Annotated in this window: 83 protein-coding genes and 4 pseudogenes (1 of these 87 only partly in view); 24 read left to right on the top strand and 63 right to left on the bottom strand. The window is 39.9% G+C overall.

Going from position 1 to position 102,055, the window contains the following annotated elements:
- Positions 1–243: 243 nt before the first annotated feature.
- Positions 244–1,335: an extracellular solute-binding protein gene (locus NON16_RS04885; RefSeq protein WP_257347477.1), complete on the bottom strand. Its 1,092-nt coding sequence runs from the start codon at positions 1,333–1,335 to the stop codon at positions 244–246.
- Positions 1,336–1,350: 15 nt separating this feature from the next.
- A complete protein-coding gene (locus NON16_RS04880; protein ID WP_257347476.1) occupies positions 1,351–2,520 on the bottom strand; it encodes an ROK family transcriptional regulator in 1,170 nt (389 codons plus the stop codon).
- Positions 2,521–2,922: 402 nt separating this feature from the next.
- On the opposite strand from NON16_RS04880, the gene NON16_RS04875 reads away from it, so the two are divergent.
- Positions 2,923–3,450: a GNAT family N-acetyltransferase gene (locus NON16_RS04875; protein ID WP_257347475.1), complete on the top strand. Its 528-nt coding sequence runs from the start codon at positions 2,923–2,925 to the stop codon at positions 3,448–3,450.
- A gap of 143 nt (positions 3,451–3,593) precedes the next feature.
- Here NON16_RS04875 and glpT read toward each other — a convergent pair whose 3' ends face one another.
- Positions 3,594–4,955 (bottom strand): glycerol-3-phosphate transporter, encoded by a 1,362-nt coding sequence (gene glpT, locus NON16_RS04870; protein ID WP_257347474.1) that lies wholly within the window; start codon positions 4,953–4,955, stop codon positions 3,594–3,596.
- Between the two features lie 460 nt (positions 4,956–5,415).
- Between glpT and NON16_RS04865 the strand changes: the two genes are divergently transcribed.
- The gene (locus tag NON16_RS04865; protein WP_257347473.1) at positions 5,416–5,712 is read left to right on the top strand and encodes an antibiotic biosynthesis monooxygenase family protein; all 297 of its coding nucleotides are present in this window, start codon (positions 5,416–5,418) and stop codon (positions 5,710–5,712) included.
- Between the two features lie 125 nt (positions 5,713–5,837).
- The gene (locus NON16_RS04860) at positions 5,838–6,398 is read left to right on the top strand and encodes a YybS family protein (RefSeq protein ID WP_257347472.1); all 561 of its coding nucleotides are present in this window, start codon (positions 5,838–5,840) and stop codon (positions 6,396–6,398) included.
- A gap of 41 nt (positions 6,399–6,439) precedes the next feature.
- Here the strand turns inward: NON16_RS04860 and NON16_RS04855 are convergent, their stop codons facing one another.
- On the bottom strand, positions 6,440–7,852 hold the full coding sequence (locus tag NON16_RS04855) for a PQQ-dependent sugar dehydrogenase (protein ID WP_257347471.1): 1,413 nt from the start codon (positions 7,850–7,852) through the stop codon (positions 6,440–6,442).
- Positions 7,853–7,978: 126 nt separating this feature from the next.
- On the opposite strand from NON16_RS04855, the pseudogene NON16_RS04850 reads away from it, so the two are divergent.
- A pseudogene (locus NON16_RS04850) lies at positions 7,979–8,179 on the top strand (GNAT family N-acetyltransferase); the annotation flags it as partial.
- Between the two features lie 104 nt (positions 8,180–8,283).
- Here NON16_RS04850 and NON16_RS04845 read toward each other — a convergent pair.
- The 5 genes from NON16_RS04845 to NON16_RS04825 all read right to left on the bottom strand — a co-directional run bounded on the left by NON16_RS04845 (position 8,284) and on the right by NON16_RS04825 (position 13,524).
- A complete protein-coding gene (locus tag NON16_RS04845) occupies positions 8,284–8,880 on the bottom strand; it encodes a flavin reductase family protein (RefSeq protein WP_257347470.1) in 597 nt (198 codons plus the stop codon).
- Positions 8,881–8,919: 39 nt separating this feature from the next.
- On the bottom strand, positions 8,920–10,170 hold the full coding sequence (locus NON16_RS04840; protein WP_257347469.1) for an MFS transporter: 1,251 nt from the start codon (positions 10,168–10,170) through the stop codon (positions 8,920–8,922).
- Between the two features lie 248 nt (positions 10,171–10,418).
- Complete coding sequence (locus NON16_RS04835) at positions 10,419–11,864, bottom strand: sodium:solute symporter family protein (RefSeq protein WP_372508746.1); 1,446 nt, start codon at positions 11,862–11,864, stop codon at positions 10,419–10,421.
- Between the two features lie 56 nt (positions 11,865–11,920).
- Positions 11,921–12,181: a hypothetical protein gene (locus tag NON16_RS04830; RefSeq protein WP_257347467.1), complete on the bottom strand. Its 261-nt coding sequence runs from the start codon at positions 12,179–12,181 to the stop codon at positions 11,921–11,923.
- Between the two features lie 134 nt (positions 12,182–12,315).
- The gene (locus NON16_RS04825; protein ID WP_257347466.1) at positions 12,316–13,524 is read right to left on the bottom strand and encodes a CaiB/BaiF CoA transferase family protein; all 1,209 of its coding nucleotides are present in this window, start codon (positions 13,522–13,524) and stop codon (positions 12,316–12,318) included.
- Between the two features lie 226 nt (positions 13,525–13,750).
- On the opposite strand from NON16_RS04825, the gene NON16_RS04820 reads away from it, so the two are divergent.
- The 4 genes from NON16_RS04820 to NON16_RS04805 all read left to right on the top strand — a co-directional run bounded on the left by NON16_RS04820 (position 13,751) and on the right by NON16_RS04805 (position 17,649).
- A complete protein-coding gene (locus NON16_RS04820) occupies positions 13,751–14,422 on the top strand; it encodes a GntR family transcriptional regulator (RefSeq protein ID WP_257347465.1) in 672 nt (223 codons plus the stop codon).
- Complete coding sequence (locus tag NON16_RS04815; protein ID WP_257347464.1) at positions 14,419–15,303, top strand: hydroxymethylglutaryl-CoA lyase; 885 nt, start codon at positions 14,419–14,421, stop codon at positions 15,301–15,303. The genes NON16_RS04820 and NON16_RS04815 overlap by 4 nt, the downstream gene beginning before the upstream one ends.
- A gap of 184 nt (positions 15,304–15,487) precedes the next feature.
- A complete protein-coding gene (locus NON16_RS04810; protein WP_257347463.1) occupies positions 15,488–16,255 on the top strand; it encodes an IclR family transcriptional regulator in 768 nt (255 codons plus the stop codon).
- Between the two features lie 278 nt (positions 16,256–16,533).
- On the top strand, positions 16,534–17,649 hold the full coding sequence (locus tag NON16_RS04805; protein WP_257347462.1) for a saccharopine dehydrogenase NADP-binding domain-containing protein: 1,116 nt from the start codon (positions 16,534–16,536) through the stop codon (positions 17,647–17,649).
- A gap of 254 nt (positions 17,650–17,903) precedes the next feature.
- On the opposite strand, the gene pcp is transcribed toward NON16_RS04805, so the two are convergent.
- From pcp to NON16_RS04755, 10 genes are all read right to left on the bottom strand, one after another.
- Entirely contained in the window at positions 17,904–18,509 is a 606-nt protein-coding gene (gene pcp, locus NON16_RS04800; protein WP_257347461.1) for a pyroglutamyl-peptidase I, read from the bottom strand.
- A gap of 68 nt (positions 18,510–18,577) precedes the next feature.
- The gene (locus NON16_RS04795) at positions 18,578–18,946 is read right to left on the bottom strand and encodes a DUF3899 domain-containing protein (protein ID WP_257347460.1); all 369 of its coding nucleotides are present in this window, start codon (positions 18,944–18,946) and stop codon (positions 18,578–18,580) included.
- A 108-nt stretch (positions 18,947–19,054) separates the two neighbouring features.
- Positions 19,055–20,659: a peptide ABC transporter substrate-binding protein gene (locus NON16_RS04790; protein ID WP_257347459.1), complete on the bottom strand. Its 1,605-nt coding sequence runs from the start codon at positions 20,657–20,659 to the stop codon at positions 19,055–19,057.
- 22 nt (positions 20,660–20,681) lie between these two features.
- Entirely contained in the window at positions 20,682–21,641 is a 960-nt protein-coding gene (locus tag NON16_RS04785; protein ID WP_257347458.1) for an ABC transporter ATP-binding protein, read from the bottom strand.
- Positions 21,641–22,657 carry an ABC transporter ATP-binding protein gene (locus tag NON16_RS04780; protein ID WP_257347457.1) on the bottom strand — a complete coding sequence of 339 codons (1,017 nt, stop codon included), beginning with the start codon at positions 22,655–22,657 and terminating at the stop codon, positions 21,641–21,643. The genes NON16_RS04785 and NON16_RS04780 overlap by 1 nt, the downstream gene beginning before the upstream one ends.
- An 11-nt stretch (positions 22,658–22,668) precedes the next feature.
- On the bottom strand, positions 22,669–23,613 hold the full coding sequence (locus tag NON16_RS04775; protein WP_257347456.1) for an ABC transporter permease: 945 nt from the start codon (positions 23,611–23,613) through the stop codon (positions 22,669–22,671).
- A gap of 2 nt (positions 23,614–23,615) precedes the next feature.
- Entirely contained in the window at positions 23,616–24,542 is a 927-nt protein-coding gene (locus tag NON16_RS04770) for an ABC transporter permease (protein ID WP_257347455.1), read from the bottom strand.
- Positions 24,543–24,758: 216 nt separating this feature from the next.
- The gene (locus tag NON16_RS04765; RefSeq protein WP_257347454.1) at positions 24,759–25,607 is read right to left on the bottom strand and encodes a M55 family metallopeptidase; all 849 of its coding nucleotides are present in this window, start codon (positions 25,605–25,607) and stop codon (positions 24,759–24,761) included.
- Between the two features lie 16 nt (positions 25,608–25,623).
- Positions 25,624–26,685, bottom strand: coding sequence for a M42 family metallopeptidase (locus tag NON16_RS04760; RefSeq protein WP_257347453.1), 1,062 nt, complete (start codon positions 26,683–26,685; stop codon positions 25,624–25,626).
- 60 nt (positions 26,686–26,745) lie between these two features.
- Positions 26,746–27,207, bottom strand: coding sequence for an Lrp/AsnC family transcriptional regulator (locus NON16_RS04755; protein ID WP_257347452.1), 462 nt, complete (start codon positions 27,205–27,207; stop codon positions 26,746–26,748).
- A 200-nt stretch (positions 27,208–27,407) separates the two neighbouring features.
- Here NON16_RS04755 and NON16_RS04750 point away from each other — a divergent pair, with 200 nt between their 5' ends.
- The 4 genes from NON16_RS04750 (at position 27,408) to NON16_RS04735 (ending at position 31,834) form a co-directional block, all read left to right on the top strand.
- Positions 27,408–28,559 carry an amidohydrolase gene (locus NON16_RS04750; RefSeq protein ID WP_257347451.1) on the top strand — a complete coding sequence of 384 codons (1,152 nt, stop codon included), beginning with the start codon at positions 27,408–27,410 and terminating at the stop codon, positions 28,557–28,559.
- A gap of 280 nt (positions 28,560–28,839) precedes the next feature.
- Entirely contained in the window at positions 28,840–29,802 is a 963-nt protein-coding gene (locus NON16_RS04745) for a Bug family tripartite tricarboxylate transporter substrate binding protein (RefSeq protein ID WP_257347450.1), read from the top strand.
- A 45-nt stretch (positions 29,803–29,847) separates the two neighbouring features.
- A complete protein-coding gene (locus NON16_RS04740; RefSeq protein ID WP_257347449.1) occupies positions 29,848–30,303 on the top strand; it encodes a tripartite tricarboxylate transporter TctB family protein in 456 nt (151 codons plus the stop codon).
- A 13-nt stretch (positions 30,304–30,316) separates the two neighbouring features.
- Positions 30,317–31,834 (top strand): tripartite tricarboxylate transporter permease, encoded by a 1,518-nt coding sequence (locus tag NON16_RS04735; RefSeq protein WP_257347448.1) that lies wholly within the window; start codon positions 30,317–30,319, stop codon positions 31,832–31,834.
- 389 nt (positions 31,835–32,223) lie between these two features.
- On the opposite strand, the gene NON16_RS04730 is transcribed toward NON16_RS04735, so the two are convergent.
- The 5 genes and pseudogenes from NON16_RS04730 to NON16_RS04710 form a co-directional block, all read right to left on the bottom strand.
- Positions 32,224–33,504 carry a metal-dependent hydrolase family protein gene (locus NON16_RS04730; protein ID WP_257347447.1) on the bottom strand — a complete coding sequence of 427 codons (1,281 nt, stop codon included), beginning with the start codon at positions 33,502–33,504 and terminating at the stop codon, positions 32,224–32,226.
- Between the two features lie 22 nt (positions 33,505–33,526).
- A complete protein-coding gene (locus NON16_RS04725) occupies positions 33,527–34,762 on the bottom strand; it encodes a threonine synthase (protein ID WP_257347446.1) in 1,236 nt (411 codons plus the stop codon).
- Between the two features lie 1,206 nt (positions 34,763–35,968).
- Positions 35,969–37,363 (bottom strand): glycosyltransferase family 2 protein, encoded by a 1,395-nt coding sequence (locus tag NON16_RS04720; protein ID WP_308216585.1) that lies wholly within the window; start codon positions 37,361–37,363, stop codon positions 35,969–35,971.
- Positions 37,364–37,742: 379 nt separating this feature from the next.
- Positions 37,743–37,859, bottom strand: a pseudogene (locus NON16_RS04715) (oxidoreductase); the annotation flags it as partial.
- A gap of 47 nt (positions 37,860–37,906) precedes the next feature.
- On the bottom strand, positions 37,907–38,758 hold the full coding sequence (locus NON16_RS04710) for an aldo/keto reductase (RefSeq protein WP_257347445.1): 852 nt from the start codon (positions 38,756–38,758) through the stop codon (positions 37,907–37,909).
- 310 nt (positions 38,759–39,068) lie between these two features.
- Here NON16_RS04710 and NON16_RS04705 point away from each other — a divergent pair, with 310 nt between their 5' ends.
- Positions 39,069–39,971 (top strand): AraC family transcriptional regulator, encoded by a 903-nt coding sequence (locus NON16_RS04705; RefSeq protein ID WP_257347444.1) that lies wholly within the window; start codon positions 39,069–39,071, stop codon positions 39,969–39,971.
- A 120-nt stretch (positions 39,972–40,091) separates the two neighbouring features.
- Here NON16_RS04705 and NON16_RS04700 read toward each other — a convergent pair whose 3' ends face one another.
- The 5 genes and pseudogenes from NON16_RS04700 to NON16_RS04680 form a co-directional block, all read right to left on the bottom strand.
- Complete coding sequence (locus tag NON16_RS04700) at positions 40,092–40,781, bottom strand: DUF4405 domain-containing protein (RefSeq protein ID WP_257347443.1); 690 nt, start codon at positions 40,779–40,781, stop codon at positions 40,092–40,094.
- Between the two features lie 85 nt (positions 40,782–40,866).
- Positions 40,867–41,607: a cytochrome P460 family protein gene (locus NON16_RS04695; protein ID WP_257347442.1), complete on the bottom strand. Its 741-nt coding sequence runs from the start codon at positions 41,605–41,607 to the stop codon at positions 40,867–40,869.
- 977 nt (positions 41,608–42,584) lie between these two features.
- Positions 42,585–43,757 carry an MFS transporter gene (locus NON16_RS04690; protein WP_257347441.1) on the bottom strand — a complete coding sequence of 391 codons (1,173 nt, stop codon included), beginning with the start codon at positions 43,755–43,757 and terminating at the stop codon, positions 42,585–42,587.
- A 40-nt stretch (positions 43,758–43,797) separates the two neighbouring features.
- Positions 43,798–44,572 (bottom strand): annotated as a pseudogene (locus tag NON16_RS04685) (family 1 glycosylhydrolase); the annotation flags it as partial.
- Between the two features lie 256 nt (positions 44,573–44,828).
- On the bottom strand, positions 44,829–45,989 hold the full coding sequence (locus NON16_RS04680) for an alpha/beta hydrolase (RefSeq protein ID WP_257347440.1): 1,161 nt from the start codon (positions 45,987–45,989) through the stop codon (positions 44,829–44,831).
- 319 nt (positions 45,990–46,308) lie between these two features.
- On the opposite strand from NON16_RS04680, the gene NON16_RS04675 reads away from it, so the two are divergent.
- Complete coding sequence (locus NON16_RS04675; RefSeq protein ID WP_257347439.1) at positions 46,309–47,217, top strand: LysR family transcriptional regulator; 909 nt, start codon at positions 46,309–46,311, stop codon at positions 47,215–47,217.
- Between the two features lie 781 nt (positions 47,218–47,998).
- Here the strand turns inward: NON16_RS04675 and NON16_RS04670 are convergent.
- From NON16_RS04670 to NON16_RS04600, 15 genes are all read right to left on the bottom strand, one after another.
- A complete protein-coding gene (locus NON16_RS04670; protein WP_257347438.1) occupies positions 47,999–50,665 on the bottom strand; it encodes a glycoside hydrolase family 84 protein in 2,667 nt (888 codons plus the stop codon).
- Positions 50,666–50,698: 33 nt separating this feature from the next.
- Positions 50,699–52,276: an FAD-dependent oxidoreductase gene (locus NON16_RS04665; RefSeq protein ID WP_257347437.1), complete on the bottom strand. Its 1,578-nt coding sequence runs from the start codon at positions 52,274–52,276 to the stop codon at positions 50,699–50,701.
- A 427-nt stretch (positions 52,277–52,703) separates the two neighbouring features.
- Entirely contained in the window at positions 52,704–54,374 is a 1,671-nt protein-coding gene (locus tag NON16_RS04660) for an alpha amylase family protein (RefSeq protein ID WP_257347436.1), read from the bottom strand.
- Between the two features lie 111 nt (positions 54,375–54,485).
- Positions 54,486–56,036, bottom strand: a complete 1,551-nt coding sequence (locus tag NON16_RS04655; protein WP_257347435.1) for a DUF4127 family protein — start codon at positions 56,034–56,036, stop codon at positions 54,486–54,488.
- Between the two features lie 61 nt (positions 56,037–56,097).
- A complete protein-coding gene (locus tag NON16_RS04650) occupies positions 56,098–56,991 on the bottom strand; it encodes a carbohydrate ABC transporter permease (protein ID WP_257347434.1) in 894 nt (297 codons plus the stop codon).
- Positions 56,992–57,003: 12 nt separating this feature from the next.
- Positions 57,004–57,873 carry a carbohydrate ABC transporter permease gene (locus NON16_RS04645; protein ID WP_257347433.1) on the bottom strand — a complete coding sequence of 290 codons (870 nt, stop codon included), beginning with the start codon at positions 57,871–57,873 and terminating at the stop codon, positions 57,004–57,006.
- Positions 57,870–58,781 (bottom strand): ROK family protein, encoded by a 912-nt coding sequence (locus tag NON16_RS04640; protein WP_257347432.1) that lies wholly within the window; start codon positions 58,779–58,781, stop codon positions 57,870–57,872. Before NON16_RS04640 ends, NON16_RS04645 begins: the two co-directional genes overlap by 4 nt.
- A gap of 15 nt (positions 58,782–58,796) precedes the next feature.
- Positions 58,797–59,651: a MurR/RpiR family transcriptional regulator gene (locus tag NON16_RS04635; protein ID WP_257347431.1), complete on the bottom strand. Its 855-nt coding sequence runs from the start codon at positions 59,649–59,651 to the stop codon at positions 58,797–58,799.
- Positions 59,602–60,345, bottom strand: a complete 744-nt coding sequence (locus NON16_RS04630; protein WP_257347430.1) for an N-acetylmannosamine-6-phosphate 2-epimerase — start codon at positions 60,343–60,345, stop codon at positions 59,602–59,604. Before NON16_RS04630 ends, NON16_RS04635 begins: the two co-directional genes overlap by 50 nt.
- A gap of 314 nt (positions 60,346–60,659) precedes the next feature.
- Positions 60,660–61,940 carry an ABC transporter substrate-binding protein gene (locus NON16_RS04625; protein WP_257347429.1) on the bottom strand — a complete coding sequence of 427 codons (1,281 nt, stop codon included), beginning with the start codon at positions 61,938–61,940 and terminating at the stop codon, positions 60,660–60,662.
- Between the two features lie 33 nt (positions 61,941–61,973).
- The gene (locus NON16_RS04620) at positions 61,974–62,705 is read right to left on the bottom strand and encodes an alpha/beta hydrolase (RefSeq protein WP_257347428.1); all 732 of its coding nucleotides are present in this window, start codon (positions 62,703–62,705) and stop codon (positions 61,974–61,976) included.
- Positions 62,706–63,011: 306 nt separating this feature from the next.
- On the bottom strand, positions 63,012–64,580 hold the full coding sequence (locus NON16_RS04615; protein ID WP_257347427.1) for a hydantoinase/oxoprolinase family protein: 1,569 nt from the start codon (positions 64,578–64,580) through the stop codon (positions 63,012–63,014).
- A complete protein-coding gene (locus NON16_RS04610; protein ID WP_257347426.1) occupies positions 64,580–65,668 on the bottom strand; it encodes an S-methyl thiohydantoin desulfurase family protein in 1,089 nt (362 codons plus the stop codon). The genes NON16_RS04615 and NON16_RS04610 overlap by 1 nt, the downstream gene beginning before the upstream one ends.
- Before the next feature lie 22 nt (positions 65,669–65,690).
- Positions 65,691–67,001 carry a cytosine permease gene (locus tag NON16_RS04605; protein ID WP_257347425.1) on the bottom strand — a complete coding sequence of 437 codons (1,311 nt, stop codon included), beginning with the start codon at positions 66,999–67,001 and terminating at the stop codon, positions 65,691–65,693.
- A 55-nt stretch (positions 67,002–67,056) separates the two neighbouring features.
- Positions 67,057–67,638 carry a TetR/AcrR family transcriptional regulator gene (locus NON16_RS04600; protein WP_257347424.1) on the bottom strand — a complete coding sequence of 194 codons (582 nt, stop codon included), beginning with the start codon at positions 67,636–67,638 and terminating at the stop codon, positions 67,057–67,059.
- Between the two features lie 324 nt (positions 67,639–67,962).
- Between NON16_RS04600 and NON16_RS04595 the strand changes: the two genes are divergently transcribed.
- The 7 genes and pseudogenes from NON16_RS04595 to NON16_RS04570 all read left to right on the top strand — a co-directional run bounded on the left by NON16_RS04595 (position 67,963) and on the right by NON16_RS04570 (position 74,622).
- The gene (locus NON16_RS04595; RefSeq protein ID WP_257347423.1) at positions 67,963–69,555 is read left to right on the top strand and encodes a PucR family transcriptional regulator; all 1,593 of its coding nucleotides are present in this window, start codon (positions 67,963–67,965) and stop codon (positions 69,553–69,555) included.
- A 174-nt stretch (positions 69,556–69,729) separates the two neighbouring features.
- Positions 69,730–70,380 carry an aspartate/glutamate racemase family protein gene (locus tag NON16_RS04590; protein WP_257347422.1) on the top strand — a complete coding sequence of 217 codons (651 nt, stop codon included), beginning with the start codon at positions 69,730–69,732 and terminating at the stop codon, positions 70,378–70,380.
- A pseudogene (locus NON16_RS04585) lies at positions 70,377–71,714 on the top strand (OPT/YSL family transporter); the annotation flags it as partial. The gene NON16_RS04590 and the pseudogene NON16_RS04585, both read left to right, overlap by 4 nt.
- A gap of 58 nt (positions 71,715–71,772) precedes the next feature.
- Positions 71,773–71,937: an OPT/YSL family transporter gene (locus tag NON16_RS25440; RefSeq protein ID WP_308216584.1), complete on the top strand. Its 165-nt coding sequence runs from the start codon at positions 71,773–71,775 to the stop codon at positions 71,935–71,937.
- 12 nt (positions 71,938–71,949) lie between these two features.
- Positions 71,950–72,999 carry an S-methyl thiohydantoin desulfurase family protein gene (locus NON16_RS04580; RefSeq protein ID WP_257347421.1) on the top strand — a complete coding sequence of 350 codons (1,050 nt, stop codon included), beginning with the start codon at positions 71,950–71,952 and terminating at the stop codon, positions 72,997–72,999.
- A gap of 16 nt (positions 73,000–73,015) precedes the next feature.
- Positions 73,016–73,957, top strand: coding sequence for a DUF1177 domain-containing protein (locus tag NON16_RS04575; RefSeq protein WP_257347420.1), 942 nt, complete (start codon positions 73,016–73,018; stop codon positions 73,955–73,957).
- Positions 73,954–74,622: an AroM family protein gene (locus NON16_RS04570; protein ID WP_257347419.1), complete on the top strand. Its 669-nt coding sequence runs from the start codon at positions 73,954–73,956 to the stop codon at positions 74,620–74,622. The genes NON16_RS04575 and NON16_RS04570 overlap by 4 nt, the downstream gene beginning before the upstream one ends.
- 242 nt (positions 74,623–74,864) lie before the next feature.
- Here the strand turns inward: NON16_RS04570 and NON16_RS04565 are convergent, their stop codons facing one another.
- The 18 genes from NON16_RS04565 to hpaI all read right to left on the bottom strand — a co-directional run bounded on the left by NON16_RS04565 (position 74,865) and on the right by hpaI (position 94,430).
- Positions 74,865–76,064 carry a Ger(x)C family spore germination protein gene (locus tag NON16_RS04565; RefSeq protein ID WP_257347418.1) on the bottom strand — a complete coding sequence of 400 codons (1,200 nt, stop codon included), beginning with the start codon at positions 76,062–76,064 and terminating at the stop codon, positions 74,865–74,867.
- Positions 76,057–77,163, bottom strand: coding sequence for a GerAB/ArcD/ProY family transporter (locus NON16_RS04560; RefSeq protein ID WP_257347417.1), 1,107 nt, complete (start codon positions 77,161–77,163; stop codon positions 76,057–76,059). The genes NON16_RS04565 and NON16_RS04560 overlap by 8 nt, the downstream gene beginning before the upstream one ends.
- Before the next feature lie 2 nt (positions 77,164–77,165).
- Entirely contained in the window at positions 77,166–78,743 is a 1,578-nt protein-coding gene (locus NON16_RS04555; RefSeq protein WP_257347416.1) for a spore germination protein, read from the bottom strand.
- A gap of 560 nt (positions 78,744–79,303) precedes the next feature.
- Positions 79,304–80,887 carry a sodium:solute symporter family protein gene (locus NON16_RS04550; RefSeq protein ID WP_257347415.1) on the bottom strand — a complete coding sequence of 528 codons (1,584 nt, stop codon included), beginning with the start codon at positions 80,885–80,887 and terminating at the stop codon, positions 79,304–79,306.
- Entirely contained in the window at positions 80,884–81,006 is a 123-nt protein-coding gene (locus tag NON16_RS04545) for a symporter small accessory protein (RefSeq protein ID WP_257347414.1), read from the bottom strand. The genes NON16_RS04550 and NON16_RS04545 overlap by 4 nt, the downstream gene beginning before the upstream one ends.
- Positions 81,007–81,293: 287 nt before the next feature.
- Positions 81,294–82,127: an MBL fold metallo-hydrolase gene (locus NON16_RS04540; RefSeq protein ID WP_257347413.1), complete on the bottom strand. Its 834-nt coding sequence runs from the start codon at positions 82,125–82,127 to the stop codon at positions 81,294–81,296.
- A gap of 24 nt (positions 82,128–82,151) precedes the next feature.
- Positions 82,152–83,036, bottom strand: a complete 885-nt coding sequence (locus tag NON16_RS04535) for a LysR family transcriptional regulator (RefSeq protein ID WP_257347412.1) — start codon at positions 83,034–83,036, stop codon at positions 82,152–82,154.
- A gap of 77 nt (positions 83,037–83,113) precedes the next feature.
- Positions 83,114–83,971: an MBL fold metallo-hydrolase gene (locus tag NON16_RS04530; RefSeq protein ID WP_257347411.1), complete on the bottom strand. Its 858-nt coding sequence runs from the start codon at positions 83,969–83,971 to the stop codon at positions 83,114–83,116.
- A 50-nt stretch (positions 83,972–84,021) separates the two neighbouring features.
- Positions 84,022–84,399, bottom strand: a complete 378-nt coding sequence (locus NON16_RS04525) for a 5-carboxymethyl-2-hydroxymuconate Delta-isomerase (protein ID WP_257347410.1) — start codon at positions 84,397–84,399, stop codon at positions 84,022–84,024.
- Between the two features lie 102 nt (positions 84,400–84,501).
- On the bottom strand, positions 84,502–85,260 hold the full coding sequence (locus NON16_RS04520; RefSeq protein WP_257347409.1) for a fumarylacetoacetate hydrolase family protein: 759 nt from the start codon (positions 85,258–85,260) through the stop codon (positions 84,502–84,504).
- A complete protein-coding gene (locus NON16_RS04515) occupies positions 85,257–86,048 on the bottom strand; it encodes a fumarylacetoacetate hydrolase family protein (RefSeq protein WP_257347408.1) in 792 nt (263 codons plus the stop codon). The genes NON16_RS04520 and NON16_RS04515 overlap by 4 nt, the downstream gene beginning before the upstream one ends.
- A 43-nt stretch (positions 86,049–86,091) precedes the next feature.
- Entirely contained in the window at positions 86,092–86,994 is a 903-nt protein-coding gene (locus NON16_RS04510) for a riboflavin kinase (RefSeq protein ID WP_257347407.1), read from the bottom strand.
- 28 nt (positions 86,995–87,022) lie between these two features.
- The gene (locus NON16_RS04505; RefSeq protein WP_257347406.1) at positions 87,023–87,484 is read right to left on the bottom strand and encodes a flavin reductase family protein; all 462 of its coding nucleotides are present in this window, start codon (positions 87,482–87,484) and stop codon (positions 87,023–87,025) included.
- A gap of 83 nt (positions 87,485–87,567) precedes the next feature.
- A complete protein-coding gene (locus NON16_RS04500) occupies positions 87,568–89,010 on the bottom strand; it encodes an aldehyde dehydrogenase family protein (protein ID WP_257347405.1) in 1,443 nt (480 codons plus the stop codon).
- Between the two features lie 206 nt (positions 89,011–89,216).
- Positions 89,217–90,200, bottom strand: coding sequence for a 3,4-dihydroxyphenylacetate 2,3-dioxygenase (hpaD, locus tag NON16_RS04495; RefSeq protein WP_257347404.1), 984 nt, complete (start codon positions 90,198–90,200; stop codon positions 89,217–89,219).
- Positions 90,201–90,216: 16 nt separating this feature from the next.
- Complete coding sequence (hpaB, locus tag NON16_RS04490; RefSeq protein ID WP_257347403.1) at positions 90,217–91,692, bottom strand: 4-hydroxyphenylacetate 3-monooxygenase, oxygenase component; 1,476 nt, start codon at positions 91,690–91,692, stop codon at positions 90,217–90,219.
- 276 nt (positions 91,693–91,968) lie between these two features.
- Complete coding sequence (gene hpaE / locus NON16_RS04485; protein ID WP_257347483.1) at positions 91,969–93,447, bottom strand: 5-carboxymethyl-2-hydroxymuconate semialdehyde dehydrogenase; 1,479 nt, start codon at positions 93,445–93,447, stop codon at positions 91,969–91,971.
- A gap of 56 nt (positions 93,448–93,503) precedes the next feature.
- Positions 93,504–94,430, bottom strand: a complete 927-nt coding sequence (gene hpaI / locus NON16_RS04480; protein ID WP_257347402.1) for a 2,4-dihydroxyhept-2-ene-1,7-dioic acid aldolase — start codon at positions 94,428–94,430, stop codon at positions 93,504–93,506.
- 152 nt (positions 94,431–94,582) lie between these two features.
- Between hpaI and NON16_RS04475 the strand changes: the two genes are divergently transcribed.
- From NON16_RS04475 to NON16_RS04465, 3 genes are all read left to right on the top strand, one after another.
- Positions 94,583–95,476 (top strand): LysR family transcriptional regulator, encoded by an 894-nt coding sequence (locus tag NON16_RS04475; protein WP_257347401.1) that lies wholly within the window; start codon positions 94,583–94,585, stop codon positions 95,474–95,476.
- Between the two features lie 407 nt (positions 95,477–95,883).
- Entirely contained in the window at positions 95,884–98,355 is a 2,472-nt protein-coding gene (locus tag NON16_RS04470; RefSeq protein ID WP_257347400.1) for a penicillin acylase family protein, read from the top strand.
- 498 nt (positions 98,356–98,853) lie between these two features.
- On the top strand, positions 98,854–100,548 hold the full coding sequence (locus tag NON16_RS04465; RefSeq protein WP_257347399.1) for an amidohydrolase: 1,695 nt from the start codon (positions 98,854–98,856) through the stop codon (positions 100,546–100,548).
- Between the two features lie 324 nt (positions 100,549–100,872).
- On the opposite strand, the gene NON16_RS04460 is transcribed toward NON16_RS04465, so the two are convergent.
- Positions 100,873–102,055, bottom strand: the 3' portion of a protein-coding gene (locus tag NON16_RS04460) for an ROK family transcriptional regulator (protein WP_257347398.1). It continues 32 nt past the right edge of the window; 1,183 of the gene's 1,215 nt are visible here — the last part of the coding sequence; its start codon lies off the right edge, out of view; its stop codon occupies positions 100,873–100,875.

The following is a 102,055-nucleotide window of genomic DNA, read 5'->3' as shown; positions in this document are numbered from 1 at the left end:
TCCCGTATATAAGTTTTCGGGGCTCCATCCCTTCAGCCATTTGGTTTTCGGCCCACTGTCTTGCTGTCTACGCTTAAAGATAGGAGTTACCTCCAACCCTCCAAGACTCGCTACAGGTGAATGGCTAGTTCTTACCTGATGGGGTTCCCACCCATTATGGAATATCACCTATGCTCGGACGCTCTATACTTTCTTACCTTTTCAAAAAGGAGGATTGACCGGACCTTTTGAACAACCTTATTGCTAGCTCTTATCCTTGTCTGAACTCTTAATCTGTTGATCCCAATGCTTCATCCATTCAGGTGACTTTTCCTGAAATACTTTCCAATCAATTTCCATTGGTTTGATTTCAGTCTCCTCAATCCAAGCGGGAAGTCCTTCTACATCATCACGAGTTGGAATCCGGTAAAACTTTTCTGCTAAAAGCTTTGCGGCTTCTTTCGTATTTACAAATTCATAAAATGCTTTTGCTGCTTCAGGGTGAGGTGCATCTTTAACAATCGCAATCCCCTCTGTTAGGATTGGAGTACCGCTTTCTGGTATCACATAACTGAAAGGATATCCTTTTTCCTCAGCAAGCATAACTGTATCCGGCATGTTCCAAACTGAAACGGTTCCAACTCCTTTTGCAATTTGGTTGTACATAATTTCCGGGTTTGCACTATACTCTTTTGTGTTTTCATCAAGTTTTTGTAACCATTCATAACCTTGCTGCGGGTCTTGGGTTTCCTTATACGTTCGGTAAATCATCGCAGAGTAAATTGTACGCATTGTCCCTGAAGCCAATGGGTAACGAATAATTATTTCATCCTCCCATTTCGGATCTAGCAGGTCATCCCAATCCTTTGGTGCCTCTTCCTCTGAAATTTCCTTATTGTTATATAGGATTACTTCAGGTGTTTGAGAAGTACCCGTCCAGAACCAATCTTCATCGTGATACATATCATCTAATGCGTCCGCGTATGTAGGCTTATATTCCATCAGCAAATCCTCTGACTTCGCCTCATCAAACATAACTTGAGGAGCACCCCACCATACATCGACCTGAGTATTATTTTTCTCAGAACGAACACGATCTAGAATTTCCTGTGATCCCATATCTAGAAACTCCATATCGACATCATATTCCGCCTCAAACTGTTTCTCGAACTCGCTCAAAATATCTTTACCATGCGGAGAATACACAACGATCTTTTCTTCTAAATCGCCACTTTTACTCTTACTATCTGATGACTCGCCTTCTGAACTCGTATCAGTATCGCCACCTGCCATACATCCAACAAGCCCAAAGCTGAATAGGAATATAAAAGAAAATAACCAAATTGCTTTTTTCATATCGAACCCTCCCCGTTATATTGTATAAATAGAATCATATTCTTTTAACAATAATGCACAAGCACCAATAACCCCTGCTTCTTTACCCAATTTTGCTGGAATGACTTCACACTTTCTCGGAGTGAATTTCTTAATAATTTCATCTAGTTGATCCTTGAAAATAGGATATGAACCGCTAATACCACCTCCTAAAATAATAATTTCTGGATCAAATAACGAAATATAGTTAGAGATCCCCAACCCAAGGTTCTCTATAGCAAATTGTATGACTTCTTGAGCATTTTCATCTCCATTGTCAGCCATCTCAAATGCCTCTTTTGCAGTAACCTGTTTTTTTATTTTTTCGGATAATTGTTGGCCAATTGAAATGCCACCTGACATACTTTCTAGAAACCCAAATCCTTCAACTACAGGGTTGAAATTTCTAGCCATTTGTCTGTCTGTTACCTGATATCCGAATTCCCCAGCACTGTAGTTGCTTCCTCTATACAAGTTTCCATTAAGAATAATTCCGCTGCCAATTCCAGTACCGATCGAGATATAGATGATATTTGTTTTATCAACACCTGCTCCAATCCAGTGTTCACCTAGCACGCTGATATTAACATCATTATCAACGAAAATAGGGAGTTCGAAATAAGTACTCAATTTTTCTCTTATAGGACAGTTCTGCCAAGCTAAGGCTGGTGCATTAATTACGACACCCTTCTCAATGTCTGTTACACCAGCTACACCAACACCGATCCCAAGTACATTCTTTGTAGTTAGTTTTAGTTCGGTAAGCATTTCTTCTATATCAGTATGTAAGCGTTTAAATAAACCCTCATCCAAAAACTCTTGCGTAGCAAATTCACGATAGGAATATACTCTACCTTTTAAATCCGTAATCCCTGAAGCTACCTTTGAGCCTCCAATATCCACTCCTATAAGATAAGATGTTTTAGGATTGAAGCATAATTGTACTGGCTTTCTTCCACCCGTTGTTGTTGAATTCCCCATCCCTGTTTCGTAAACAAAGCCTTCCACGATTAAGTGGTTCACGAGCTGGGATACAGTTGGCTTGCTAATCATTACTCTTTTAGAAATTTCGGATCTTGAAATCGGTTCATGCTCAATGATGCAATCCAGAACAATTTTTATATTCATATTTTTGATGTAAGCCGCATTCCCCTTCTGCTTCCGCATTTCATTAACTCCTTATTTTCATCTTTTACCGCCATTTAGTCTATTAATTAGTTTGTAAGGTTTACTTATTAACTAAGTTTAATGAAGGATAACCTTAATTGTAAAACCCTGTATATTGCCTTTACTGCTTTAAATTGATATGTTTTCTCCTTATATTGTTCAAAATCGTTGTATTCCTAAAATTTTAAATATTGTTTTAATTTTATATAACAATATGTTTGTGTCATATACTCGCGAACGCTATTAATTCAACTGAGCACTTGCGGATCTACCCTGAACTTCTTTTAGTGATAATATCTTTCACTCAAAATAAGCGAATTTATGTTAGATTTTATAACATACTCCTAATATAAAAGGTTTTTTTGTGTTAAATTTATCAAAGAGAATATTTAAATTGGGGTGATGGTGTTGGTTAATGAAGTATACATTGAACAAATAAAATCTATTAAACAATACGTTGATGGGCTTTCGGAACTTCTGATAGAGGTGGTAGGAGATGGTGCGTCGATTGGCTTTTTACCACCATTCCAACACTCAAATGCTATAAAATATTGGGAAAACGTATTAAGCTCTGAAGTGATTCTATTTGTTGCCAAGATAAACAATCGGGTAGTCGGAAGTGTACAGTTACATTTATGTACGAAGCAGAACGGTGCTCATAGAGCGGAAATTGCAAAATTAATGACACACCCGAAATACCGGCGTAAAGGCATCGGACTTTCACTTATGCAAAAGGCAGAAGAAACAGCAAAGCAGGAGGGCAGAACGTTATTAATTCTTGATACAAGAGAAGGAGATCCTTCTAATAAACTTTATACGTCTATGGGTTATATTAAGGCTGGACGGATTCCTAAGTATGCGGAATCTGCAAACGGCGAATTAGATGCAACTATCTTTTACTACAAAACGTGCCCTATTGTTGAGTATTAAAAGTTACTCAAAAGAATCGCTTCCAATTTCATTTTTTTGGTCACGTACATTATAACGAACCAGGCGATATTGTATACATAAAGAAGGGGCTGTCCCAAAAAGTCCATTTTAAGACTCTTGGACACCCCTTTTCAATAAGTGGATTAATCTTTTACAATCTCTTGGCCTCTAACATTCCAAGTAACAGCAAATAAGACAATAGCCAGCACACTTGAACCTACTAATAACATAAATCCAGCGTCCCATCCTGCAAATTCTACAATATATCCCATCAAGGCATTTGCCATAACAGCACCACCTAGATAACCAAATAGACCAGTAAGTCCTGCAGCGGTCCCTGCTGCTTTTTTAGGAACATAATCTAAGGCTTGCAATCCTATGAGCATGACAGGTCCGTAAATAAGAAAGCCAATTGCAATTAACGCAATGTTATCAACAAGTGGGTTACCGGCTGGGTTTAACCAGTAGACTATTACAGCAATCAATACACCTACCATAAAAACAACGCCCGTTGGTCCACGACGTCCCTTAAATACTTTATCAGAGATATAGCCAGCGAGTAATGTGCCAGGTATCCCTGCCCACTCGTATAAGAAGTAAGCAAGACTTGAGGCTTCCATATCAAAGTCTTTTTCTTCACTCAAATAAGTAGGAGCCCAATCTAACACCCCGTAACGCACAAAATAAACAAAAACGTTTGCAACCGCAATCGCCCATACCCATTTATTATTAAGCACATACTTAAAAAGAATTTCTTTTGTGGTCAATTCCGTTTCAAGTGATTTTCTTGCCTTTGTAGGATAATCGTCCCGATGCTCTTCAATTGAAGGTAAACCTACTGATTGAGGTGTATCTCTTATTAATAAGAAAGCAAAGAAGGCAATGATGATCGCTATAAGAGCAGGTAAAATAAAGACGCCTTCGTAACCGATAAATCTAGCCCCGAAATAAGTTGTCGTAATAGACGCTCCTGCGATAGCAAGAGGAGCCATTAACCCCCCACCAACATTATGAGCTACATTCCAAATAGCAGTTTTTCCTCCACGTTCACTAACGCTGAACCAGTGGACTAACACTCTTCCAGATGGTGGCCATCCCATTCCTTGGAACCACCCGTTTAGAAATAACAGAATAAACATGATAGCTATAGATGAAGTGAAAAATGGAACTAAACCCATTGCTAAATTAATAACAGCGGATAAAATCAACCCTATTGTCAAAAAAATTCTGGCGTTACTCCTATCCGATACTGTACCCATAACAAACTTGCTAATGCCGTATGCGATTGAGATAGCAGATAGAGCAAGCCCAAGATCCCCTTTCGAAAAACCTTCTTCCATTAGAAAAGGCATGGCTAACGAAAAGTTTTTACGAATTAAATAATAGCCCGCGTAACCGATAAAGATTCCCATAAAGACTTGGAATCTCAACTTCTTATATTCCGCGTCTACTTTTTCTTCAGATAAACGCTCTTTATGTGCCGCGGGCTTTAAAAAATTTAGCATATTAATACCCCCTGTTGTATTTACACGTTAAAGAATTCAAGCATTAAAACAAAAAAAATACACCTAAATAGAAACACTAAACTTAGTGTTCATCTATTCACGCGTATCTCCAATTTCTCCAGCCGCAAACTATTAACATGTGAATTGTATTTTACCTATCCTTGAAAGCGTTGTCAATAAATTATCAAAAATCAATTGTGCAAATAATGGAAACTATAAAACATTGTTATTAAGGGAGGCAGTTTAATTTAGGAAAAGTATAAGAAAAGCGCAAGCGCCCTGCTTAGCCACGAAGGTCACTGGAAGACCGACGAGGAGGCTGTTGCCGCCGCAGGAGGACTGAAGTGATCCAAGTGGTTAGGCGCTGAAGCTGGACATTACATCCATGCCGCAAACTTTTAAACTTTCTTAACGTGAAATAAAAACTGTAATGATATACTTGAAAAAAGGAGGAGATATTGTGATATTGGAAGCTGTTATGCTTCAGGTTAAGCAAGGTATGGAAGGGGAATATGAAAAAACATTTCGTAAGGCATCAGAAATTATTTCTTCAATGAAAGGGTACATATCACACGAATTGCAGCGTTGTATGGAAGTTGAGGGGAAATATCTACTATTGGTTAAGTGGGAAACATTAGAAGACCATACAGTTGGGTTTAGACAATCAAAAGAGTATCAAGAATGGAAAAAGCAATTACATCATTTCTATGACCCATTTCCAACAGTTGAACATTTTGAGAAAGTTCATCTTAAATAGAGTTATTGTGCTAACCGGTGGGCGTCTCTGCAATATCTGTAAGCGCACGCATTGCAGAACGAACTTCCGGTATTGGGCGCAAAAATGTATGGTAACGTATAAATCATTTAGAATGAGGTGGAAAGGTGTATTTTTTAAAACCTATTTCTGATGAGGTTCGTTTATCTCAATTAATATTCAATAGATATAATAAAACGATGAAGCTCATTTTAGGGTCTATTTTTGGTTGTATTGCTGCTATTCTACAGGCTGCTGGTGGCTATTTACCAGGTATAGGATACTTTTTAAGTCCGCTTGCCACTGCACCTATTCTGTTATGTTCCATGTTTTCCATTCCATTTGGAGTAATGTCCTATTTTCTGACAATTATGTTGTTATTCATCCTACAGCCAACTGAACTAATTGTATTTCCTTTTACAACAGGATTGTTAGGACTTGGCATAGGGGCATCCTTTTACTTTTTTAGGAAGAGATTAAGTATTATTACTACTGGTACAATTCTTTTAATGTTAGGAATTATGAGTCTACTATTTATTTTTCACTTTCCAGTTTTAGGTCCAGCCGTCTCTGATTCGTTTTCATTTCTTACAACTGGAAGTATCTTTTTATTTGCTTTCCTTTATAGCTGGTTATGGGTTGAAATTGCTTTAGTCATTTTTAAAAGATTAAAAATGATTATAAATTAGTGATCCTCCAAATCACCCCAGTAGAATTTTATAGTTATGATTCATGGAACTATTTCAAAAACAGTGCCTTGCTTAAAATCAGTCACTTTCATAGAGCCATAAACCCCTAAATATAATCTGGTTTGATTCAGATTCGTTCCCAAACTTACATAATAGGCTGATTGAGATCCAAAATCATAATCGATTTGAATCATATAAAAGTCATTTTGTTTACAATCTGGTCTTACGCTGGTATAAGCTAAAGCCCCTCTAACCTGAGGTTGAGAATCTTTCCGGGCAAGATCGGTAAACACAACGCTTCCTGTTAAACGAGGGATTCCATTCCCCATATATGACTGGACTCCTGTAAGTGCAGTTCCTCCAAACTTATCGGGTCTGGTATCTTTATGAAAATAACTAGTTAAAGGCAGAAGATGACTCCCTGAAAGTGTTACTGCTTCATTGTAATAAGCAATTGTTTTCTCATCCAAAGTCGGATTTTTAGTACAGCCTCTTATAGTCGAAGTTGGAAAAGAACCTTCCCACCCTCGCCAGCCAAAGTTAATAAATCCTTCTTGGTCAGGTTCAGAATTCATGAAAGAAGCTTGAATAAGCTGAGTAACCGGTATTGGTTTATAATGAACGAATGAAAAAATCGACTCGACCAAATCCTGTCCGACATTTCCCGCATATTTAATATACTGATTATAAAACCTTTGAAATGAAATGCCTGGTATATTGCGAACCCCTTTGGCCATTACCGTGAGCATTTCCTGAATAGTTGTGGGAAGTTCATTAAAACGTGTGACAATGGGTGGATTATTGATGTATGTATTCTTACTTACATCAATTTCAATTATTTTACCAGCGATTTCTAGATCGTCCTGGCTTAAGTTAAATGGATCATAGCCTGATCCACCATCACCGGTGGTTAAAACAAGTTTTCCTGTTTCAGGTGAAAAGTTTAAACTATTGACACCATTATGATTTGAAAATGGTCTTCTTAAGTTAAGTAATGTCCGTAGTTTTTGAGGGTGACCACTTGATTGTAAGAACCATTCTTCTACTGTATCAATATGATCATATTGAGTTTCTCTATTTACCCATCGTAGGTTTAAAGTTCTAGGATCACATGGGTCAGGTTTAAAACCTTTAGGATTAGCACCTGGACCTTGTGTTCCAGCTACTGAATAGTGAAGATAAAACAGACCGTTATAATAAAAGTCGGGATGAAACGCTAGCCCTAGCAATCCCCGTTCATCATATCCACCACTAGAAACACCTAGTTTTATGATTCGCGGGCGAATATCTAAAAAAGTCCTAATAACTCCGTTTCTAATGTAAAAGATCTCTCCTATTTGGGTTGCAATAAATAATCTTTCAATTGAGTCCCCTGGAAGTATAGTTGTTTTCAAAACAGTGGGTAAATTTATCTTACTTACAATGGGCCGTAAACTAACTTTAACTTTTTCCACTAACTTGACCTCCTTCCTATTGTTTTCTTTTATAAGAATATGATTAGAACTGTTCTATAAGTACCAAATTCGGACTGGGGAATCTGACCAGGCAATGGCACCATTTTCCGCAAAAAGTGTACTCAAACTGGAATTATTTGTGGAGTCGGTGTGCTGCCGAGATATCAATCTAAGGGTATCGGCAAAGAAATGTTGAATCGAATAATTAAATATTGTGAGCAAAATCGAGTGATTCCTCAACTTATGTGTGTAGAAAATTTGGAGCCCTATTATGAATCTTTTGGATTTAAGAAATTTTCAATTGGAATGACAAGAAATATAAAATGATAAATGCTTAACAACGTTAACGGAATAATGCGGCTTTCAATTTAACGTTCGATTAAACTATAAGCCCCCAACACCGAAACTGGTATTGAGGGCTTTACATTTTTCTATCTTGGAAGCTTGAAGAAATCACGACTTTCACTATAGTTCCCTGCTAGTCTTCCTAGTGGTCGGAGTTTTTCAAGATCAACTTTATAGTTACCCAGATAATAGTCTTCATGTATATGATAGCGGACCATTTCTCCAATGACCAAGTGATCAGAACCAAGTGGTATAACCTGATGCAGTTTACACTCCATATGAATCGGTGCTTCTTTTACTCTTTTCGGTTTCACAACTTCACTTGCAATTGGTGTTAAATCAGCCGCTTCGAATTCATTAACGTCACTTGGTAAGTTTTCAGAGCTCTTTTGCATCGGATTACCTAAAGGAGTTGAGACAACATTTATGACAAACTCCTTTTGCGATCGAATATTAACCAACGTATCTTTTTCCGTGCCCAGACGCTCACCTACCCCTGGCCCGATGGTAATTGACAGCATAGGCGGTTTTCTTGAGACAACAGTAAAAAAACTAAACGGTGCAAGGTTCAATTTCCCCTCTTCCGAAATGGTTGATACCCAAGCAATCGGCCTTGGTACAACCGAACCCGTTAATAACTTATAGACATCCTTACTTCTATGTTGAGTTGGATCAAATTGCATGACTCTCTCTCCCTCTAAATGTGTTTTCATCATTGATTTTCACAGTTTCGCAAGATCTCTTTTCCCTAATTCATGAGATAATAAGGCGAGTAGCAATAATACAATTCCCATTAACAGAGGTATGATAAGCCAGCCTGCCGTGTAGCTACCGCTGTGATCCACTAAGAGTCCAAACAAAGGCGGGACAAGAATAACTCCCGTCGAACCAAATGTAATACTGAAACCACTAGAAACCCCCGCTTGTTCCCTAGGTACCAATTCCGAAGCCATATTCATCCAGATCCCATTGAATCCAGCTACTGAAAAGCCAAAGACAATGATGATCGGTACAATTGCCCAAAACGGGGTTCCAGAAGGTAGAACAGCAACGGATATACTTGATAAAGCCGTCAAAGCAGCAATGATCACAAGAATAATCAGCCTTCTTCCATTAAATAAGCGATCACTTATAACACCCCATCCGACCCTTCCGAACGAACCGCTTATTTCTGAAATGACAAGTAACATACCAGATAAAAACAGGCTTATACCCATTTTTTCGTATGCAAATAAAACAATATACGTGTTTAAACACATCTGTGCCCCGTTTAACCCGATCGCACTTAAACTGACCAAAAGCAATGGCTTATTATGGAACATTTTCGCTAAAGAGTTTCGGAAAAAGGCAATCGAAAACGTCTGTTTTTCTCGTTCTCTTCCTATAGGGTCATGATAAAGGAAATAAGCAACAAAGCCGGAAGCTACCAAGCCTAAAGATGCGAAAAATAGAGCGGGTCTCCATCCATATATAGCTGCAATTGGTAATAGTAAAAAACCAGCTAAAGCAGAACCGAATGTAATGCCCATCTGTTTAATGCCCATCGCGGTACCTCGTTGCGTCTGGGAAAACCAGTAGATGATCCCCCTATTAGAGGTTGGATGCATGGCTCCGTATCCTAGTCCACCGATCAAAATCAATAATAAAACAAGCCAAAATTCCGATATCAACGTCGCTATTAAAAAACTTAGCCCCAAACACAAGGACAGCATTAACAACAGTAACTTCGACCCTAGGTAATCGGCCATAAAACCTACCGGGATCGAAGCTAGAGCTTGACCTAAAAAAAGTGCTGAGGGCAATAATCCGATTTGAGCTTTAGAAAGCTCCAAATCCTCTCCTATTAAAATACCAAGCGGACCAAGACTACGCCCGACCAAAGCTACCATTAATTGAGCGATTAAAAGCCAAATCAACATGCGCCATGGTTCGGTGAGTCCTTTCTGATCCGCTTTTATCTGAACAGTATTCACATTAAATCATCTCTTTTTTTACAAGGTTAGAACGTATAAATTTTTGTTGCAAAGATGCAATGTCTAGCTTCAGCGCCCAGGTGCTCGAGGTCGCTTCGATTCTTTCACAAACACATAGAGCGTGTTATGCTCCAGAATCTCCAGCGCTTGCACTAAAGCATAAGTGCAACTTAGGCAATCGCCTTCGCTATGCTTGGCGCTGACCTAGTTTTCTTTATCGCACCTGAACAGGGCGCTTCCGCTTTTCTTTAAGCATCAATTTTCAAGGAGGAAATATCTTCAGCATAGACTTCGTGCTTTGAGGACACTGGAACAGCAATTGAGCCAATTACTGCGATTCCGAAATTGACAGCTAATCCGATAATTCCCCCGTGTATTCCATAAATTGTACCATATCCTGTTAATGTTAATAGGCCTGCAATAACTGCGCCAATCAACATGCCCCAGAATACCGGTTTTGCCGAAAGCCTTTTCCAATACAAACCAAGAATAAAAGCAGGGAATACTTGAACGAGCAATTCAAATTTTAAAACAAAGATCTCATAAAGCGTTCCAGGCGGGTTCCATGCAATCCACAGCAAAATGATAACCGCAATTATTCCCCCTACCTTACCGACAAGTACTTTCTTCTTTTCCGATGCTTTCGGATTGATGAAGTTCCCATAAATATCATTGGACAACATCGATGAAAAACTCAGTAAGACAGAGTCAGCTGTAGAGATAATCGCTGCAACAATAGCACCAAAGAAGAGAACCATCACCCAATAATAGATCGTGTTAATAGAAGCAATTTCGTTCGCCATCATACCAACGAGTTGTTCGGAGTTTGCATCATCTAAACCAGGAAACATAGAAATACCAATGATACCGATCACAAATACAAACCCGGTTGTCACAGGTGGCATCCAAGCCATACGTGCTAATGACTTTTTCAGAATCCGTTCACTCTGGGATGAATAAATCCTTTGAATGGCGTGGGGATAGATTGCTGCACCACACCCTACTAATAACAGAATACTAAACCAATTTATCGTTCCTTCTATAGGTGGCACCCCCACTTTAGCAGGTTCTCTTTCTGCTATTGATGCCGTCACATCAGATAGATTACCACCCACTAGATAAAGTGCACCAATAAGGAAAAAGACAATACCAACCATGAGTACTATTCCTTGCATAACATCCGTGAACGCAACCGCCCTCATACCGCCCATCCATTCATACACCAGCATGACAAGAACAAATGCTATAACCGCAAATTGGTAGGGAATCGTTCCACCTGTCATTCCAGCAACCGCTTGTCCGATCGCTACGAGTTGCTCTAACAAATAATTCCCAAGGCCCCATAACATGAGAAATACCCCAAGCAATGTAACCGCTTTTGATTTGAATCGATGACGTAACCAATCTGTAGGGGTTATAAAGTTCAATCGTTTAGAGACAACATACAATCTAGGTGCAATCAGTAGATATACTCCGATAATGATTGTCATGAAGGAAATAGATTGAAGCCATAAAAATCCTGAACGATAAGCAGCCGGGGCATAACCGACGATTGTATTTCCGCTATATTGAGTTGCATATAACGTAAAGAACAAGGCGATGAATCCGAGGTTCTTACCTGCTAGATAATAACCTGACAAGCTGTCATGGATATTCTTTTCACCTTTACCAGAAAAGTACCCGATCGCAAGCATCACAACCGCATAAAAAGCGAGAATGATAATACCATCAACACCAGAGAATGTTAAATTCACTTTTTAACCACCTTCTCCCTTTCAGCTTCCTCAATATCCTCAACGATGTTCCATTCATGGATGGTCAACCAACTTAAATAACCACATAAAACAAGTGAAAAGAATGTTGAAATCCATGCCCAATAAGGAAATCCAAAAATGATAGGTTCAGCTGATCCCACTGGTAAATACCATGGAACAATCGCCAACATGATCAAAACGAGTACGATCCAGATCCATTTTTTTCTTATGGGTTCCTTTATAGTCCTCTTTTCCATGCCTAATCCCTCTCTTTTATCAATTGATTTAATTTTTAAAAAATTGAATGCGGAAAATAGCGGCCTACTCTTTCAAATCGTGTATTTTTATGATTTTGTTCAAACGATGAGAATCTTCGTAATATAGCTGGAACTTAAATAACCCTCATTTCGATTAGTTCTTCAATCTTTTCCTGGCTAAAACCTAATAACTCTCCGTAAACTTCTGCATTATGTTTTCCTAATTTCTCAGCACCCGGATACTTCACTTTTCCTGGAGTCCGGCTCAGTTTTGGTACAACTCCTGGCATTGGAAAATCCCCTAGTTCTGGATGTTCGACAGAAACAATCATTTCTCGTGCCTTATAATGTGGATCTTCAACGATATCTTTTGCCGAATAGATCAATCCTGATGGAACACCTTTCTCTTCTAAAAGAGCCAAAGCTTCTTGAGCTGGTACCGATTTCGTCCATTCTTCAATCATCAAATCAAGCATTTTCATGTTCTTCCCTCTAGCCTCATGAGTTGCAAATCTTTCATCATCTGCAAGCTCAGGTTGGCCCATCGCTTCACACAGTCTTCGGAAAACACCATCTGCATTACCTCCTATTACGATATAGGTTTCATCCTTGGTGTAATAAATGTTGGAAGGTGCAACTCCAGGGAGAATATTTCCCATTCGCTCACGTACATACCCTGCAAGTAAGTAATCCGGAATTAAGCTCTCCATAACAGAAAAAACAGATTCGTATAGAGCTGTGTCAACGACTTGTCCTTTTCCCGAATGCTCTCTTTCATGTAAGGCGACCAAACAACCGATTGTGGCAAAAAGTGCTGCCAGTGTGTCACCTACTGAAATACCAATACGTGTAGGGGCACGATCTGGATAACCAGTGACATTGCGTAATCCACCCATCGCTTCTCCAACACTACCGAACCCTGCCCGGTGCTTATAAGGACCTGTTTGTCCAAATCCAGAAGTCCGCATCATGATCAGTTTTGGATTAATCCCTGACAACGTTTCATACGAAAGATTCCATTTTTCCATTGTTCCTGGCCGAAAGTTCTCAATCAGGATATCCGCATCCTTCACCATATCTTTCAATATATGTTGACCTTCTTCGATACGAAGGTTCAACGTGATTGATTTTTTGTTTCTGGATTGAATCGGCCACCAGAGTCCTGTTCCGTTTTTATCTTTGCCCCAACCTCTCATCGGGTCAGCTTTATCAGGGGACTCGACTTTGATTACTTCTGCACCGAAATCAGCAAGTAATCTACCGGAAAATGGACCAGCCAGAAGCGACCCTAATTCTAGTACACGCACACCCTCTAGCGGCAATTTTTCGTTATCTTTACCCATATGACCCCTCCTTCTTTGTGGATATTTACTATTAAATCTAAACTTTCTGAATATTTGTATACAATCCTATCAGAACTGTATACAAAAAATCAATAACATTTTTAAAGATGATTATTTGTATGTATTTAGCGCTTAAATAACTCATTTTAAGGGTCCTTTTACCTAAATTATTAGAAAATATTGAACATAGATTTATTATTGTATACAATCAATGAGAGGTGTTTCTATGGATGCATACAATTACATTAAAGATGCGATCGTTATCGGAAAATATGAACCTGGTATGAGGCTCACGGAAGAAAGCCTGGCAAATGAATTACAATTAAGCAGAACTCCAATACGCGAGGCGATTAAGCAATTAGAATCGGATGGACTTATCGTTCCTTTAAAACGCGGAGTAAGCGTAAGGAATTTTACAAAAGAGGATATCAAACAGATCTATGACTTAAGAACGTTACTGGAAGGATACTCTGCTTCCCAAGCAGCTATTAATCGTACAGAAGAAGACATCACTGAAATGGAAGCAGCGAATGTGTCATTTGAAAAGGCGTTGGAGAATTACGAAGAAAATGACATGAATAGTATTAAAGAGATCGCTAGGGTCAATCATCAATTTCACGATGCAGTTGTCCGAGCTTCAAGAAATCCGCACTTGCATTTTCATATATCAAAGGTTGTCGTAGTTCCACTCGTATACCGTTCTTTTTACTGGTACAATCTTACACAATTACAACGTTCACTCGAGTTTCATCGAACAATATTGACTGCTGTAAGAAGGCAAGATCCTGAGCGAGCTAGAATTGCGATGCATGAGCATATCTATCAAGGAAGAGATCACGTAATGAATCATTTAGACGACATTAAGGACAATCATTTTCTTAAGGAGGATGCAAAGTGATCGATATTTGTGAAGTTGGTCCAAGGGATGGTCTTCAAAATGAAAGTAAACATGTACCCACAACCATTAAGGTCGAATTAATCAATAACTTAATTGATGCTGGTATACGAAACATTGAAGCTGTATCCTTTGTAAACCCTAAGGTCGTTCCACAAATGGTAGATGCCGAAGAGGTGTTATCACAATTACCGAAGAGATGTGATATTAGATATGGAGGGCTTGTGTTAAGCAGGTCAGGGTTTGCACGCGCTCTTGAGACAGATGTTGATTACCTACATGTAGTCACCACTACGAGCGATTCGTTTAATTTAAAAAATGCAAAGAGAACCGTTGAAAAAGCAACAGAGGAATTGACAGGAGTCGTTAAAGAAGGCATTGATGCTGGAAAAGGTGTCATGGGTGTACTGGGCACAGCTTTCGGATGCCCTTTTGAAGGGGAGGTTCCGGTTAAAAGGGTCTTGGAGGTAGCCGAAACCTTCATCAAATCTGGATGTACAGAAATTACGTTAGCTGATACGACTGGAATGGCTAATCCTAAACAGGTGGAAAGTGTGGTTGCATCTTTTAAGAAAGCATTCGGTGATGATCTTACGTTAGGGCTTCATTTTCACAATACACGAGGTCTCGGTCTAGCTAACATATTAGCAGGTTACTCAGCAGGCGTTAAACGTTTTGATTCCTCGATTGCTGGTTTAGGCGGATGCCCGTTTGCACCTAAAGCAGTGGGAAATGTATGCACGGAAGACATGGTCAACATGTTTCATGGAATGGATGTTCCTACAAATACCGAACTCGAAAAGTTAGTTAAAACCGCTAAATGGCTTGAAGAAAATATGGGAAGGTCGCTTGATGGGATGTTGATGAAGGCTGGAATAGCATAAATTCAAATGTTGTGTCCCGAATAAAGCTGGATAGATTCAGCCATTATTCGGGATTTTTTGGGTTCAATCCGCCGGATCAACAACCTATCAGGCGGTAAAGGTAGGGAAATATGTATAATTAAAACCATGGTATACTGAAATTAAATTGAATATCGGATGTTATTTTAAGTGAAAGGGTGGTAATATGGGTGAAAAAAAAGAGAAGGTTTCTGCTGTTTCCTCAGTAGACAAAGCAATAGATATATTAGTGGCTTTAGGACAATCAGATAATAAAACAATAAGGGAGTTAGGTCATCAATTAGAAATTACAAAAAGTACATTACATCGCATTTTGCAAACTTTGGAAAATCGTGGTCTAGTAAAGAAAAATAACACCACGGATAAGTACTCTTTAGGTTATAAAATTCTTGAGCTAAGTTCTCATTTGAAAATACATAATGAAATTAGAGACCTGGCTTTAAAGCATATGGAGGAATTAAGGGACCTGATTGGTGATACGGTTCAGCTAGCTATTCTGGAAAAAGATGAAATTATTATCATTGAGACTGTAGAAGGGACGAATAACCTGAGATTTTTTGCTCAGCCCGGACAAAAGTATCCAATCACATATGGTAATTTCGGCAAAGTTTTTTTAGCTTACCAACCTACCTCTAGTGTTTTAAACCACATTAAGGAAAACCCCTTAGTGAAATATGCTTCATCTTCAATCACTGACCATGATCAATTTATTAAGCAGGTTAATGAAGTGAGAAATGATAAAATATCAGTTAGTATAGATGACCCAATAGAAGGTGCCGTCAGTATCGCCGTACCCATTGTAAACACGAATGGCCATATCGAAGCTTCCTTAGCAATAGCAGGAGTAAAGACACAACAAAAAATGGACAATATAGATCAATTGAAAGTGATCATTAAAGAATATGCAGATAAAATTTCAAACGAGTTTAAATGACATTGATCTTGTAAGACTTCACCTTAAGAGGTGGAGTCTTTTTGTACGTTAAGAAAAGCGCAGGCGCCTTGACCAGGTGCGACAAGCGCTGGAGATTCTGTAACATAACACGCTTTTTGTGTTTGTGAAAGAATCGAAGCGACCTCGAGCACCTAGGCGCTGAAGCTAGACATTGCATCTATGCAGCAAAATTTTATACTTTCTTTACTTCTAAAAGAAAATGCAGTATGATAACAAAAAACGGGACATTGTCCCAAAAATAAAAGTGGAGGTACCAAATGAGTAAAGTGATGCTTGTCGGTTTAGGTGAAGTTGGAACACATATTTTAGAGTTTTTGGTTCGTGACCCAAAGTGTCCAGAGTTAATTGTTTGTGACTTCAACCGGGAGATTTCTGAGAAAAGAGTTAACAATGCCTTATTTGGAGCCGCAGTCCACAGATTGTATCCAAAGGTCACATTTGAAAGAGTTGATCTTTCTGAGGTAGACAGGACAGCTGAAATCATCTCCAAGTATAAACCTGAAGTAGTGATTAACTGCGCAGTAATGCAAACTTGGCATGTTATTCGCAAATTGCCAAAAGAACAATATGAAAGATTAAGTTCTGCCACTCTAGGAGCATGGCTTCCGTGTCAATTAGGTCTTTCTTACAAGTTAATGAGAGCAATTAAGAAAGCAGAAATTGATACACATGTCATTAATACTTCACTTTCATGTTTAACTAATCCAGTCTTAGCTGAAGTTGGATTGGCTCCAACAATCGGGATTGGAAACGTTGAATTGATTGAGCCATCATTGCGTATTAATGTAGCTCGTAAACTAGATGTTCCGGTTGATTTAATAAAAATACATTTAGTTGCTCATCACTTATGGTGGGTTTATCCGCGAGAATCGGGCTACAAAAAAGGGCCTTACTTCCTCAAAATTACAGTTAATGATCGAGACGTCACCAGTCAATTTATTACGGATGAATTGATGTGGAATTCGATCAAATTATATCCCTCGGGTACAGACTTTACGACTGTTTCCGCAAGTTCAACAATTAAAAACATGTATGCACTTCTAAATCCAACACCGATATTTACACATTCACCGTCTCCAAACGGTTTACCGGGAGGGTATCCTATTATTCTCAGCAATAAAGGAGCGGAGCTGGCATTACCAGAAGGGATTACGGAAGAAGAGGCTATTAAAATCAATGAAGAATCTGCAAAACTTGATGGAATCGAAAGAGTCGATTCTGATGGCACAGTAGTTTATACGGATTATGCACATAAGATTTTGAAGGAAATGATTGGTTTTGATCGAAAGTCTTTCAAACCAGAGGAAAGTTATGAAATCGCTCTTGAAATGATGGCTAAGTACAAAGGGTTTGCAGCGAATTTTGTTTCTTAAAATTATTAAAAAGTTGCAAAAAGGTATTAAGTCGGAATTAGAACCATCATTTAGTTCAAGTTTAATAACAACCACTCAAACGTTCTTCTGCTACATCTAGAGACATATGAGTGTGCATGAGTAGTAAAACCTGCCTCAAAAGCATACTTTCTGAATTGGGCGCTATAAAAAGTGACTAAAGCCTAATTTCTCAGTGTTGTAAGCGAGAAATTAGGCTTTTTTATTTGAACCCTTCAATTTTATTGTGCTTTCCTCTATTCATCAAGTACTTTAATGACCAATTCAATTGCTTTTTGAATGGTATCAAGTGGCCATCCAGGCAGCTTAGGATTTTGTACAGCAAGTTGGAACGAGGCTGGTACATGAATGAAGCCCGATGGAATGTTGGTCCCTCTTTGCCTCGTATCATGCAGCATCGAATACATTACATTATTGCATAGATAAGTCCCCGCTGTATTTGATATTTCAGCAGGAATACCTTTTTCAAGCAGGTGGTCGACCATCCTACGAATCGGTAGTGTTGAAAAATATGCGTCATTACCAGCCTCTATGATCGGTACGTCGATAGGCTTGTTACCTGAATTATCCCTTACCCCATCATTCACATTAATGGCGACTCTTTCTGGTGTGATTTTATTTCTACCAGCAGCTAGTCCAAGTGAAATTACGGCGTCAGGTTCTAGCTCATGTACATGATTCAACAGTTTTTCAGCTGATCGATCAAACTCTACCGGAAGTACATGTCCTGTTATCTGATAATTTCCAACGACCTTTCCATCAAGCTGTTTTACAATATAATCAGTTGGGTTCGAACTATGGTCCAAAAAAGGCTCGAAACCAGTTAATAACAGTTTCTTCATTTTTCTCCTTCCTTCTCGACTAACCTTCGTTTTTTATATAATATACCTTGTAAAATCTTGAAAACAACCTAAACAAAAAGCATAATTGTAAATGAGAATAGTGTCATACCTGAGCCAATCCCAAGGAAAAGGATTTTCGCTTTTGTAAAAATCGATTGTTTCCAGGAACGTAAAAATGCATCTTCCTTCAATTGCTTATCTACTCTTTCCAATGAACGGGATTTCGGAACGGTTACTGCTGCTATCTTTTTAAATCCTTCCAAAAATAAATCAAGAAAACCCGTTTGAAAGATATAACAGCAAGCACCTACCATAATACTGATCAATCCCCAGAAAAAGGATAGGTTGATCATTGTCAATGTATCGGTGTCCGTCACCATTTGGCCTGCTATTAAAGCAACTACAGAAAATAATATTAACAAAATATAACTAACCATATTCCTCTACCTTTCAATTGAAGTAAAAAGAGATGATTCAAGGGGGCAAGCTCAGAATCCTAACCGTTAAGCTTGCCCCTAATGAATCACTCCCATTCTTACAAGTTACTAATTCGATACTTTTTCAGCCCAACGCAGATCAGGCATACGGTTTACTGGGTACACAATTCCTTTATACTTCTGTGATGTTAAGAAGTTATGAGAATAGAAGTATACTGGCATAAACGGCAAGTCTTTCATCAAGACACTTTCCGCCTGATGAAGTACTTCCATCCGTTTCGCCTCGTCCTGAATTCCTTTCGATTTTTCTATTAGGGCATCATATTTTTCATTAACCCAGTTTGTACGATTATTCGGGCTATCCCCCAAGTAATAGTCCAGAATTGGAGTCGGATCTACATAGATGCCGATCCAGCCCATTCGTGCCATTTGGAAGTTTCCTTGTTTCGTTGTATCAAGGTACGTTTTCCATTCTTGGTTATTCAATGTAACTTCAATTCCGAGATTCTGTTTCAGCATTTCCTGAATACCTTCAGCAATTTTTTTATGGTTGTCAGACGTGTTATAAATCATTTCGACCTTTGGAATCTTGTCCCATCCTTCTTCTTCCTTCGCTTCTTCTAACAACTGTTTCGCCTTTTCAACATTTTCTTCGAAATACGTTTCCTTTTGTTCACGGAAGTCACCTTTAGGCGTTTCAACTCCGTATGGAACGAATGCATATGCAGGCTTCTCACCAGCTTGTGAAATATTTTCTGTGATCAACTTCCGATCGATAGCCAGGTTGAATGCTCTTCTGACTTTCGGGTTGTTGAATGGTTCTTTTTCAACATTGAACATGTACATGTACGTTCCGAAATACGGAGTGATCTTGAAATCTTCACTTTCTTTTTCTTGAGGAATGACATCGATCGGCAACGTATCGATCAGATCGAGTTCACCCGACTGGTACATTTGATAATAAGTTGTTGCGTCGTTAACCATTTCCCATGTGATCTTTTTCATTGAGATGCTATCTTTATTCCAATATTTGTTGCTCTTCTCAGCAACAAGCTGACTATCATGTTCCCAACTTTTCAACGTATAGGCACCATTGCTTACAAAACCATCCGCTTCTGCAGCCCAGTTTTCATTTTCTTCAACAACCGATTGATTTACTGGGTAGTAAGGCCAAAAAGCGAGTAATTTTTCAAAAAATCCAGTCGGAGATTTCAATTCGACTTTCAAGGTTTTGTCATCGACGGCTGTAACTCCTACATCGTCTGCTGAGCCTTCGCCTTTGTTATAGGCTTCTGCTCCTTTTAAATAGTATAGGTAAAAAGCGAAAGCACTTCCTGTTTCAGGGTTCAGGACCCGTTTCCATGCATATTCAAAATCACCGGCAGTCACAGGATCTCCATTCGACCATTTTGAATCGCGTAATGTGATCGTATAAACCTTTTTATCTTCGGAAACCTTTACGTCCTCAGCAAGGGCAGGGGTCACTTCACCCTCTTTGTTTTTCGTGTATAACCCTTCAAACAAATGATCGATGATCCAACCTGAGGTAGTATCTGTCGCCAATGCAGGGTCCAATGATGGTGGCTCACTCTTTGCATTCACTGTAATTTCCTGTTCTACCTTTCCTTCTGATGCGCTGTCTTCACTACACGCAGAGAGAAAAGGCACAACAACCAAGACCATCAACAAGCTCATCAATACGCTTTTTTTCATTGATCTTCCTCCTCTAAATTTATTAAGAATTGTATAAATGGCAAGCGACCCAATGATTTTCTTTTGCTTCCAACCATTCTGGCGTTGCGTTCGCACAAATGTCCATCGCTTGTGGGCAGCGTGTACGGAAACGACAGCCTGAAGGAGGAGTAATCGGGCTCGGCGGATCTCCTGGTAAAACAATTCGTTCTCTTTGACCGACTTCTTTCGGATTTGGTATTGGAATTGCTGACATAAGTGCCTGGGTATAAGGATGAAGCGGCTCCTCGAATAAGGCATCACTTTCTGCCAGCTCCATCATGGTTCCAAGATACATCACACCAATACGATCACTGATATGCTTCACCATTCCAAGGTCATGGGCGATGAACAGGTAGGTCAATCCTTCGTCTTCCTTAAGGTCTTCCATCAAATTGACGATTTGTGCCTGTATCGATACATCAAGAGCTGATATTGGTTCATCGGCTACGATAAAGTCAGGTTGAACCGCAAGCGCTCTTGCAATTCCGATCCGTTGCCGCTGGCCACCACTGAACTCATGGGGATAGCGCTTCGCATGGTCTTGACTAAGCCCGACCTTTTCTAAGAGTTCAAATACTCTTTCCTTCCTTTCTTTCCCTTTTAAAAGACTGTGTGCATCGATACCTTCTGCGATAATATCAATGACACGCATTCTCGGATTCAGTGAGGCATGCGGATCTTGGAAGATCATTTGCATTGCTCTATTGAATTCCCTTGCTTCCTTCCCCCTTAGCGTGCTCATGTCTTTACCTTTGAAAATGATACGGCCATCAGTGGCGTTATGAAGGCCTACAACTGTTCGTCCAAGAGTAGATTTTCCACTTCCGCTTTCACCAACAAGACCGAGTGTTTCACCTTTTTTGATTGAAAAAGAAATGTCATCGACAGCTTTTAAAGATTTTTTGCCGCCTACTTTAAAGTATTTTTTGACCTTTTTAACTTCTAAAAGTGGCTCTGACATTATTCCGCCCTCCCCGCTGAAATTAGATCTTTGACCAATGGAGCTCTCGGATCATTCAACCAGCATCTAGCATGATGAGTTTCAGAGGTACGTTTCTTATCCGGCATTTCTTGCACACAAATTTCCATGGCATATTCACACCGTGCCGCAAATGGACATCCTGTTGGTGGGGCAAAAAGATCAGGAGGAGATCCTTGAATTGGGATCAACCGGTCTTTTTCACCGCTGCCGTATTTGGGTATTGAATTGAGCAATCCCCACGTATAAGGATGATCGGGATTTTCAAAGATTTCCTCTACTGTGCCGCTCTCAACAATTACTCCGGCATACATGACAGCTACTCTTTGGGCTACTTCTGCAACAACACCGAGGTCATGGGTGATAATCATGATCGACGTATCGAGGGACTTCTGCAGATCTTTTAACAAATCTAGTATTTGAGCTTGAATCGTTACGTCTAATGCTGTCGTTGGTTCGTCTGCAATAATCAGCTGTGGGTCACACGAAATCGCCATTGCAATTAAGACTCGTTGTCTCATACCCCCGCTTAACTCATGTGGATACTGGCTATAGCGCTGTTCTGGATTCGGGAGTCCGACCATCGCCAACAATTCAATCACACGAACCTTAATTTGGTTTTTGGCTATATCGGTATGTTTCTTTATCACTTCAGCAATTTGCTTTCCAACCATCATTGTCGGGTTGAGTGACGTCATTGGATCCTGAGAAATCAACCCGATTTTCGAACCTTTGATTGCTTGCATCTGCTTTTTCGGTAATCCTAATATCTCTTCCCCTTCGAACGTGACACTTCCACCTTTGATCCTGCTCACTTTTTTCGGAAGAAGCCCCATTATTGATTGGGCGGTCACACTCTTACCACAGCCACTCTCTCCTACAACTGCAAGGACTTCACCTTGATTGAGATAGAAATCGACTCCGCGGACAGCTTTCACTTCTCCACCATATGTTTTAAAGGAGACCTGTAAATCTTCGACCTCTAATAAACGACTCATTTTATCCCTCCTTAGTCCTTTGCCTGTGGATCAAGGGCATCCTGTAATCCATCACCGAATACGTTAAAGGCAAACATCGTAAGTGAAATCAAGAAACCTGGAAAGAACAATCTCCACCATTGTCCTGTTAAAATAACACCGAGTGCATCGTTGGCCATCGTACCCCAGCTTGCGATCGGAGCCTGTACACCTAAACCGATGAAGCTAAGGAAAGATTCGGCAAAAATTGCTTGTGGAATCGTGAACGTCAAATTAACGATGATGATTCCGATCATGTTTGGGAATAGATGGCGCCAAATAATTTTCCGGTGTGGTGTTCCAAGCTTCTGGGCGGCTGAGACATATTCCTGTTCTTTCAGTTGCAGGATTTGCCCTCTGACGATCCTAGCCATTCCTACCCAGCCGGTGATGGAAAGGGCGAGAATAATTGTCCATAAGCCGGGCTCCATGACAACGAGCAACAATATCACTACGAGAAGATATGGAATTCCGTATAAAATTTCGACGATCCGCATGAGGATACTATCAACTCGATCACCGATCTTCCCTCTACCAGCCATGTAACCGGAAATCCCTCCGACAAGGAGGCCTAAAATCAGATCAATAACGGCAGCGGCAACTCCGATCGTTAACGAAATCCTTGCCCCGTACCATGTTCTTGCCCACATGTCCCTCCCAAGTGCATCTGTTCCAAACCAATGATCACTGCTTGGCGGAAGGTTTCGCGTAGTTAAGCTTTGGTCAGAATAGCTATAAGAGACCATGTGGGGACCGAATATAGCAAAAAACGTGATGACAACTAGCAGAATCAACCCGAGAACCGCCAATTTGTTTTTTACAATTTTCAAAACCGTTTCTTTCCATTGGCTCAAACTTGGACGGACAAGCTCCTCTTGATTAAATCTGCTGCGATCAATGGGGCGAAATAAAACATTGTCATTGCTTCGTTCAATCATGCTCAATCCCCCTTGCTCGTTAATTTGATTCTTGGATCGACAATACGATAGGAGATGTCGACAAGGAATAATGTAATGATAAGGATCGTACTGAAAAAGATCGTCGTCCCTAAAATGACAGGGAAGTCTCGGTTGAAAATACTATCAACAAAATATTTACCGATTCCCGGAATCGCAAAGATTTTTTCAATTACGAAAGTTCCGGTTAATAGAAAGGCGGCAAGCGGACCGATAAATGAAATGACAGGGATCAGCGCATTACGTACGCCATGTTTGATGACGATTCCCGTCGTACTCAATCCTTTGGCATCTGCCGTTTTGATATAGTTTTGATTCATGACTTCGAGCATGCTTGAACGCATGAACCTGGCAACGATCGCTAAAGGTGCGGTCGCAAGTGCGAGTGATGGTAAAACCGTGTGAAGCCATGTCCCCCAGGAAGCTACAGGGAACAGCCCCCAATCTACTGCAAAATACTTGATGAGTAGTGGAGCGAGAATAAAGCTCGGTATTGAAATTCCGATGATTGCAAATGCCATTGAGAGGTAATCAATGATTCCGTTATGATTCAGAGCCGCTACGATTCCTAAAATCAGTCCGAAAATAAGAGCAATGACAAGAGATTGGATGCCTAGTAAAGCAGATGCAGGAAAACCATCCGCAATTAATGTGTTGACATCTCTCGTTTCTGATTGAATCGAGGGTCCTAAGTCAAGCATCACTAGATTTTTCAGATACAACAGATACTGGACGGGCAAAGGTTCGTCCAAATTATACTTTGCTCTCATATTCTCCAATACTTCCTCCGGGAGAACGTCAGCATCAGAGGCGAATGGGTCACCTGGTATTGAATGCATAATAATAAAGGTTAATGTAGTTATGACCCAAATGGTTACCAGCATTGTAAAAAATCGTTTGATGATATACAAATCTCTTCTCCCTCCTTTTAAAGAAAAGCGTAAGCGCCCTGTTCAGGTGTGATAAAGAAAACTTGGTAAGCGCCGAGTATAACGAATTGCCAAAGTTGCACTTATGCTTGAGAGTGCAAGCGCTGGAGATTCTGGAGCACAACACCCTTTTTGTGTTTGTGGAAGAATCGAAGCGACCTCGAACACCTGGGCGCTGAAGCTAGACAGACAGATCGACTAGGCATTCGCGTGGCCGAGTACTCCATTCGTTGCTGCCATTCCGATAATGACGACGCCCCACATATGCTTATAAGCTGTAACATGATCATCACATGTGAAACGAATCGTTTTTGGTCCGATAAGCTCTACAGATGGGATTGTCGTTGTCATCAACGCTTGCTGGGAACCTTTGAATTCAATATCAAATGTGATCGGTCCTTTAACTTTATAAGGCTTGAATTCATTTAAATGTCGGACAGCAGCTTCAGCCTTTTCTTCAATGATTTTTCGAGCACGTTTCGGCGGAATCAACTCAGCTGCAAAGCGGTCAATCCCATATTTGACAACGGCTGCTTCAACATCAGGTAATGTTTCTTTAACCTCAGTAACATAAGCATCATCACCTGAAATCAAAATCGTCGGTACGTCAAAGTCACCCGCTACACCAGCATTCATTTCTGTTTCTCCGACTACTTTTCCATTAATTTTCATCTCACCGACACAAATGCCAGCGAGCGTATGACTGATCGTCGTTCTTTCAGACCCAGCTTCTCTACCGTGATGACCAATGAACATGATGCCGTCAAATGTTTCATCCAACCCTTGGAGCTGACACATAACTCGATTGTTTCCTGAAACAAGACGTGCCCTTTCATCCAAATCCTCTATTAAAATATTGGACATATTGCCATGACCGTCTGCAACAACAACTTCCGTAGCACCACCTTTAAAGGCTCCCTCAACAGCAGCATTCACTTCTTGAGTCATAAGTTTTCGAAAACGTTGGTACTCATCGTTTTTCTTAAGCTGTACATTTGTTGCGACTCCTGAAATTCCTTCAATATCTGCTGAAATAAATATTTTCATCAGTTTCCTCTCCCTTTTAAAATTGGAATGTCGTTTCTTCCGTGCAATCTTTGACGAATTCAGAAAGCAATTGTTTTACAGCTTCTAGATCACGTAGATCGATCACTTCAACAGGTGAATGGGCATTTCGGGAAGGAATTGACAATACGCCTGTCGGGACACCTTTATTCGCAAGGGTGACTGCACCAGCATTCGTTCCGATCCCTGTGAAAATCTCCAGCTGATAAGCGATTTCGTGCATTTTTGCTAATTCGACTAGCTTATCCTTTACTGCCGGATGGGAAATTAAGCTGGCATCCATAATTTTGATACCAGCTCCGCCTCCGAGAGTGAGACTGCCATCCATCATATCTTCGGGTGTGTCGCTGACAGCAGTTGTATCAAGCGCGATGGCAATGTCAAACTCTAAATTGGCAAGCGCTACTTTTGCCCCACGCAAACCAACCTCTTCCTGAACTGCAAAAAGTGCAATCAATTCCCCTGAAAAATCACGGTCCTGAAGTTCTTCGAGAAGTTCGATTAATACTGCACAACCAGCCCGATCATCAAATGCCTTTCCGACGATTTTTCCGGTCTGTTCAGATCCTAGATGCTCGATGGTTGATGCCCAAGTAATCGAATCTCCAACTTCAATACCGAGTTCTGTGACTTCCTGTTGAGAAGTGGCTCCAACATCTATGTATAGCTGGCGATAATCTCTTACCTTGTCCGGTTTATCGAATTTTTTATAATGGGCAGATATCGTCCCGATCACACCCAAGCATGGTCCACTTTTACTTCGCACCATAACTTTTTGGGCAAGTAGAATCCTGTCATCATGTCCACCAAGCTTCTCGAATCGAACCAGGCCGTTTTCCTCAATCTTTTTAACGATAAAACCGACTTCATCGATATGTGCAGTTACTAAAACTTTTGGTCCAGGTTTGTTTCCCTTCAAAGAAACAGTTACATTCCCGATTGCATCTACATTTACCTGATCACTATACGATGAAGTTCTTTCCTTGATGTATGATGTAACAGGTTGTTCATAGCCACTTGGCCCTGAGAGATCTGTCAACTGCTTTAGGGTTTTAAACATTCTCCAACCTCCCTCCAAATCAGATTTTTCTGAATTTTATTGATAAAAAGCTAGCTCCGTTTAGATGAATTCAAATGTGTTTTTATAAATATCCATTTGGATGATGACATTCGTTGTCGTTATGTTTGGTATCCGATGAATGATTTTTATCGTTTCGCCCAACTCTTCATAATCCCTCATGTTCAACTGAGCGAGTAGCTGATATTCCCCTGATGTTGACGTGATGTAACGAATGAACGGAACCTTCTTCAATTCCTCGATGATTTGATCGATATGTTGTGGGGCGACCTTTAATTGAATGATGGCCGCAGCCTTTATCCCTAATGTGATCGGATTCACTACCCCTACAACTTCAATAATGTCGTTTTCAACCATATTGTTATAACGGGTACGAACCGTTTTTTCTGTCACATCTAGGTTATTTGCAATTTCAGCAAAGGACATCCGACCGTTCTTTGAGAGAAATTTTATGATCTTTTTGTCCAGATTATCGATCACCTCTTTGGTTATAAATGTCGTCATCTGAACTACCCCTTTCGATACAAATATCATTAAATAATTTCATAAATAGGACTAAAGTCTTTAATACATTACTATTTACAATACTAAATTTATACTTTACTATTAAAAAAAGTAATTTTAGAACAGTATAAATTTTCAGTATTCTTTTTGCAAGTGTTTTTCAAAAATAATGTTAAGAAATGTTGGAAGGAGTCGGAAAAGTGATACTCATTGAAAACGGAACCATTATTGTCGGGACAGGTGACGTCATTAAGGAAGGGAAAATTTTAATTAAAGAGGGAAAAATTGAAAAGATCGGATGTTCTTCAATAGAAAGCGAACATGTAACCACCGTCATTGATGCCGGTGGAAAAGTTGTCAGTCCTGGGTTGATTGATGTACATACACATTTGGGTGTACACGAGGAGGGTATTGGTACTGAGGGGCATGACTTCAACGAAACCAGTGATCCAATCACTCCGGAAGTAAGAGCAATCGATGGGATCAATCCACGAGAAAAGGGGTTTGAAGATGCAAGAAAAGCTGGTGTAACAACTGTTCAAGTACTCCCTGGAAGTGCAAATGTCATTGGAGGTGAAATGGTCACACTTAAAACCGTCGGAACGATTGTTGATGAAATGGTTATCCGACAACCTTCTGGTATGAAAGCTGCATTTGGTGAGAACCCCAAACGACTCCATGGAACAAAAGGAAAGGCACCTATCACTAGAATGGGAATTGCAGCCTTATTCCGAAAAGAAATGCGGAAAGCTCAGCAATACTTGGATAAAAAAGATCGCGGAAAAGAAGTTGATTTCGATCTAGGCTTAGAAAATTTATGTAAGGTACTAAGAAAGGAAGTTCCTTTACGGGCTCATGCTCACCGTTCCGATGACATTGTTACTCTAATCAGACTGGCTAAAGAGTTTAATATCGAAATTTCTATCGAACACTGTACGGAAGGACATCACATTGCAGATTATGTTGCAGAACACGGCTTTCACGCTTCAATTGGCCCTACGATGTCCACTAGGTCGAAAATAGAACTATCAGATAAAGGTTGGAACACACCAAAAGTACTAGCAGAAGCAGGGGTCCCTATTTCCATTACAACCGATCATCCAGTAGTTGGAATCGAATATCTGCTTTCCAGTGCAGCAACCGCTGTGAAATATGGACTTGATGAAAAAGAAGCATGGAAATCCATTACCTTAACAGCAGCAAGACATCTTGGAATAGATGATCGAGTCGGTTCATTAGAAGAAGGTAAAGACGCGGACATTGTTATTTGGAGCGGTGACCCATTTGATTTAAGAAATAGCGTTGAAACGACCTTCATTAATGGGGAGATTGTTTATAAGAAGGATGAGTGAATCAATTTCATAATGCCTAAAGTAAAAATTCGAATGGAAACAGGTTAACCTGTTTCCATTCGAATTTTTTTAGTCTTTCCCCTACCACTTTAAAACGGTGTCGTGATGGGGTTTCGGGTACCATGAAATTCAAGATGTTAGAAAATTTGCACTATACATGGACTTATCTGAATATTTTTTATATACTTAAACCTAACAAAAGGGAGTCAAAACAATAAAATGCTTAACAAATGTAGCTAAAAGGGTTGATTTCCTATCATTGTAAAAAGGGGGAGTATTAATGAAACAACTGAAGAAGAAATTGTTCCTAGTATTTGTACTACTCGTATCAAGCATTACGGCATTAGCTGGGTGTTCATCCTCTGGTGAATCAGCGGAGTACCCACAAAAGAATATCAAGCTTATAGTCCCATGGGGTGCAGGTGGTGATACGGATGTTATCAATCGAATCGCCGCTAAATATCTAGAGGACGAATTAGGCGCAAAAATTACCATTCAAAACATCGGCGGGGGTAGCGGAGCAATCGGTGCACAAGAAGCGATGGGGTACACCCTACTGGCAGGCCACGATTCAATTGGAATCTCGAAATTAATGGGGAAAGCCGATTTTGACTATTCTGCCTTCGAACCCGTCTCACTCCTCACATCTGCACCCCAATTGATTGCCACACATGTGGACAACCCTTGGGATAGTATGCAGGATGTGGTCGATCAGTTGAAAGATGATCCAGAATCGATTAGCTTTGGTGCATCAGTCGGTTCAACGTCTCACATTGTACCTTTAGGTATTCAGGATACGGCGGATGTAAAATTCAATATTGTCGGCTATAACGGTACAGCAAAACGTACCCAAGCATTACTAGGCCAGCATCTTGACTTTGGTGCGACAACCATTCCAGCGGCACAGGAATATATGAAGGCAAACCAGCTCAAGATTCTAGGAATTGCGACTGAAGAAAGAACGCCAGCTCTTCCAGATGTTCCAACGCTGAAAGAGCAAGGTATTGATTTTACAAATGCAACAAATCGAGGTATTTTCGCACCAGAAGGTACACCTGAAGAAATCATCAAAACCTTAAGTGATGCCATTGGGAAGGTTGCAGAAAATCCTGAATTCATCAAGGAAATGGAAGAAATGGGAGTAGAGGTAAAATATATGAATAACAAGGATTATTCGAAGCATCTTGAAAATGACGTTGACTATCTAGGTGGTTTGTTAGAACGTCAAGGCGTTACCGATTAATCCGCCCGATACAACGTGAAAATAAAACGAAATGGAGGGCTGTGTATGACGAAGGATCGTATTGCAGGAGTAGTGCTCCTCGTATTTTGCTTATTCTTTTATTACCAATCGAAGCTCATTGATATCAAGGATCTGACCGAGATCACAGCAGCATTTTTCCCGCGTCTTGTTTTAGTGCTGATTGCCATACTGGCCGTCGTATTGATCATTCAATCATTTTTAAAAAAGGAAAAGAAAAAAGAAGAGAAAAAGGAGAAAGAGGGTATTGTCTGGGTCATCTTTGCCCTCCTCGCTCTTTATATCCTTAGTCTAGATTTGCTGGGCTTCATTATTTCTTCCTTTATTTTTATTACGATTGTCTATCTAATCATTTTGCCTGAAAAAAGGCCTATTAAAAATCATGTGATCTCATTATCTAGTTTACTGGTGATCACCATTGTCCTTTCTCTTATTTTTCAAAATGTATTGAACGTCTTTTTACCAAAGGGAATCTTTTTCTAGGGAGGGTTGATGAATGGAAAACTTACTAATGAGTATTCAAGCAATTTTACAGTGGGATACTTTGCTGTTAATGGTAGTAGGTGTTATTGCTGGTATCATTTTTGGTTGTATCCCAGGTTTCACCATCACGATGGCCGTTGCGCTAACCCTTCCTTTTAGTTTAGGTTTAGGACCACTCGAGGGGATCTCCTTAATGATGGGAGTCTGGTTAGGCGGAGCATCAGGTGGGCTTATCTCTGCCTGCTTGCTCGGTATTCCTGGAACACCCTCTGCTATGGCGACAACCTTCGACGGCTACCCCATGGTAAAAAAGGGAGAACCCGGAAAAGCTCTAGCCATCGGGTTATGGTCCTCTTTTATTGGCTCGATCATTGGCGGTATCGTTCTTGTATTAGCCGCTCCACTCCTATCGACATGGGCGATCAAGTTCGGCGCTTGGGAATTTTTCAGCTTAATGGTCTTTGGATTAAGTGCCATTGCTAGTCTTGGTGAAGGAAATCTAATCAAAGGCTTACTTGCTGGCCTACTCGGTATGTTCATCGGAACGATTGGAACCGACCCTATGCTTGGTGTGGAACGTTTCACCTTCGGGTCTGTCGAGATGTTAAGTGGGTTTGCCTTTTTACCCGTCCTGATCGGGGTCTTCGCCTTTTCACAACTCCTATCTGAAGCGAAAAAAGGAAAAAAGGAAAAATTGGAGTTCAATCAAGATGTAAGCTTATCCTACCCGATCAGTAAAACCTTAAAGAATATGCTTTCATCTTGGGTAAATGTCATCCGCTCATCCTTTGTTGGAATCTTTATCGGAGCGTTACCAGGAGCTGGCTCCAGTATTGCCAATATTTTAAGCTATGATGTTGCAAAAAAGATGTCTAGGAATCCGAAAAAATTCGGGACAGGTACCCAAGATGGAATCATTGCCGCCGAATCCGCTAATAACTCATCAGAGGGAGGCGCCTTGATCCCAACACTTGCACTAGGAATTCCAGGTAGTGCCGTTACCGTGATGATGATGGGTGCACTTTTAGTTCACGGAATCCAACCAGGTCCGTACTTTTTCGTCTCTGAGCCTGTGCTCGCTTACGGCATCTTTCTTGCATTCTTTATTTCGGCGATTTTCATGCTCATCATCCAATCCTTTGGAATCAAATTCTTCCTAAAGATCAATGATGTCCCAATGCATTTCCTGATTCCAGTCGTCATTATTTTATGTGCACTAGGGAGCTTCGCCATTAACAACCGCGTCTTTGACATTTGGGTATTACTTCTGTTTGGTGTTGTCGGGTACTTGATGAAGCAGGCCAGCTTTTCATTAGCTGCCTTTGTACTCGGTGTTATCCTAGGGCCACTTACAGAGGAAAACCTAAGAATTGCGATCACTACAAACCCGGACCTAACGCTTTTCATTACTCGACCAATTTCCGGGGTGCTCTTGCTACTGACAGTTCTTTCGATTGTTTATGCAATTATTACAGATATTCGCCATAACAAACGGATGAATACTTCGAATACGATCGATCTAAACACATGATACCTCTTAGATGAATAATGTAAAAATTACTAGCAGATCACTTATTCGGAGTGATCTGCTTTTTGGTGATAGGCTTTTGACGTGACTTCTTCAAAGCAATAAACTGCAGGAGGAAGCCCTTTTTGCAGATCATTTTCTCGAAGGTGTAGATAAATAACTAATTGTTGAGTTCTTTAGTGGTTTTTGTAGATATTTTAAAATTTTTGTCGTTTGCACATCCATTTTTGCAGATAATTCATTGCGGATTGAAACCTTACCCTTTTGATGGGGGGCGATGAGTTCATTTCTATAATTGTAGTTCGTTTTCTTACGTTTCAGATCAATAATCAGGTAAAACAGAGAAGGAGCGGACCCGACATCTACTTTTATAGATGTTTTGGGTCAGCTTCTTAATGTTTTAGTATACCAACCAATGATTTACTTTCTTCCTTATTCAATAAATTCTTTTCAATCTTCCCATCTTTAATGACCGTTACAATATTAGTTGTGTCTTCAAGCGAACCGATATCCGCAATAGGATCCGTTTTGGTGATTACAATGTCAGCAAGTTTTCCCACTTCTACTGTGCCCAGACAATCCTCCCAACCAAGACACTGAGCAGCAACCTTCGTTGTTGCAACAATCGCTTCCATTGGAGTCATACCAATTTTACACATTAAATTCAGTTCACGGAGATTGGTTCCGTGTTCCATGACACCCGCGTCAGTTCCCATAGCAACTTTCACACCCGCCTTATACGCATTAGCAACACTCTCACGGTGAATATCAATGACTTCCCGTGATTTTCGGATGGCATGTTCCGGCATATCGTCACTGTTTTCGGCAGATTCCAACACAGAGATAGGAGCAAGCAACGTAGGAACCAGATAAGTACCATGTTTGAGCATAAGTTCAATAACTTCTTCATCTAAATAAATCCCGTGTTCAATGGAATGAATTCCTGCACGAACCGCATTTTTGACCCCTTCAGATCCTTGCGCATGTGCCATCACCTTTACCCCATTCCTGAAAGCTGCCTCTTGTACGATAATTTCTAATTCCTCTTGAGTGAATTGTGTATACTTCGGATGATCAGTCGGACTCGTAACGCCACCTGTTGCGTGAACTTTGATAATGTCGGCCCCTGCTCTTAATACTTCTCTTACCTTTTGGCGAACTTGTTCCGGTCCATCACAAATACCGTGTGGCATCCCAGGGTAACTAAACCTCGTCAAGTCGAATCCAGAACGCATCCAATTGTCACCATGTCCACCCGTAATCGTGAGGGGAACAACACTAATTTGCATACGTGGTCCAACGATTAGCCCTTGTTCTACAGCTTCTTTAACACCAACATCTGTGAATCCAGCATCCCTTACGGAAGTAACGCCAGCATCTATCGTACGTTTCATATATTCAATAGATTTATAGAACAAGAGGGAAAACGGAGTAGTAAGGGTTTTTTGTAGATTCATTTTCTCCATCATCATATGAACATGGGTGTCAATGAAACCTGGAAGTATGAAGCCATTTTGGGCATCAACAACCTCTACCTCAGCATTAGGCTGTTTGATTTCATCTATCTTTCCAACCGCCTCGATTCGATTGTCTTTTAATAGAACTGCAGCATCTAAAATTGGTTGTCCACCATTTCCATCAATCAATGTTCCGTTTTTAATAAGTGTATACATAGCTAACAACTCCGTTCATAAATTATTTTTTGGAAAGTGAATTAGTATTCTTTCTAATACGATCTCCTGGCTGTAAGATTGGGACTTCAACTTGAACGGTATCCGGATACTTGATACCGGCTCCAGTATTTAATGTAATTACCTTTTCACCGTCCTTAATCCAGCCCTTTTCCCTTAATTGACGGGCCGCGACAAAAGTAGATGCTCCTTCAGGACAAATAAATGCGCCTTCTATTGCAGCTATTTTCTGTTGCTCAGCCAGTAAAGATTGATCCTCAATCGCAATCGCACACCCTTCTGTTTTATAGATGGCATCAAGCACAAGGAAATCACCAAGTGCTTTAGGGACATTGATTCCAAAAGCAATGGTCGATGAATCAGGCCAAAATTCTGAAACGCTTTTTCCTTCTTCCCATGCTTTTACGATTGGTGCACATCCAGCCGCTTGAACGGCTACTAATCTAGGAAGGCGACCATTAATCCAGCCAAGGTATTGCAATTCAGTCAAAGCCTTATAGATTCCAATTAAACCTACACCACCACCTGTCGGGTACAGGATCACATCAGGCATCTCCCAGTTCAATTGTTCCGCGATCTCTAAACCCATCGTCTTTTTCCCTTCAATGCGATACGGTTCTTTTAAAGTAGAAGCATCATATAGGGAGAAGTCATTAACCGCTTGTCCAATAATCTTGCCTGCATCACTGATCAATCCATTGACCAAATAAAGATTCGAGCCGGATACCGCACACTCATTTCTGGTAATTTTCGGCGCATTTACAGGCATGACAATACTTGATTTGATACCTGCTCTTGCTGCATAAAGAGCCCACGAAGCACCTGCATTTCCGTTCGTAGGCATGGCTAGCTCTTCAATCCCCAATTCTTTTGCTTTTGATACGCCAACCGCTGCCCCGCGAGCTTTAAAGGAACCTGACGGTATGATTCCTTCATCCTTCATATAAAGGTTAGAGATCGACATGTCTTCACCGATTCGAGGCATGGCGATTAGCGGGGTCATCCCTTCTCCCAACGAGACGACATTTTCCTCGTGCTCAACTGGAAGGATTTCATGATACCTCCAAAGATTCGCTTCCCTCTTAGTTAAAAGTTCTGGAGTAAATTCCTTTTTTAATTCATCAAGATGATAGGCAACTAATAACGGGGAGCCACATTCACAGAGCTGTTGCTTTTCTCTTGCATCGTATTTCTGATTACATTTCGGGCAATGAAGATGGGAAACATAACTGAATTTCATAACGGAACAACCACCTCTTTTTTGACATAGGAATAAAATCATCCATTTTGATTTAGAGCATTATTCGGATAGTGTCGAGCACCGGGATTATTTAAATGAAAAACAACAAATAGATTGAGATAAACCGCATTCTATTCTTGTTAATAAAGTGAGTTATCTTTATATATAGAATATTGCAAACACATCTCATAAGTAAAGTAAGTTATCTTTTATAGTCATAAGAAGTACTATGAAAAAAGCGAAGTTGTGGAAATTTAGATGGGCCGTTTGCTTATAATCAACAGTCACTTCATAAACAACTGTTCAACACAAAAAAGCATGAGGTTCGATATTCCCCTCATGCTAACTTGTCCAATGAAATTACTAGTCTTTTAAAATTGCTACCTCCAAATCATACCGGTCCTTTAAGTTATGTAGAGCCTTTCCATATTGACTTTTACCAGTACTTTCTACTGTGGTGCTTATATCTCCCCATTGAAAAACGAAAAACTATATTGTGCCTTATTATCCCGTCTCCCGAACTTTTTAGTTGAATTATTCTCAGTTTGGCTGAATTCTAGATTTTCCGGCTGGATTATTCTCAGTTCGGCTGAATTCTAGGTTTCCCAGCTGGATTATTCTCGATACGGCCTAATTCCAGGTTTTCCAGCTAAATTATTCTCGATACGGCTAAATTCCTGGTTTTCCGGATGAATTATTCTCAATACGGCTGAATTCCTGGTTTTTCGGATGAATTATTCTCTGTACGGACGAATTCCTGGTTTTCCAGATGGATTATTCTCAGTTCGGCTGAATTCCTGGTTTTTCGAATGAATTTTTTTGAGAACAGCTGTCAAATCTGCCTGTTTTTCATTAAATATGGCCTTCTTACTCTTGAAGAAGAGTCATTACTACTTTTAACGCTAAATTGGACTTTGACAGGTCTCTAATATGTACAAATACCAAGCTGAAGCGCATTTTGCATCCATAGTAATCCACAGTTTAAGAATTTTATAGTTTCCCAAACAATAAAGGAAACTTGGCTAGCACCAAGCCTTAGCGCAGGTGATCGCGGTAGTTGTGCTTATACTATAGAAAGTATTTTTATACTTTCTTAACGTGAAATAAAACCCCGAAACCGAAAAATAATCGGTATCGAGAGCTTCATTTCATTTCGGCGAACGTTCTTCACCAGCTTCAATCAAACGTTTGTTTAATATGGTCCATTTATCTAGTACCCCAACCATTTTGCTTAAGCGTAGCTAACGCATATAGACGTAATGGGAAAAGCAATGTGACGTGTATTAATCCGTAAACCGGAGCTAACAAAAACATCAGAGGACTGCTCAAAATATAATAAACGTTTCTTGCGTATGCAGAAATAGCCATATAAAACAGATAATATACTCCTAGCAAATAGCCCATCACTGCAGATTTGAATATCACGCTGAAAATGATTGCAAATCCGAATAATAACCACAGTAGTAATTCTAAGACTACCCAAGCGAGTGTTCTTGGCTTTTTAAAGCCTATTTTCAAAGCAACTAAACTTTCTCTAAAAAATGATTTATTCCATCTAATCTGTTGCTTAATGAATTTTTTAACGGAAGAAGGAACATCCGTAATAACTTTTGAAGTGGATTGATAAACCGTTTTGCCTTTTAAGATTGCATAATTAGTCAGGCATCGATCATCACCAAATTGTACGGGCTCTCCTAAAAACATTTGATTTCTATAATGCTCGATATTATCTAAAATAACTTCTTTTCGATAAGCACTAAAACAACCACTACAAACTAAGATATTACCTGTTACTGACTGCGCTGATCTCTCAACTCTAAAGGCGTTATCATATCGCATATCGATCAGTTTCGTAAATAAATTCTCGTCCTTGTTCTTGGCATTCACATGACCTGTTGTAGCCATCACTTCGCTGTCGTTGAATGGTTTGACAAGCTCATGAATAGCATCAGGATATACATAAACATCGGAATCAATCGTCACTAGAATATCGCCGGTCGCTCTCTCAAATGCCCAAATTTGCGCGTGTCTTTTTCCCTGGTTTTTTTCTAAACGATGGACAGTAATCTTTGTAGCCACGTTTGAAAGGTCATTTTGAGGGGTCTCTGTTGTGGAGGCAGCGACTTCTCGTTTCATATCAAATTGTTCTTTGAGTTCGATAGCTGCATGATACCCCTTCAAGTCTTTACTTCCATCATCAACAATGAAAATCTCGTGTATTGGATATTCTTGATTAAGAACACTTTCAACTGTAGTAATAATGGCTTCCGGCTTTTCATTATAGGCAGGAATAATGACCGAAACCCTTTTGTTACCTACAGAATCTTTTACATAGGGTTTGTACCAAAACGATAAAACCATCTTCCCCAATAAGTATAAAACCATAATGCTACCGTAATAGCCTAAGTAAAGGCTGTAGTCACCTTTAATCGTTACATTAACGTACGACATAACCGCAACTAAAAACACAAATAAAGAAATGACAAGCGTTCTCTGTAAAACCGTCTTTCTTTTATGTGACTTATTTTTTCTTTCTCTATCATTACTAGATTTATCATCGGTTCTGGGCTGCAAACGTAATCCCCCTAACAAAATTTTCAAATGGTCAGACCTCCGACCTTTAAATCTTCAGGTTTCATAATCGTTCGGAGCCTAAGATGATTTTGAGGGGTTTGCAAGTAGCGTAAATTATCCACTGTCCTATTGTAAAAAATGACAATAAACAGATTCCATTGCTGAAATACTTTGACAACAGCACTTGCGACGCTATCAACGAACACTTAAAAAACATAAAAAGCCTCCTATACTACCTTTTACCAGTACAGGAGGTCTTCTTTATTTACAGAGAGTATCGAGGAAAGCCCATTTGTTCTCCAACTTTTACTTTATATTCTTTTGTAGACACTAGTGTTCGCCTCTTTCTTTAACCCTAATTATACCAATTTTTCAGGCTAAAGGCTAAAGTAGTCTAAATTTCCCACTCGCGATTTTTAGGGTCATTAATGGTTGTATGAAGTTCTGTATCTACCGTTCCTGGTGAAATAATGGTTGAGCGAATATTGTTAGCAAATTCTTCTTTACGCAGACCTTCAGAAATAGTACCTCCATAATATTTCAACCAGTTTTGTTGTCTAAGAACGAACATTAAATATCCAGTTTACGGGTACCGATCGATTTCACCATTTCAGTATCGTTATGTGAAAAGAACAAGCTCTCTTTCGTATCTAACATAGCAATCGTCTCCATATCTTCTTGACTTAATTTAAAGTCAAAGATGTTGAAGTTTTCAATTATTCTTTCTTTGTGAACAGACTTTGGAACCACAACTACTTCTCTTTGTGTTAACCAACGTAAGATCACCTGAGCAACAGATTTATTATACTTATTAGCTATAGATGCTAGAACCTCATTCCCGAACATGTTATTTCTTCCTTCAGCAAAAGGTCCCCATGACTCTATCTGTACATTGTGCTCTTTCATAAATTTAGCACTTTCTATTTGCTGGCAGAAAGGATGAGTTTCAACCTGGTTTACTGCGGGAGTTACTTCATTATGGATAATAAAATCAATCAGACGGTCCATCTGGAAGTTACTAACTCCGATCGCCCGGATTTTTCCCTCCCGATACAATTCCTCCATAGCACGCCAAGAACCGTATACATCGCCAAATGGCTGGTGAATTAAATACAAATCCAAATAATCCAACTGCAGTCTTTCCAGCGATTTTTCAAATGCTTTTTTTGTCTTCTCATACCCGGTATCCTGAACCCAGAGTTTTGTGGTAATAAACAATTCTTCTCTAGATAAACCGCTCCGCTTGATTGCTCTGCCAACTACTTCTTCATTAAGATAAGAGGCGGCTGTATCGATCAGACGATAGCCAGCCATAATCGCTTCATAAACTGCTTGTTCACATTCTTTTTCATCTTGAATTTGAAAAACACCAAAGCCTAGTATTGGCATTTCTACACCATTGTTCAACATTACTTTTTGCATATGAAATCCTCCTGTTTTTTCAATGTTGTTATATAAGGGATAGCATCTTCAGGTGCCGTGCCTTGAATTAATAAATAAACACGTTTTCCTGCTGATGGGGCATCTAAGGCGTCTGCACAACGGTTTATAGGAGTATATTTAAGACGCGAAAAACATCAACTTGAGCATCCTAATTATGCAACAAATGAAATCACAACTGGTATCACAATCGCATCAAATGATTGCATAATCCTCTCGCAACCATTTACTCAGAAAGTGAATTAGCTTTATAATGAGACCATCACGGATGAAGAAAACAAAGGAGGATTTTATGTTTGAACAATTATATAGACAAAGAGTAGAGCTCTCCAAAATCATAGAGGGTCAATCAGGACGGGACGGTACTCAAATGACTGCTATTCCGTCTTTATTTTTCTCCCGTTATTCTAATGATACTGGGCCAAATTACGGAGTTCACAAGCCTTCCTTATGCATTGTTGTTCAAGGGATGAAGGAGGTATTGCTGTCACAGGAGCGCTTCAGGTACGGTGCTGCTGATTACCTTGTTGCATCCGTTAACCTGCCAATTACCGGTCAAGTCACGGAAGCATCTTCAGAAGTTCCTTACCTTGCTCTCAAACTTGAATTTACACCGAGTGAAATATTAGAGGTGTTACGTGAATTCCAAATGGGAGCTGACAAGAAGGAAAATGCTAAACGAGGTATGTATGTCAGCAAAATAGAGCCATCTTTGTTAGACGCGGTAACAAGATTGGTTCGTTTGCTAGATACTCCAGAGGACATCCCGGTACTTACTCCTCTAATTGTGAAAGAAATCATCTATAGGGTTCTACAAGGAGAACATGGGGAAATGCTGAAACAAATAGCAATAGAAGGAAGTTCTACCCATCAAATAAGTGACGTGATTGAACATATCATGAATAACTATGAAAAGCCTTTTAAGATTGAGGAACTTGCGGAAATAGCAAATATGAGTGTCTCTTCACTCCATCGGCACTTTAAAGAGATAACCGCGATGAGCCCAATTCAATTCCAAAAACAACTGAGACTTCAAGAAGCCCGGAGCCTGTTATTATCCGAATCAGCAGATGCAGCAGATGTTGCATTCCGGGTAGGATACGAAAGCCCATCCCAATTCAGCCGTGAATATTCTCGTATGTTTGGTTTACCACCAAAAGAAGATATTAACCGTCTGAAGGCGACATATGGATAAAAAAGTGCATTAATCCGATCCTGGATTAATGCACTTTTTCATTCTGCAAATTTGCCCTTATTAAACCTTTTCCAATAATTCATTTGATATTCCTCTCTTTTAAACCTGTATCAATTTCTTTTAGCTGCTCCTTGTAAGCCTAGTTTTATCCCGCTTTTGAACAAATTTCAGAACGTAATGAGTCCCACTAATATATATTCCCATTATGGATAGATGATCTATTAAAAAGCCCATGGAGGACTCATCAAAGTTCCAACCAAATGGATTATATATGGTTAACTTGTAAAGCATATCTCTCTCGAAAGAAGCCTGCACACCATAAACAACAATCAACACCGCTATGACACGCAACACAATTGTATGGATACGGCTGGTGCTGGTAATTCCCGTCATCTTTCGTACTGCATTGAAAATTGTTCCCCAGGACATTCCTATATGCACAGCCATGAAGATAAATCCCCAATATGAAGTCATAACATGTATCTGTAATAGAATCATGTCATTGTTTATAGGAAAAAAGGGAAAGATGTCACGGGAAATTGGCACAGAACTTATCATCACTACAGCCATAGATACAAGAAAAAGCAGATTAACCACTATGCTCAGAATACGTCGTACATTGTACTTGCCCTTAAAAATCGTCTTATACCATCTTCGATTTAAAATATTGTGGGCAATAAACAACAAAAACAATAAAACTCCTACTAGTTCATGGATTGTATTTCCGGTAATATGGTAAGCCATTGCAACTAACATCAGAACTGTCATAGAAAGGTCAATAACCAACCTGATTAACATCTTTCGATTCAAAGAATTCTCCTCTATCTATTTAATTAATCACTGGATTTTGTTTCCATAGTGGACATGAAAGTATCCTTTAATAGCAACACATCCATTAGCTTTTATATTGCTGTAAATACATCTTCAAAAGAACGTCCTTAATTTTTTTCGCTTTTTCCTCATCATCTATTAAATTACTTTCTTCTTTATTTACATCCTTAGAATCATTCATATGAGCAGATATCTCACTTACCTTCCAGTGCTCTGTAGGGATAGCTGCAATTGGGGTTTCTGTACTGCTGTTCTTTGATTGTGCAACCTCTCCTAAATCAAACTCTTTCATGGCATCTAACGAATTCACAAAGTCATCCCGTTCCTGATTCGCGTGGCAGGAAAAGCAGCGACCGATGTCTTCCTCGTAATCCAACGACCTGTCGCCATTGAATTCCTGGTATAGCCAATCCCCGTTACGCGGGGTATCGGGGGGGTTCTGGTCGCCCCAGCCAGTGCGCTTTTCCATCACGAAGATTTCATCAAGATCTTCATCTCTATATATCTCGAGAGTAATTACTGTGCCACTCGGGATTGGTTGCCCGTTCTGCACCGCTTCGATCGCTTCCCGGCTAGTGTAGAGTTCCTCTCTGACATTTCCTCGATGCACAGTCGTGTAGTTCACACCCTTATCGTAGTTCTCAGGAAATTTGACAAGTTCACGGTCATACCCAGATGGCTCCTGCTGGGAAGTGTCACCCGATGCCTCCTCTTGGGAAATGTCATTTGTTTCATTGTTGCTGTTGCAAGCTGTAAGATTGAGGGACATCACCAATGCAAGGGACGGAAATAATAGTTTTTTCAAATTGTTTTCCTCCTCTAATTTTTTGTACTTGTATTGACTCGTGTAGAGTCAAAGATTCTGGGATGTCGTGCTGTTCTTATGGTTATAATTACTAATTCACCAAAGGTAATAACTATTTTATACGTTAGGAAAGTATAACTTTTCAGCAAGAAGAATGACCTCCGGTGAAAAAAAGTTTAAGTCCCAAGTATAAGTGCAGCTAAGGCTCAGCCTGCACCAAGGCTTGGCTTTGCCAAGTTTTCTTTAATTGGGGACTGTTGGCTTATTTTTCATTTATCAAGTTAACTCTGTTTAGAACTTGGGTTATCATTTTACAAAATAAATAATAGTTATAGAAAAAGTAGAGGCTTTTTTATTATGCAACAAATGAAAAAGCGACCGTTATCCTATTCCTCTCAAATGGTTGCCTAATCCTCTCGCAATAAAAAATTAAGTTACGTGCCTAGTTTATTTTCACATAATCACAAATAGCTTCGAATAGAAAAAAGTGCTCTATATCCAATACCTGTTGGAAATGCTTTCTTTAAATTACTAACTGGAATTAAATGACTTAATAGCTTTATGTATAGCGGAACCAGTGGGATATTATTGGGAGAGGAATCTATTGTCATCCCCATGAAAATAGCGTCAATAAATGAGGAAGAAGAAAAATAACCACTTGGCAAAGGGGATTTAACCAGGGTATAAACAATCTCATCTCTATCTTAATATATACTTCCAATTTAGTTTCCGTAAAAAGAACCGAAAACGGTAGTTTATGGAACTAGTAATAATTCAATCAGGAAACAATCTGTCATTTTAGGTGTTATTTTGCACCTATTTTAAGCGCTATTTTGTACTATAAGTAAATATAAAAAGTCCAATTTCTCAGCATTAAAATTGAGAAATTGGACTTTTATCGTTACTTCAGAAATGCGCCTGATTACGGAAGATCGTTCAAAGACTTTATTGAAGAAAAGCCCCCGTTAGGTTTTTTCTTAACTAGCAAGTTGATTTGTTTTAGATCTATACATATAATTTCTAAGTAAAATACATATAAAACCTAACACTAGTGAAAGTACACCTACGAATAAAATATACTCTGTTCCAAATTGTGCGATAATGATTCCGGCTATAGCAGCTCCAAAGGTTGTGCCTAAGTTAACAGAAGTTAGAAATAACCCATTTGCAAAATCTGGAGCTTTGGGAGCGGAAGACATAATCCAATATTGATTAATATTTGCACCAATACCTCCCAATATTCCCCAAACTAAAATAATAATGGCTGTAGGTATAGTAAGTTCAGCTACAAAGAAAAAAATAAGATAAACAGCAGTTAATACAATAGGGAAGATGGTTACAGAACGGATAGGATAGTCTGTAAGTAATCTGCCTGCAATAATATTCCCTATAATATTAGCTAGACCATAAACAAGTAACATGGTACTAATTAAATTTGACGACATATTCGTTACAACATCTAAATATTCAGCGAGATAACTATATACTCCGAAAATGGCTGCATTTAAGAAGAGAACTGCCAAAATAGAGAGCCACGTAATTCCATGCGTTAAAATCTTTAACTGAGAACCGTAAGAAAGCCTTTCTTGCACCGGCATAGAAGGTACAAATAGTAACGTCGCTATAAATGTAAAAATATTTACGACAGCAAAAAAGGACATCGCTATTTCAAGTGAAATCGTATTAGCAATAAAGCTTACCACTGGAACACCTAAGACCATACCTGCGGAAACCCCTATAAATACTTTAGAGATAGCTTTTGGTGCTTCCTTTTCGCTAACAGAAGCAGCAGCAACTGATAAAGCTATCGAGACATAGACAGGATGGAAGAAGGCTGGTATAACACGTGCTATTAAAGCAACCGTAAAATTGGTTGTAAAGATGAAAATAATATTACCAATAATGAAAATAACCAATACGAGTAACATTACTTTTTTTCGATTGATACGAGAAAACACTAATGGTAGCGTTGGTCCAGCAATGGCAATGGCTAGCGCAAAAAGACTAACCATTAAACCAGCTGTCGAGACACTGACATCAAAATGATCTGCTAAGTCAGGGAGTATGCCAATTACACCCATTTCGGTATTGATAATACCAAAAACACCAACTGCTAAGATAAATATAAGTAAACTTTTAGAATTCTTCATAAAATATTGTTCCACTTCCTTTAATCAATCATTTTGACGTTTATTCTAATTTATCTCCATTTGTAGCGATGACATCTTTATACCAATAAAAAGATTTTTTGCGTTTACGGTCTAAAGTTCCACTGCCATCATCATGTTTATCGACATAGATAAATCCATAACTTTTGGACATTTCCCCTGTTGAAGCACTGACTAAATCAATACATCCCCAAGGAGTATAACCCATTAGTTCCACACCATCCTCTATTGCTTCCCGCATCTGAATGATATGATCTCGGAAGTAACATTCGATAATCAGCATTTATAGAACCATCTTCTTCTATTTTGTCTTTTGCTCCTAAACCGTTTTCCACAACAAAAAGTGGTTTCTGGTATAGATCATAGAACTCGTTTAGAGTGATCCTTAATCCGATAGGGTCAATTTCCCATCCCCATTCTGTACCTTTTAGGAAAGGATTTTTTACACCTCTTACGATATTTCCTTCCATCATTTCAGTTGAATTCTTTTCTTTCATTTCCGTGCGTGACATATAGTAACTGAAACTTATAAAGTCAACAGTATATTTTTTTATCAAATCTAAATCCCCATCATGAATATCCAATTTAATGTTGTGTTCTCTAAAATGGCGATGAATAAAGGATGGGTATTCTCCTCTAACTTGAACATCTGCACAGAAATTATTGAAAAAACGTGCTTCTTGTTGCGCGTATAATACATTTTCAGGATTACAATCTATGGAATAGGTAGGTATATAAAGAATCATGCACCCAATTTGTGCATTTGGAATAATTTCATGACAAGCCTTTACAGCAACCAAATCCTGATTACCAATTGTTATTTTTATTCTGGTACCTTCCACGTCGCTCTTCTCTCCTGCTTGATTTGTTCCGTTCGCAAGGCATAAAAAATTTCAGCTTATGGTAGCGAAAAACAAATAAATCCCATCTAAGGGGTTTTATTCCATTAGATAAAAAAGGTGAATCCCGACAAGATAAGCGGGATTCACACAGTGGGTTTCACTCAAAGTACCATTGGCACGCAAAGCTCTCTACGATCTTCCAACACAAGCCTTATTTTTTCTTCAGATTTTCTTTGAAGAAGGACTCGAGCTTGTCAAAGGGGATTAAATTCACCCGGTCGTACAGATCCACATGCCCGGCGCCCGGAACAATGTAGAGCTCTTTTGGTTCGGCTGCACGCTTGTATGCATCTTGACTGAATTCGATGGAATGAGCCTGATCACCCGTAATGAACAGCATCGGACGCGGAGAAATCGTCTCGATATCTTCGAACGGGTAGAAGTTCATGAACTTCACGTTACTAGTTAGCGTCGGGTGCGTTGTCAGCTCAGGCGATGAACCTTCAGGCGTATATTCACCTCTCGGCGTACGGTAGAAATCATAAAACTCACGCTGGATGGGGCCAGTGTTTTCATTCAATTCATGTACCGTACCACTAGTATATTTGGTTTCACCGCCTGTAAACTCGACATAGCGTTGCTCCGCCGCCTCTGCGATGATCGCTTTTCTTTGCTCAAGGGTCTGTGAGTGGTTCAGTGCGTTACGGTTGGCCGCGCCCATATTGTACATACTCACTGTCGCAATGGCCTTCATGCGTGGGTCGATTTTGGCCGCACTGATCACAAAGCTCCCGCTGCCGCAGATACCAAGAACACCAATTCGCTCTCTATCGATAAAGTCTTGCGTGCCCAGATAATCGACCGCAGCACTGAAATCCTCGGCATAGATATCCGGCGACACAGCGTTGCGCGGCTGACCCTCACTCTCTCCCCAGAAAGACAAATCCAAGGACAAAGTAACGAATCCCCGTTCAGCCATTTTCTGGGCATACAAATTCGCACTTTGTTCTTTTACTGCGCCCATAGGATGCCCGACAATGATTGCGGGATGTTTGGTGTTCTTATTCAAACCTTTGGGAATATAAAGATTCCCTACAACATTCATGTTGTATAGATTTTTAAACTCAACCTTTTTCATGGTTACCTTGTTGCTCTTGTAAAAGTTGTTTGCTCCATTGGACAAGTCCGGCGTGTATGCAGCCCCAACGCCGGTCGTGGATGCATTTTCTTGAGTGTCTCCATTGTTGTTTACATCGCCTCCTCCACCTGAGGCTGATGAAAAGAAGGTGCTGGATAAAAACAAGACCAGAGCTACCAGAGCTACTGGTATAAGTATCTGAATACCTCGCTTGATAATAGATTTTTCTTTCAAGTACAATCCCTCCAATGTTTTTTGCTGACTTTATTATTATCCCGGTCACATTTGAAAACCCTCCACGGTTTATTTCCACTCTCTAGACTATCTTAAAATATGTCCTTATTCTAAGGTTCAACGTGGTTAACGCTCGCAATTTTGTTCATTTAAATAATCAGAGCGTATATGAACAACAAAAAATTTTCCTTTCCTCCCTCCTTTGTTATTCATTCTAGCGTGTTTCGTTTTATATAACTAATACTTATATCTTATATCAAGATATGCTTGAAAGACATTTCTTAAACGTATATACTAAGGCATAAAGGAGGAGTGAAATATGGAATTTAGAGTTTTGCGATATTTTCTTACTGTTGCAAGAGAAGGAAGCATTACGCGTGCTGCTGATTTTTTGCATGTTACACAGCCTACCTTATCAAGACAATTAAAAGACCTAGAACAAGAGTTAGGGGAAAAGCTATTTATTCGCAGAAGTCACAGTATCGTTCTCACAGATGAAGGGATGCTCCTACGAAAGAGAGCAGAAGAAATCGTTGATATGGTCGATAAAGTAGAGGCAGAATTTAGTTCTAAGGAAGAAACAATAAGTGGCGATATTTACATAGGTGGCGGGGAAACAGACGCCATGAAACAGGTTGCACGGGTAGTAAAAGATTTACAGTCAAGTTATCCAAATATACGGTATCACCTCTACAGCGGAAACGAAGAAGATGTGACTGAAAGACTAGATAAGGGATTGCTTGACTTTGTTATTTTAATTCAACCGGCTGATTTATCAAAATATAATTATATCAAGATCCCAGCCAAAGATGTTTGGGGCATTGTTATGAGGAAAGACAGTCCTCTTGCTTTAAAAAATACCATTCAAGCAGTAGATTTATTAAATGTTCCGCTAATCTGTTCACGACAGGCTATGAAACAGACATGTTCTAAAAATGAATTTGCGGATTGGTTTGGCGAAGATTTTGATAAATTAAACGTTGTGACTACATACAATCTTGCATATAACGCTGCCATTATGGTTGAAGAGGGCATTGGTTATGCAATAACCCTTGATAAAATAGTGAATACATCTAGTGATAGTAACCTTTGTTTTAGACCGCTAGAGCCAAGACTTGAATCTGACTTAAATATTGTTTGGAAAAAGCATCAGGCTTTTTCTGCTGCTGCTGAGATGTTTTTAAAAGAAATTCAGGCGAAATTTTCAAATTCTTTATCAGATGTATAGGAAAATCTCGTAATAATATTATGAATTATTTATTATAATCTATTCCTCGAAGAAGCCACCATAGGTTTACCTAGGTTATTGACCAGTACGTTAATGCGTCCAAATCGGGCAACTGCCAACTTAACGGTAGCCTAGGCTCCTTTGTGAATATTTTCACTTGATCTAACCTGCTCGTAAGTTTAATAGCAATAGGTAAGACTTTGAGGTAATCTCCATCTTTTCCCCTGCTCCACACCCAACGTGCGATTTTCACCGCATTAGGCGTTCCATCATATTCTTTTAAACTAAAGCAATTAAATTACTAACTTTACGAAATTTGTTTAACTTCTTCAATTGTTTTCCATCTAATTGAAGACTGTTCATATATCGTTCAATCGTCTTTTCATTTGTAGAGTGGATTAGTCTATGGACATCTTTATGTACAATTACAAGATTGTTAAATTCATCTGTTCCCCCATATGTGGGGTATCTTATGGTGACAATGCACCTTATCGGTAGTCAAAAATTCCCCTGTTACTGCACATTTTCCTAATTGCATAGAGTACCTTGAAATTCTGTTATCTGCAAATTCTAAGTTGTCTTTGTCGTAAGGTATTTTTAACATCTTGTTTATTTCTATGGCAATGTCAGCCCTAAGATTTTTGTTTAGCTGCTGCATCCTATGAGCCCCAATCGTTTCGCCGCCTTATTCAAACGTTTGATTGATCATGTAAAAAGAGCCTGATTCAATTATAGAATTCAGGCTCTTGGTACTCTGTTATTGATTTTCATATTCATTATTTCATTCCACAATAAACTCCCTCACCTGTGCCCAACCCGTTTGGTCGCTCAACACTTTAAACCTAACAAATCTTGCTTGTTCCTCTTCATCCAATACAATTGAAATTTCATCCTGATCCTGATACTCGCCTATTACCTCCCAGTTGCTTCCGTCCTTTGAGATTTCAACAACACCATGTTTAATATAATCATTAGGCCTTGGAACAGGTCCGCTCGCTGATGCCATATAAAGCTCTATTGAACGGATAGTTTGGAGCTCGCCTAAGTCAACCCCGATATAATCACCTTTTTTTGGAGACCCTTTTGTCCAATATAGAGTATTAAGATTTCCATCAGTCATGTTTCCAAGAGCGAACGTACTATATGCATCTATGGTAGAGAAAGGCCCTGCCTCTTCTCGCCCTCCAAGCCAAAGATCATTCGTTTTTAATGCCTGATTGATAAACGGCTCCATTACCTGGTATGCATAGGTTTTCTTATTCGGCACATCATAAACGCCCTCATCAATCGTAATCGTAACCACACCGTCCTCTATTGATACATTCGCTCCGACGATTGAATTGTTTGCGGGCCAGTCACCGTCTCCACCGGAATGGACACTTAATACATATCCATTGTCAGGGATCACTGAATTGTTTCCACCTGAATCCGTTACTTTACCATCAACAACGGTTATCTCATAACCCCATTGATTGGTACCAGTCCTTTCTCCAAATTCAGAAGTGTACATGACAAGCTCACCCCAGCCCCTTGGCGCATTAACTCCATCAAGTGTCCTTGAAGCTTGTTGCTGTTCTTCAAACGTTCTATCTGTCGTATCATTGTTCAGTACTTCTTCTAGTTGCAATCGATAACCCTCTGTTACTTCTTTATCACCGCTCTGTTGTGCAAGTAACATTTCTACGGCCAATTGACCTGCCACACCGTAATGCTTCATTTTATCGATCCAAGGGTTCATCTCTTCTGAAAAATCCGTATTATCGAATTCCTTCTCTAATACATCCGCAGCAGCTTCAAGCTTTTTCAATTCCATTAATAGTTGATCTGCCTCAAGTTGCCCTTCTCCATTTTCATACCCACTCCAGAACGAGTTGATCAGTGGACTTAATGTCGGTGATTCTTCCTCACGAAGAGGTGAGGACAAGGCATTTTCTGCAAAGGTGGTCAGTTCTTCTGCAAATGAACCTCCGAAGTCTTTAATACTCGCTTGCCAAGACTTTTTAGGGTCATATGCCTCGGGATTCCAAGTGTAATCCGCTACTGTAAATAACGGTATTTTAGAGGCTTGTGCATATTCCATTGGGTTTGCTGTTAAGCCACGAACACCATGCTCCGTAAGTTCAGCATCTCTGCCAGATAATGGTCCCAAAAAAAGTCTGTCGCGCGCAAAATCATTAACCGGAAAGTTGTCCCATATTAAAAGGTCATGCTTAAATATGTTTGAGATCTTTTCTGCATCTTCATTGGTAATTGTTTCAGTTGTAATCCCAATACCTGTCCAATACACGAGAACCTCTGAATCTACCAAGTCAGCAAACTGTTCTCTATACGTGCTTGTCCCGTCCTGATAATATTCGGTAGGAACAGTGATCAATCGGTTTGCCCCTTCATGTGTTTCAATAAATTCCTTCTGAAACTTGTTCAACAAATACGCTTGTGCGGAAGCTGATGGACTAGGAGCAGATCCGAATTTTTCACGGTCTTCTTCACAATTCATATCTTGGAAAATATCATCTAAAAGAATGGCAAAGTCTCGCACGCCTAAATCCCACATCGCTTGAGCTTTATCCATAAGCAACTCGAACTCGCCCTCATCGGAATAACACATATCTAGCCCTGGAGAAATCGTGAATACAAAATCGATATGATTCTCTCTTGCTTCGTCCACTAACTTCCCTATTTCAGCGAGCTTGTCTGGTGGATAAGGATCTCTCCATTGATCGCGATGGTAAGGATCATCTTTCGGAGCATACACATACGTATTCATCTTATTTTCTGCATAAAAGTTGATTTGATCAATCCGGTCTGCTTGGGACCATGGTTCACCATAAAACCCTTCAATAACCCCTCTAATCGGCATTTCAGGATAATCTTCTATGACTACTTCTGGTATCCTATTTCGTCCTGGATGTGATTTAACGAATTGTTTCAACGTTTTCACACCGTAAAAGGTACCATCCCAATCAGCACCAGCAAGAATAATTTTCTTCTTTCCATCATTTCCTTGCCCCGCTGCTAGTACATATCCTTCTTTTGGAAGGGGGTTGTCTAATTCGGTATCAAGTGTTCCCAGTTGTTTGGTGATAAAGGCTGCTTCTGGGTTGTCCGCGATATAAACCGTAACTGGTGTGGTCGGCTTTTCAAAAGGTTGAAATGTCTTAATTTCTTTAACACCCGCTGATACTAATGTTTCTTTTAACTCATCTACAACGGTTTGGTCATTTGGTTCAGCTACAACAATTCCGACAACTGGGGATAAAGGGAAACCTGAGCCATTAACTTCAATATTCTGAGGGGTAGGATAAATCGATAGTTCTGGGGGGTCATTTTGTGCAGAGACGGTTGATGCTAAGGAAACGGAACCTCCAATGACTGAAGACACAACAAGAAATAAGGATAGTAAGCAGCAGAAAACCGGACGTCTTTTCTTTTTTACAGACAAATCCATAATTACTACACCCCTTATATAAAATTTTTCGATTTACTCAATTAAGACACTATGAGGCCATTCAAGCTCGATCCCTTGTTTCTTAAGGAGAGATTGGAATTCATCAAGCTGTTCTTCGTTTTGCCTGACTGCTCTAGGTTCAATCCCTTTTTCATGAGCATAAGCCGCAAGATAACCTGCAGACTCCCCAATGTTCCATTCAACTGGATGGACCCGGAAGCACCCATTGGTAATGTGAGTCGCACCAATGTTTTTGCTCCCTGCGATTAGATTGTGCATTCGTATTGGCAGTAGTGCACCAAGCGGAATTTGGAAAGGCAGACTAAGTGTGTAAAATAGTTGATTCGTCACAACCGTTGGATGTAAGTCAATGTGATAAGATCCTATTCCCACTGAATCCCTGACTTTGTTTACGCCATTATTTACTCGAGTGTCAGCTGAAATATCCTGTTCTTTAACCCTTACTTCTGCTTTTATACGTCGTGACTCTCGAATGTACGGGTACATGGCAAGCCCGTCTTCCGTCCCTGCAACATCTCTTCGTAACCGCATTCCAGGAAAACCTGTTTTACCATCTTCTCTTGGTGCTTCTGTTTGCATCCAATAAAGCAAAGATAAGCTTAATTGCCGTGCACCTTTTAAATGTTTCAGCCGTTCTTCCTCACTCACCTCATAAATCGGGCCAAGCCAATAATCATTTTGAGGCCAGTTAATTAAAGAAAGATCACCATTAGCATAGCCTTCTTCAAATAGGCTTTTATCAAGGGCCCTTCTATACTCCCAAAGCGAAAATAACCCTTTCTGAGGAAAAAGTGTGAACAATTTTGATTTTCCTGTAGCCGCATCAGGTCCAAACCAACTCAACTGCTTATGTTCGAGGAAATCAGCTTGATAGCTTTTCCAAAACTTATATTGCTGAGGTTTTTCAATTGTGTGGTTTTCACCCTCAATATAATCTACTGCGAAACAGTGCGTAATGGACTGCATATCCATCGGTTCAGAATCTCTCGACAGTACATGAGGTTCGCCAGTATCATTAACAGATTCTGCGCCTGTCACATATTCAGCCCCTGCTAACGGAAGAACATCACCGCACTCCGTTGCATCAATAAAAATGGATCCACTTATGGTGACTAGGTTATTTGTCTCAAGGTTTCGGACAGTAACAGCAAGAATTTCATCCCCGTTTGTCTCGGCAGCCTCTGCTTTATGTTGTAAAAGAAGTGTGATTCGACCGCTGTGAAAATAAGGTGCCAGCATATCGTGTAAAACTGCTAATGAGACTCTGGGATCATGAGAAATCCTACTGACAAGCGCGTTTCCTGGATTCAGCCTTGATATTTGCTTCGCCTTTGCAGTCAGTGGGTAATTATGATGATAGTAAGCTCTCACACGGTTGCGGAATTCACGATAGGTTCTCGTACATCCGAATTGTTCAATCCATTTATGTTCGTCTGGGGGGACCAGCTGGCTCGTTAATTGTCCACCGATTCGTGCTGTTTCTTCTGTTAAGATGACTTTTTTACCTAGCTTAGCTGCAGAAAGGGCCGCCATACTGCCTCCAAGCCCTCCACCTATGATAATAATTTCACCATTCATTTCTTTAGTCATTGGCACGACTCCTTTCACGCTTTATGTATGAACGAAGAGGACCGTTTAATTTTCGCTGATATAATCGAAGTTTTCGCTGATATATTTTGGATTTCGCTGATATAATCGAAGTTTTCGCTGATATATTTTGGATTTCGCTGATATAATCGAAATTTAGCTGATATATTTTGGATTTCGCCGATATCATCAAAATTTCGCTGATATATTTTGGATTTCGCCGGTATAAACAGGATTTCGCTGATATATTGAATTGGTATCACTTCTAGGAACCAGATTATACCTTCCAATGGCTTAATTCTTCTAGATTTAAAATCCCCCCTCTAAAATCCAGTACTCAGCACCTTAAACTTGAACTTTGGCCATAAATTAAGGGTGCTAACCCATATAAGTGAGTCAAACACTTTATGGATCAGCACCTTCCCGAATATTATTTGTCTTCCCTTATCATCTTTAACAGTCCTGGAATTTGGTGCGGTGGTTTAGATTCCTCTGCAAATTCCTCTTCAATGATGTCCCACCAACCGAACTGTTCTAAGTAAACAAGGTCAAAGAGCATGATTCCATGCGTCCTGTCCATTACGGATCTTAACCCTTTCCGGAACTGTTCAGGATCACCCTTGTATTGGTTTAGATAAAGGCTTCCGTAAACGAAGGTTGCTTCATTAACAACATCAAACGCCATGTCAGCTGACCCTTCAACACTATACCAATCAGGGTTACCAGCCTCTACAGCTTCCTCTCGAGTAACTTCATGGAAATAGTTACCTGTCATTAAGAAATCCAGCACTTCAGCATATCCTGTTTTGCCGTAATCAGGACTTGCCCAATCAAAATCTGGCTGATGTGTTTTACTTGCCCAGTTTACTCCCTCACTATAATATAGTGGGTACCATGCACCGACATACGTGCTGAAGAATAGTGAAGAATCCTTCTCATGGACAACGTTTTCTGCCGTTTTGAAGAAGTCTTGTATGTTGCCCGCTCTCCATTCAATCCACTTTTGATAATACTTACCTGGAATGATTTCTTCCCCTTGCTCTGTAAATTCCATTGTATAGATATCCTCTGGCCAGTTTGTTACGCTTTCACCGACATACTCTTCAAATTGTTCACGACTAAGATCACTAAAATCGGCGTGGACGTTGGAATATCGTGCACGATCGAGAACAATTCCATCTACGTCATAGTTACTAATAATCTCATCAATAATACTCAGCTCATAATTTTGAACATCTTCGCGAATCGGATTAACAAATGTAGAGAAACTTGGATATTCTGATGCAGGGACTAGCTCTGATTTTGAAGCGGAATAATCAAGTTTGTCACCTTCATGAACATTTTCTAAGATCCACGTTCTCGCTTCACCATGACCTGAAAGTACTACACCGTTATCCGGTACGGTTACCGCAGGTGCTCCGTATGTTCGATCTATCACCTTTGTGACAACTCCATCAGTTACCTGCACTTCTGCCCCCCATTGATTTGCTGGAGAAGCATCATATTTTGCAGGTGTATACATAACAAGCTGGTTCGAGCCTCTTGTGGTATTCACACCAGTGATGTCAAAGGTTGCTCCATCACCAGTCTTCGCAACACGTGAGGCTTGATAGAAAGTTGATTGCCATTCAGGATTTTCATATGCAGGACCATCCTGATAATCGGTGTTTCCTTCTGAAAACACGTTGACATTTGCATGAACCTGTATCCCATACTCATGGGCGACTTCAATAACTTCTTTTAGCAAATCGTATCCTTCAGGGAATCCGTCGTATTTAGGGATCTCAGATGTGCTCATATGCGGGGCAATTTCACTTGAATAACCGACAAAACCAGTATAATTTTTCACATCTAGGATGATGGTATCTATGTTTGCTCTTGCTGTTTTTCCTACAATATTTTCGACTTTTTCACGCGTATTGAGATTTTCAATATTTGCAGAAAGGTCATACCATAAAATTCTTGCTTTCTTGTTTTCATCTTCTACGAGGTTTTGAAGTACACGATGTCTTGAGTTGTCATTTCCTCCTGTTGCAAATGCAGGAATAGCCAAACTAATAAGCAAAACAAGTGACAATAGAACACCAAATGCTTTTTTCATCAAATCCCTCCGTTTAATTCAAATGAAAAAGTCCGGGCAATTGCGACACAAGTATCCTGATCGTTGTTTGACCACCTCCTTAAAATTAGAGTCCGACTAGAAAGCGAGAATTCAAGTACTTTCATTTTTGTTTCTTTCATCAAGCCGGACCGTTAATCCGATTTCAAAGGTTCGATTCCAAGGAAGGAAAATGCTCGTTATTGATGGAACAAAGCCACTGAACAAATTTTCCAAGTCTAGTTCATTTGCTGTTTTCAAAAAAGTTTGTTTAACTTCCCCAAGTAGTTGGGCTTCCTCTAAATCCGGTTCATTAACACGATCTCTCACCTGTGGGCGAACTATGGTTTGATAAAGATAGTCTTCTAAAAGTCGTAACAGTAACTGTTCATAGTGTCTTCTAGTAAAATCTGATTCGTTCAATTTAACAGAATTCTTATGTAAATGAACCATTGCTGCATGGGCAATGACTGTTCCAAGTGAATTGCCCGCTGTATTCCATCCGGCATAGCCCGTCAATTTTTTAAAAATGCTTGAATCTAGCAATCTAGGTATGAGTGCAGGGTCTGCTCCGTTCGAATAGGCAAGATCTGCAATCGCTACCATTTTTCCTGTTCCAAGATAATGCTTGACCTTTAATAGCCATTCTCCAAGGTTTCGATCTGCTGTATCTACTTCATCGAGGTCTTTTTGCAGAGCAAGGTCCCCCTGTTTCTTTCCTGGAACGTTCACCGCGAGTAAAATGTCAGCTCCGACCGAACTTTCAATTGTGAAAGACCCAAAGGCATAGACCTGCCCTTTAACAGATTCAGCAATCGGTCGGTCTTCGTACATCGCCGGTGATAATGCCCCTTTTTGACCGCTGAAAAACGGATGAAATACCGGCTTCTGCAAGTCTTCTAGATCATAAATCATTCTAGCAACCAGAGTACTAGCAACTTCATCCGCTCCAGGGTAAATAAAAACGTTATCATAGAGTTGACGCGCAAGAACCTCCTGCGAAAGTAATTCCTGTTCTTGAATGTTCATCCCGTACTCAGAGGTATCATCTTGAGGGAAAATCAAGGTGTCGAATAGACCACTTTCTACCTCATCCAGCAAAGTCCGATTAATAGCAAAGTTTCGTTCTCGAGTATTCTTGTAATCTTCCAATATCCAATCAGGAATCTCAGGCTTCAATCGTTCAACAAGCTTTTTGGAGGCCGGATCCTTCGTCTTAGCATAACGGTGGGAATAGTAAGAATACGTCCACAGTTCTACACCATAACGGTCCCAATAATCCTTCTCCTCTTCATTTACATAAGAGTTGGAAATCCGCATCGTAGCGCTGAAACACATAATCTTCATATTCGGATTCTTTTCTTTTAACTTACTTATCAGCTGAATTCGCGAACGGACTTCATCAATAGAGGCATCTGAAATTCGTGACGGGACAAGCCCTCCATAACCGAGCATATCAATCGAGATTACTAGCCCGTCCACTTCATCAACCGTTTTTTCGAGCCATTGCTGCAGCTCTTTGATATTGCCTGGCTCCTTCAAAAAACCTAAATATTCACATTCAGGAACGAGGATCTCCCACCCTCCTATAGCTGCTAGTTGACAAGGAAGGTCTCTCGTAACCGGTCTTGCATCGACGGGAAGCAATGCTATTTTTCTATTCACCCCTATCGCCGTCCTTTCATAATATAATTGCCCTGCAGTCTACTACTCTCTTAGTTCTCTATTAGCCTTTTACTGCCCCGCTGGTCGCGCCTTTAATAAAGTAACGTTGAAGGATTAGGAAGAAAATGATGATTGGCAGGACTGAAATGATCGAACCTGCAGCTATCAAGCGCCAATCTGCAGAAAACAATCCGGTTAATGCATTTAATCCGAGCGGAAGTGTATACATGCTTTGGTCATCTAAAATAATCAACGGCCACAAGAAATCTCCCCATGCCATCACAAAAGTGAAAATGGCTAGCGTGACCATCGATGGCTTCACCAGCGGTAGAAGAATTCTCCACCAGATTTGAAAGCTATTCGCTCCATCCATCCGGGCTGACTCATCAAGTTCGTACGGAATCGTAATAAAAGCCTGCCGCATTAAAAATATACCGAAAGCGGTCGTCGCATGCGGTAAAATCAAGCCCGCATACGTATTTTTCAGACCAAGATCAAGAGAGAGAATATAAATCGGAATCATCAAAAGCTGGAACGGGATCATCATCGTACTAATGATCAGTATGAATATGATGTTTTTCCCCTTAAACTTCATTCTAGCTAGTGGATAGGCTGCAAATGAACAAAACAGCACATTCAGTAATACCGTTAAAAATCCCACGATTGTACTGTTCATTAAATAAGTCCAGAAAGGAAATGCCTTCATTGCATCTGCGAAGTTAGTAAGTGTAGGGCTTTCCGGGATGAACTTAGGTGGATAGCTGAATATGTTTTCATGTCCTGATTTCAGTGCAGTAGATAGAAGCCATAAAAAAGGACCAAGCATGCCAAGTGCAACAATAATGAGTAGTAAATAAACCAGTATATTTTTAACCGTTCTCTTTGTCTTCAGTTTTGTTTTTGGACGAGTTTCAGCAATGGCTGTTTGTCGTTTCGTATAGACAGGAGTTTCCATTTCTTATTCCCCCTATGCAACATTCTCCTTCTTACCCATCAACTTCAAGTTCAGTATCGAAAAGACTAGTGTAATGATGAAAAGCACAACACCAGCTGCACTCGCATATCCCATGTTCAAGCTTTCAAATGCTTCTTGATAGATGTAGAACACTAGTGTCTTTGAACTGTTTAAAGGACCTCCGCCTGTCATAATATAAATTTCTTCAAATACTTTCATGGCAGCGATAGAAGACATCACGGTCACGATAATAATGGACGGCATCAACATCGGAATCGTAATACGAATCGTTTGCTGCCATTTGCTAGCTCCATCAATTTCTGCCGCCTCATAAAGGTTTGATGGAATCGACTGCAATCCAGCAAGGTAAATCACCATGTAATAACCTAGGCCCTTCCAAATGGTTACTGCCATAACAGAAAACAGCGCCGTCTGTTCTGAAGTGAGCCAGTGAACAGGTCCATTGATGATCCCGATCACTTCCAGCAAATAATTGAGGACCCCTTTTTCTGCATACACCCATTCCCACGTAATCCCGACTACAACCCAGGAGGTGACAACAGGTATGTAGTAAGCAGAACGGAAAAATCCGATTCCTTTTATTTTTTGGTTAACTAGGATTGCAAGGAAAATAGGTAAGATAATCAATGCAGGAACTACACCAATTAAGTAGATAATCGTCTGGATCAATGTTTTCCAGAACAGGTCATCTTTAAATAATTCATTATAGTTTTCTGTACCGATGAACTCTGGTTGTGTAATCATGTTGTAATCCGTAAAGCTTAGCCATATTGCCTGCAGCAACGGATAGAAAATGAATGCACCTAGAATTGCACATCCAGGTAACAGAAACATGTATGGAGTCAGAGCGTTTCGTTTCACACCTTTTCTTCTCCCTTCTGCAATACATCGAATAGCAGCTTCACAGCACCAATCATCCCTGCTTTGTTTCCAAGACTGGCAGGTAAAACATCAATGTGCACCTCTTGCACTGCAAGCTTTTGCTTTAACAAGTGCCACCACTTATCTTGCGAGTCAATGACCCCTCCACCGATAATGACCGCTTCAGAGTCAAGACCGATGGAAAGATTATAAAGGACGAGAACTAAATCATTCAGATAAACATCAACTACCGGTTTAATTTCCTTGTCACCTTTTACGAAAGCCTCGAATATTTCATCCCCATTTTCAAAAATACTATGATTGGATTGTTCATTCGCGATTCTTAATAATGCTTTTCCAGAAAGATACTGCTCGATACATCCCTTTTTCCCGCAGTTGCAGTCTCTTCCATTCGGATAAAGGATCACATGGCCCCATTCTCCACCATTCCAATTGTGGCCACGTACGATTTCTCCGTCTATCTTATTTGCACCACCAACTCCTGTGCCAAGTGTCAGCATCGTAATGGATTTGTACGGTTTACCCATGCTCCATAATTCACCAACGAGCGCCGCATTCGCATCATTATCAACTACAACTGGGAGCGAATATGTATTTGTTATAAAATCCCTTAGATTAATCCCCTGCCACCCAGGGAGATTATCGGTACTATAAACGACCTCGCCACTTTTCACATTCACTCTACCTGCTGTACCTATGCCGATCCCGGAAATTCCCACTTCCCCTTCAAGCACCTGGTCGATCGTACGGGTCAATGAAGAAAGAATCCCCTCTCTACCTTCTGAGATAGCGGTAGGTATAGAAACCTGTTTATGAATGTTTCTATAGTCATCTATAAGAGACCCTTTGACTGTAGTTCCTCCGATATCTATTCCAATTGCTTTCATCTTATCCACCACTTTTTAGTAAATCTTATTTACAACCGCCTGTGCCGTCTTTTCTTTCATTTCTATTGACGAATTTTTGTGTTTCAGTGCTAGACCCGTGCACAATAGGTCAATGACAAACAGCTGTGAAATTTTGGCTGCAAGCGAACTACCTTCAAGTGGAGATTCCTTCCCACCGTTTATCAAAACTGCGTCAGCAAGCTTGGTAATCGGTGACCTTGCATAATAAGTGACTGCAATTGTCTTTGCTCCGTTTTCCTTAGCGATTTTCAAGGTATCGATCGTGTCTTTTGTACTTCCTGATACACTTATCCCGACGATAACATCATCTTTTGTCAGTGTTGCAGCAGTCATTGCCTGAAGATGGGGATCAATTACGGCATCTACCCTACGTCCGATCCGAAGAAACCGATTCTTAGCATCTAGTGCTGTCAGTCCTGACGTCCCGACACCGATAAAATGAACAGAAGCTGCGGTATCGATCATTTCAATCGCCTTTTCGATCGCTTCTTCACTATTCATTGATACGGTTTCTTGAATTGCGTTTATCATATCAGTGGAAATAGTCGGAATAAGACCCGCTTTCACACCCTGGCCTGTTTCTTCTCCTAAGCCATTTGCCAAATCCTTTGCGATCGTAAGCTTGAATTCCTGGTACCCCTTCAAGCCGATTTTTCGACAAAAACGTAACACCGTTGTTTCTCCAACTTCTGCTGCATCCGCAAGATCCGTTACAGAATAATAAATCACTTTTTCAAGTTGGTTTAACACGATATCTGCCACTTTTTGTTCTGATTTTGTAAGTGATGGGAAGTAGCTGTTAATCAACCCTTTTATATTCCCTGTCCGATTTGCTTGTTTGACCGTCATGTGGCTGCCCTTCCTTCTTTAACAAATTGGTATATTTCTTTGTGATTTCCTGAGGCCTTGTGATTGCTGAACCAACTACTACACTATGAGCTCCAATCTGAAGAGCCTTTCGAGCTTCTTCTGGGGAGTTGTATCGCCCCTCTGCAAAAACAGGAATGGAAAGTCGCTTTGATAACCGTTCTACCAGATTAAAGTCTGGCCCTTTAAGTGATGGAGAATAGGAAGTATAGCCTGATAATGTCGTTGATACACAATCCACCCCTAATGCGGCTGCTCTTATCCCTTCCTCATAGGTTGAAATATCAGCCATAATACCGATCCCGTTGTTGTGGATATGATCAATTAATTCCTCTATTGACTGTCCATTCGGGCGTTTTCTTGTCGTACCGTCAATGGCTATGATCCCGACTCCAGCATTTATCAGTTCATCGACTTCGTTAAGTGTCGGAGTAATGTATATGTCGCTTTCTTCATACATTTTCTTTACTAATCCTATAATAGGGAGTGTTATCAGCTTCTTAATTGCCTTGATATCGTCAGCCCCATTTGCCCTGATGCCAACTGCCCCGCCAACTTCAGCTGCTTTAGCCATCTTCGCCATTACCTCTGGACCATACAGCGGTTCATCCTTCAGTGCCTGGCAGGAGACAATCAATCCTCGTTCTAGTTGTTCCAATATGTTCAGTGATTCCATCGCTATACACCACCACTCTATTAAATCTCGAGAAATTACTATACTAAAAGTGCAAGCGCCCTGTTCAGGTGTGATAAAGAAAACTTGGTAAACGCCAAGCTTTGAGAAGGCAGTTACCCTAGTTGCACTTATGCTTGTAAGTGCAAGCGCTGGAGATTCTGTAACACAACACCCTTTTTGTGTTTGTGGAAGAATCGAAGCGACCTCGAACATCTGGGCGCTGAAACTAGACATTACATCTGTGAACTAAACTTTATACTTTATTTTCTATTGAAAAAGAAGAAGGGGCAGGAATCACCCCCTTAATCCTTTATCTACTTGGATAAAATCTCGTTCCATTTACCCTCTGCTTGTTCTACCGCCTCTTCCGGGCTCATTTTTCCAAGCATCGCGGCATGTAAAGCTTGATTTATGGATGTCTTTAAATCTTCATAATTTTCCATTGGAGGAACAAGTACTTCACTTTCTTTCAACTGACTGGCAGAAACAATTCGTGCTTCATCAATTGGAGTTGGGTTTTCAGGCAACTCCTTAAAGTACGGATCATCTAATGCACTTTCAATAGAAGGAAGAATTGGAACGATCTTATCAAACTCAACTTGGTTTTCAGCATTGGTAATGAAGAGAGAAAACTTGACAGCTTCTTCCTTATATTTGCTTTGCTCCGGAACAACAAGATTCATCGCTGATGTATTTTTCTTGCCAGATGACCCTGTAATTTGCTCGCTTGATTTTGTTGCTTCCAAAATATCAGGGGCATTTTCCTTTACTTTCTCTAAAAATTGAGGACCCGAGGCTAAGATTGCAATCTGTCCTGCCTGATACATATCAATCGCTTTTCCGTGTCCTTCCGTTAACACTTCACGCGGGATCAGGTCATTTTGATAAAGATCCACAAAAAATTTAAATGCTTCAACGCCTTCAGGTGTATTGAATGCTGCTTTTGTCATATCCTCATTTGTTAGTTTCACATCCATCATCACAAGGGTTTCTAGTAAATGACTAGCATCAAGTGGTGGATAGAATGCATACTTCCCGGTTTCTTCTTTAATGGTTTTAGCGACCTCTTTCAATTCATCGAACGTTTTTGGCGGGTTTTCAGGATCAAGTCCTGCTGCTTTAAAAATGTCTGTGTTATACATCGTCACTTGAGAAGAGAGGTACCATGGGATACCAAATGTCTTCCCGTCAAAGGTATTTGAATTCCAAACCCCTTCAAAATACTTATTCTTCGTCTCTTCATCAACCATCTTATCCATGTCTACAAGCGCATCTAATTCAGCTAATTTTGACGCAAACTGTGGGTTTAGATTAGCGACATCCGGAGCAGTTTCAGATGCAACCGCCGCTAAAATTTTCTTCTCCATGTCCGCCCATGGAATGTCCACCCATTTTACTTTGATATTTGGATTTTGTTCTTCAAAGTCAGCTATGACACCATTGATATAATCATCAAATGTAGGTGAAAGCTGCATTGTCCAAAATTCGATTTCTACCGGCCCATCTTTCGTCTCAGTATCGCTTTCGCTACTGCATGCTGAAATTAAGAGAGTCATAACCAGCATCAGAGATAAAAGTAACGAATACCTTTTCATAAATATCCCCCTCTTGAAATTTATGCTATAAACTTATTTCTCAGCGAAATAAGTCAATGCCCTTTTTAAGTCCCTTTTCCAAAAGCTCCATAAATGACGCTCATCTTCTTCAAAATATGTAAGGTTCGCTTTTGCATTTAGAAATGCGTCTGCTAATTTTCGGTTACTCGATGTAATGTTGAGCGTCTTTTTACTGATTTGAGACTGAAATCCATCTTCATGCTTGCCATATACCTGATAGACGTGCCAACTTGAAAGATCTTTCTCTTTGACTTGTTTGATTAAGGTTTCTGTAACAGCTGCTGATTGAAGCAGTATATGTGTCCACTGTAACGGATATTGAAGTGCTATCGATAGACTGACAGAGGCACCGAGCGAATCTCCAAGCATACCCTTTCGTTGTAAGCGTTTTCCGTTTTGTTCAAAAAATTCTTGTGCTTTTGGAAGTAATTCTTTAGAGAAAAAACGTTGGTAATCATGGTGTCGCTCTCCTTCAGAATGATAAAACTGATAACGCTCATGTGAGGTTCCTGGGGGTACAAGGATCATTACAATCTTTTCGAACAGTTCCCTGTCTATTTTTAAGAGATCTTCAAACTGTTCCTTTAGATTACCTAACTCCAGGTAATCTTCACCATCCTGTACAAACAACAAATTACAATCCATATTCTTTACTCCGATCGTTTTATCGTACAGAAAGAATATTTTTTGTTCCCTGTTTAACTCATAACTGTAGAAAACCGTCTCTTCTAAATTAACGCTCATTGGTACCTCCTCTTCTTCTAATGTCATAATAACACAAATTTTCTGAAATATGAATATTTTATTTTATTTTTTATAAAATGGCGGATAATATCTCCATAATTATTTATATTGCACCAAAACTCCGGAGTTGTTATCCAATTTTTTATTTTGCCAATAGACTGCACTCCCAGCTTAATCTAACGTGTGATTAACGAAATAGCCCTCAATACCGATTATATATCGACATTGAGGACAGATTGATCGTTATAATTAAAGAAATAGTAATCAATTTGACTTTATAGTTGTAAACTTAGATGGTCCTTTGCACTACTGAATAACAGATTTATGAGAATACTGTAAATCTCCTACCGCCTTCACACGAATAAATAACGCATTGCCGGGTAAGTATGCGAGAGGGATGTCTTCAATGGAAACAATGGAAATCGTTTTTTCATCGGCACCTGCTTTTATTGCTTCATCAGATGCTAGTTCCCTTGCATCTGTTATCGCTTCTTCTCGATTCATTTGATCTAAACTATAAATTCTTTCTACATCCCCACTCACTTGACCAAGTGCAGCTCCTATAGCATTTGCCGCACCGTAGTGTTCTGGCATAATGACTTCAGATACCCCTTTTAAAGAATTGGAAACAATGATGCTTCCCCCACCTGATAAAATAAGTGGTACTTCTTTAGAGCTCGTTTTCATTTGATCAATAGCATCTTCTAACATTCCTGTCATTTTCTCATATACTTTTTTACAAAACTCAATTGATAGATGTTCTACCTGAATCGCTTTATCTTCAAAGGCTTGTCCTAAACGCGTCACAATATCCGAAGTGGTTAGAACATCTCCACCGAAAAGAAGTGCCTTTCTCGTGATTTCATAGCCTACACTCGTTGGTCCGACCGTAATATTTCCACTTCTCTCAAAGACTTGAGTTCCACCTCCTAGCCCAATGGATAATATATCAGGCATTCTGAAATTAGTATTCACTCCTCCAATGGTAACCGCTAAAGAAGACTGTCTGGGAAACCCTTTTGTCAGTACTCCAATGTCACTTGTTGTTCCTCCAACATCTAGGACAATAGCATCATTTAGCCCTGTTAAATGAGCTGAACCTCGAATGGAGTTTGTCGGGCCACACCCCATGGTAAGTATAGGATAACGTTGTGCATATGCTGCATTCATTAAAGTCCCGTCGTTTTGGCTGAAAAACATTTCAGCTTCAATATTGAGACTATTTAATGCCTTAGAGAACCCATTAATGACGGTTTGACCTGTTGTCATCAAAGCTGCGTTTAATATTGTTGCATTTTCACGTTCAAGTAAGCCGATACTACCAATCGCATTAGAAAGGGAAATGGGAATATCTCCAAGCTCCTCTCTTACCCAGGCAGCAACGGTGTCCTCTTGACAGTTATTTACTGGGGAAAATACGCCTGAGATAGCGATACTTTCAACATTCTCACTTATTTCTCTACAAAACTTAGACACTTCTTCTCTATTTAACTCAGAAATCAAGCGCCCATCAAATTCGTACCCACCTTCTACAATAATCGATGCCACTTCAATTTTTTCTCTTAAGTCTTGTGGCCAATCCGTAAATGGGGGTATCGCTGTTGTAGCTGGTCTTCCAATTCGTATAACCCCTACTTTATCCAAGCGTTTACGTTCGACAATGGCATTCGTACAATGTGTGGTTCCAAGCATGGCATATTTAATGGCACTACTATCAATCTTGCTTTCTTGTACCACATTTGCAATTGCTTCTATTATTCCACGTTCCACGTCTTTTGTAGTTGGTACTTTTACCGTGTGAACAACCTTTAAATGTGCATCTATTAAAGCTGCATCCGTATTCGTTCCTCCTACATCCACCCCTAAGCGATACATTATTTTCTCTCCTTCTGTAACTCTTCCACTGGCTGATAGTTAAAGTCATATCCAAAATAACGAGGACCGGCTGTTTCAATACCTTTTTGTGTCCTCCATTTTTCATGACACGGAAAAGCGACAGCCACTACACGAGCTCCATATTTCATCCGCTCTGTTGTAATGGGAAAACCAGTCTCTGCATCTAATACAGCAATTAAATCTGGTGTCGAACATAATAAATGCTCTCCTTCTTTTGCTACCAGATGCTCATTTTGAAAATAGATGGTAAAGGTTCTCCCTTGTTCATGACGTATACCTTCAAAATTTGCACTTCCCCGCGTAAAGCCTCCAATTAATCTACGTTCAATGTCGACAATTTTGGCTTCAAACAACTGATATCCGTTTAACTCCTCTAGCATTTTTTTAATACCTTGCTGTTCTTTACCTTTATTATCAAGTAGATACCCCCCGATTTTTTCAGCTAATGTAAGGGTATTTGGAATAACACTATTCTTTACCTCTTTTCCTAATAGGCTATAATCACAGACTGATGCGCTTCCCCCCATTTCTATTGTGATGACACGTGCTAGTCTTTCGGACCAAACTCCATCCCGAGGATATAAGACGACAGAATTCCCTTTTTCGTCAGCCATTGTAACAGGTGATGGTTCTAAACCATCCAGATGAAAAGTAACCATTTGCGCTTCTGGAAAAGCACGCCCCATCGCATCTGCATCCAGAATAGGAAGACTCTTTTTAGCAGCTGCAATAATTGGGAACAGAGAGTTAATTCCCCCTATTTCAATTGGCATAACTACGTCAACCTTTCGCCCTAATACCTCTTCTAACTTCTCAAGTGGTGCAGTGACTTCAATTTCTGATGGTACCTTCTCAATCGTAACCGTTGGTGCACCCATTCCAGATACAGGTACCACTAGCTGATCATCCCTTAAGTCTTCTAAAGAGAGTAACGCAACATCCCCATATTTACGAATTGCTTCTTTTGCCATTAATTTTCCGATATAAGGATCTCCACCTCCCCCCGTACCTAGAACAGCAGCTCCTAATGCTATTTTTTCAATCGCCTCTATATCAATGTACCTCATTTCCTATTCCCTCTTTTCCTGTTTACTTTTTGATGTCTATTTGTTGAATGAAAACCTTTTGATTAAATAATTTCCCTAAGGTAGCTTGTACGACGAGACCAATCAGAAAACCATCTAGTGAAGGAATGGTTGTCAGAGAAAATAGTTCTAATCCAGTGGGCTGTGTTGTTGTCATATAAGTGATGATTATCCCTATTATCCAAGCGATAATGGAACGGGTAACGATTTTCCTTGCCTCTAGCTGATTCTCATACCGTTTAAACTCTGTTTTAACAAAAAAGTATTCAGAAACATAAATACCGCCAATAGGGGCAATAACAACTGCTAGTATATTTAAAAATGAAATAAATTGATCATAAATACCTAGAACCGCTAGAGTGGTTGCTACAATTCCTAATATAACGGTTAACCACTTTTTAGAAACTTTAGTAAAAATCAATGAAAATCCTAGAGAGGAAGAGTATAAATTACTTGTATTCGTTGTCCACTGTGCCAGTGTTAATACTAAAACTCCTGGTATAGCCATCCCTAATGTAATAAAAATACGCATCATATCATCGGTACCCATTGACTTTGACAATAGAATAGCTACGATGATCATAAAGCTGTTACCTATGAAAATACCGAAAAATGTAGAAATAATGGCATCCCTTCTACTTTTTGCCCATCGGGAAATATCTGGTGAAATAGTTGCACCTACAATAAAAATACTGATAACAAGTGAAATTGCACTACCAAATGTAAAAGCCCCTGCATTTTGTATTTCAGAAGGTAATGAGTAATTTTTCAGGGTTAAAAATAGGGTAAGTAGCATTAATCCCAATAAAAACGGTACGGACCACACGCTTAACTTTTCAATTGCACGGAACCCGTAAATAGCTGTTGTCATCATCAAAATACCACCAATAAGGGATAGCACCTTTACATTTATTGACATGCCAAATGCTTCTCGTAAAACAGTGTGGGCGTTGTCCGCAAAAAATCCTACTTGGACACCAAACCATCCTAGTAAAGAAATGCCGATAACAATGGAAAATGCCAGTGCACCATATTTTCCAAATACATACTTTGTTATCATCGAAGTGGACAAGTTGGTTGAAGCACCAACGATTGCACAAATAGTACATAAAATAGCTAAAAGAAAAGATCCAACACACACCGATAAAATTGCTTGATTTAAGGCCATTCCATTTGCTAATACAGCGCCTAATAAAACAGAAGATAAATCGACTCCGATAGCCACTAATACAGAGAACATAGAAAACCACGTTCGACGTAAATGTTTCGGCACTGCTTCTCGTTCATAATCTAATACCTTCGTGCCATCCTCCATTAAAATAACCCCCTTGAATATATTTTTATTTCGAAAAACCCACTTTCTATCTCAGTCATTCATTACATATACCATTCCAATAAATGTTCCATATTTGCTCAAAGCGCCTTTGGAATTTGTCTTCTTGGTAATAGAACAACTCCAAAAAGATTCCGTCCATTAAACAAAGAAACGAAGCAATCAAATCATCCCTTGGTTGGTCTTTGAGTATTCCTTGTTCAATTCCTTTAGAAAAGATGTCTAATAGAATCTCATAATGAAACTCTTCCATATCGTTAAAAATTCTTTTTACTTCTTCGTTTAAATTAAGAGGAAGGAAAAAGGCAAGTCTGGTATATGAAGCTGTTTTCTCAAGTTGACTTAAATGATAATCACAAACATCTTTTAATATTTGATAAAGCATTTCTTTTACAGTTCCATTTTTCATTTGGCCAAGTGACTGTTGAATGTAGCAAAAATGATGCTCCAACAAGTCTTTATAAACAGCCATAAACAAATCTTCTTTACTCTTGAAAAACGCATAAATAGACGGTGTTTTTATACCAACTTCTTTAGCAATGCTAGAAAGAGTAGTACGTTCATACCCTTTCTCTGCTAATTGTTTGCAAGCAACATCTAAGATTTTACTTTTTGTCATCGTTTCATCCACCTAACTAATTTAGTTAGGTAAATTATATTTTATTTTTTCTGAATTTTCAACAGTTTTATTTGCATCAATTCAACAAGTCCATCAGTATACGATTTTCCTTGTTGATTATACTTCTAGAATAGAAAGTATTTTTATACTTTCTTAACGTGCAAGGATAATATCTATCTTCAACGTATAATAAAGGTCAAATCCATTTTTATTTAAGTAAGGTGTGCATTTTTTAATTGTAGTTAATTTGTTGGATTGGAGGTTTAAGATGGTATCAGGCATTTTATGCTATTCTAGGTTCAATATTTTGAAAGGGGCAGTATGATGAGGATCGCAGATGCTTTAACTATTGGTGAACTCTCAACTGGTACAGTCATTGCTGGTAGAAAAGGAATTACAAGAGAGATTGTGTCAATTGAAGTTATGGAAGTTCCAGAAGTAGGTAGTTGGATTACAGAAGGAATTCTAATGATGACGACCTTTTACTCTGTTAAAGATGATTATAAACAACAATTTGAAATATTAAAGACGCTCATAGAAAAAGATGCGTCAGGTATGGTTATTAAGTTAGGTAGGTTTGTTAAACAAATTCCAAAAGAAATGATCGAGTTAGCAGACGCCAATTCTTTCCCAATCATTTCGATCCCTAAAAATGTATCTTACATTAATGTATTAACTCCATTATACGAAAAGCTATATGAAGAAAAGAAAAAAGTTACAAAAGACTCATTAAACCCTTTTCATGCTTTTATAAAAGAGGATTATGCTACAGTTTCCGAAGCAATTGAAACCTTATCGAAGATCTTGGAATCTCAAGTTTATGTAGAGGATTGCGAAGGGCGGTTGCTTTACTGCACTGACAAAATTTCATCAGATGGATGGAGAAATACAAAGTTGTTACTATCAAATCCTATCCATCCAAGGTATAAAGAGTTGTTAAAAGAATGGCGTATCGAATTACAACGTCATACCCTTAAACGAGTAAAATTTTCAGATCAAAGAAATCGATTAATTGTTCCTCTTATTTCTAAAAATAATATTTTCGCTTTCATCCATCTTCCTTATAAAAATCAGACCAAATTTAATAAGATCGAATCTCAAGATATCGATAGTTTGATTCGAAAACTTTCTGAAACCATAATGAATGAGCAGTTGGAATTGCAAAAAGAGCGGATGAAAGATATAGCAACTTTAGAATCTCTCTTGGATCATCACAATTCCATGAATACAAATTCGGTTTTTACAATCTTGTTTTTCACAAGAAAATACCTCAAAGGTCCATTTTTTCAGCCATCGACCCTAATGGACAGTAAGATTTTAATTCGAAAAAAAATAAAAGAGCTTGTAGAGGATCTCCCGTTTGAACAAAATATCATATTTGAAAAGAACAACCATTTTTTTGCAATCGTTCAATATTCATTACCCCACAATCAGAATATGTTAGCGCAATTAATAGAGGTGTTTCAGCCCACAATACTAGATTCTTCTATTGAAGATATGCATATTTCCATTAGTCCACCCTTCCAAGATTTAAAAGATTTTGATGATAAGATTAAATCTTCAACAAAGATTATGGAAATAGGGCTGAAAGTTCGGCCAGATGAAAAGGTTTATGCTTATGACAAGCTTGGAATTTACGAAATACTTATTAACTTGAGTACCGATCCGTTTGCTGTTAAATATACGGAAGAGGTTCTGCAACCGCTAGCAAGCACCGATGGACAGTTATTAGAAACTTTAATTGCATTCTTAAATGAAAATGGTAATGTATCACGAACTGCTGAGAAGTTGTTTATTCATCGACGAACAATGACATATCGGCTCCAAAAAATCAAAGAACTCATTAATATGGAGCTCGATGATCCAGAGAATCTGTTTATTTTACGTTTTTGTTTAAAAATTAAAGAGCTGAGGTAAAAAAGACGGGTTCCCTCCCGTCTTTTTTATACGTTAAGAAAGTATAAAAGTACTTTCTTAACGTATAAAAGGAATTTTGCAAATAGTGAGAAAGAAACGATCAAGAATGTTTCCCACTTTATGCATACAGCTTAATAGATTAAATTTTTATAATATTAAAAAAGGGGGGCTAATATGTTAGGTATTCTACGAGTTTTAACAACAGCAGATGAAAATGTACTTCTGGAACATGGGAAGAAAATGCATGAATTTGCTAGGGTTTCTTCAATAACTCATTGTATACCGAATCAGCCAAATGGAATATATAATGACGAATCTGAGCAGGAAGCAAATCCCCAGATCATCAAGCTGGCAAAATGGATGGAAGAAGAATTAAATGTTGATGCAATCACAATTAGTTGTGCAGCAGACCCTGCAATAGAAGAATGCAGAGCAGCTGTCAGCATTCCTGTATTAGGTGCTGGATTGTGTGGCGCCCACACAGCTTGTATGGCTGGAAGAAAAGTCGGGGTCATAGGAATTACAGAAGAGTCGCCAGGCAAAATTATAAAAGAATTAGGTGAACACTATCATTCCTATGCATTTTCTAAAAAGTTAAGGAAAACAACAGATTTATTTGCAGAAGATGCAAAAGAAGAATTAATAAACGTAGCGAGAGGTTTAATCGATTCAGGTGCAGACGTTATTTTATTTGCTTGTACTGGATTTTCAACAATTGGTTTAAAAGATTATTTTGTTCAATATTTAACGGTACCCATAGTGGACTTAATTGAGGCGCAAGCAATTGCTTACCAATTAATTGGACAGGAAGGAGGCTACCAATGAAACAAAAAACCTTTGACATACCCTTTATTCTATTTTCAATTATCATTTCTGTTTTTGGCGCAATTGTAGGATTACAACTAATTACATCTCTAGGAATTACACCGAATACGTCGATCATTGGTGCTTTAATTGCCATGCTAATCGCACGTATTCCTATGCAGATGTTCTATAAATACAAATCATTAGAAAATCAAAACTTAATTCAAACATCTATTTCTGCTGCAACCTTTGGGGCGGCAAATAGTATCTTAATTCCAATTGGATTACCTTATGTTTTAGGGATGCCAGAGTTAATTATTCCGATGTTAATCGGTTCAGCTATCGCATTATTTATAGATGCATTTATTTTATATAAAGTATTTGACTCGAAATTTTTTGGTGCAGATGAGACATGGCCTCCAGGAGTTGCCACAGCTGAAGCTATAAAAGCTGGTGATGAGGGTGGGTCGAAAGCTAAATACCTAGGACTCGGTATTTTAGGTGGAATTTTCGGATCTCATTTTGGTTTTCCAATGTCAGCATTTGGTGTTGCCTTTATCGGTAACATATGGGCACTTACCATGTTTGGAATAGGACTGTTATTAAGAGGATATTCTGTCCAATTGTTCGGTGTGGACATAAATGAGTATTATATCCCACACGGAATAATGATTGGTGCAGGGGTTGTGGCATTGTTCCAATTTATCTTTTCTTATGTTAATTCTCGTCCCAAAAAGGATACGAAAGTGGATACAGACCATGAATTCACACGAAACGATCAGGATGTTAAAAGAGGATTTGGTCTTGGCTTCCTTCTTTATATAGGAGGAGCTGCAATCGTTGCTGTAATGGGCGGAATTCTTTCTAATATGCCTTTCTGGCAAGTGCTTTTATTTGTATTATTTGCTGCTTTTGCAGCGGTTGTAAGTGAAATTATTGTTGGAATTGCGGCGATGCACTCAGGTTGGTTCCCTGCATTTGCTGTTACGTTAATCTCGCTTTTAATTGGGATGTTGATAGGGTTCCCTCCTGTCGCCCTAGCTTTATTAACGGGCTATACAGCAGCTACCGGTCCTGCATTTGCAGACTTAGGTTTTGATTTCAAGGCAGGAGTCCTTATTCGTAAGGGTGTTCCAAACGCACAAGAACTATTTGGACGCCGTCAGCAATTTAAGAGTGCAATGATTGGTTTTGGAGTAGCTGTAGCAATGACTGCAATGTTCGCAGAGTCATTTTTCGCTCGAGATTTAGTACCGCCAGTTGATCGCGTATATGCTGCAACAATTGAAGCCGGCTTAACAGGGAACGTTGCGATGTTGATATTCTTATGGGCAATACCTGGAGCCATTTTTCAATTAATAGGCGGTCCGAAGCGCCAAATGGGGATTTTATTTGCTACTGGTTTTAATTGCAATGCCAATGGCAGGCTGGGCAGTAATTATAGGGGTATTAATCCGATCTTTGGTCTTGAAAATTCGCGGACCAGAAGCGGAGAATACAATGTACACAACTGCAGCAGGATTTATTGCGGGTGATGCGTTGTATAGTTTCTTTTCATCTATTTGGAAAGCTCGTTGATGAGGTGAGGTAATGACAAAAAAAATATTGACAAAAGATGATGCAATAAAAGCAGTATATGGTGGTTGTATTTTAGGAGGTGGAGGTGGAGGCTGGATTCAAGACGGCCTTCAAAAAACAGAATCTACCTTTGAAGTTGGCTCGCCTACTTTGATTACGATTGATGAATTGCAGGATAATGATTATGTTGTGTGCGTATCTCTGGTAGGTGCACCTTCAGCAAAAGAGCAATATGTTGATTCAAAACAACTCGTGGACACCGTTCAACGAATGCAAAAGGAATTTCCACATCCAATCAAAGCAATTATGACGAATGAAAATGGAGCATTTACAACGATAAATGGTTGGTCACAATCTGCAGGTACTGGTTTACCGGTTCTTGATGCTCCATGTAATGGAAGAGCACACCCGACCGGTTCAATGGGATCTTTAAATTTATCTGAAATGGACGGATACCAGTCAATACAGTCCTATTCAGGTGGAAAAGCAGAAAAGAAAGTTGAGGGATTCGTTTCAGCTACCCTTGACAAATCATCCAATGCTGTTCGCTTTATGTCCGTTGAGGCTGGAGGAATGGTTGCAGTTTGCAGAAATCCAGTAACAATGAGTTATGTAAAAGACCATGCTGCAGTTGGAGGTATTACACAAGCGATAGAGCTCGGCGATGTATTTCTTTCAATACCTGAGGGTCCAGATAGAATTGAAGCAGTTGCATCATTTTTGAAAGGTCGTGTCATTCATTCTGGAACAGTAAGTCATTTTGAAATGAATCAAACAGGTGGATTTGATGTTGGTAATGTGAGGATTGACGATTTAGAGCTTACCTTTTGGAATGAATATATGACAGCTGAAATGAATGGTGAGCGAAAAGGCACATTCCCTGATCTCATCATGACGTTTGATACAAAAACTGGGCTCCCTCGAGTAAGTGCAGAAATTCAAGAGGGACAGAGTATCGCCGTTCTTTCAGTACCTAAAGAAAACCTGAAATTAAGTTCAACGATGTTTAATGAAACGTTATTAAAAGCAGTTGAACCTATTATTCAAAAAAATATTATTTGAAGGAGAGTAATCAACAATGTCTTTGAAATATACGATGAAAGTAATGGAAATGCTAGATGATCCAATGGCAAATGGAAAGATGGTAACGGACCTTTTTACAGAATTATCACATGTTGAAGCGTCTTATCAGACAGTAACTGGTGATTGCGGATCTACAGATTTTGTTAAAATCGTGGTAAAAGGATCCGAAGGAAAATTGGCAGGAGGAAATGCTCCTTCTTTAGGGATTGTTGGACGATTAGGAGGGCTTGGGGCAAGGCCTTCTCGGATTGGATTTGTTTCAGATGGTGACGGAGCGGCAGCCGCTGTAACAATTGCATTAAAGCTTGGACTTATGGCTAAAAAAGGTGATCGATTACCAGGAGATGTGTATATCACGACACACATTTGTCCGAATGCTCCAACACAACCTCATGAACCAGTTGATTTTATGGGTTCACCTGTTGATATTCTTACTATGAACCAGTATGAAGTCTTACCCGAGATGGAAGCTGTCTTATCAATTGATACAACAAAAGGAAACAAAGTATTTAACCATCGTGGCATTGCCCTTTCACCAACTGTAAAAGAAGGGTATGTATTAAAATTCTCCGATGATCTAATACAAATCATGGAAATGTCTACGGGGGATTTACCAGTTACCTTTGCTGTAACAACTCAAGATATTACGCCATACGGAAACGACGTATACCATATCAATAGTATTTTACAGCCAGCCGTTGCTACAAATGCTCCAGTGATTGGACTTGCTATAACCACCAAAACTGCAGTCCCAGGATGTGGTACAGGTGCAAGCCATGAGGTAGATGTGGCCCAAGCTGTTCGTTTTAGTATTGAAGTTGCAAAAGAATTTACAAGAGGCGAAATTGAATTTTATGATTCATCAGAGTTTAATCACCTTGTGAACTTATACGGCTCAATGAAGAAACTACAAACATTGGGAAGTACTTCAGCATGACAGAAAAATCAGTGGGTGTATTGACAATTGGGCAATCACCACGGGAAGATGTCACACCTTCTATTCGACGTATTTTAGGGAGCTCAGTTGGAATTATAGAAGCTGGAGGCCTCGATCGAATCGGTGATGATGAACTATATTCGATTACACCGGATGATCACGACACGACGTATATTTCGAAGTTGAGAAATGGTCAATCTGTTAAAATCGGAAAAACAAAGCTTTTACCCTTATTACAAGAGGAATTAAACAAATTGGAAGAGCAAGTTTCCACAGTTATTATGCTTTGTACTGGAGACTTTCCAACGATTCACAATAAAAAGCCATTAATCTATCCTGATAAGATTTTAAATCATACAGTACAAGCCATGTTAAGTAAAGGAAAACTTGGGTTAATTGTTCCGTTAGAAGAACAAAGAGATACATTAACTCAAAAGTGGCAAAGCTCTGGACTAGAACTTTATGTAGAAGTCGTATCTCCTTATGAAACCAGTGATGTAAAGGGAGCCGCTAGAAAGTTAAAAAATGCAGGAGCGGAACTGATCGTCCTCGATTGTATGGGGTATAACGAAAGACATAAAAAAGATGCCGCGGAAGGAAGCTGCTTACCTGTTCTTCTTCCTCGGACCTTAATTGCTCGCATTGTTGCAGAATATGTACAGTAAAAAGATCCGGTTTTCCGGATCTTTTTTCTTTCTTAAGGAGAATATTGTCTTTTGTTTAACAAAACTCACTCATTTATCTCCTTGATTTTTCTTCCATGGAGGATCCGCGTAATTGTGCAGTTTTTGTTTTATTTTATACACACCCATTGGAATTAAGAAGGACGCTACAGTCGAATAGATAATTAAATTGCTAGGAAATCTACCTAGTATTCTTTCCCACATGACATTCACAACTCTTTCTATTATTTTTGACTTTCAAAAACTGCTCCCGAACTTCGGACAATGGACTTAACTTGAACATGAATGGTGCTTTTTGAAAAATAATTTACCCCGCGATCCCAATTCTGTTTAATCTGTTTCCATGTCTTATAATCTTCACTTTGAAGGTAACCGCCTAGCCCAAGAGCATCCACTTGTAAATCTTTTTGAAAGGTGTTAATTGTCTCCAATACTTTCCTTTTAATCTCTTTTTCAACCGTTTCTTCCACTTTTGATAACACCGTTGGATTTGCATAGTCGAGAGATTTAAATGACTCCCCGATTATACCTTCTGTTTCAATCACGATATTAAAATGGATACTTTCCTTGTTCCTTACGTCAACACGTATCTTACGACTAGCATTTCTAATGTCATATACGACTAATTCATCTTCGACTTTCGTTTTAATTAACCCACCTTTATATTCTCCTGTTATAAAATTTAGACCTTCTGTGGTATCCCCATTAATAAAGTCAATCATTTGATCGTTGTATCCTTGAAAAACAGCCGCTCCAGTCATGTTGACATGTTGACCTTCCATTGTTACTTTCGGAATGACAAAACTTGTTTGATCAACCAAACGTTCATGAACGAAACCAAGCCGCACTTTCGAAAGCATTTCCGAATTTTTTATCGTATTTTCAGCAATGTCACTCAGATGTATAGCCGGCAGACTTTCGTTCTTTGATTGAGCATCCAAAATAGAACCTGCTTCACCTTCCGCGATCATAACAATGATCCCCCTACGCATTTCATTATCCCGTATAAAAAGATCCATAATGTTCCTGAAAGATCGGGGTTCTTTGGCAACTTCTTCCGAAACAATAAGCAATTGCAAATGTTGGGCAAATGGTGGTCGGCTCATTTTTACTGCCAAATTACGTGCTTGTTCCAATAAACTGTCACTTGTGGAGGATACATTCTCATACGCTTTTTCAGAACCGCCCCCACCGCTTGGGCCTGAACCATTTTGTGATAATCCAGCCGGAACGACAAATTGATAGGTTCCTTTATACCGATATTTCCCTTCCGGCTTGTCTGACTCATCATCTGTCTCTTCTACTAAATCCATCGCGACCCCGACAATAAAGCCTCGATCTTCGATTTCCACTTGATCCCAACACCCTGTAAGGAAAAAGGAGAGCACCCCTAAAATCAATAGTGAAGTCAGTTTTTTAACCATTCCCTTTGATCCCCCTGAGTTTAGCTAGTAAAAGGAGAGTTACCGGAATAATAATGGAAATTATCAAAATAGGATAATTCAGGAATTTTGCCATTAATTCTACCTCTCCAACATCTTCCGGGAACATAGCGACCAGGTAAATAATTGGCGTTAGAACAAAAATAAACGTCGTTTTTTTAACCTTCCCAAAAACGGAACAAAAAGCCATCAACGACACATCGTACGCGAGCGACGTCGTATTAAAAATCGCCATAATCCATATCGTGAGAAATAACGACTCAAAACGCTCTAAAAAACCTCCGGGTATTTCCGCTTCTTTGGCTAGCTCAACGGTAGGATATACAAGTGTAGCCGTTGTTTCTGTATTGAAAACACCTATGGCCATCACATATAAAAGAAGATATAGCCCTAACGGAACGCACACGCCAAACATGGCATACTTCGGTGCCTTTTTTGGCCGGTTTACGAACTTCATATAAAATAAAAGACCCGCGAAACCACTTATAGAAAAAAAACTTTCGGTCGTTCCCTTCCAATACCCTGCCCAGCTCGTGGTGAAAGCGGGGGTAAGGTTTTTCACTTCAAAATATTGGATATTCAATAACATTAATAGTACGGCAATAACAAGAATGATCGGCAAAAACAATATATTTAACCGTATAACCCCGACGCGAGTACCTGATACCGCATAGACCACAACCAATAGGAACAGCAACGCAATTACTTCTAACGGGGTCTGATCAAACAAATATTGTTTTGTAATAACTGCAAGGACTCTCGTTTCATACGCAGTAAGGGCAACAAAATAAATCGCTATACCTATAGTAAATACTGCAGCTACGGGTTTTGAACAAATCAAGGAAGCGTAAGTAAAAAAGGTCTGATTCGGAAAACGGGACGCCAACTTTGCAGTGACCCATATAAAAGAAATTGAAATAATCCCGGCAATCACCAGAGAAACCCAACCATCAGAAAATTGCGTTGATTCGGCTAATAAGCGTGGAAGGGTCAAAACCCCGACAGCAATCATAAAGGAAGCCACAATAAAAAAGATTTCGATTTCTCCGATCTCTTCGTCTCCATATTCAAACGACTTCATGATCATTGCCCTCCTTTCTTATTTCCCATTCGTTCTTCATCATCCGTCTGCATATATTTAGGACGTTTTGTAAGCGTGGTAATTGGTGAGCGAATAACAAGGTCTCTCCAATCCCGTAAAAAGCTAGGAGCAAAGGGAGTGGTATAAGGAAAACCTAAACTCCTTAAATTGACGAGATGGATATTTACGGCAATATAGGCCAGGATAATTCCATAAAGTCCAAAAAGAGCTGCTGCACCCATAAAAGCAAATCGGATCATTCGAAAAGCAAGAGCTGTGCTATATGAGGGCATTGAAAAAGAGGAGACGGCTGTAATCGCGACGACAATAACCATAATGGGACTCACAAATCCGGCAGCAACGGCAGCTTCACCAATAACCAGTCCTCCTACGATTCCAATCGTTTGCCCAATCGGTTTAGGCAAACGTATACCGGCTTCTCGTAATAATTCCATCGTTATTTCCATTAGAAATGCCTCTATAAAAGCGGGAAAAGGAACACCTTCCCTACTCGCGGCGATAGAGAACGCTAACTTAGACGGAATCATCCCCGGATGAAAAGAAACAAGCGCAATGTATAAGGCAGGTAAAAATACTGCAATAAATGCCCCGAGGTATCGCAGCATACGGAGTAACGATCCTACGATCCATCGTTCATAATAGTCTTCTGGTGATTGAAGTGTATCCCCGAATGTTAATGGCCCCATTAATATAAAGGGAGTTCCATCTAATAGAATCACAACTTTCCCTTGCATAAGGGCTGCGACTGCTTTATCTGGTCTTTCCGTATGGGAGAATTGCGGAAATGGTGATAGAAAATTATCCTCAATCCATTCCTCAATAAAGCCGGTTTCCGGGGCATCGTCTAAGTCTATCGTCTTAAGTCTACGGTTTACTTCTTTTACAATGTCAGGATTGATGATGCCGTCGATATAGGCAACAACAAGATCTTTTTTGGAGCGTCTTCCTACTTGATAGGATTTAAACCGCAAGTTGGCATCCCGTATTCGTCGCCGGATCATGACTGTATTTGTTTGTAGGTTTTCAATAAACCCATCTCTCGGTCCCCGAATTAACGCCTCTGAGATCGGCTCTTCAATGGACCGGTTTTCCCACCCTTTACTTCCAATAATCAGTACTTGATCCGTGCCATCAATGTAGAGGGCGGTATTCCCAGAAAGGATTGCGTATGATACTTGGTCTAATGATAGAACCTTCTCTACTTTCCCTATCGAAAGAACCTTGTTATAAAATTGGTCGACCACATCATTCGCCTTGTCTGCTAATTTCTTGTCACTATCTTCTGTTTCCATTTGAATATTCTTGATGACACTAGTATCGATTAACAATTTGTCAGTTAATCCTTCTATATACACGATTGCACATCGATGATCCGTGTTTCCGATGGTAAATTCCCTAATCATTAGATCACTTGGCTCGTCCAATAGCTTTTTTATATTATGAAGATTTTCATTTAGTTCGGTAAATAATTCGAGAGAAAAATCTTCTTGATTCTTTTGTTTTGTCTTTATCATTTCAGTTCTTTTTTTATTTTGCTTATAAAAGGAATTAAAACGCATATTAACCTCCTTTTTCATCGTACTTTCCCTTATAACAATCATTTCCAAAGAAGCCTTAAATTAGACCCCTTGAATAAGTCAGGCAAGCGGTATCTACTATTTCATTTAGCGAGGCTATTACCTAAGGCAGTTAATGGTTTGCTGACACTTTTAAGCGCTTAGGATGAATAACCTATAAAACTAGGATTTTTCAGACATTCTATTATGTAGTGAAAATCCAATAAAGTAAACTTGGCTAGCAACAAGCCTTAGCGTAGGTGATCGCCGTAGTTGCACTTATACTATAGAAAGTATTATTTATACTTTCTTAACGTGTAAAAAAATCCCGATTTCTCCGTAAAATAAAGAGAAATCGGGATTTTTAATTATTTCAATAATATTTTCAAGGTACATAACTGAACAAGTAAGTGCCCTACAGTCTTAATTATATTTGGATATAACCCCCAATTACAAAACACTCTTTATAGCTGCGCCACTGGCTCTTGAAATCTTGTTATGGAATAATCATCAATTGGAATCGATGTCACCTAATCGTTTGTTATTTATTCTTACTTGATCCTCTATACAGCAGATTCTTCATTCACTTCCTGATGTACCTCAACTTTTTTACTTGTCAAACTAACGACGATAAATACAAGTGTCGAGAGCGGCAGAGCGTAAATCAGCGGATTGATATGTGTCATTGGGAAACTGAGCAACGTTTCTTTTCCAAATAAAGCATTACTTAGTCCAATAGCTGCAGCTTCCTTTTGATGGAAAAACAAAAAGCCAATGATACTAACCGCAAACCCAACGATCATACTTACGACCGCGGCTTCCTTTGTCGATTTCTTCCAATAAAGACCGCCGATTAAAACAGGTAAAAACCCTGCAGCACAAATTCCGAACCAAAAGGATGTCGCTTGGGCAATCACCCCGCCTGGTAGTATATATGCCAATATAACCGCGGCAACCATTCCAATGATTACACCAAGTCGGGACAGGCTGATTTTGTTACCGAATAAAGAATGAACCCCCAACTTTTTTAAAATATCTTCACTAAAGGAAGTCGACTGAACGTGAATTAATGAACTCACTGTTGAAATAACGGCTGATAACGCTGTTAATGTAAACAAATATACAAACCAGTTCGGCATCAATTCATTGATCAATATCGGAATTACGAGGTCAACATTTCCACCTGCTATATTTATCGCGATCTCACCCTGTGTGTTGTGAAAATAAACATTACTTATCGGTCCGATCATAAAGACTGCACCCGTCATAAAAAAGATAAAGATGCCACCGACTAACACAGAACGATATAATGCACGGTTGTCTTTGACAGTCATACATCTCATCGCCAACTGAGGTTGTGCTAGTACCCCAATACCTACACCCATGACCAATGTACTGACCAACGTCCACCACATCGGGGATCCAAACTCCGGCATAGAAGTCCACCCCCGGTGTCCCTGTTCAACGAGAGCATCGGGAACAAGGCCTTTGAGAGCGGTTAAACTGTTATGTGCCGACACCACGCCTCCAACAGCGTTGTATGTAATAACAACAAATATAGCCATCATAACAAGCATCACGATAGCGGCAAATGCGTCCGTATACATAACAGCTTTCAGGCCACCGGTGATGACGTAAATCGAAACGATGAGCGCTAAAAGGATAAGTGAGACGTTATAATCGATTGCCAATGATTCTTGCAAAAAACGCCCGCCCCCAATTAAAACAATGCTCGTATAGGCAGGCATGAACACAAATATCATAATCCCTGAAAAGACCGTGATGAATTTGGAGTCATATCGTTCTCCTAAAAAAGATGGAAACGTAGACACGTTTAATTCGGCGGAAAGCTTTCTGATCCGGGTACCAAATAACGCAAAAGCGACAAAAATTCCTAAAACAATATTCAAAAAGGCCAACCATAACAGACCGAACCCATATACCGAAGATACACCGCCAAACCCAACAAGCGCAGAAGTACTAATAAATGTAGCACCATAAGACAGTGCCATCACTACAGGATTAATAGTCCGTCCTCCAACTAGGTAATCTGCTTCCGTTTTTGTTTTTTTGTATCCGTAGTAGGCCAAATAAGACATGATCAGCATGTAAACGATGACCAATGGTATCAACACCGATAAATTCATTGAGAATCATCCCCTCCCCGATTCCAATATCTAATACCGAAAATCACACATCCAACCGCTGACAAAACGGTTGAAATCCAGGCTACCATAATGATTGGATCTTCCATCCCCAACACCATTAACTCCCCCTTGATAGTTCGAATTTTAGCACTATAAATAGTATTCAGATATTTTAGATTAGACTTTGCCGTACCCTCAGGTCAGCTGAATCCCCGATTTTCCGGCTGATAAATTCGTCCTGTTTTGTGAAAGGGCTTTCAAAAACAGAGCTAAAAAAGCCAGATCCATTTTATTGAATATTCTAAAATATCATTCTTAATTACTATTTTATCACGTGCGATCGTATTCAAAGAATATCTATTTTGTTGGTTATCTATATTAAAAAAGTATACTAGTTCTCTTAGTTTTATTTGACTTCTATTTTTTCTAAGTCCTTTCCGACAATGACTTTCCCCGCAAATACTTCCGCTGCTTCACAAAAGGCTTTTTCAACATCTATGTTGGGAAGGAAGTGTGTTAAAATCAATTGCTTGACGCCAGCTTCTCGTGCCGTTTCACCAGCCTGTTCCGGCGTACAATGTTCCTTTTGCAGCTCTGTCCAAATTTTCTGTAGTTCCGGATTTGACGGGTTTTTATACGTAACATTCGTTGAAAGGCATGCATCATGAATTAAGATGTCAGCACCCTTGGCTAATTCTACGAGTTTTGGTGTTGGCGCCGTATCTCCCGAAAAGACGACCGCTTTTTCTCCTACATCAAAACGGTAAGCTAAAGTCGTTACATTATGGATCATATGCTCTGCTGTAACGTTTGCCGGGAGATCACACTCCACTTTTCCGGCTTCATCCACCTCAATAACATTGACGTCGAGAACGCCATTCGATGGACGGCCCAGGGATGTTCGATAATCGATATCTTCTTTAAACATACCTAAAATCGTTTCGTGGAATTTTTTCGTACCAACAGGACCTACTACCGTAAGTTTTCGTCGACCCATTGCCCATCCTCCTAACAAAAACTGTCCATAACCGAGGACATGGTCTGAATGAAGATGGGTCAACCAAAGATGGTTCACCTTTTCAGGTGCAATCCCTGCTTTCATAAGTTGTGCGGTTGTTCCCTCCCCGCAATCGATTAAAATCGGCAGGCTATCAATGAATAATACTTGCGCCGACCCCGCCCGCTCTAAATCAGGACGGGGGCTTCCGGTTCCTAACATGAGAACAGAAAGCTTGTCCATCTCATCACTCCCTTTATTATTGATCTAGTCTTTTTGTATAAAATCAACGAAATGATCAACACCCATTCGACGAAAGCGCCGTGGTTTTTGTACCATCCATAAGCCCCTTGTTAAAATAAAACCCGTGATATTTACTTCCCGTAAAACGCCGTACTTAAGTTCCGTGGCGACCGTCAACCTAGGTAAAATGCTTACACCGAGCCCTGCTTCAACGGCGCTTTTAATCGATTGTGTGCTGCCAAGCTCCATATAACTTTCAATTTTATCCAGTACTTTATACTCTTTTAAGGCATTCTCGACAATCATCCGTGTCCCAGAGATCGCTTCACGCCAAATTACCCGTTCGTAAGACAGTTCTTCAATATCAACTTCTGTTCTGTCCTTCCACGGATGATCAGCCGGGCATACGAGAATTAACTCGTCGTCTGCAAATTTTCGTACATTAAAGTTTTTGTTTTCTACAACACCCTCGACTAACGCTAAATCAATGACATCATCTGACAAACTTTCTAAAATACTAGGTGTGTTCCCAATCTTTAATGACAGTTTTATTTCAGGAAATTGTTTCTTAAACCGGCCTAATAAACCCGGCAACAAATATTCACCGATTGTCAACGTTGCCCCGACTCTTAAGTTGACATCATAATTTCCTGTTTCGTGTTGAATCGCTTCTTTTGACCGGTTGAAATCTTCGACAATGGCTTTTGCGAAGGGGTAAAGGACTTTGCCTGCCTCGGTGACTTTCAATTTGCCGTCTGTTCGATCAAATAGTAAAGTGCAATAATGGTCTTCCAATTGATGAATTTGTCTTGTAACCGCTGGCTGTGAAATATATCTTAATCGGGCTGCCTGGCTGATACTCCCTTCGTCCACCACCAAACAAAATATCATTAAACTTTCAATGTTCATTTCATCATCCCCTGATTTCCTGTTGTGCCTAGCTGCGGTGCCGAAAAAAATAGGGTTGTTTCTTGAACCTTGTTCCTTTATGATAGGGGTGAAAATTTGCCTAACGAAACTTGCTGCAAGTCTTTTCCTACGATTACTTCACCATCAAAAACCGCAGAAGCTTCTTGATAGACTTTCTTTTCATTTACATTCGGCAAGAAGTGCGTCATGATAAGTTGTTTAACCCCTGCCTGTTTCGCAATTTCCGCCGCCTGGGCAGGTGTGCAATGTTCTTTTTGCAATTGCTCCCAAATGTTTTTCAGGTTGGCATCTTCCGTTTTTTTACTAATTGAAGAGTCTGTAATAGCCGCATCTTGTACGAGTACATCCGCACCCTTAGCCAACTCTACCAACGAATCGACCGGTGCTGTATCACCAGAGATAACGATTGATTTCAAACCGACATCAAATCGAAAGGCAAAGGTTTTGACATTGTGGACAACCGGGGTAGTCGTGATTTTTGCAGGAATATCACATAATACATGCCCGCCTTCGTCAGCCAATTCAATGATATTGACATTCAATAAGCCATCGCTTGGAATTCCGAGTGCTTGAACTCGGTAAGAAATATCTTCTTCAAACATGTCAAGTACTTTCTCGTGGAACCGTTTCGTCCCCTTAGGTCCAATGACCGTTAGTTTACGTCTCCCTAATGACCATCCCCCTAAAAGAAAATGTTCGTATCCAAATATATGATCGGAATGCAAGTGGGTAAAACAAAGATAGTTGATTTCAGCTAGATTAATATTTGCTTTCATCAACTGTCTAACTGTCCCTTCGCCGCAATCGATTAACACGGGTGTATCCTCAATCATGATGACTTGTGCAGGCCCAGAACGTTCTAGATTTGGTTTTGGACTTCCTGTACCAAGCATTGTCAACGTTAAATTGTCCAACTGTTTCCCCTCCTTCGTGAACACTTTTCCTTCTGTAATTAACAATGGGTTTAAAAACGAGTATGGATATTGTTGTGCTTATACGTGCTGTTACTGAATTCGACCAACTCCATCGACAGTGCCAGGTAACGTTTTTCGAATAAGTCACCAAAATGTTCCTTTATTACTTCGAAAAGTTCATCACATGCTGCTTTTTTATCAGCTTCTTTCCGGCCTGTGCCTATCTTTAGAGTTGCGTGGACAAATGCATCGTCCTCAGCGCCGTCGGCAACTCGGTAATCTTCGAGTTCAATCGCTCTTAAGCGGATACCGCCGATCGGGAAAATATCACTGCGTGAGATGAGAACATCACTGAGTTTTTCAAGCAGTCCGGTGATATCGGCTTCGGCCTTGATGTTATCGGTGTACTCAATAATAAAATGTGGCATAATACCCCTTCCTTTCTCTTATGTAATTCATGAGGACCTCTGAAAAAAGTACCATTAACAGAAATATTACGTTGTCTAACTGCTGACGAACTTCTAATTAGATCACGGTTTTGGAAAGGCTTCATCGCCCACGATCGTGTTCACTAAGCGCCCAATCCCCTCAATCTCAGTGACGACTTCATCCCCGACTGCTGTATCGACGGTCCCTTTAGGAGTACCAGTCAAGATAAGATCACCTTCGTTCAACGTCATGAAGCTGCTCAAATACTCGATCAAAGCAGGAATATCGAAAATCATATCCTGTGTCGTTCCTTCTTGAGTCAACTTGCCATTAACATAGGTACGCAAGCTTAGATTCATAGGATCGCCCACGTCCTTGGAGTCTACAAGCCACGGCCCGATTGGCGTGCAGGTGTCGCGATTTTTCACCCTTAGGTTAGGACGATAGTAGTTTTCTAGATAGTCACGGATGGCATAATCATTCGCGACCGTATATCCTGCCACATATTCATAAGCTTCCTCACGCTTTACTTTACGAGCTGGACGACCAATAACGACAGCCAGTTCACACTCATAGTGCATGTATGACACATCTGCCGGTCGACGGGTCTGGGCACGATGACCAACAAATGTGTTCGGACCTTTCAAGAAGATCAACGGTTCCTCTGGGGCCTTGAATGCCAGCTCACTGGCATGATCGGCATAATTTAAACCGAGGGCAAACACTGTACGTGGCTCTACCGGGGGCAGCCAAATCACTTCATCTTCCTTCACGATTCGACCATCATTTAGTTTAAGATGACCGTTTACTTCTATAGCGCCATGGACCGAACCACCACATGCTACGCGGGCTCGTTTCATATATGTGCCCCCCTTTCTAATTCTTGCTCAGGCACAACCTTGTTTTCTAAGCTTCCTACTCCATCAATTTCTATCCGGACACGGTCGCCTGCCTTGGCAAGCGGCGCACTTTCTGGAACCCCGACCAATAACGTATCTCCGGCATTCAACGTCATGAAATCCGTGACCTCGGCAATCAAACGTGCCACAGAACGGATTAGGTTGGCAGTAGTGTTCTCCTGCCGCAGTTCATCGTTTATAAACACACGGACACCTATTGCATCTGGATCAGCCACGGCATCACGTTCGATCACCCATGGGCCGACTGGACAAAAGCCATCACGGGCCTTTTGCCTAATAGCAGGACGGAACACGCTGTCGTGGGGAATACTGACATCATTCACAACCGTGTAACCGGCCACATGATCTAGCGCTTGTTCTTCGTTTACACGTGTTGCAGTATTACCGATCACGACACCAAGAGCCGCACCGATTTCCAGTTCTTGAACATCTTCAGGTAGTGGAATCGGTGTACCATATCCGATGATCGTATTCGCCGGTTTAATATAAAGGACCGGTGCTTTTGGTTCTGCCTTATAAGGGGCTTCATTCACTGCTTCGCCAAGTTCATCAAGTACACCTTTATAATTCAAAAGGGCACCATAGATCGTTCCAGATACCGGCGCATCCAATGGCAGACTTCTGGTGCTGTAACGCTTACTGTTCAGTTCCACAGTACCCTCTGCCGGGTTGACATCAGCTTCGTCCGCTCGTGGCACACCAAGAAGCTTGATCTTCGCCTTTCTCATTCTATTCACTCCTTATCGATAACGAAATTCATTTACTTTCGGGTTAAATAACTAGCTTTTCTGTTTGTAACTTTTCCATATTGACCATCACTTTTTGTTCATCATGTACACGATTGATCCATTTTAATTTGACCTTTTTTCCGCTGACATTTTCATAGCAGTCACTTAGTAGTACTTCTACACTTTCAAACTGGTCATATGAATTTACGGTTTGAGAGCAAATGCCGCCATACGCTTGGCTCCCAACTTCCACTTGAATTTCATACACACCAGGTTTCGGGAAAATATATTTATGATCTATTTCAATTTTTACAGGAAGTGGGTTTTGTTTATTTTTTAGGGAAGGAATAGCATCTACCTTTCCTATCATTTCAAAATAATCTCCTAGGTAATCGGGAACAACGTTTACATCTCCTGAAGTTACAAATTGACGGATCAAGGTGGAACCGATCTTTTGGTGATGTTGTTCGACTTTGGAAATGGTTGTTACCTCAAACTTTCCCAGTCCCTCTCCTTTAAGTAACTCCATGTTTCCTTCTCCTCTGTATCCAAATGTGAAGTCAAATCCGGCAACAACGTGTTTACATTGAAGACCGATAATATACTGATTGATAAAGTCTTGAGGAGGAAGCTGGGAGAAGTTAAGGTCAAATTTCATGACATATAGTTTATCAACCCCCATATCCGCCAACATTTCTTGTTTCGCAGGTAAAGGGGACAAGTAATGAACACGATTTGCGCCACGGCTTATAACTTCTTTTGGATGGGGATAAAAAGTCATGACAGCTAATTTCAAATGATTCTTTCTGGCTATTTTTTTGGCAATTTGAATAAGCTGCTGATGACCAAGGTGAACTCCATCAAAAAAACCGAGTGCCATTACACATGATCCAGCTCTATGGGAGGATAAGTCATTCATTCCATGTTTCAAATGTACGGTTTCCAACACACTCACCTTACCTTTTTCCTGTTATTCAGCTGACGATTTTTCCATATTTCCCTTTATAGAACGCTAACGGTGTGCCCTCTACAAGCTGTAGATCGATCACTTCTCCGATATAGAGTGTATGGTCACCCGCTTGATGTGACGCGTAAACATTACAGATGATATTAGCTAAAGAATCTTTAAGAACCGGTATACCGTTCACCCATTTAAAATCAATGTCGCGCTTTTCTTTTATTTGTCCAGCGAAATACATCGACATTTCCTGTTGTTTTTCTGATAATATACTAACCGAAAATTTCCCTGATTGATTAATTTTTTCCTTCATTTGGGCTCTATCATCGATTGATACTGAGATCAGTTTTGGACTCAGTGAGACTGACATAAAGGCATTCGCCGTCATTCCGTGTACCTCGTCGTCTATCGCTGTTGTGATCACGGTTACCCCTGTTGCAAATTGGCCCATTGCATTTCTAAACATACGATCATCCATTATGAAACCTCCTTTTAGGCTGATAAATTCCCTGTGCGGTTATAATTCCGATTTTTACTAATTATTTGTCTTAAGTAATCCCTTTAATTACGGTTAAAAACTGCTAATTTCATTTCTGTCATTTCCTCAACGGCATATTTGATCCCTTCTCGGCCAAATCCACTTTCCTTTACACCACCGTATGGCATGTTATCAACTCGGAATGTTGGAATATCATTAATGATGACGCCGCCAACATGTAGTTTTTCAACAGCATCAAAAGCGGTTGCAACATTACCAGTGTAAACACCTGCTTGTAAACCGTATCTGGAGTCATTGACAAGATCAATGGCCTCATCAATGGAAGAAACCTTATTAATTAATACAATCGGAGCGAACACTTCCTGACAAGATACTTTCTGTGAAGGATCGACATTTAATAGAACAGTCGGCAGTAAAATGTTCCCTTCAGCGTTCCCACCAACGACTATTTCTGCTCCATCCTGTTTCGCTTCTTCAATCCAATCAAGCGCCCGCTTTACATCTCCTTTTGAAATAAGTGCGGAAACATCTGTCTTCGGATCAAGCGGATCTCCAATGTTTAATTGTTTGGTTGTTTCTACAAACTTCTCTACGAATCTTTCATACTCATTTTCGTGCACGTAAACTCGCTGCAAGGAAATACAAACTTGGCCTTGGAATGCAAAAGCTCCCCCCACACAACGAGAAATGACCTTATCAAGATTCACACCTTCGTCAATAATAGCCGCAGCATTGGAACCAAGTTCTAATGTCACACGTTTTAAACCGGCTTTGTTTCGGATTCCGATCCCAACAGCCGGGCTTCCAGTGAACGTGATCATCGCCACACGTTCATCTGAAACAATCTGATCTCCAACACTTCTTCCGCTACCTGTCACTACATTAAACGCTCCAATCGGCATTCCTGCCTCTTGTAAAAGTTCTGCTAGGAAAAATGAGGAAAGAGGTGTTTGCGAGGCAGGCTTTAACACGATTGTGTTACCTGAAGCAATCGCCGGACCTACTTTGTGAGCAACAAGATTCATAGGAAAATTAAATGGCGTGATTGCCCCGATAACTCCAATCGGTTCCCGAATCGTAAATGCTACTCTGTTCTCTCCATCCGGAGCAGCATCAAGCGGCACTGTTTCACCATGAATTCGCTTAGCCTCTTCGGCAGCAAACTTATACGTTTGAATTGTCCGGTCAACTTCCGCTTTTGCTGTCGTAATCGGCTTGGCAGCTTCCAAAGCAATGATTCGGGCTGCTTCACCTTTACGTGTTTCTAACAAGTTTGCTAGATTTTCCAAAATCGATGCTCGTTTGTGTGCAGGCATTTTCGCCATCGTTTCACGGGCTCCATATGCGGTTTCGATCGCTTTATTTACTTCTTCCTCAGTAGCAGATGGAATTTCAGCAATGACCTCCCCATCGTAAGGTGATGTTAAAGAAACGTATTGCTTTGCTTCTATCCAACTACCATTAATAAATAAATTTTTCTTAGGTTCTGTACCAACTGGTGCCATATTGGTGCACCTCCATTTCAATTTGTATTAAATTGCATGTTCAAAAAAGAGGACAAAAAGAGCAGAGAAATTCGATAGCTATTTTTACCAGGCTTTTTGAACAACCTCTTATAGGTTTAATAATTTACGTTAGTAATTGCAAGGGAAAGACCTACTGGATTGTGGGATTCAGTAGATCTTGTTTTTTCATTTGGAAAACGGATCATTTAAATAATAAACGTTGGCTTTCTCTGTTCTAATGTAGGTTCTTCAACTTTAACGGGTTCTCCAGTATGAACATCAAGGACTGTTGATGCCTCATTAAACCAGCTGTCTGGTGCTTCATGGCCCCAGAATGTTTGACGTCTTGGATCATTGAGATCCCATCGAATCGGTTTAAAGTCTGGATCACTTGTTAAATAATCTCCATTGTAAAGTTCAATACGGTGTCCATCTGGATCTCTTAAATAAAGGAAGAATGCATTCGAAAGTCCGTGTCGGCCAGGCCCTCTCTCAATATTATCTGCATATCCGAGCGATGCGAGTACATCACAAGCATGAATAAGTGCCATTGGATCTGGTAACCAGAAACCGATATGATGGACTCTAGGTCCTTTTCCATTCATAAACGCTTGATCATGTACACTTGGTTTACGATGTAACCAGGCCGCCCAAATTCTTTCTTCCTCTGTAGCAGTATACTCAGAACAAGCAAAGCCAAGTTCATTAATGTAAAAATTGTATGCCTTTTCAACATCGAGAACCGAGCAGTTAAAGTGATCAATCCGTTGGATCCGGGCTCCCTTATATAAATCATAACGTTGAATCAACCGTTCAACCGTATCCATCTCTGCGAAATACTCGACAGGAAGTCCAGAGACATCTTGAACTCGCAGCGTACGTCCGATCGCCTTTTGTGCACCTTTTTCAACCCATTTTGTTTTGAATCCTTTTTCTTGATAGAAGGATGACAACGCTTCCAAATCTTTATCAGAAGAAACTTTGTAACTAATGACTTCTATATTAGGCCTATCTTTCTTTTTTAAAACTAGGCTATGGTGATTGTGTTCTTCAAGACCTCTTAAATAAATGTGTTCTTCATCAGCTTCCGTCTCAATAAAACCGAGAGCGTTAACATAAAAGTTACGAGATGCTTCTAAATCAGTGATATGAAGAACAGACCTTGCTGCACGGATAATATTAAAATCCATCGTCTTTACTCCCCCTTTACACCTTCGCAAAATTTGGTTTTGGTGTATTTACTTTCCCAAGAAAGTCACGAACCATTTCTTTGTAAGACTCTTTTTCATACCCATCAAAATAAGTCATTCCCATTTTGATCGGGTCACCGAAAAAGTAATACTCATAGTGCATTTGGCGGCTACCAAAGGCGCTCATTGTCATATCCCATGCTAGGCGGAATAACTGCACTCGTTCATATCCTTCAAGGTTTTTCCCTTGCAATCCACGATGGATAATTGCGCCGATTTCTTCATTTTGGAAATCCGCTTGTGTTGGAATCCCCATTAATCCTGAAGCACCGAGCACACGTAAAATCTCTACTAGCCGCGGATAGATTCTTGGGAACCAGTTACGGGCTGCATCAAGGGCAGCATAGTCCGGCGTCATCGTTCCCCACTGATCAAGCTTTGCGTTTTGTTCCGCTCTGTAAAGATGTGAACGCATCGTCTCGAGCGTCAACATGATTTCTGTACCCTTATCCTTGACATGCTGGAACTGATCAATGCCGATTGCATCCATCATACTGAGCACTACTCCAAGGAGGAACTCTGTTTTCACGACATTTTTCGAAACCACTTGGTGGGACATATGAACAACCGCATTCGTTTCCCGGAACGTCCGATTACAGACAGACGAATTTCCACATACAAACACACGATCCCAAGGGACAAATACATTTTCAAACGAAACAATAGCATCGCCTTCTTCAAATCGAGAAGAAAGTGGGTGATCCCATTCATTTTTACCATAGTCAAACGATTCACGACTTATGAATTTGAGTCCAGGAGTATTGTTTGGAATCGCAAATGCAAGAGAATAAGGATCATCTTCTTCTCCAGCCTTTTTGACTGTAGATGGGAAGACAAGAATTTCATCCGTTATTCCACCTTGTGTCGCTAATAGACGAATTCCATCAACGATAATGCCATCCTTTGTTTTTTCGACGAGATGAAGAGCAACATTTGCGTCTTTTTGTTCGTGCTGTGCTTTTCCACGGTTAACTTGAGGATGAATAAGTGTATGTGTTAGGCTAATATCATTTTCACGAGCATACTCATAATAGTTTTTTGCGTTTTCCGCAAACATTGGATCCGCTTCTGCGAAGAGATCATTAGATACTCCCATTGCCATTACCTCTGCATTAAGGTAATCGGGGGAACGTCCCATCATTCCCCCTGTTGTACGAGCCCATTCCACAATCGCTTCACGTCTTGCAACTAAATCATCGATCGTTTTTGGCTGCAAAAAGGTCATTCCCACTTTATTTCCTGTTGCAGGGGAATTGTAGAGCATTTTGTCTGCCTTTGCATGTTGTACATCGTATAGTTCTGCCATCGATTTGACAACGTTCTTTAAACCAGGATGTTCGGTCACATCCTTAACTCTTTCCCCGTGAATATAAATATTGTTATTCGCCTTCTTTAGACGGTCCATATACTGTTGACCTGTTTTTGCCGGCAAAATAATCTCCCCCTCTAAATAGTTGTCATTTTAGTGTGTGTTCAAAAAGTAGACGAATCAGAGCTTTATAAAGGAAGTTCGACTAAATACGTTACGTCCTGTAACAACGTCGAACTGACTAACATCCTGTTAGCCCAAGGCACGACAGTTTTGAGGACCCGAGCGACGAGCGGTACATGCATAAAAGCTACGAGTTGCACCGAGAAAGCATACTTCGAAGCATGAACTTGTAGACGCAGGTGCATGGGCTCTTGGATACTTTTTGAACATCCTCTTCTACTTGCCAAATTGTGGGATATGGTGATCGCTTATGGCGACATGAATTACTTTAGGTTCTGTATAAAATTCAAACATCGCATAATGTCCGCCTTCTCTTCCAATCCCACTTGCTTTTGTACCGCCAAACGGAATGCGGAGATCACGAACATTTTGAGCATTGACCCAAAGCATGCCTGCTTCTACAGCCTGTGCGACCCTGTGTCCTCTCTTAATATCATTCGTCCATACATAACCAGCAAGACCATATTTCACATCATTTGCTCCCGCGATGACTTCTTCTTCTGTTTCAAATTCAATAACAGCCATTACAGGCCCGAAGATTTCTTCTTGACAAACTTTCATATCATTCTTTGCATCTAACAATAATGTCGGCGGTACAAAGTTACCTGCTTTTACTTCTTCAGGGACTTTCCCCTGCACAACTTCACAGCCTTCTTGTTTTGCAATTTCGATATAATTTGTAACTTTATTGAAATGTTCTTTATCAATAAGCGGTCCAAGTTGTGTCGAAGGGTCCATCGGATCACCAATTTTAATATTGGTTACTCGTTCTTTTAGGACCTCGACAAATTGATCTTTAATAGTTTTATGAAGGAATACACGAGAGTTCGCCGTACAACGTTCTCCATTAAAGGAGAAGATTCCCCAAACCGCTGCATCAAGTGCACGATCCATATCTGCATCATCAAATACAATGAGAGGCGACTTTCCTCCGAGTTCCATCGATGTTTTCTTTAACGTCTCCGCAGAATTTTTAATGATCGTTGAACCTGTCGTCGTTTCACCTGTAAATGAAATCGCTTCCACATCAGGGTGTGAAACAAGTGAACCACCAGCTGTTTCACCAAACCCATGAACAACATTGAACACCCCATTCGGTAATCCAGCCTTATCAATAACTTCTGCCAGTTTGTTAGCTGTTAATGGTGATAGCTCAGCAGGTTTCAGAACAACAGTGTTACCGGTTGCTAACGCTGGAGCTACCTTCCACGTTTCAAGCATAAATGGTGCATTCCATGGTGTAATCAACCCGACAACACCCATTGGTTTATAAACCGTATAGTTAATGAATTCGTCATCAACCGGATAAGATTCACCATGCAGTTTCGACTGCACCATTCTTGCATAGAAACGGAAGTTCTCAGCCGCACGAGCAGCCATCTTTCTCGTCTGGCTAATCGGAAGACCTGTGTCCAAAGATTCTAAAATTGCAATTTCTTCTACTTCCTCATCAATCAAATCTGCAATACGGTTAATATATTCCATCCGTTCGGCTACTTTCATCGTTCCCCACTCACTATGGAACGCCTCTTTAGAAGCCTTTACTGCTTTATTCACATCTTCACTGCGTCCTTCGGCAATCTTATTCGTCACTTCATTTGTAAAAGGATTAATGTTTTCAAATGTTGCACACGCATGGGCATCAATAAATTCTCCGTTTATATATAACTTGATGTCTTCCACTTTTTTGTGCATTGCTTGATTTTTTTCATCAGATATTATATGTGGCATATGTTTTCACTTCCTTTTTATTATTTCGAAGCCACTTCTTCAGGCAGATCAACATATTGCTTCAGGACTTCACGAATCTCATCCTGTAGTTCTTGAGCTGGCAAATCCATCGGCAAACGCATAACTGGCTTAATTTTGCCCATCATCCCTAATGCTGCTTTTAACGGTGCCGGATTTGTGTCTTTAAAGAGTACATCGTTAAGCGGCATCAAGTCATAGTGAAGGTCTTGGGCACGTTTCATATTACCTTCGTTCCAAGCGTCATAAATTTCAGCCACTTTCTGAGGAGCAACATTTGCTGTTGCACTAATATGTCCGGCTCCGCCAATCGCCAGCATTGGATAGCATAATAATTCAATGCCTGAATAAAGAAGGAAATCTCTTCCGCAGTTTAACAACACACGGTTAATATGTTCGAAATCTTTGTTCGATTCCTTCACTCCGATGATGTTTGAGCAATCCTTGCTTAATTTTGCAAGTGTTTCAACTTGAAGGTTCGTTGCCGTCCTTCCAGGAATGTTATAAACGATGATCGGGAGTTCAACCGAATCTGCAACCGCTTTAAAATGTTTGTAAAGCGCATGCTGAGAGGGCTTGTTGTAATAAGGGACAATGACAAGTGCTGCATCAGCGCCTATTTCTTGTGCTTTTTTCGTTAAATAAAGCGTTTCTTGGTGATTCGTTGAACCAGTTCCTGGAACAAATGGAACCCGTTTATTGACCGCTTTTGCCGCAGCTTCCATCACTTGAACACGCTCTTCAACCGTTAAAGAGCTCGGCTCACCGGTTGTACCCGTAACTGAAATACCATGACTTCCACTTTCGATATGCCAGTTAATCAAATTTTCTAATGTTTCAAAGTCAATGGAACCGTCTTCATTAAATGGTGTGATAATTGGCGCGATTGAACCGCGTAGCCGTTGCTTTGCTTCTTCTACTCTACTCATTTTTTCCGCTCCTTTTTACTATTCTAAAAATTAACATTAATCTGAATTGTGATTACATTTATATGATAGCACGTGTTATAATATATGAAAAATATCCGTTTAATTGGTTAACTATATGAAAAAAATATACTTTGGTAAAAGGAGTTACAAATATGGATGTGAGACAACTGCGTTATTTTCTGACCATTGCTGAGGAGGGACAAATTACACGAGCAGCAAAAAAATTGAACATGGCTCAGCCTCCATTAAGCCAGCAACTTAAACTTCTGGAACAAGAGCTTGACGTCAAATTGGTCGAGCGAAATGGCCGAAAAATGGAGTTGACTGAGGCTGGAAAAATTCTATATAAAAGGGCAGAAAATATTCTCAATCAACTCAACGAAACAAAGACGGAAGTAAAAGAAATGGGTGAAGGGATTAGGGGTGTGTTATCAGTTGGATCAGTCATATCATGCTTTTCCTATTTACCTGAAAGAGTTCGTTTCTTTCGGCAACAGTATCCGTTGGTTACCTTTCAATTAAGAGAAGGCGACTCCTATCGATTAGTGCAATACGTAGAAAATAGAGATGTAGAACTTGCGATTGTCCACTTACCTCTTGAAAAGACTCACTTCTCGATGATCCCTCTCCCTGCTGAGCCCTTTACTTTAGTGATGCCAAAAGAATGGGATATGGACCCGTCAAAAACGACCATTCAAATGGCAGAGATTGCTGAGATTCCATTGTTACTAATGCGTAGATTAAATGGACGAGGCATTTACGAAATCATTGTGGAAGAGTGCAATCGACATGGGTTTGAACCACAGTTAGTTGGGGATTGCCCAGATGCTGCTATGCTGTTATGGCTTGTCTCTTCAGGTATTTGCGCCACTATCCTTCCAAAGTCGACATTGTCAGCGCTTCCCGCAACAGACCTAAAAATAATGGATATTGAAGATTCTTCAATTCAATCTGAAGCCGGTGTCATCTGGTTGAAGGATCGTTTTTTATCGAAAAGTGCTGTTCGTTTTATCGATACTTTTCGGAATCATGACGGGAATAGCTAATACTCTTTTTTTACTTTGCGATTGTCCCTTTTCCTCTTGAAAAGAATCATTTTTCGATATCTCCTTTTCCTGTCGATCCCTTTACTTTGACTCTTCCACTCTGTTGACGTCATACATTCCTTCGACCCACGTATCCATGTGGGTTAGATAGGCACCTCTGCTCCCCCTTCTGATGTTTCTCCAGATATATATATCTAGTTTATGTTGCAAAAGGCGTAGTTAATTCAAGTCCATAAGTTACCCCCTTCCATTAAGCATACTTTTTTTATATACAAAACCAATAAAATAAGTATTTTTTAAAAATTTTAACTCGTGATAAACTCTTAAAATACATACTTTTTGGACTATTTAGAAAACGCGGATGGTAATATTACCAAAAAGTCAATATAAGAATGGGAGGAATTTGGTTGCAAAAGAAAAAAATAATTTTATTTTTGTTAATGTTCACTTTGGTTTTTTCGTCTACTCAAGTCATTGCAAAACAACAAACGAAAGATAAAAAGGTGCCGATTAGGAACGGTACTGTAAAAATTGTAAGAGATGATTACGGTGTACCTCATATATACGCAAAATCAACAGAAGATTTGTACCGTGCTTATGGTTATGTAATGGCAAAAGACCGACTGTTTCAACTTGTCATGTTTCGTCGGGGTAATGAAGGACAAACAGCTGCGATTTTTGGCAATAAGTATTTAGAGCACGACATGCGAATGCGTAGAGACGGTTACAGTGACAGAGAAATTAAAGAAATGATTTCTCAAATGGATCCATTTTCACAAAAGGTCATTAGCAATTTTGCCGACGGTATAACCAAGTATGTCAAGGAAGCTCTAAAGAATCCCGATCATTTATTATCAAAGGAATTCCAAAAATATGATGTCACACCTAAACCATGGACAGATGTCGATGTATTAAGATTATACATGGCTTCTATGACCGTCTTTATGGACCAGGAACAGGAGTTGAATAATGCCTCGATTTTGGCGGAGTTAGAACTGCAGCATGGTCCCGAAAAAGCCAAAAAAATGTTTGACGATATCTTCCCGATAAATAATCCCGCTTCTCCCACTAGTATCATGAAGGAGAATTCAGAACAAAACCAACAAGCTGGTAAAGCAAAGGTCAAACAACTTTCCAAAGGCGTGACCGAAGCTGCCCAAGAAATCTCAGAAAGACGGAAGGATTTCGTAACGGCCTCCCATGAACTAGGATTGCCGCTTAAAGTTGGGAGTAACGCTATGATCGTAAGTGATGAAAAGTCTGAATCCGGAAATGCTATGGTATTTGGCGGCCCTCAAGTCGGATTAACAGCGCCGGGATTTATGTATGAAGTCGGTCTGCATGCCCCGGGAATTGACATTGAAGGTTCATCATTCATCGGCTATCCATTCATTATGTTTGGAACAACTAACAAATTCGCTTTTACCTCGACAGCTGGTTACGGTAATCAAGTCGATATTTTCAAAGAGAAATTGAATCCAAATAACCCACATCAATATAAATTTAAAGGCAAATGGGTCGACATGACTAAGCGGGTGGAAACGTTTAACGTTCAGACAGACAATGGAGACACCAAAAGGGTCAAGAAAACTTTTTATAAAACAGTCCACGGCCCAGTCATTTACCTAGATGAAGAAAATCAGACGGCTTACAGTAAATCGTGGGCTTTTCGTGGGACCGAGGGGCAGAGTTGGTCAGCCTATGTAAAATCAAACTGGGCGAACAATCTTAACCAGTTTGCAAAAGCAGCTAGGGAATTTACGATGTCTTTAAATTGGTTTTATGCTGATAAACAAGGAGACATTGCTTATTTCCACGTCGGACAGTATCCAAAACGGGATCCGCAACTCGATTTTAGGTTACCCACACCAGGGACAGGACAGTATGAATGGGATGGTTTTAAAAATACAAAGAATAATCCTTCTATTATTAACCCTGAAATCGGTTTTGTTGCCAATTGGAATAATAAGCCTGACCCTAACTGGCACAATGGGGAATTAAGTTTTAATTGGGGAGCCGACCACAGAGTTCAACAGTACATGGATCAAGCCAAAAATGCCGGCAAATTAACACTGGAAGAAATTAATGACATTAATTATCATGCCAGCCTTGTTAATTTGAGAACAAAGTGGTTTAAACCCTATTTACTAGATGTCTTGGAGGAAAATATTGAAAAAGACCCTAGGTACAAAGAAATCTACCATTATCTAAAGGACTGGAATAATCTCAATGAAGATTTGAATGAAGACGGGTATTATGACAGCCCTGCCGTTACCCTTTTTGAAGCCTGGTGGTCCAATGTCCCCGACAATCTATTTAAATCCGACCTTGGAAAGAGCTACGGAAACCTTAAGGAAAACATTGATCACAGATATGGCTGCAGTTTGTGTTTAAGAGTATTCCGCGGCGACAATGCACAAAACCCTGTGGGATATGGTTGGTTGGACGGGAAAAGCCGCGAACAAATCATAATAAAAAGTTTGAATCAAGCACTCAACGATTTAGAAAAAGAATATGACGACAGTATGGATCTCTGGTTAACTAAGGGCCGAACAACGACCTTCGGGGCACAGTCGCTCATCGGTGTACCACATGGCTTGGGCTCAGATATCCCAATTCCAGTGATGAATAGAGGAAGCGAGAATCACTACGTGGAATTAACGAAAAAAGGACCTGAAGGCTTTAACATCACCCCTCCAGGACAAATTGGTTTTGTCAGTAAAGACGGAACCGTTCATCAACATTACGATGATCAAATCAAGATGTACGCTAACTGGAAGTTTAAACCTATTCTGTTTACAAAACAGGACGTCAAAACCCATGCTGAATCGGTTCATTACTTACGATTCACGAAAAATAAAGGTGGTAAAAAGAATTAAATAAGTGTGCACTTAATATTCTAGGTTTTTGACAAACCGATAGATAGGATCCTCCAATTGTTTTTAGAATAGATTAAAAGAGTTAATGCTTTAAATAAAAGGAATCTACCACAGTATTGAATACTGTGGTAGATTCCTTTTATAGAGACAATATATGATTAAAGTAACTGGTTAAGCTGTTCTTTGTTTACCGAGGGTACCTTGATGTTAATAAGGTTCCTTTTCGCTAAATGGAAGGGTTTGTACAACCTGTTCTTACTTTCTTTACGTATAAAAGTAAATGCTATAGAACCATTTCAGAGACCTCAATATAATTTGAAACCATTTTATTGATATTAGGAAGTATATAAAATATTTAGAATTTTTAGTATCTTTTTATTGACGCTAGTAAATATTTCAAGATATGATATTACAAACCGTAAGAATAAGGTTTCAATTTTTGAAGGGAAGCTAAATATTTCTTTAGGCTTCATTTATTAAATGTAGGAGGTTAAAAAATTGAAAAGAACACTTAGTCTTATAATTACCTTGGTTTTACTTTTAAGCATATTATCAGGTACTACCTTTGCTTCTAAAGTTAAAGAAAAGGCCGATACTGTTTATTTAAATGGAAATATCTATACAGTAGATAGTAAATTTTCTACAGCAAAAGCAATGGCAATCAAAGGTCAGAAACTAATCTATGTCGGTAATAAAGGGATAGCTAAGAAATACATAGGTCCACACACGAAGGTTGTTGATTTAGAAGGAAAAACAGTAATTCCTGGATTAAATGATGGACACATTCATTTTCCTTCAATTGGTATAAACACACTCCAAGTAAATGGTTTCAATAAACCTAAGGAGGAGATATTAAAGCTGGTAGAGGAAAAAGCCAGTCAACTTGAGCCAGGGGAGTGGATTTTAGGATATGGTTGGAACCATGAACTTTGGCCGGATAAAAAATTCCCAACTAAACAGGAGCTTGACGCAGTTGCGCCCAACAATCCGGTAGTACTTGATCGAGTGGATGGACACTCGGTTTGGGTTAACTCCATAGCATTAGAAATTGGCGGTATTACCAAAGAAACTCCTGATCCTCAGGGTGGCGAGATAATACGTGATGACAATGGCGAACCAACCGGCGTCCTAGTTGATACTGCCCGTATACCAGTTACATCGAAGATTCCTCCTTATAGTACAGAGCGTATCGAGGAAGGACTGTTAAAAGCTCAGGAAGAACTACTTTCTAACGGTATTACTAGTGCAACAGATGCAGGTTCTCATTTAAGTGATATAAATGCCATGAAGAACCTATATAAGAAAAATGATTTAAAAGTTAGGTTAAATGTTATGGTAGCTAATGGTAAGGGCGGGGCTACAGGTGAAAGTCTTGCTTATTATTATAAAAAGGGACCGGATATAGGTTTATTTGGAAACCGTTTAACAGTTCGATCAGTAAAATTAGTTGGTGATGGTTCATTAGGTTCCCGCAGTGCCGCTCTATTGGAGGACTATAGTGACCGTCCAGGCCACAAAGGAAACTACAGATTCACAGATGAGGAGTTATATAGACTGGTTAAAGAAGCTCGTGAATATGGTTGGCAGGTGGCTACCCATGCGATAGGTGATGGTGCTATTCTCCAAGTTATTAACACATATGATAGGGTATTGAAGGAAGATCCATTAGCAGATCACCGCTGGAGAATTGAACATTTCCAGATAGCTAACGCTAACGAAATCAAACGTATAGCCGAACTTGGAATCATACCTTCTATGCAGCCTACACATGCGACTTCTGACAAAAACATGGCTGAGGATCGAGTTGGACCAGAAAGAATCAAATACTCCTATGCTTGGCGAAAAGTCATTGATGCTGGGTCACATATTATTGGAGGTTCAGATGCTCCGGTAGAGTTGGTTAACCCCTTCCATGGAATATATGCAGCCATCACACGCATGGACCGGGAAGGAAGCCCTTCTGGAGGTTGGTATCCAGAGGAGAAGATGACAAGAGAGGAAGCCGTTAAAGCTTTTACAATCTGGGCAGCCGAAGGAAGCTTTGAAGAGGAGATAAAAGGTTCCTTGGAAGCTGGAAAATTAGCTGACTTCATAGTGATTGACAGAAATCTTATGAAATGTCCGGAAGAACAATTGAAAGATATTCAAGTGCTTACTACAGTATTAGGTGGAGAAGTTGTATATGAAAAATAGTTTCAACTAAGAAAAGCGCAAGCCCCCTGCTTAGCCACGAAGGTCACTGGAAGACCGACGAGGAGGCTCGGCCCAAACAAGTTCGGCCCTGCGTGGGAATTTACATGGAGTACTTCAGTGTGTTGCCGCCACAGGAGGCCTGAAGTGATCCAAGTGGTTGGGCGCTGAAGCTGGACATTACATCCATGCCACAAACTTTTATACTTTCTTTACTCATAAAAAAACGTTTAAGACTGCTGACAGGTTCAGCAGTCTTTTATATAGTTTGCCTGGCATTTATCCTAAATGGTGTTGCGATTAATGGTAATGTCCATCTCCACCATACTACAAATAATAGTCGAAGACCATGCTACCTGCACCAATTGCAGCTGCGTTTTCTCCAAGCTCCCCCCGACTGAACTGAACGTCATAGCCAGGATAGATGGTAGTGGTCCTTTTTAATGCAATGTCTTTTGTTACTTCGTAAAATAAATCCATTTGTGTATGTATAGGACCGTTCAGTATGACCAGCTGTGGTTGAAGAATGTTAATGATATTAGAGAGTCCAACTCCGGTATAATAAGCGGCATCTTTAACAATATGGCTACATAAAGCATCATTTTCCTGTACTGCCCAGCAAATATCACTAAATGTTACCTGCCCAACATCATTTAGTTTTTCCTGTAGTACAGAGTCATGACCACGTTTCAAACTATGAATCACTTCTTCTTTTATCGCTGGGATCGTAGAATAGGCATGCATACACCCATAACTTCCACATACGCATTTACGGCCATGAATATTAACAACCATATGACCTTGTCCAAATAACCCCAAGTTATCTGCCGGCCCATGAACAAGGTGACCATCGTTCAGAATACCTACACGAATTCCGATACCTGAAAGACAATATATAATATTGTGAACCTCTTTATCTAATCCTTTTTTGTACTCTGCAACAACCGCAGTATTTACTCCACTATCCAGCAATACCTTCGTATCAAACTTTTCACTTAAAATCTTACCTATTGGAACGTTATTCCACCCTTTAGTAGGAAAATCAATCGGGTTTAAAATTTTTCCATTTTCACGATCCAGTGGACCAATTGCGCCTATGCCAATACCTAATATTCGCGATGTATTAAGTTGATGTGTATGCAACATATTTATTATTTCATTTTCGATGAAATTTATCGTTACTTCTGGAGTACTTTCTTCGTTCATAGAAAACAAAGCTTCTTCCTTGATATCAAGATTAAGATCCATTAGGAGAACCTTAGTATGCGTACGAGAAATATCGACACCAAATAAATAGTAATAATCTGGATTAATCTGATATATAAGCGGTTTACGCCCTCCACTCGATTCACCAAGACCACTTTCAACAATCAACTGCTTCTCTATAAGTTCATCAATAAGTCTCGTACATGTCGTCTGTTTCAATCCAGTCCGTTCAATTAACTCACTTTTAGATACAGGTCCATGCTCACGGATCAAGCTGTATAAGTGTTTTAAGCTCTTATTTTTC

It is taken from the genome of Pseudalkalibacillus decolorationis (assembly GCF_024609785.1).
Classification (GTDB): domain Bacteria; phylum Bacillota; class Bacilli; order Bacillales; family Fictibacillaceae; genus Pseudalkalibacillus; species Pseudalkalibacillus decolorationis.
This window is presented reverse-complemented; position numbering and strand designations above follow the sequence as displayed.

Bases quoted from the DNA above. Each gene is read 5' to 3' on its own strand.
- NON16_RS04885 (WP_257347477.1), bottom strand. From the start codon at position 1,335: ATGAAAAAAGCAATTTGGTTATTTTCTTTTATATTCCTATTCAGCTTT.
- NON16_RS04880 (WP_257347476.1), bottom strand. From the start codon at position 2,520: ATGCGGAAGCAGAAGGGGAATGCGGCTTACATCAAAAATATGAATATA.
- NON16_RS04875 (WP_257347475.1), top strand. From the start codon at position 2,923: ATGGTGTTGGTTAATGAAGTATACATTGAACAAATAAAATCTATTAAA.
- glpT (WP_257347474.1), bottom strand. From the start codon at position 4,955: ATGCTAAATTTTTTAAAGCCCGCGGCACATAAAGAGCGTTTATCTGAA.
- NON16_RS04845 (WP_257347470.1), bottom strand. From the start codon at position 8,880: ATGCAATTTGATCCAACTCAACATAGAAGTAAGGATGTCTATAAGTTA.
- NON16_RS04835 (WP_372508746.1), bottom strand. From the start codon at position 11,864: ATGCTTGCGATCGGGTACTTTTCTGGTAAAGGTGAAAAGAATATCCAT.
- NON16_RS04830 (WP_257347467.1), bottom strand. From the start codon at position 12,181: ATGGAAAAGAGGACTATAAAGGAACCCATAAGAAAAAAATGGATCTGG.
- NON16_RS04825 (WP_257347466.1), bottom strand. From the start codon at position 13,524: ATGGGTAAAGATAACGAAAAATTGCCGCTAGAGGGTGTGCGTGTACTA.
- NON16_RS04820 (WP_257347465.1), top strand. From the start codon at position 13,751: ATGGATGCATACAATTACATTAAAGATGCGATCGTTATCGGAAAATAT.
- NON16_RS04810 (WP_257347463.1), top strand. From the start codon at position 15,488: ATGGGTGAAAAAAAAGAGAAGGTTTCTGCTGTTTCCTCAGTAGACAAA.
- NON16_RS04805 (WP_257347462.1), top strand. From the start codon at position 16,534: ATGAGTAAAGTGATGCTTGTCGGTTTAGGTGAAGTTGGAACACATATT.
- pcp (WP_257347461.1), bottom strand. From the start codon at position 18,509: ATGAAGAAACTGTTATTAACTGGTTTCGAGCCTTTTTTGGACCATAGT.
- NON16_RS04795 (WP_257347460.1), bottom strand. From the start codon at position 18,946: ATGGTTAGTTATATTTTGTTAATATTATTTTCTGTAGTTGCTTTAATA.
- NON16_RS04790 (WP_257347459.1), bottom strand. From the start codon at position 20,659: ATGAAAAAAAGCGTATTGATGAGCTTGTTGATGGTCTTGGTTGTTGTG.
- NON16_RS04785 (WP_257347458.1), bottom strand. From the start codon at position 21,641: ATGTCAGAGCCACTTTTAGAAGTTAAAAAGGTCAAAAAATACTTTAAA.
- NON16_RS04780 (WP_257347457.1), bottom strand. From the start codon at position 22,657: ATGAGTCGTTTATTAGAGGTCGAAGATTTACAGGTCTCCTTTAAAACA.
- NON16_RS04775 (WP_257347456.1), bottom strand. From the start codon at position 23,613: ATGATTGAACGAAGCAATGACAATGTTTTATTTCGCCCCATTGATCGC.
- NON16_RS04765 (WP_257347454.1), bottom strand. From the start codon at position 25,607: ATGAAAATATTTATTTCAGCAGATATTGAAGGAATTTCAGGAGTCGCA.
- NON16_RS04760 (WP_257347453.1), bottom strand. From the start codon at position 26,685: ATGTTTAAAACCCTAAAGCAGTTGACAGATCTCTCAGGGCCAAGTGGC.
- NON16_RS04755 (WP_257347452.1), bottom strand. From the start codon at position 27,207: ATGACGACATTTATAACCAAAGAGGTGATCGATAATCTGGACAAAAAG.
- NON16_RS04745 (WP_257347450.1), top strand. From the start codon at position 28,840: ATGAAACAACTGAAGAAGAAATTGTTCCTAGTATTTGTACTACTCGTA.
- NON16_RS04740 (WP_257347449.1), top strand. From the start codon at position 29,848: ATGACGAAGGATCGTATTGCAGGAGTAGTGCTCCTCGTATTTTGCTTA.
- NON16_RS04735 (WP_257347448.1), top strand. From the start codon at position 30,317: ATGGAAAACTTACTAATGAGTATTCAAGCAATTTTACAGTGGGATACT.
- NON16_RS04730 (WP_257347447.1), bottom strand. From the start codon at position 33,504: ATGTATACACTTATTAAAAACGGAACATTGATTGATGGAAATGGTGGA.
- NON16_RS04725 (WP_257347446.1), bottom strand. From the start codon at position 34,762: ATGAAATTCAGTTATGTTTCCCATCTTCATTGCCCGAAATGTAATCAG.
- NON16_RS04710 (WP_257347445.1), bottom strand. From the start codon at position 38,758: ATGCAAAAAGTAATGTTGAACAATGGTGTAGAAATGCCAATACTAGGC.
- NON16_RS04705 (WP_257347444.1), top strand. From the start codon at position 39,069: ATGTTTGAACAATTATATAGACAAAGAGTAGAGCTCTCCAAAATCATA.
- NON16_RS04690 (WP_257347441.1), bottom strand. From the start codon at position 43,757: ATGAAGAATTCTAAAAGTTTACTTATATTTATCTTAGCAGTTGGTGTT.
- NON16_RS04675 (WP_257347439.1), top strand. From the start codon at position 46,309: ATGGAATTTAGAGTTTTGCGATATTTTCTTACTGTTGCAAGAGAAGGA.
- NON16_RS04670 (WP_257347438.1), bottom strand. From the start codon at position 50,665: ATGGATTTGTCTGTAAAAAAGAAAAGACGTCCGGTTTTCTGCTGCTTA.
- NON16_RS04665 (WP_257347437.1), bottom strand. From the start codon at position 52,276: ATGACTAAAGAAATGAATGGTGAAATTATTATCATAGGTGGAGGGCTT.
- NON16_RS04660 (WP_257347436.1), bottom strand. From the start codon at position 54,374: ATGAAAAAAGCATTTGGTGTTCTATTGTCACTTGTTTTGCTTATTAGT.
- NON16_RS04650 (WP_257347434.1), bottom strand. From the start codon at position 56,991: ATGGAAACTCCTGTCTATACGAAACGACAAACAGCCATTGCTGAAACT.
- NON16_RS04640 (WP_257347432.1), bottom strand. From the start codon at position 58,781: ATGAAAGCAATTGGAATAGATATCGGAGGAACTACAGTCAAAGGGTCT.
- NON16_RS04635 (WP_257347431.1), bottom strand. From the start codon at position 59,651: ATGACGGTCAAACAAGCAAATCGGACAGGGAATATAAAAGGGTTGATT.
- NON16_RS04630 (WP_257347430.1), bottom strand. From the start codon at position 60,345: ATGGAATCACTGAACATATTGGAACAACTAGAACGAGGATTGATTGTC.
- NON16_RS04625 (WP_257347429.1), bottom strand. From the start codon at position 61,940: ATGAAAAGGTATTCGTTACTTTTATCTCTGATGCTGGTTATGACTCTC.
- NON16_RS04620 (WP_257347428.1), bottom strand. From the start codon at position 62,705: ATGAGCGTTAATTTAGAAGAGACGGTTTTCTACAGTTATGAGTTAAAC.
- NON16_RS04615 (WP_257347427.1), bottom strand. From the start codon at position 64,580: ATGTATCGCTTAGGGGTGGATGTAGGAGGAACGAATACGGATGCAGCT.
- NON16_RS04610 (WP_257347426.1), bottom strand. From the start codon at position 65,668: ATGAGGTACATTGATATAGAGGCGATTGAAAAAATAGCATTAGGAGCT.
- NON16_RS04605 (WP_257347425.1), bottom strand. From the start codon at position 67,001: ATGGAGGATGGCACGAAGGTATTAGATTATGAACGAGAAGCAGTGCCG.
- NON16_RS04600 (WP_257347424.1), bottom strand. From the start codon at position 67,638: ATGACAAAAAGTAAAATCTTAGATGTTGCTTGCAAACAATTAGCAGAG.
- NON16_RS04595 (WP_257347423.1), top strand. From the start codon at position 67,963: ATGAGGATCGCAGATGCTTTAACTATTGGTGAACTCTCAACTGGTACA.
- NON16_RS04590 (WP_257347422.1), top strand. From the start codon at position 69,730: ATGTTAGGTATTCTACGAGTTTTAACAACAGCAGATGAAAATGTACTT.
- NON16_RS25440 (WP_308216584.1), top strand. From the start codon at position 71,773: ATGCCAATGGCAGGCTGGGCAGTAATTATAGGGGTATTAATCCGATCT.
- NON16_RS04580 (WP_257347421.1), top strand. From the start codon at position 71,950: ATGACAAAAAAAATATTGACAAAAGATGATGCAATAAAAGCAGTATAT.
- NON16_RS04575 (WP_257347420.1), top strand. From the start codon at position 73,016: ATGTCTTTGAAATATACGATGAAAGTAATGGAAATGCTAGATGATCCA.
- NON16_RS04570 (WP_257347419.1), top strand. From the start codon at position 73,954: ATGACAGAAAAATCAGTGGGTGTATTGACAATTGGGCAATCACCACGG.
- NON16_RS04565 (WP_257347418.1), bottom strand. From the start codon at position 76,064: ATGGTTAAAAAACTGACTTCACTATTGATTTTAGGGGTGCTCTCCTTT.
- NON16_RS04560 (WP_257347417.1), bottom strand. From the start codon at position 77,163: ATGAAGTCGTTTGAATATGGAGACGAAGAGATCGGAGAAATCGAAATC.
- NON16_RS04555 (WP_257347416.1), bottom strand. From the start codon at position 78,743: ATGCGTTTTAATTCCTTTTATAAGCAAAATAAAAAAAGAACTGAAATG.
- NON16_RS04550 (WP_257347415.1), bottom strand. From the start codon at position 80,887: ATGAATTTATCGGTGTTGATACCATTGGTCATCGTTTACATGCTGATC.
- NON16_RS04545 (WP_257347414.1), bottom strand. From the start codon at position 81,006: ATGGTGTTGGGGATGGAAGATCCAATCATTATGGTAGCCTGGATTTCA.
- NON16_RS04540 (WP_257347413.1), bottom strand. From the start codon at position 82,127: ATGGACAAGCTTTCTGTTCTCATGTTAGGAACCGGAAGCCCCCGTCCT.
- NON16_RS04535 (WP_257347412.1), bottom strand. From the start codon at position 83,036: ATGAACATTGAAAGTTTAATGATATTTTGTTTGGTGGTGGACGAAGGG.
- NON16_RS04525 (WP_257347410.1), bottom strand. From the start codon at position 84,399: ATGCCACATTTTATTATTGAGTACACCGATAACATCAAGGCCGAAGCC.
- NON16_RS04520 (WP_257347409.1), bottom strand. From the start codon at position 85,260: ATGAAACGAGCCCGCGTAGCATGTGGTGGTTCGGTCCATGGCGCTATA.
- NON16_RS04515 (WP_257347408.1), bottom strand. From the start codon at position 86,048: ATGAGAAAGGCGAAGATCAAGCTTCTTGGTGTGCCACGAGCGGACGAA.
- NON16_RS04505 (WP_257347406.1), bottom strand. From the start codon at position 87,484: ATGGATGATCGTATGTTTAGAAATGCAATGGGCCAATTTGCAACAGGG.
- NON16_RS04500 (WP_257347405.1), bottom strand. From the start codon at position 89,010: ATGGCACCAGTTGGTACAGAACCTAAGAAAAATTTATTTATTAATGGT.
- hpaD (WP_257347404.1), bottom strand. From the start codon at position 90,200: ATGGATTTTAATATTATCCGTGCAGCAAGGTCTGTTCTTCATATCACT.
- hpaE (WP_257347483.1), bottom strand. From the start codon at position 93,447: ATGCACAAAAAAGTGGAAGACATCAAGTTATATATAAACGGAGAATTT.
- hpaI (WP_257347402.1), bottom strand. From the start codon at position 94,430: ATGAGTAGAGTAGAAGAAGCAAAGCAACGGCTACGCGGTTCAATCGCG.
- NON16_RS04475 (WP_257347401.1), top strand. From the start codon at position 94,583: ATGGATGTGAGACAACTGCGTTATTTTCTGACCATTGCTGAGGAGGGA.